An 82,077-nucleotide genomic window follows, 5' to 3' on the forward strand; every position below is an offset into this window, starting at 1 on the left:
AAGCCCCACAAGATGCGCAGCAATCAGCACAAGGCCGGGGGCGACAATCAGTTTCGTCAGGGTCAGAAACAAGATCAGAGGGCCGGTCTGCAGGATCGTACGGACGCTGGTCGTATACCCGATTGCAAACAGTGCAACTGCGGCCAGTGCCTGGCTCAGCAGTGCGAGGTAATCTGAAACAGCGTCTGCGAAACCGATCCCGGTGAAGGAATAGATGACGCCGGCCAGCGTCGCGGCGATGATCGGGTTTTTCAGGATGTTCAGGATAATCGTCGGCACAGGCGTTTTTGTCGCCGCCGATTGCCTCGAGCTGCTTTCCAGAATGGTGGTCAGCAACAACAGCAGCATCGCCACCACCAGATTTGCCAGCACGGCAGGCAGCGCCCCGCTTGCACCAAAGATCGCATGCAGCACAGGCAGAGCGACAAGCGCGGTGTTGGAGGCAACGGCCGCGAATGCCGCAACGGTGGCGGAACCAACTTGCTTTCCCAGTACCAGCCGGAAGCCGATGAACAGCACCACAAAAAGCGCCAGAAGAGTTCCCCCATAGGCAAGGTAGAAGCCGTAGTTGAGGAGGTTTTCAAACTTTTCCTGCCCGATCAGATAGAACATGATCGCTGGGATCAGGACATAAACCGCAAACTGCACCAACGACTCTGAGGTGTCCTTGGCCAACAGGTTGGTCCAGGAAAAGACGTACCCGGTAAGGATGACCGCAAAAACCGGTGCGATGAGATTAATGAGTTCCATGCAAACCCCAATCTAAAATATGGCCGGCGCTTTGGCCCGGGAAACGGGCCGCACATTGCGACACCCTAGGACATATCTTCAGGATTTTGCAGTGTTTTTTGGATCAGGACGATCCGAGCATACTCAGTCGGGGGCCGGTAAGTCTGCAGCGCTCTTCCGGCGATGCTTCTTGTCTTCTACCGCCACGGTTGCGGGGTCGACGTCTCGGACCAGTCGGTCTTCGCCAGACAGGCAGACAAACCGCTGACCACGCATGCGGCCGATCAGGGTCAGGCCAACTTCGCGCGCGATTTCGACGCCCCATGCGGTGAAGCCTGATCGTGAGGCCAGAACGGGGATGCCCATCATCGCCGTCTTGATTACCATCTCCGAGGTCAGCCGTCCCGTCGTATAGAGTATCTTGTCTTCGGCTGCCGCCCCTTCGGACAGCATCCAGCCTGCAATCTTGTCCACGGCATTGTGGCGTCCGACATCTTCCATATAGACCAGTGGACGATCCTCGCGACACAGGACAGTGCCATGGATCGCCCCCGCTTCGAGATAAAGAGAAGGGGTGCGATTGATCTTGGCCGCCAGATCATAAAGCCATGACGTCCGGACCTGGACCTGTGGCAGGCGCACATCCTCGAGCCCTTCCATCATGTCTCCGAATACCGTGCCCACGGCGCATCCGCTGGTGCGGGTCTTTTTCTTCAGCTTGTCTTCGTAAGAGGTTTCACGCGCGGTACGCACAACGACAGTTTCCAGATCGTCGTCATAATCAACCCGCGTGATCTGATCATCGGGCAGCAACATGCCCTGATTGCGCAGAAAGCCCAGCGCCAGATACTCCGGATAGTCTCCGATCGTCATTGCCGTCACGATTTCCTGTGAATTCAGGAATATCGTCAGCGGGCGCTCCTCGACCACGGAAATGTTGCTGACATCACCATTCTGATCCACGCCCTCAACTGCGCGTGTCAGGCGCGCGGCACTTGGGTCTGGCGCGATGATGTATTCCGACAGATCTGTTTCGACGGCCAATTGCAACCCTTTCACAAGCCAGCTACTGCTTTGTCCAACACCATAGGATTTAGCCATGGCATTCACCACATCCAAGTCATACTTCTGGAAGGGTTTTCGCGATGGAACCCCGTTCATTTTCGTAGCGATCCCATTTGGCACCCTGTTTGGCGTCTTCGCGACCGAAGCAGGGCTGAATATCGTGCAGACGATGGCCTTTACCGCGACGGTGTTTGCCGGGGCCGCGCAGTTTGCAGCGCTGCAATTGCTTCAGGAAAACACACCAACAGCGATCATCCTGGTTTCGGCTTTGGCGGTCAATCTGCGGATGGCGATGTATTCAGCCTCGCTGACCCCCTATCTGGGGGCCGCTCCGATGTGGCAGCGCGCTATCGCAGCCTATCTGACGGTCGATCAATCCTATGCCTGCTCGATCGTGCAGTTCGAGAAAGAACCCGATCTGACTATCCCGCAGCGCATGGCCTACTTCTTTGGTTCTGTGGCACCGATCACGCCGCTCTGGATTCTGGCCACTTACATGGGTGCCGTGCTTGGCACGCGTATTCCCGAAAGCTGGGCGCTGGATTTTGCGCTGCCAATTACGTTTCTGGCGATGATTGGCCCAATGATGCGAACGCTGCCCCATGTTGTCGCCGCGATGGTCGCAATAGTCGTTTCGCTGCTGACGGTGGCCATCCCTTACAATCTTGGTCTGCTGATCGCGGGGTGTGCCGGAATGATGGCTGGTGCGCAGGCTGAACTGATGATGGAACGCAGAAAGGCCAACGCATGAACCAGGTCGATCCAGTAACCATGTGGACCATCATCGTAGGGCTGGCTGTCGGCAGCTATACCCTGCGCTTTGTCTTCATCGGATTTGTCGGGGATCGCCCGATGCCACCATGGCTGCTGCGCCATCTGCGCTACACGGCGGTTGCGATCCTGCCTGCATTGATTGCGCCACTGGTTGTCTGGCCATCCGCAACTGCGGGGCAGCCTGATGCACCACGCATGGCTGCAGCGGCAGTTGCCCTGACCGTTGGTCTTGTCACCAAGAATGTGCTGGCGGCCATCTTTACCGGGGCCGCCACACTTTATGGTCTGCTGTATTTACTGGGATAAACCCGCTGCCTGCTGATTGAGGCGCGCATTGTTTGCTGCAAGACCTTTCTGAAGGTCCGCATCGTCATATTCCCGGTATTCCGTGGTCACGACGCCCGGGATTTGCCCGAATTGCTCTGCCAATTTGACCGGGAAAAAGGTCACATCGATCTGCTCGAACCCGGGAACCTGCTGTAGAATCCGAGAGGTGGAATTGGCGCAATAGGCCCCCGCCACCGGTCCGGATTGCTTGGCAAGCTGATAGGCAACCTCGGCCTGCTGTGGGCTGACCTCGATCGTCTGAACGAGGGCATAGTGCGTCTCGCGTGCATGCGAGCTGCGATAGGCCCGTTCAACAGCTGGGGTTATTCCATACAGGACGTCATCCTTGACTGGCACAATATCTGCCCGGAAAGAACCCGCCGGATCAAAAATTACCCGCTCGCTGGCGCCGATCATCAAGGATGTGTGCGCGCCAGACCCTGTACGGGTGTTGATCATGGTATAGAGCGTGAGTGTGGAGGGACCCGGATCCTGATAGGATCGCGCAACAATCTCAGCCTGATCGGCTTGCGGACGCTTGGATACTGCGCAGCCAGCCACGGTCACTGCCAGAAGGCAGGCAATCAAAATCCTGATCACGGATGCACTCGCCCAGATTTACGCAGCGAACACTGCCAGGAACAGGCACAGAAGGACGATCGCCACAACGCACCATGTGGTGAATTTGATGAAACCGTCAAAGGTTTTGGTTTGAACGGTGATGTCCATCTCGCCGTGCTTGTATTCAGCCATGTCTCTAGAATCCCAATTCGCGTGTTTATCGGTTGAATAATGGAAAACTCAGGGCCTGTCACCACGTCATTCCCGCGCAGGGGTGGGCAGAGCAAAGACTGAGCAGTTTGGGTAACCAAACCCCCAGCGCCATGGCAGGCCGGTGCAGGGACCCCCGCCAAAACGGACCGCCATGTACATGCCTTCTGCAGTAATGGAATGTGCCGATCGGACCTGATCTGGTGTCATGTCGTAACGGATCGCGTATTCTTCGGCATGGGCATTCCCGTGCTCTTTGACACAGGACCGCAGTGTCTGATCTGCGGATAGTCTGGCGTCAAAGCTATCTTCTGCACGTAATGCACCGCCAGCGTTGTGATAGGCTCGATCGTGAATGACGCAACAGTCTTCCCAAGGGGGGCGCTCTTCGTAAAGCCTTGCGAATTCCGGAAAGGTGTCCGCCACCAGCCGCCAGCTTGCCGACATACCGCCCGAGCATCCGTCGGTTTCAAACTCTGTCAGTTCAGCAGTACCGCGTTGTTCAATCAATGCGCGGTGGCCCGGCATTTCTACACCGCGCATCAATTCTTGCGCCTGAACGGGAACTGCCAGACAAGCCAGAACTAACGACAGTTCAGGGGCTTTCATCGCGCATTGCCTCAGTATCCACCGAAAGACCAAAGGTTGTTGCAAGCCACAGCAGCAACCGCTCACCCGGCCCCATTTCAGCGCGAACCCTCAGCACTTCGTTGGCCATCGCAGGCCGATCGGTGATCAGGCCATCCACACCCATCGAAGCCATTGCAGACATCTGCAACGGGTCATTCACGGTCCAGACGTAGATATCCTTGCCTGCATCATGAACCGACCGGATAAGGCCCGGAGTGACCATCGCAGCGTTGACGGCGACAAAATCCCCTTCCAGGCCGGACAGGTCTCCAATGGCTGTCGCGGCCAAAACACCGGAACGCCAATCGGGGCGCAGAGATTTCATCTTTTGGACAGCTGGGTATTTCAGCGACATTGTCGCAATGTCATCCTGCATTCCCAGTTCTTCAACGATCTGAATCACACGGTTTTCCAGATCGACATCATGGCCATAGTACTTCAGCTCTATGATGACCTTGGACTTTCCCTTCGCCGCACTCAGAACATGCCGCAGAGTCGGGGTGCGTTCTGTGGCATACTCCGGACCAAACCAACTGCCGATATCAATTTCAGCCACATCCTCCATCGTGGCGTCCCAGACCTTCAGATTCACGCCAGCAAGCTTCATGAAGTCACTGTCATGGGCGACGATAACCACGTCGTCTGCGGTCTCCTGAACGTCAATCTCGACCCAATCCGCGCCATCCTCAATCGCCTTCAGGACCGAGGCCATGGTGTTTTCCGGGCGCAGCGCAGCAGCACCGCGATGACCGATAACCTCGGCATGATCAGGGGCCTGAACCCGCTCGAGCAGGCCCTGCCCCATCCACAATCCAAACAGCAACGCCGCTATTGCAGCGCCAACCGTCAAAAACATGGGTGTGCGTATGTTTGCGGGTTCGGGATGCGGGATTTCACCGGTTTTGGTTTCAAAGAACCCGTCCAACAGCACCGCCAACGCACCCAGTGCAGTCGCTGCCAAAACCAGCCCGGCCAGAGACCACAGTCCAGCCACCAGCAAACTCAGGGTCAAAGCAAATCTCAGATTTACCCCATCCTGCAAAGGCACCAACGCGAATAATATGCCTGCAACAGCTGCAATCAGTGCCGCGATGACGAAACGCAGAGCCAGCCACAACACAAGCTCAACCTTCAGGCGGCCACGCTTGCCTTCCATCCGTTCAGCGCTCTGATCAAACGCGGCAGAGGGTGCACAATCTTCAAAAAGAACCAGATGCAAGGACAAAGCCCAGGCCGAGAGCTTGCGGATCAGGACCCATGCCAGTGCCAGCACGACAATCCCGATCAGAACAACGGCAACCTTAAAGGCAGGCGGGTGAAAGGTCAGATAATAGTTGATGTCATACTCGGTCAGCGTCCACCACGCGATTATTCCGGCGACCGCCACGAATGGCAGGGCCAGCAACAGAACCCGTAATATGAAGCGCACTGCAAAGCCAAACAGCGCAGGTAGACGTGACAGGATCAGACGGATGGCGGCACTGCCTGCGCGCCATGGATCACGCTCACCCATGCGCAGTGAGCCTGCCATGACAGAAAACACGAAGACTTCTGCCAGCAGAAACAGGCTCAAAACCACGATCGCAGCGATAAATCCTGCTGGGGAAAGGATGAACATTGCGATGTCCTGATCCGTCAGCGCTGTTTGATTGGACAGCGAAACGGCCAGATTTACAGCGATGGCAACACCCGGCGCGATCAGGGCCACCAAGAGCAACCGCACGGCAATATAGATCGGCACAAAGACCCGCCGCCGGGCCCAGGCACCGGCATAGGCATTTGTAACAGCTGAGAAATATGTCACGCGGCGCCCTCCTGAGTATCGCACTCATTCAAGGCTGCGAAAGCGTGAATTGCAAGTCAGGTTGTCAGGTTTCTTCCAGATCTGCCGCCAGTCGGAAACCGATACGGTTGGCAGGCTTATCCTCAACGGACTTGGGCAAGGCACGCAGCATCACGTTCAGCTGGCTGACATGTTGCACCAGTTGCGTACGTGCGCCGGCGCCATCTGAACCATAGAAGGTGATGATATCGGGATCGAAATACCCCATCCCTTCGATCCGCATCACGCCCGCGTCGCCTCCGGTAAAGCCCATGGCAACTTCATGATCGCCATCCAGCGTCTTTTCAAAGTTCTGAATGTACAGGATCAGTCGCTCATATGCCCATTGGGCGGGGCTTTTGGTTGCAACGGGCTTTTGCAGGGGCTCGGGCAGAGCTTTGGTGCCGGATTCAGCATTCGGGTTGGCATGCACTTCATAGCAGCGTGGCAACGCTGCTGCCTCGGCAGCCTCGGCCGATGTTTCGATCTTGTCCTGCATACGCATCTACCCTTTGCGCTGGTATTCCCATGCCCCGTCCACGCGACGCGACCGGCTCACAGACCCAATGTGGTAGAGATGGTTCAGGTGTGCAACCGCTTCGACCAGTGCGAGGCCATATTCACCTTCGCGAATTGGTCGCTTGAACAAGGGAGCAAAGCAATCGGCGGCGGCCTTTGGCGTATCCAGTTCGTCAATCAAACGCGCCAGCGCGCCATGGTGGTTTTCGATCAGTTGCCGCATCCGTACAGGCAATCCGGTAAACGGCAGCTTGTGACCGCCCAACACCAGTTGATCCGGATGCGCCAGCGATTGCAGACGCTCACAAGCCTCAAGCCAGTCCGAGACCGGATCGGCCATGGGTTCCGTCGCATAGACGCCCAGGTTGGGGCTGATCGAACTGATGATCTGATCACCAGTCAGCACCAGATTGTCGTCCCGACTCCAGAACGTGGCATGTTCGGGGGCATGGCCATTGCCCATATGCACATCCCAGTCGCGCCCGCCCATATGGATCACGTCGCCCTGCTTGATCCGGGTAAAGCCCAGCGGCATCGGATAAACAGTGTCCGAGAAATTGAACGGCCGCTCGGCCATACGCTTTTCAAGAACGTCCGCAGCCATACCTGCGCTGCGATAGAAATCTAGCGTTTCCTGAGGCCAGTTCTCCTGAACGTCCAGCGTCAGCATCCGGGCGAACAGCCAGGCTGTACGGCTGGTGATCAGTTCGGCACCGTGTTCTGACTGAAACCAACCCGCATTCCCGACATGATCGGGGTGGTGATGTGTCACCACGATGCGTTTGACCGGTTTCCCAGACAAGGGGCCGGACATCAGTTGCTCCCAGATGCCACGCGTCTTTTTCGATGACATGCCGGTGTCGATGACAGTCCAGCTGTCACCGTCATCCAGCGCATAGACGTTTACGTGATCCAGCGCCATCGGCAACGGAAGACGCATCCACAGAACACCATCGGCGACTTCAATGGCCTCACCCGGTGCCGGTGGTTCGGACCAGGGGTATCGGATCGCCGGAGGCTGCACGCCGTCCATCACGCGGCCAACTCATCGGCGCTGAGCGCAAAGAGGTCTTCGGCACCGTTCTGCGCCTGTGCCAGAAGGCCTGCATGTTCAGGAAGCAGAGCGTTGATGTAGTAGCGAGCCAGTTTCGCCCGCGGACCGTCCGGATCAGCCAGCGCTGCAGACAGGTGGTAGTGCCCGCCCAGCACCCGCGCGAAAGCGTTGAGATAGGCAACCGCCCCGGCGAAGCGGTTATTGAGGTCATCCTGCGACACTAGCCATTCGGTGGCTTCGCGCAGGGATTCGGTTGCTTCCCAGACCGGACCAGCCAGTTCGGGCACGGTCGCCCGGGCTTTTTCAGCCTGATCCTCGATCTCGTCCAGAAGGCGCGAGGCTGCCTCACCACCATCCATCATCTTGCGGGCAACAAGGTCCATTGCCTGAATGCCATTGGTACCTTCGTAGATCGCTGTCACGCGGACATCGCGGTAGTACTGCGCGGCCCCGGTTTCTTCGATGAAGCCCATGCCACCGTGCACCTGCACACCTGTTTCGGCGACCCGCATCCCGGTCTGGGTACCAAAGGCCTTGCCGATCGGCGTCAGCAGCGCGGCACGAGCCGCCCATTCTGCATCACCGGTCGCCTGCGCCATATCGATGGCTTGGGCGTTGGCCAGCATGATCGCTCGCGCTGCAAAGACATCAGCGCGCATTTCGGTCAGCATACGACGCACATCCGCATGATCGATGATTGTGCCGGAAGGTGTCTTGCCCTGTTTCCGCTCCAACGCATAGGCCAGTGCATGCTGGTAGGCTCCTTCGGCGGAGCCGACGCCTTGCCCGCCAACACCCAGACGCGCATTGTTCATCATGGTAAACATGGCCGCCATACCGCCATGTTCCTTGCCGACCAGCCAACCAGTCGCTCCGTCATACTGCATCACGCAGGTCGGAGAGCCGTGCAAACCCATCTTGTGCTCGAGCGAGACGACCTTGAGATCGTTCGCGACGCCGGGCTTGCCGTTTTCATCCGGAATGTACTTAGGCACCAGGAACAGCGAAATGCCCTTGGTGCCCGAAACGCCATCGGGCAGGCGTGCCAGCACCAGATGACAGATGTTTTCGCAAAAGTCGTTGTCACCCCACGAGATGTAGATCTTCTGCCCGGTCACAGCGTAGGTACCGTCACCATTAGGCACAGCCTTTGAGGACAACGCCCCGACATCCGATCCGGCCTGCGGTTCAGTCAGGTTCATCGTTCCCGACCATTCACCTGACATCAGCTTGGGCAGATACAGCTCTTTCAGCTCATCGCTCGCGTGATGTTCCAGCGCCTCGATCTGTCCCTGGCTCATTAACGGAGCCAGCTGCAGCGACAGGCAAGCCGCACTCATCATTTCGTTTACGGCGGTGGTCACGGTCATCGGCAGCCCCATGCCGCCATATTCGGGATCGCCACTCATCCCGATCCATCCGCCTTCGGCGATCGCTTTCCAGCCATCGGCATAACCAGTTGACGTACGCAAAACACCGTTTTCCAGCCGGGCTGGTTCCAGATCGCCGGGACGCTGAAGCGGAGCCAAGACCTCTTCGCACATCTTGCCCGCCTCGGACAGGATCGCGCTGACCACGTCCGCGCTGGCCTCGGAAAACTTGTCGGTGGCGGCGACCTGGTCAAACCCCACAACATTGCTGAGCAGGAACTCGTAATCGGAGATTGGAGCGCGATATGGCATGGCTTCCCTCGGAGTTTATCTGGCGCCTTGTACACATGGGCTTGGATTCCACAAGCCACGCCGTTAATCATCTGGGCTGGGACGATTACCTACGCTTCCCTATGTTGCAAGCAACCAAAACGCGGCGTCACCATACATGATCCCTAACGGCACTGAATACTTATCCGCCGATCCATCCGGTATCGCTCAGGCTGCTGACCTGCTGCGTCAGGGCTTGCTGGTCGCCTTCCCGACCGAAACCGTCTACGGCCTAGGTGGTGACGCCCGAAACGGTGAGGCGGTCGCCTCTATCTACGCAGCTAAAGGACGGCCAAGCTTCAATCCGCTGATCGCGCATGTCGCCTCGGCCGAAGCTGCCAAGCGTTTCGTGCAGTGGTCCGATCAGGCGGAAAAACTGGCGGATGCTTTCTGGCCCGGCCCCCTTTCACTGGTTCTGCCCTTGCGTGATGGTCATGGAGTGTCTTCGCTGGTAACGGCGGGTCTGGACACTTTGGCTGTCCGCGTTCCCGCACATCCGACGGCACGCGCGCTTCTCGAGGCGGTTGACGGTCCGGTCGCGGCACCCTCGGCCAACCCATCCGGCCGGATTAGCCCCACCACCGCGGAGCATGTTCGCGAAGGTCTGGATGGGCGTATTGCGGCCATTCTGGATGACGGTCCTTGTGGTGTCGGTCTTGAGTCCACCATCGTCGGCCTTGCGGGCGAGCCGGCTCTGCTACGGCCCGGAGGTGTGGCATTGGAAGACATCGAAGCCGTTCTTGGTACCGAGTTACACCACCACAAGTCCGGAGATTTGCTGACGGCACCCGGGCAGCTGCAATCCCACTATGCGCCGGATGCATCCGTACGCCTGAATGCGCAATCGCGTCAGGGGGACGAGGTTTTGTTAGGTTTCGGGACAGTAGAGTGCGACGAAAACCTGTCTGCTGAAGGAAATCTGATTGAAGCGGCAGCCAATCTGTTTGCAGCATTACATAAGCTCGACGGCTCAGGGCGCCCGATAGCTGTCACCCCGATCCCCGATAATGGGCTGGGTGCAGCAATCAATGACCGTCTGCGGCGTGCAGCGGCCCCGCGCGACAGCTGATCAGGCGCGACCGGCGCTGGCTGACAGGGTCAGAGGATCGACACCAAGCGAGGCAAGCGCCGCCGCCCATTTTTCATCGTCGGGGACATCAAAGACCAGCTTTGGTGTGGCTTCAGTCGTGAGCCAGCCATTCATTGCAATCTCATCTTCAAGCTGATCCGGCCCCCAGCCGGAATAGCCAAGCATGAGCATCGAATTCAGCGGGCCACGCCCTGCGGCCACATCTTCCAGAACATCCAGTGTGGCCGTCATGCTGAAGTCATCCGTAATCTGCATCGAATGCAGGTTGGCTTCATAATCCGAGCTGTGCAGTACAAAACCGCGGGACATTTCGACCGGCCCGCCAAAATGAACCAGACGCTCACCAACTACCGGGATCTGACATGGAATATTGAGCTGCCCCAACAGGGTTTTGACCCGCAGATCAGAGGGTTTGTTGATGATCAGACCCATCGCCCCGTCATCGCCATGACTACACATATAGACCACCGAATGATCAAAGCGCGGATCGCCCATGCCGGGCATCGCAATCAACAGTTTTCCGGTAAGTTCCATAGGTAGAAATCTCTTGGCACTGACTGGTTCAACAATGGCCCCGTGCAATGGGCATTGGCAAGGGACCAACGGCGAATTCCCCCGATTTCATCGTGGTGACCGGAACGTGACTTGGCAATCCGGGCCGTAACACGCATGTATGTAGCATGAAGTCATTTCGCAAACCCATCGCGGCTGCTTTGTCAGCAAGTCTCTGTTTTGCCGCCCCCGCCATCGCGCAGGGGGTCGACAACCTTGTTCAGCTCGAGATTCTGGATGGTGGGAAGACTGCCAAGGGCACCTATCTGGGCGCGCTTCGGCTGGATTTGAAAGATGGCTGGAAAACCTATTGGCGCGCACCCGGCGATGCGGGGATTCCACCTCAGTTTGACTGGAGCGGATCGGCCAATATCGAGGATATCTCGATCACCTGGCCCGCACCTCATGTCTTTGACCAGAATGGGTTGCGTTCAATCGGCTACGAAGACCAGCTGGTTCTGCCGATTGAGATCACGCCGAGGAATGCAAAGAAACCCGTGCGACTGCGCGGCGAGATGGATCTGGGCGTCTGCAAAGATGTCTGCGTTCCCGGGCGTCTGGATTTCGACCACACCGTAGATGCGAATGCCGGGCGTAATCCAGCGATTGCCGCTGCACTGGCGCAACGCCCATATTCGGCCCGCGAAGCAGGTGTCGCCAAAGCCGCGTGCCATCTCACGCCAACAGCAGACGGTATGCAGATCGAAGCGCATATCACCATGCCCTCAAGCGGCGGTGAGGAAATCGCTGTCATTGAACCGGGCAATCCAACGCTTTGGGCGTCACCGCCCGAAACATCACGGAACGGAAATACTCTGGTTGCAAGATCCGAGGTCATCAGCGCGTCGGGCGGTCCGTTCGCATTGGACCGTTCCGAAGTTCGGATTACTGTGCTGGGTGCGAAACACTCGGTCGATATCCAGGGATGCAGCGCGGGCTGATAGAATGACACCATCGCCAAAGATCGGCGCCCTTGCCGTTGTCCTGCATCAGGAACAGGTGTTGCTAGTCCAGCGCAGTAAGCAACCTGACGCTGGATTGTGGGGATTTCCCGGCGGGCACGTGGAATGGGGCGAAACCGTTCTGCAAGCCGCCGAGCGTGAACTACTTGAGGAAACGGGGATCACAGCAGAACCCCTGCATTATCTCGACAACCTCGACCTTTTGAAACGGGATAATGAGGGGCAGGTCAGCGTACACTACCTGCTTGTCGGGGTCGCCTGCCAATATATCTCGGGCGAACCCGAGGCGGGTGACGATGCAAAAGCCGCAAGTTGGTTTCCAATTGATCAGATCCGTCAGGGCAAACTGCCAATGAGCGATCGCGTTCCCGATCTGCTCGAGCAAGCATTGAAGGCGGATCAGGCCTTTGCCCGCCCCGACAGCCGCGCATAAAGCAACCCGCATGCGATTGCGCTGATGGTCAGGATCAGAACAGCGCCAGTCAGGAAAACGCCCAACCCCATGCGCAGGACGGCAACCCCATCTTCGGCGGGATAGAAGCCTGAAAGCATGTTGAGGGGCGCGCCAGTAACGGCAGGCCAGATCATCGATACGCCAAACCAAGCCAGCAAAATCGCACCGGTCATCGCAACTGCACCGCGCACAACATGGTCCGGCGCCCGAACAGCACGTCGCATCGCGGTCATTGGTCGGGACATATCCTGTAGGATCGCCAGCAGCGCTGGCACCAAAAGCAGCACCAGCAACATTCCGAAACCCAGCCCGTAAACCAGCGTGATGACCGTTGGCTTCAGGAACTGAGCCTGCTGAGATCCCTCATACAGCAATGGCGTGAGGCCCAGAACTGTGGTCAGAGTTGTCAGCATTACGGGTCGCAATCGGTCGGCGGTGCCCTCAACAATCGAAGGCACAAGGCCACGGTCCTTTTGATAGCCGTCTATTGTGGTCACCAGAACGATAGAATCGTTGATGATGATGCCGGTCATCCCAAGCAAGCCCACGACCGTGAACATGCTCAGCGGTACATCCCAGACATAGTGTCCCCAGATTGCACCGACCAAACCAAACGGAATGATCGCCATAACCACCAACGGCCGTGTCCAGCTGGCAAAAACCCAGGCCAGAACAAGGTAGATGCCAGTCAGGCAAAGGATCAGCCCCGAGCGTGCCTCGGACAGGAATTCATCCTCCTGCTCACTCAGACCGGCCATACGCCATTCAACTTGACGCTCAGCAGCAATGTTGGGAAGGATTTCTTCGCGCATGGCACGGCCAATTTCAGCAGCCTGAGCCGGGTCATCCTCGGAAATGTCGCCATTCACCGATATCACTCTCAGACCATTTTCACGCCGCACGGTCGAGAAACCGGATTTGCGTTCAACTGAAACGATGTCGGCCAAAGGTACATAGACGCCATCCGGGGTACGCATCAGGGTTCGTTCAAGAAAATCAGCGGTCAGCTCACCCTCGGGCAGTTCCACCCGGATTTCGGCACTGCGCGGACCATCCGGGAATGTTGCTGCCTCGATCCCGTTCAGGCGGTCACGCAGGACGCGACCCAGCGTTTCAATCCGGAAGCCCAGCGCCTCGCCCTGAGCCGTCAGATCAAGGATGTACTCTTCTTTGTCATAGGCAAGGTTGTCCTCAAGCGCCGACACCTCAGGGTATTTGGAGAGCTCGGTCTGCAAATCCTCAGAGGCTGATTTAAGCGTGTTCACATCAGCGCCGTAGAACTGAACGTCAATGGCATCGCCACCGGGCCCCGATCGCCAGCCTCGGAAGCTGAGCAATTCAACCTTGGGATGGCGCGGAACAAAATCCTGCAGCTCACCTACAAACTCAAAGCTGGAATAGGGCCTCAGATCGGCATCGATCAATTCAATTGAAATGCCGCCCAACAGGTCTTCGTCTTTGCCTTCGGCAGCAGACAAGCCAAATCCGGCGCTGCCGCCAACCTCGGCGAGAACATAGTCAATCGGATTTCGTCCGTGACGCTCTTCGTAAATCTGCCCAAGCTCGTCGGTGGCTTGCTGCAGCATCCGCATCATTTCCAGCGTATCAGCACGTGTCGCACCTTCCGCCATGATGAAGTTGCCGGTCACCGAACCGCGTTCGGGTGCATTGAAGAAGCGCCAGTTCACATCGCCTCGGATGAACAGCGCAATCTGACTGGCGAGTATCGCGATCATCAGTGCGACAACCACATATCGCGCCCAGACCACCCAGGCTACCAAGGGACGGAACAGGTGATCCCGCACCCAGCGGAAGCCCCTGTTCACGATCCGGTTTGGCCAGTCATACCAATGTTCCTTGGCCGAATGCGCGATGGCGTGTGCCATGTGGTTGGGTAGAATCAGGAAACACTCGATCAGCGAGGCAATAAGAACCGCGATCACCGTGAAGGGTATGTCCCGGATCAACTCTCCAAACCGCCCTCCCACCAGAGTCAGGCCAAAAAAGGCGATTACTGTGGTCACGGTTGCCGCAAAGACCGGCATCGCCATGCGGCGAGCGGCACGTTCGGCTGCGACTATCGGGGCCTCACCCAATCGGCGGGCACGGAAATCAGCGTGTTCTCCCACCACGATGGCATCATCAACCACGATACCCAGCGTGATGATCAGACCAAAGAGCGAGACCATATTGATCGACAACCCGCCGATATACATGAATGCGATGGCTGCCGACATCGCAACGGGAATACCCGCAGCCACCCAGAACGCGATGCGCGCATTGAGAAACAGGAACAGCAGACAGACCACGAGGCCAAGCCCCACCAGCCCGTTGTCGACCAGAATATCCAGACGATCAGTGATGGCCTGCGCCCGCGTGCGGATCAGTTCGGCCGTGATACCTTCGGGCAGGCTGGCCTGCATTTCGGCCACCACGTCTTCGACCGTATGCTGAATGCCAATCGCATCCCCAAGATTGGAGCGGTCCACGCGAATGGACATGGCCGGGTTGTCCCCGACGTAATAGCTGCGATTACGAGTTACGCCTTCGACACGGATCTCGGCCACGTCGCCGACCACAAGCTTGGAGCCATCCTCGAAGGTCCGCAGCGCAATCGCTTCGATTTCTTCAGGCGTGCGCTTTTCAACGCCGGTACGAATGCGGGCATTTGCACCTGTGACATCACCTGCCGGATTCGTCGTGACTTCGGCCGCGACCGCCGAGGCGATCTCGGACATCGTGATATCGTTGGCGATCAATTGGGCTGTAGGCACCTCGACCACGATGCGAGGCGCAGCGACACCGCGGATCGTGGTGCGCGTGACCCCTGCTGCGAACAGCCGATTGATCAGTTCATCGGTGAACTTTGCCAGTTGTTCAGCTTCTATCGGGCCAGTAATAACCACATCGGTAACCCGGTCCCGCCACGCACCACGCCGGATTGAAGGTTCCTCGGAATCCTCGGGCAGATTGGTCACGCTATCAACGGCTGTGCGCACTTCTTCCACAGCGCGCGACATGTCCCAGTTGGGCTCAAACTCTAACCGAATCCGAGCCGACCCTTCGCGAGAGGTGGCTTCGGTGCTTGCCACGCCTTCAACGGCCAGCAGCGCAGGCTCGAGGATTTGAACAATTCCGTTGTCGACGTCTTCCGGTCCTGCACCATCCCAGACGACGTTAACGTCAACGCGTTCCAGAATGACATCAGGAAAGAACTGCGCCCGCATATTGGGGATTGCCGCAGCCCCCAGTACCAGCATCACCAGTAACAGCAGGTTCGCAACGGTCCTGTGACGCGTAAAGTAGCTTAGAATGCCACCTGCCGCTCCGGGAATCTCGCGGACCATACCCGTCAGCCCCCGGCCCGGTTTTCAAGGCGACGCAGAAGCGAGGCAGGAATCTTCGCCTCGTTCAGCTGCCCCAGTACCTGGGCTTTCACATCTTTCGGCATCCGGTCACTTGCCTCGACCTGCGCGACAAAACGGGCGCGTTGTTCATCGGTCAGTTCAACCATATCCGGTTCGGCTTCGACGCTTGCCTCGACCCGCAGGGGGCGCACCCGGACCCCCGTTCCCAACAGGGGTGTCCGCCCGACTACAACCTCGCGGCCTTCGAGACCCGTACCGCGTAGCAAGACCTCGTCCCCCTGACGGCGAACCAGTTGCACGGGCAGGGTTTCCAGCCGGTCATCCACGCCCAGCACCAGAACCGATCCATTTGCATCCAGAACCGAAGACGGCAGTCGAACAACACGCTCAAGCGGCTGTTCTTCGACCGAAACCGTGACGAAATCACCGGGTTTGAACCCGGGCGCATCATCAAGGCGTGCATAGATCAACCGTCCTGTCTGACCTTCGCCAGCCGAGCCACTGTCACGGCTGATGCGACCACTGGCCGACAGATCCGTGCCGGTAACCTCAAGCGATACGGTGACCGGAGCATCGATCAGATCGCCCTCGGGATCCAGCAGGCGAACATATTGTGCTGTTGAGACACGAAAGGCGACTTCAAGCGCGTTCGGGTCGACAAGTTCCGCCAGCTTCTCATTCGCCGCGACCAACCGACCTTCAACCAGCGTGACACCGGTAAGGGTCCCGTCGAACCGTGCACGAATGGTCATATCGTCCAAATCACGTTCGGCAGCCTCAAGCGCGATACGAGCCCGGGCCAAAAGGGTTGTCGCCTGATCCACCCGGGATTCAGCTTGTGCCAGCGCAATCCTGCGCGCAAGCACCGCCTGCTGGGCGGAAGTCGCAGCCAGTTCTGCCTCTTCCACGCTGGCAGTTGCACCAACCCCCCGGGATTCCAGATCGCGCTGCCGCTGCAGCGCACGTTCGCGTAACTCTGCCTGTGCTTCGGCAGCTTTCAGTTCGTCCTGCGCCAGCAACAATGAGCGTTCCGCGTCCCGCTCTTCAAACTGTGCATCCAGCAAATCGGATTTGGCCCGATCCAGCGCCGACTGGGCGTCAGCAGGATCAAGCTCTACCAGTAGTTCACCAGCGGTTACGGTCCCGCCATCCTCGAAATCTTCGGCCAGTGACATCACCCGCCCGCCCAGCGCAGCCCGCAATTCCAGTCGGCGGCGGCTTTGTACCTGTCCAAATGCCTCCAGCTGCGGGGTCACGGTATCCAGTTCAGCGGTCTGCACGGTCACGGCAAATATCCGTTCGCGAGCCTGCGGCGGCTGATTGTCCCGTGTCAGAACTTCCTGCACCGCGCCTGTGATCAACTGAACGGCAACAAACAGCAGTGCCAGCGTCAGAGACGCCAGAAAAACGCCAACAAGGCTCTGCCGCAAAAATCGCATCGATCACTCACTCCGGTTGCATCGGGCTGCCATCCGCAAAAGGTAGCCGGACGTAGAAAAATGCCAAGCCACAAAGCGGTTATGAGACGTTAAACGTACGACCAGTCTACTTCCGTCGCAGATGTTCGTCCAATCTGGGCATTATTTCCACGAAATTGCAGGGGCGGTGCCGATAATCGAACTGTTTTTCCAGAATTCCGTCCCAAGCGTCTTTGCATGCCCCCGGGCTGCCAGGCAGGGCGAACAGGTAAGTTCCCCCCGCAACGCCACCCGTCGCACGCGACTGAACAGCCGATGTGCCAATCTTTTCCATTGAAATGATTGTAAAAACCGTACCGAACGCCTCGATTTCCTTTTCGTAGACATCGCGATGGGCCTCAACCGTCACATCGCGCCCTGTCAGCCCGGTGCCCCCGGTTGATAGCACCACGTCGATATCTGGATCGGCCACCCAGGCGCGCAACTGATCTGCAATCTCCCCACGCTCATCCCGCAGGATTATGCGATCGGCGACTGTATGACCAGCGCGCTCAATACGATCAACCAGTGTTTGGCCCGAGCGGTCTTCCTCAAGCGAGCGGCTATCCGAAACTGTCAGAACAGCAATCCGGACCGGGATGAAGTCCATGGTTTCATCGATGCGAGTCATACTGTGTCAGGCCCTTTCCATGATGGCGAGCCGGATAGCCAATGCGGTGAAAATACCACCACTGACCCAGCCCAGAATACGGGACGCTCGTGGATTGTTGATCAGGACCTTTCCTGCGCCACCTGCGAAAACCCCGACCAGGCCGTTTATGACAAAGCCGCCGATTGAGATGATCAATCCGAAGATCAAAAACTGCAGCAGAACAGACCCGGCCGCCGGATTCACGAATTGCGGGATAAATGCGAGAACGAACAGGATGACCTTGGGATTGGTGAGGTTGACCAGAAACCCGTCGCGAAACGCAAATCGGGTAGGTCTGGCAGAGCCATCTGCAGATATCGCACCATGACGAATTGCACCCCAAGCCAGATACAGCAGGTATGCGACCCCAAGCCACCGGATGGCGTCAAACATCCAAGGTAAGGCCGCAACTGCAGCCCCCAATCCCAGACCAGCCAGAATGACGTGAATCATCGAGCCCAATGATATCCCAGCGCTAGCAGCAATTGCAGGCTTTGCACCAGATCGCAGCCCCTGCCCGAAACAGAACATCATATCCGCCCCGGGTGTCAGGTTCAGGGCGATGGCTGCCGGAATGAAAGCCAGCAACGTTACTGTTTCAATCATGCGTCGACCTCGAACCAATTCACGCGCGGACCAAGATTGGCGATATTAGTTTGGCCAATCGAACCGCGATATCCCCAACTGTCATGGATATGGCCACATAGCGTCAGCGCTGGTTGAATCCGCTCAACAGCATCCCGAATGGCGGATGAACCGACGGACACACCTTGTGATGTCTTGTCCCCGTATCCTTTGGGCGGTGAATGTACGATGAGGATATCGGCACTGTCGCACCGCATCAGCAACTCGGCCGCGGCCCCTTCGGACAGATCGCAGGACCAGTCACCAAAGGGGGTGACAGGTACACCATAGCCCAACCCGAACAGGTGTATGCCATCCAAGGTCATCCCAGACCCGTGCAAAACATGAACACCATCAGGGACTGCATCAGCAAGCTCTTCGGCACTTTCGGCATTGCCCGGCACCAGAATCATGGGGGCCGCGATGCCCGAGAGCATGACCATGGCCTCATCCAGACCGTGTCGCATGTTGCAATAGTCACCTGCGCCGATCACCAGATCGGCCTCGGAGCTGGCCGCGACCAGCTCTGCTGCCCGATTCCGGGCCAGGTGCAGATCGGAGAAAGCCAGAACTTTCATCACCCATTCTCCAGCCGTGCCTTGAGCTCCAACAGATCGGCCCAGGCCTGCCGCTTCATCTGCGGCTGGCGCAACAAATAGGCGGGGTGAAACATTGGAATGACGGGCAGGTTCAGTGCCTGATCCCACTTGCCGCGCAACCGCGTGATACCCCGTTTGCCCAGCACCGCCTGACAACTGATGTTGCCCATCACCACCAGCACTTCGGGTTTCGCCAGCGCGATATGGCGTTCGAGAAACGGCTTCATCATGCCAATTTCTTCTGGCTTAGGATCCCGGTTCTGTGGTGGACGCCATGGCAGAACATTGGTGATATAAACGCTTTCGGCGCGGTTCAGCTCGATGGCCGCCAGCATCCGGTCCAGCAACTGCCCGGCCCGACCGACAAAGGGCTTTCCTTCGCGATCTTCGTCCCGGCCCGGCGCTTCGCCTACAATCATCACGCGAGCCCCAGGTGTGCCATCTGCAAACACCAGTTGCCGCGCGCCGCGCTTCAGATCGCAAAGATCAAACGCTTCCATCGTCGCGCGCAGTTCGGGCAATGATCCTGCCGCTCGCGCTGCCTTTTCGGCCACGGCAGTCGGATCGACTTGCTTTGGTTTCTCCGGCGTTTTCTGAACCGCGGCAGGCTTTTTCGCTTTGGGTGCAGTATCCGGCAGCGCATATCTGTCAACCGGGGTGTCACCGATCGCATCAGTCACGCCCAGTTCAGCCTGCCATTCCAGCAAGGCACGCGCCGTATGATAGTCCAAAGCCGATTCCATGCTTCTCAATCTAACCACCTTTTGACCGAGGGAAAGCGAATAGACCTTGCCATGGCGCTCAGTCGCACCGACGATGCGGATATTCATGCTGTTTGCCTTACGATTCCTTCTGATTGGATTGCTGTTTGCCGTCTTTAGCGGCGAACCTGCCTCAGCGACTTTTCACGACCAGCATAACCAATGCCGCGCCGGTCAGTTCCAATGTGGCAGCAACTGCTGTTCGGTCGGACAAAGGTGCAGCTTTGACGGGCACTGCATCCGGGCTGGCGGCACCTATTGCGGCGGTGGACGATCCTGCGGACCGTTCGAGCGTTGCGTTGCTGGCGGCACCCGATGTGCGCCAGCTGGGGCGAACAAATGCGCCTCCAGCCTTGATTGTCCAAGTGGTTCACGTTGCAACGGGCGCGGAGAATGCGAGAAGATCACGCCCAACTTCGATCCCAGCCCCCGCCCAAAGCCGATCAATCAATGCGACGATGGATTGGTCTGTGCACCGGGTTCCGTTTGTTTACCGGGGGGCGGATGCAGTCGCCCCGGCTGGTACTTGTGTGAAGAAACCGGTTCCCAATGCCGTCAGGGGTTCAAATGTTCTGCCGGTCGGGGATGTGTACCACTCAAGGCCATCGACTGCGGAAACGGCAAGTGGTGCAAACCCGGCGAGCAGTGCCTGCCCGAAGGCGGTTGCGAGAAACTGCCCGAAGGAACGGAACCTTAGGTTGCCTCGGGCCGCGCAGCTTTCTATAAGCGGCCCGATTGTCAGACAGGAGCCCGCCAATGCGTTTCGCCCATCGTCACCTTCTTGGCATCGAGCATCTGTCGCAATCCGATATCACTGCCATTCTGGATCTGGCCGAGAAATATGTCGACCTGAACCGCCAGTCGACTAAGCATTCGGACGTGTTGGCAGGGCTGACCCAGATCAACATGTTCTTTGAAAACTCGACCCGGACACAGGCCAGCTTTGAACTTGCCGGCAAACGTCTGGGTGCGGATGTGATGAACATGGCGATGCAGGCTAGCTCGATCAAAAAGGGTGAGACCCTGATCGACACCGCGATGACGCTGAACGCGATGCATCCCGATCTGCTGGTGGTACGCCATCCACATTCCGGCGCGGTCGATCTGCTGGCGCAGAAAGTGAACTGCGCCGTGCTGAACGCGGGCGATGGTCGGCACGAGCACCCGACCCAGGCCTTGTTGGACGCGCTGACCATCCGCCGTGCCAAGGGTCGCCTCCACCGCCTGAACATTGCAATCTGCGGGGACGTGGCACACAGCCGCGTTGCCCGGTCGAACCTGATCCTTCTGGGCAAGATGGAAAACCGCATTCGCCTGATCGGCCCTCCGACGCTGGTGCCCGCTCAGTTCTCGGAATTCGGCGCCGAAATCTACGACGACATGCGCGAAGGTTTGAAAGACGTCGACGTCGTGATGATGCTGCGCCTTCAGAAAGAACGCATGGATGGCGGCTTTATTCCATCCGAGCGGGAATACTATCACCGTTACGGTCTGGACGCCGCCAAACTTGCACTGGCGAAACCGGATGCGATCGTGATGCACCCCGGTCCGATGAACCGCGGCGTCGAAATCGACGGTACACTGGCCGATGACATCAACCGCTCGGTGATTCAGGAACAGGTCGAAATGGGCGTGGCTGTCCGCATGGCCGCGATGGAGTTACTTGCCCGCAACCTGAGCGAGGCCGCATGAATAAACTGGTCGTCGCCCCACATGAACATGGTGTCCTGCGTCTGTTTTCGCTGAACATGCGCCCGGAAGAGGCGAAGTTCCTGCGTGAACCGGGCGCCGTTGATCAAGTGCTTGGTGTTCAGGGTCTTGATCCCAAGCAAATCGATGTCTTTCCCGTCTCCGACCTCGAAGAGCTAGGCCTGTTTGGCTACCTGAACGAAGGGTGCGGCGTTTCAGAGGATCAACTGGATCGCAATGCACTGGATGCCGTTGAAGGTTGGGTTCTTGTCCTGCGTAGCGCTGCCTTTGCAGGAAAGGGCGCAACGCTGAAACCTGATCCCCGGGTTCGTCTGATCGGCCTTTACACCGAAGAGGCCACCAACTGGACAGGTGGTCCGATTGAGACAGAAAGCGCGAAACCATTTTCAGCACCTCAAGGCGCAGCGCAGGATGACAGGCCACGTCGCATCGGGTCAGCTGCGCTGGCCCTTCTGATCCTTCTGATCATAGGAGGCGTTCTGTGGCTGATTCTGTGACCCGTTTCGCCCCTGACAAACAGGCCTACATTCGCACAAACGCGTGGCTGGCTGCTTTTGCCATGGCTGGTGCGATGCTTGTTCTGTGGCTTATCGGAAACCCATATGTCTGGACCGGCGCGCCCGCTGGACTTGCCGCTATCGGTATACGTGCCTGGTATCTGGCCTCAGAAGAAATGACCGCCGCCTGGGAAATGACCGAAACAACTCTGACCGGCCCCGGGCCCCGCACAGTGCCGCTGAACCAGATCACCGCCGTCAACACGATGGGCAGTTTCGTCCAGATCGTCACCAAGGGCGGTGACAAGCATCTGATCAAGTACCAGGCCGACCCCGCTGCCACCAAAGCCGCCATCGAAAGGGCGTTGCCATGAGCAATATTATTTTCACCAATGCCCGCCTGATCGACCCTGAAACCGGAACAGACGGCACTGGCTGGCTGCACGTGACTGATGGGCAAATCGTGGCGCGTGGCGAAGGAAGTGCCCCTTCGACCGAAGCGCAGGTCATCGACTGCAACGGACAATGTCTGGCCCCTGGCATTGTCGATATCGGCGTCAAAGTTTGCGAGCCGGGTGAACGGCACAAGGAAAGCTATAAATCCGCAGGTCTTGCCGCGGCGGCGGGAGGTGTGACCACCATTGTCACCCGTCCCGATACCAACCCGGCCATCGACACCCCGGAAACGCTGGAGTTCATCACGCGCCGGGCGCAAGCTGACACACCCGTCAACATGTTGCCGATGGCCGCCCTGACCAAGGGGCGCGAAGGGCGCGAAATGACCGAGATCGGATTCCTGCTGGATGCAGGTGCCGTTGCCTTTACCGATTGCGATCACGTCATCGCGGACACCAAGGTGTTTTCCCGCGCACTGACCTATGCCCGGTCCTGCGGCGCACTGGTCATCGCGCATCCGCAAGAACCGGGGCTCAGCTCCGGCGCTGCAGCGACCAGTGGCAAGTTTGCCGCGCTGCGTGGGTTGCCTGCTGTTTCCCCCATGGCTGAACGCATGGGTCTTGATCGCGATATCGCTTTGCTCGAGATGACCGGCGCGGCTTATCACGCTGATCAGATCACCACCGCCCGCGCCCTGCCCGCCTTGGAACGGGCCAAACGCAACGGGCTGGACATCACCGCCGGAACCTCGATCCATCACCTGACGCTGAATGAGCTGGACGTGGCCGACTATCGCACCTTCTTCAAGGTAAAGCCGCCGCTGCGATCCGAGGACGATCGGCAAGCCGTGATCGAAGCGGTGCGAACCGGCCTGATCGACACGATCAGTTCGATGCACACGCCGCAGGATGAAGAAAGCAAACGCCTGCCGTTTGAAGAGGCCGCCTCGGGTGCGGTCGCCCTCGAAACGCTGCTGCCTGCTGCATTGCGCCTCTATCATGCAGGCCAGCTGGACCTTCCCACTCTGTTCCGCGCCATGACACTGAATCCCGCGAAACGGCTGGGTCTGGACTGTGGCCGACTGTCCGAAGGGGCACCTGCTGATCTGGTCCTGTTTGACCCGGATGTACCCTTTGTGCTGGACCGCTTTACGCTCAAATCAAAATCGCAAAATACTCCGTTTGACGGCCAGCGCATGCAGGGTAAGGTCACCGCGACTTTTGTCGCTGGAAAAGAAGTTTACCGGAGATCCTAATGCCCTTTTTCGACAGTACCACGACCCAACTAATTCTTTGGGCCGCACTTGGGTATCTGATGGGTTCGATCCCGTTTGGCATGATCGTTGCTCGGGTGATGGGGCTGGGGAACCTGCGCAATATCGGGTCTGGCAATATCGGCGCCACCAATGTTCTGAGAACCGGCAACAAGGCCGCCGCCGCGCTGACTTTGCTGTTTGACGCGGCAAAAGGGGCGGTGGTTGTTCTGCTGGCCCGGGTTCTGGCTGGTGAGGATGCCGCGCAAATCGCGGCGCTTGCCGCGTTTCTGGGGCACTGCTTCCCAGTCTGGCTGGGCTTCAAGGGTGGCAAAGGCGTCGCGACTTTTCTGGGTCTTTGGCTGGCGCTGGACTGGCGAGTTGGGGTTGCCTGCTGCCTGACTTGGCTTGTGGCGGCTGCAATCTGGCGAATATCCTCGGTCGGCGCGCTGGCTGCAGCGGCGTTGTCGACAACCTGGATCATGGTACTGACCGACGGTTCGACCTTTATCCTCGGGATCATTCTTACCCTGTTGGTCTACTGGCGCCACAGCACCAACATCGCCCGCATCAAGGCCGGTACCGAACCTAAAATCGGAAAGTCGTGAACGCATCTGATGCGTTCCTGAATGCGTTCTTCGCCCTGCCATCCGGTACATTCACCGGACAGGCAGGAGCACGCAGATATGTCGTGACGCGACAGGCCATGGCAGGCGGTAAATCCCACAAGCTGGTTGCGCATGAACTGGGCGGAACTGACTATATCAGCCTGAACCTCTATCTCACACAGAACAGCGGTGCATTGCTGCGACCTTGCGAAATGTCCGCAGAAAAGGTTTCAAGCTTTGTATTGATGCTTGTTCCTGATCAGCCCTGACTCAGCATTTCTGAACACTCGTTATTCACCTCTGCACAATCACGATTGATTGCTTTGAACGTGATCACGGCGCTGCCCAATTGGGTTTTGTGACGGCCAATTACCGACCGCACAGGACAAAAAACTCAGGGTTGCCGCGCCATGTTTTCAGATGGTTCAACGCAGCCCAATTCACGAAAGGTGAAGTTATGAACAAGATCAAATCCGTACTGGGTGGCGTTGCGCTGTCCGTAGCAATCGCAAGCTCGGCACTGGCCGCAGGCGTCGAAATCAACGCATCCTCAACCGGCCTGGCCATGCAGGGTTATGACCCGGTCGCCTATTTCACCGAAGGCGAAGCGACCAAAGGCAGCTACAAGATCACCACGCTGCATGACGACGCGATGTACCGCTTTGCCTCCGAAGAGAACAAAGCCGCTTTCGAAGCCAATCCTGCGGCCTACCTGCCCGCATATGGTGGCTACTGCGCATTCGGTGCTGCAATGGGTTTCAAGTTTGACGGTGACCCGAACCACTGGAAAATCGTCGATAACAAACTGTACCTGAACCTGTCGCAGGACATTCAGGAACGCTGGGAAGGCGACATCCCGGGCTTCATCGAAAAAGCAAGCGCCAACTGGACAGACATTGCCGACAAGGATCCGGCAGAACTGCAGCAATAATCCGCTGATAAAAAACTGCATTTCGGCGGCGGATGTATCCGCCGCCGTTCTTCATTTGGATACTGAATTTCCCGAACCTATCTGCTGATCATAAACGCCCGGAAACACGGGTGCGCGTGCTTCAACACGGCAAAGGCGCAAATAATCGGGTTGGAATAGGTGAAACATGGGTGATCCGGCCTCCGGGCCGGGACGTAATGATCAGTACAGGTTCGTGATTGGCGATGCCGTCACGAGCTCAATTTCCGAATGGAAGGATAAAAAGATGACAGGAAAATTGGCAATCGTCACCACTGTCGCGACTTTGGCGGCAGGAACGGCCATGGCTCAATCCTCAGGTGATTTCACCGGGTTTTATGGTGGTGCTCAGTTTGGTTATGCCGACATTGACACCAGCCTTTCAGGCGTCGACGGTGACGGCGCCATCGGTGGTATCATCCTCGGTTATGATTACGACATGGGTGACTGGGTCTTCGGTGGCGGCTTTGACTATGACTGGAGCGACGTAGACCTGTCTGGCGCAGCCAAGGTAGAAGACGTGTGGCGCCTGAAGGTTCGCGCCGGTTACAAGGTCAACCCACAGGGGCTGCTCTATGGAACCACCGGCTATGCCGAAGCGAGCACCAACACGCTGGGAAGCGATGACGGCTGGTTCATCGGTGCAGGTTACGAACAGATCGTGGCACCGAATGTCAGCATCGGTGGTGAAGTGCTCTACCACCAGTTCGACAACTTCAATTCAAGCGGCATCGATGTCGATGCGACGACGATTCAGGTCCGGGCAGCGTACCGCTTCTGAATTCATTCACTTGAATGCAGAGACCCGGCTAACGCAGCCGGGTCTTTTTTGTTCAGAGTTCCAGGATCGTGCTGCCGGTGGTCTGCCGCGCCTCAAGCGCGCGATGCGCGTCAGCGACCTGATCCAGCGGAAACCGCTGATCGATGTGAATTTTAACTTCACCACCCTCGACCTTGCCGAACAGGCGGCGTGCCATTGCCTGACAAACCGCATGATCCGAGATATGCGTGAACAATGTTGGTCGCGTGATTTTGAGAGATCCCTTCTGCCCCAGTATGCCGATATTGAACGGCGGAACCGGGCCGGATGCGTTGCCGAAAGAAATCATCATTCCCAGTGGTTTGAGCGAATCCAGCGATCCTTCGAACGTATCCGCACCAACAGAATCCATAACTGCGTCTACGCCTTTGCCATTGGTGATTTCAGCCACCCGTTCGGCAAAATTCTCGGTCCGGTAGTTGATGCAATGTGCGGCCCCATTGAACTGCGCCAACCGGCATTTGTCATCCGTTCCGGCGGTTCCGATCAGAGTGATCCCCTCGGACTTGGCCCACTGACACGCGATCAGCCCCACCCCCCCGGCAGCCGCGTGAAACAGGACGGTATCGCCTCGTTTCAACGGCGTAGTGCGGTGAAAGAGATATTCAACAGTCATCCCTTTGAGCATCATGGCGGCCGCCGCATCGAACGAGATGCCTTCAGGCAAAGGACAGACCTGAGATGCAGGCATCACCCTGGCTTCGCAATATGCCCCGGACGGGGTGGCAGCATAGGCGGCACGCTGGCCGGGTTCCAGATGAGTTACGCCTTCACCAACTTCTTCAATGATACCAGCGGCTTCCATACCCAATGCATGCGGCAGTTCCAGCGGATAAAGACCCGTTCGCTGATACACGTCGATAAAGTTCAGACCGCAGGCATGATGACGAATACGCACTTCGCCAGGTCCCGGACTGCCCAGTTGCCTGTCTTCAATCTTCAGAACCTCGGGTCCGCCGGTTTCGTGAATGACTACGGTTCGTGCCGTTTGCTGCATGCTGACCTCCTGTTGCCTGCTGCAAGGCTAGCACGCCTGCGCATCAGAGCAATCCGTGTGATCGCGAGGCAGTGATCCGGTTTCGGCAAAAATATGCTATACTGGGTCAAGGCGTTGCCGGCTGATCCGGCCACGGGCAACCTTATGCCGGATACATTCCGCGGCGCGAACCCGCCAAGGAAGGGAATGAAGATGGCAAAAACAATCGGTAACCCGATCAGCTGGGCCGCCCAAAATCTTGGAGCGACCAGCGATCATATTGCGGAAAGCGTAACCCGGATTGGCAGTTCGGACACCCGGCATCTGCCAACCGTGCAAACTCTGACATTACAGGATCTGCGCGACAGCCTGAGGGCGGGATATCATGATTTCCTCGAAACACGCGCAGACGCGATCTTTGTGGTGTTGATCTACCCCATTGCGGGATTGCTCATGTTCGGGATCGGGCTGAACATGAATATGGTGCCTTTGCTGGCCCCGCTGATTGCAGGTTTCGCCCTGATCGGCCCGGTGGCAGCGGTTGGATTGTATGAAATCAGCCGCAAACGCGAACAAGGGGGGGCAGTGCACTGGCTGGATGCCTTTGGCGTTTTCCGATCACCTTCTTTCGGAGCCATTCTGGCGCTTGGATTTTATCTGGTCATGCTGCTGCTGGTTTGGCTCATGGTGGCGCAAGCTGTCTATGTGCTGACGCTTGGCCCCGAACCGCCAACATCCATCAGCGCCTTCGCCGCCGAGGTATTCACCACAGGCGCAGGTTGGAGCATGATCATTTTCGGCACAGCAATCGGGTTCCTGTTCGCGTTGGTCGCATTGGCCGTTAGCGTCGTCAGCTTTCCACTGCTGCTGGACAAAAAAGTGGGGCTGCCGGTGGCGGTGGTTACATCAGTCCGCGTGCTGCGGCACAATCCAGGCGTCATCCTGACCTGGGGCTTCATCGTCGCCGCATTGTTGGTGATCGGTACCATACCGATGTTATTGGGCCTGATTGTCGTCATGCCTGTATTGGGCCACGCAACATGGCACTTGTACCGCAGAGCTGTGTCTTGACCGGAATGGTACGCGCGGGGCGGGCCCGCGCGTTGAAATTCAGTCAGCCACTTTCAAGACGATCTTGCCGATATGGCCCGAGCTTTCCATGCGTGCATGGGCGGCTGCCGCGTCTGCCAGATCAAACTCGCTGTCCATGACCGGCGCAACTTTTCCAGCCTCCAGCAGTGGCCAAACAGCCTCGCGCAAATCCTGAGCAATCTTTGCCTTTGCCAGATCGCTTTGCGGGCGCAGTGTGCTTCCGGTCAGAGTCAGGCGTTTCACCATCATCAGCGCAAAGTTCAACTCGACGACGGGACCTTGCAGAAAGGCAATCTGAACAAGTCGCCCATCCTCGGCCAGGGCCTTGACGTTGCGCGGGATGTAGTCGCCGCCAACCATGTCCAGAATCAGGTTTGCACCTCCCTCGGCGCGCATGGCCGCGACGAAATCCTCATCCCGGTAGTTGATCGCTTTCTCGGCCCCAAGATTGACACAGGCTTCGCATTTCTCGGCCGATCCGGCCGTGGCAAACACCCGAGCACCAAAAGCGTTGGCCAATTGAATGGCTGTCGTGCCGATTCCGCTGGAGCCACCATGGACCAGAAAACGCTCTCCTGCCTTCAAACCACCACGCGTGAAGACATTGGACCAGACTGTAAAGAATGTCTCGGGCAGGCAGGCCGCTTCCTTCAGACCCATGCCTGTGGGGACTGGCAGACAATGAGCGGCAGGTGTTGCAACATATTCAGCGTATCCGCCACCAGGCAGCAACGCACAGACCTGATCCCCAATCGCAATCCCTTCGACCCCTGTGCCTATGGCCACGATTTCGCCCGAAGCCTCAAGCCCTGGCAAATCGCTGGCACCCGGAGGCGGATCATATGCCCCGGCCCGTTGCAATGCGTCCGGACGGTTCACACCGGCATAGGCGACCTTGATGATCACCTGACCTCCGCCCGGTTCCGGCATCGGACGCTCGGTCAGCTGCAGAACATCGGGGCCGCCCGGCGAAGTGATTTCAACGGCGCGCATCATCTGAGTCATGGGCAATTCTCCTTTGCCCCTTGCCTAGCAGCCAGACATGCAGACGCCTAGCGACAAGTTGCAGTCCCACCGTTATTTCCGGAACGATACCGAACCCGGTAGATCGGTGCGCATTTTGACAGGTGCCTTCACCTGGCCTGCCAGCCAGTTTGGGACAGCGAGGAACGGTTTGAACAACGGGTTCTCATTCACCTGCGCCTTGAGCTTTTCGAACTGCATCACACCCTCGATGCGACGATCCAGAAACTCCCATGTGGCCTGATAACCGGGCGTCTCGTCCCCCAGCCAGAACAACAACGTCGAGGAATAGACCCCCGACAGGGTGGCCCGTTTGGTGTACCAGTTCACGTCATCTGATGTATCGCCCAACGCGTCCCAGATAAGATCACATGTGCCCCAGATCGCCTTGGCGCCATCGGCGGCATAAACAGGCAGTGCAAAAAGCGTCACACCACGGCGCACCGCCTCTTTGTCCTCAACCGCCTGCAGGCGGAACCGGACCGCAGCCGCGATTTTCTCGCGAAACTTCAGGCCGCTCAGGTCTTCGGTCTTCAGCCGTTCCAGCATGGCCGCGTCGCCCCGCGCGTGAAACGCCAGCGCCAGATCAGCCGCCCCGCGCGGACAGATGGCGCGCGCCAGCCCATCGTCGATATCACTGTCTTCTATCGCCGCGCGAAAGCTTGTCTCGGACCAGCCATCAAAGGGGACGTGGTCAAGAATTGCGTTCAACAGCTGCTCTTTTGCGTCTTCGTAAGTCACGGTCATGGCGGTTCTCCGGTGTTCGGGCCCAGTACTAGACAAGTTAGGTGCGCTTTGCTATACGGCCAACTCCTGCAATTTCCTTGCAACTCGAATCTAGAAAGGTGGTGACAACCACATGCAGGTTAGTGTTCGCGACAACAATGTCGATCAGGCGCTTCGTGCCCTGAAGAAAAAGCTGCAGCGCGAAGGCGTGTTCCGTGAAATGAAGCTCAAGCAACATTTCGAGAAGCCGTCCGAGAAAAAAGCGCGCGAGAAAGCTGAAGCGATCCGCCGTGCCCGTAAACTGGCACGCAAGAAAGCCCAGCGCGAAGGTCTGCTCTAAGACTTTCCTCGTCCAGCTTTGGATGACACTATTTGACGACCCCCGAGGCATCGCCCGGGGGTTTGTCGTTTCCGGGGTCGGATACATTTCGCCGACTCGGCTCGTGCGCCAAGCGACAACCAGCCATTTGCCCCTCAGCAACATTTTGCCCGGCATCTTACAGCGCAGCGAATCTCGCGCTGGTAGCACCGCCTCGCCAAAACTCGCCTTCTGGAAATCCCTGTCTATGAACCCGGCACCGGGCCTTTGTAACTGGCGGCGTCTGCAAAGACACAACACCAAACGGAGGCAAAAATGTCGACTGCAAGTAGTATCGAACGAGAAATGCTGGCGCTGATCAATCAGGAGCGCACATCCCGCGGACTGGAGCCGCTGCAACTGGAAACACGCCTGAATGAATCATCTGAGGATCACAGCGAATGGATGCTGGCCACGGACACGTTCAGCCACACTGGTTCGGGTGGTTCCACCGCAACCCAGCGGATGGAAATGGCTGGCTTCGATTTTTCAGGCAGCTGGAGATCGGGCGAGAACATCGCGTGGCAATCCGAGCGTGGTGCACCCGGCATCAGTGATGATGTCCAACAGCTTCACCAGAACCTGATGAACAGCCCCGGTCACCGGGCCAATATCCTGAACCCGGATTTCAAATACATCGGTATCGGCGTTGAAACCGGTGACATGCAAGGATTTGACGCTGTAATGGTCACCCAGAACTTTGCCACAACCGATGCAGCGGTCATGCTGGACAATGGTGGGACCACCCCACCTGCCCCTACACCGCCAGTTGAAGAAACCCCGCAGCCAGAAGAACCGGTGGCCGAAGTACCTCAGCCCGAAGAACCCGTAACCGAAACGCCGGATACTGATGTCACCGAGACCGAAGAGCCGGAAACCGAAACTCCGGGAACCGACGTGACTGAAACCGAGGAACCGGAAGTCGAAACGCCGGATACCGACGTCACCGAAACCGAGGAACCGGAAGCTGAAACACCGGATACCGACGTGACCGAAACTGAGGAACCAGAAACCGAAACCCCAGGAACAGACGTCACGGAAACCGAAGAGCCGGAGACCGAAACGCCGGTGACTGAGACACCTGAACCAGAACAACCCGAATATGCATGCTTTGATGTTCAGGCCTTCCTTGCTGAGATCGAAGCATTCGTCCAATCCCTAAGAGCTCAGCTGGACCAATTCGACTGGAACGAAACCGAGCTGGCGGATTCAGAGCCCGAAACGGACGATTTCGAACTGGTCATGGCTGGTGAGAACAATCCTGCGTCCGAGTTGGAGACCACAAATTCGGATGTGGCGGAAGACACCTGCGGGGACGTCTTTGTGTTCAACTACTATGATGTTGATTTCATGATGGACGCCGCCTAACGGCTATCCGGTGCGGGGCTGGAATTTCCCGGCCTCGCACCATTCTTACTTTCGAGCCGTCAGTAAACCTTGGGAACATAGAGTTCATCAGGAAGTATGCGGCGCTCATACTCGGGATTGTAACGACGATCCGGGAGCGTGACCTTTTCCTGCGGTACGTCGTCATACGGAATTCTGGTCAGCAGGTGCTCGATACAGTTCAGGCGTTCGCGCTTCTTGTCATTGCCCTCAACGATGTACCACGGTGCTTCTGGAATGTTGGTGCGGAAGAACATGTCTTCTTTGGCCTTGGTGTAGGACTCCCAGCGAATTCGGGATTCCAGATCCATCGGTGAAAGTTTCCACTGTTTCATCGGATCATGAATACGCATCAGGAATCGCAACTGCTGTTCTTCATCCGTGATCGAGAACCAGTATTTCAGCAGAATGATGCCCGAACGGACGAGCATACGTTCGAATTCGGGAACGTCCTGAAAAAACTGCTCGACCTGATCTTCGGTTGCAAAGCCCATAACGCGTTCGACACCCGCCCGGTTGTACCATGACCGGTCGAACAGCACGATTTCTCCGGCAGCAGGCAAATGCGGAACATAGCGCTGAAAATACCACTGGCTTTGCTCACGGCGGCTGGGTGCGGGCAACGCGACTACGCGCGCAACCCGCGGGTTCAGGCGTTGCGTGATCCGCTTGATCACCCCCCCCTTGCCCGCACTGTCACGGCCTTCGAACAAAATACATACCTTGGCACCGGTGTGCTGAACCCAATCCTGAACCTTGATCAGTTCAGCCTGCAGACGCAGCAGATTGCGGAAATACACCTTGCGGTTCAGCATTTCGGGATGCTGGTCGCGATAGATCTTGCGGACTTCCATCGAGAGCATCGGCTCGCTGAACTCGATCTCAAAATCTTCGTCCAGCGTATCTTCCAGCTCAGCTTCCAGCCAGTCTTTGGGCTCGTAGTTGTTTTCGTAAGCCAAGGTCTGCTCCTTATCTTTCATCGGGTTCGGACCGTAACGGGCGTGTGTAAACAGCGGATGTCATAAAAACGGTCATGCGCGTTCCGAGACATGAATGTGAACCTGTCGGGGGCGGGATACAAGCGTCTGGATTGACGCAATGACAAGCAGTTGACGTCATACGCAATTCTGAGTCCAAGTTGGTCCACAACCCGGAGGTACCTTTGGCGCTCTTTCTTGCTCTTCTCCCAACGATCTGGCCCTGGCTCATTCTGGTGCTTAGTCAGATTTTCGCACTATCTGGCCAGCGTCTTCTGAGTTTGGTGATGCTGCTGCTGTTTGGCTTTGTGACTACTACGTTAGGTCTGATCACACTTCCGGGTTTGCTGATTGCCACCCTTGGATTGATAGGTGCCTCCTATTTGCCCCGCCTGAAGGGTTTGGCAGCTATACTCGGACATCTTGCGCTGATCATATGGAGCCTCGCTCTGGGCGCTCACCTGATGCCGGGTTTCAATAATCTTCTGGTTCTGGATCAGGTGAATGCCGGACCGGACAGTGGGCCATTCACGATGTACCTGAACCTGGATAAACCCATCGTGTTCTTTGCTGTCCTGTTGGCCTGCCCCATGATCATCAACGGTGCGATACCCACCCGCCGACTGCCACTGATTATCGGTATATTACTCCTTCCGGCGCTGTTCCTTTTGGGTGCCACGTCCGGGGCAGTCCGGCCTGAACTCGGTCTGCCTGCCTGGTGGATGATCTTTGCCTTCTCAAATCTGTTTCTGACCAGCCTGACAGAAGAGGCCTTCTTTCGCGGTTATCTGCAGTCCGTTTTGACAACAAAAACCGGTCCTGCCATCGGGATCACCCTTGCCAGCATTCTGTTCGGCTTGGTTCATTTTGGCGGAGGGCCAGCGCTGGTTCTCTTTGCCTCAATCCTGGGGCTCGCTTGTGGATTGGGCTATTATGCGACCGGCAGACTGTGGGTACCGACGCTGATGCATTTCGGGTTCAACTTCACACATCTGGCCCTGTTCACCTATCCCGGTCCGGCCTGAGGATAACCTAGACGGGCAATGCGGTCGTTTTGAACACCGTACGCAGGGCAAAAGAACTTTGCATCTGTGCTACGCCCGGCAAGCGCGACAGATACTGACGGTGAATGCGTGCGAAGTCCTCGGTGTTTTCGGCAACGACCTTGAGGATGTAGTCAGCCGTCCCTGCCATAAGATGGCATTCCAGCACGTCGGGAATGCGCCGAACCGCCTTCTCAAAAGCCTCAAGCAACTCTTCAGCTTGCCCTTGCAACGTAATCTCAACGAAAACTGTCGTCGGCACGCCCATTTTGCGCGCATCAAGCAGCGCAACGTAATCGCGGATAAAACCCTCAGCCTCCAGACGCTGAACGCGACGATGACACGCCGACGGTGACAGGTTCACCTGCTCGGACAGTTCCGAGTTCGACATTCTGCCTTTGCGCTGCAGTGCAGCTAAGATCTTTTTGTCGGTTGTATCAAGGCTCATTCACGCACATCCGTCGCAAGAAACTGGTATTTCTTCGAATATTCTCCCATACCTTTACTTGTCAATGCATCGAGTTTCACAAAAATTGCACCCGAATTTGCACATAATTTAAGCAGTTTATGAACGGAGAGCCCTAATGAAAATCGGTTGCCCCAAGGAAATCAAACCCCAGGAATTCCGCGTCGGCATGACCCCGAACGCCGCTCAGGAAGCGGTTGCCCGAGGACATGAAGTAATCATCGAAACCGGAGCCGGCATGGGTTCGGGCTTTGACAATGACGCCTATATCGCTGCCGGTGCCCGCATCGTTGACACGGCGGCAGAGGTCTTTGCCACAGCCGACATGATCGTGAAGGTCAAGGAACCGCAGGCCGGTGAGCGCAAGATGCTGCGCGAAGGTCAGCTGCTGTTCACCTACCTGCACCTGGCACCGGATCCGGATCAAACGCACGATCTGTTGGAATCTGGCTGTACTGCCATCGCTTATGAAACCGTGACGGACGCGAATGGCGGCCTGCCCCTGCTGGCCCCGATGTCCGAGGTTGCGGGGCGTCTGGCACCTCAGGTCGGATCGTGGACTTTGCAGAAAGCCAATGGTGGTCGCGGTGTTCTGATGGGCGGCGTTCCCGGTGTCAGCCCGGCCAAGGTGGTTGTGATCGGTGGCGGCGTCGTGGGTACTCATGCCGCGCAGGTTGCTGCCGGAATGGGCGCAGACGTTACTGTTCTGGACCGCTCGCTGCCGCGTCTTCGCTATCTGGACGATGTATTCGGTGGCCGGTTCAAGAACCAGTACTCGACTGCTGGTGCCACCGCAGAGCTGATTCAGGAAGCCGACATGGTGATCGGCGCTGTTCTGATCCCGGGTGCAGCGGCGCCCAAGTTGGTCACCCGCGCACAGCTTTCAACCATGAAGCCCGGCGCAGTTCTGGTAGACGTCGCCATCGACCAGGGCGGCTGTTTTGAAACGTCCAAAGCGACCACCCATGCGGATCCGATCTATGAGGTGGATGGCATCATGCACTACTGCGTCGCCAACATGCCGGGCGCAGTTGCACGGACATCCACCATCGCGCTGGGTAACGCGACGATGCCGTTCATGCTGGCGCTGGCCGATAAGGGCTGGAAGCAGGCATGTCAGGATGATCCGCATCTTTTGGCCGGCCTCAATGTGCACGCAGGTCAGCTGACCTATTATGCCGTCGGCAAGGCGTTGGGCATCGACGTCGTATCACCCAATGTCGTGATCAAAAGCTGATCGTGGCGACCGATTGATTGTCTAAAGAAACAGCGCCGCGCAATTGCGCGGCGCTTTGCCCAACGGGAAGTGGGCATTTGTAATGCCCAATTGACGGGCGGGAGGGCTCAGCCCTTTTTCTGGATTTCCACCGAATGCGGATAGGGAATCGAAACACCTTTGGCATCAAAGGCTTCTTTCACCGCTTTGGTCGTCTCAAATTTGACGTCCCAAAAATCCGGCGCGTTACACCACAGACGTGCGGTCAGATCGACAGAGCTATCCCCCAGATTGGTCACCCGTACCCATGGTTCCGGATCGCTCAGGATGCGGCTATCGGCTTTGGCGACATCAAGAATGATGTTCATCGCTTCATCGGCATTGTCACCGTAGTCGATCCCAAACACCAGATCGACGCGGCGCGTATCATGCGCGGAGAAGTTTGTGATGATCGATCCCCAGGCCTGACCATTGGGAACAATGATCTGCACATTGTCCGGAGTTACAAGCTCGGTCGTGAACAGGTTCAGATCCTTGACCGTACCAGAGGTGCCCCCGATGTCGACATATTGGCCCAGTTTGTAGGGCCGGAACACGACCAGCATGACGCCCGCAGCCAAGTCGCTGAGCGTGCCCTGCAGCGCCAGACCGATGGCAAGCGAAGCTGCACCAAGAATAGCGACGATACTGGTGGCCTGAATTCCGAAGATCCCCAGAACGGCGACCAGCACTATGGCAAGGATCACCCATTTCACCATGCTCGCGGCGAAATTCCCCAATGTGGGGTCGATCTGCGGAGTTTTGTTTATCCGACGCCGCACCATTCCAGCAATCGCTCCGGCCACAATCCAACCCAGGATTATGACGATCAGCGCTTTGACCGCATTCATGATCAGCGGGGCAAACGCGCCCATCTGTGTTACGACCTCGTCCACGCGCATCTCCTTTCAAGTAACAACAAACCCGCGTCTTTTGCGCGGGATCATGCAAATATTGTGCGAAAATAGCATTTTGGTCTAGGTGCGAGTTGTTCCGGTTTTCCCCGTTGTTCCTCAACACACATCCGCTGACCAACCACGCACATGACAGATACTGGCAAGATCGCGATCCCATGCCTAGCTTCTGAGAGCAGCCCGAAAAGGAGCGTCTCATGCTGGATACCACATCACATCCCATTACCGGCCGCTGGCCCGCCAAGCACCCGGACAGGATTCAACTCTATTCCTTTCCAACTCCGAACGGGGTCAAAGCCTCGATCATGTTGGAAGAAACCGGCCTGCCCTATGAACCCCATCTGGTCACTCTTTCGGATTCGGACGTCAAAAGCCCCGAGTTCCTGTCGCTGAACCCAAATAACAAAATCCCGGCCATCATTGACCCCCATGGCCCGGACGGAGAGCCGCTTGGCCTTTTCGAAAGCGGTGCGATCCTAATTTATCTTGCGGAAAAGAGTGGCAAGTTTCTGGGACAGACCAAAGCTGACAAGTACCGCGTGATTCAATGGGTCATGTTCCAGATGGGTGGCGTCGGTCCGATGTTCGGTCAATTGGGCTATTTCCACAAATTCGCAGGCAGCGAGATTGAAGACCCCCGCCCTCGCGAGCGTTATGTGAACGAGGCAAAACGACTGCTGAATGTTCTGAACCAGCAGCTTGAGGGTCAGGACTGGATTGCCGGTGAGTATTCGATTGCCGATATCGCCATCGCGCCATGGCTGCGCGGGCTCGAATTCTACGGCGCACACGACCTTGTCGGCTGGGAGGACCATTCCAACGTTGTGGCCTATCTCGACCGTTTCCTGGAACGGCCAGCGGTGCAAAAAGGTCTGGTCACACCTGCGCGGGACTGATCGCGTCAGCGATTTTTTCAGCAATCATGATAGTGGGCGCATTGGTGTTACCACCGATCAAGGTCGGCATAACTGATGCGTCCACCACCCGCAGCCCATCAACCCCATGTACCCGGCCTTCAAGATCAACGACGGCCATGTCATCGACACCCATCTTGCAGGTTCCCACGGGGTGATAAATCGTGTCCGCCCGGTTGCGAATATCTGCCTCAAGCGCCTGATCGCTGCCGTCATGCGCATACAACCGTTTGGCGCGCCACGGCTCTAGCGGCGACGCCTCAAGGATCGTTTCCATAATCTGAGCGCCCCGTTTCAACAGGTCCAGATCGCGATCGTCGCTGAGATACGCCGGATCAATGCGCGGTGGTGCGCCAGCGCGATCTGCAGTCAAACCAACACTGCCCCGACTGAACGGACGCAAAACACAGACATGGCAGGAAAAGCCGTGGTGAAGGTGAATCTTGCGCATGTGATCGTCAACAATCCCGACGACAAAGTGCAGCTGAAGATCCGGCCTGGGAACCGACGGGTCGGACTTGAAGAACGCGCCACCTTCGGCAAATGGAGATGCGAACAGGCCCTCTCCGCTTCGGCGCCAGTCTAAGCCCGCCTTGGCCAGGTTCCATAACCCACCCGGTGTCAGGCCGATCACATCCTTACGTTTTGATCGATAACTCAGGACATAATCCAGATGGTCCTGAAGATTCTGACCAACACCCGGCAAATCATGCAGAACCGGAATACCATGCTGGGCCAATTCGGATTCAGGCCCGATCCCAGACAGCATCAGCAGTTGTGGGGAACCAAATGCGCCACCGGAAACAATGACTTCCTGACGGGCGCGGATTTCGACAATCTTCTTCTTGTGGCGCACCTGTACGCCGGTCGCCCGCTTCTGATCAAAGAGGACTTTCTGAGCCTCGGCACCGGTCAGGATCGTCAGGTTCTGCCGCAGTTTCACATCGCGCAGATAAGCGGCAGCGGCTGAACATCGTTCGCCCTTGTGCGACCCGTCGTGAAACTGTGTCACCTGATACAGGCCTGCCCCTTCTTGCTCTGGCCCGTTGAAATCATCCGTTTCGCGGATTTGCTGCTGGCCGCAGGCTTCAACGAAGGCATGAGAGATGGCGCGAGGCTCGGATTGATCGGCAACCTGCAGGGGACCACTTGCCCCATGCAGGTCATCGGCACCACGCGCATTGCCCTCTGCCCTTCGGAAATAGGGCAACACGCTTTGCCAATCCCACCCCTCGCAACCAAGATCGGCCCATTCGTCGTAGTCGCTGGGATGGCCACGCACATAGAGCATCGCGTTGATTGCCGATGATCCGCCTAGCGCCTTGCCCCGTGGCTGAAATCCTTTGCGCCCGTTCAATTCCGGTTGTGGCACCGTGTGAAAGGCCCAGTTGTTCAGCTTGGGCCGCCCCGAGATCATGGCCGCAACAAGGGCCGGAGCCCGGATCAGAAGGTCCTCTCCGGCTCCGCCAGCTTCGATCAGGCAAACGCTTGTATCCGGGTGTTCACTAAGACGGGCCGCCATGACACAGCCAGCAGAACCACCACCTACAATGACATAGTCGAATTCCATGGCCGCCTCTCCCGCTGCTGTCTGAAACAACGGTAGAAAGCACGCAGAAATCCGGCAATCAGAACGTAACGTGAGTTACTTTGGCAATTTTCCGGTCAGGACATAGCGCAGCACTTCCACCACCTGTGAAGGCTGTTCGGCCACAGCCAGAGCAGCAGCATCAACCTCTTTCAGCGCATGCTGGTGGTCGGGACCGTGCAGAACGATCAGTGATTTTCCCAACGCCGCCGCGTATCCCGCATCAAAGGCCGCGTTCCACTGTTTGTATTTGTCGCCAAACCGCACAACGACCACATCCGCATCTGAAATCCCCTTTCGGGTACGGATCGCATTGACCATCGCGCCCTTGTGGTCGTGCCAGTACTTGTTCGGCTCGGCACCCAGAATGGCTACACCGCAATCGTCGCTGGCATCGTGATCGGTCACGGGGCTGTTAAAGATAATGTCCAAACCCTGTGCACCGTCGATGATCTGTTCGCGCCAGTCGGTGTGGATTTCACCAGAGAGGTATACGTTCAGGCCCATAGCAAACTCCGAATTTGTTTCAGAGCATGCATAGGACACAATGGGCGCTGGCCCAATGCGGAAAGTGTCGGTTCGGGCTTAAATCTTGCGCGCCACCAAAAACCGTCTTGCATCGCGTACCGGGAAACTGTCGCATTCGACGATTTCGAATCCGGCTCTTTCAACGGCTGCATCCAGCTCTGCTTCGGACAGAAACCGCACAAACGGCGCTTTGCCCAGCAACTGCATGACCGGCAAAGCCAACCGTACAGCTTGAAACCGCAGGTTTATGCCGCGTTGTGGTGGGCAGAAAGTTTTTGAGATGAACAAACCACCCGGCTTCATCACCTCATGAACAGAGGCCAGAGCCGCATTCAGGTCTTCGACCAGATGCAACACATTGAATGCCAGCACCACGTCGTAGGACCAGGAGGGAGGACGGCATGCATCAGCCTGAACAAAGGCCACGTTTTCGATCTGCTGCTCGGCCGCGTTCTTCTGACCGACCGCCAGCATGCAGGGGGAAACATCGCTGGCGGTAATCGTATCGGCATAGGGGGACAGGCGCAGCGCGGTCATTCCCGTGCCACATCCCAGTTCCAACACGTCGTCGGTTTTCTTGAGATAGGAAGCAGTCCGTTCGAGCGTATGCTCATAGGAATCCATATCCTTTATTGGGCTTCGGGCATATTTTTCAGCCACTCCGTCCCAGAATTTCGCGGCGGTCGTCATGAGGGGGTCTCCTTTGCAGGCAAACTACTCATGCAAATACCGAATAAAAATTGCCGAAATTTGCAGATTACTTATACATATTTGTATGAAACAACTCGGCGACTTTGACTGGAATCACATCCGCGCCTTTCTGGCGACGGCCGAGACCGGGTCGTTTTCTGCAGCTGCCCGTAATTTGGGGCAGACGCAACCAACGCTCAGCCGACAGATCGCGGCGCTCGAGCAAGATCTGGGTGTGATGCTGTTTGAACGTGTAGGGCGCGCATTAGAGATCACACAGGCCGGAATGGAATTGCTGGAGCATACCCGGTTGATGGGTGATGCAGCGAACCAAATTGCACTGACCGCTTCGGGACAGGCACAATCCATCGACGGGCTGGTCCGCATCACCGCCAGCGATGTGATGTCTGCCTATTTCCTGCCAGACCTGTTGCGCGAAGTACGGGCGCAGGCTCCGCGCCTGAGAATCGACGTGATCGCCTCGAATGACATTCAGGACCTGATGCGCCGTGAGGCAGATATTGCGATCCGTCATGTACGACCGGAACAGCCCGAACTGATCGCCAAACTGGTGCAGGAAGCCTCGGGTCATTTCTATGCCACGACCAAATATCTGAACCACGCCGGGCGCCCTAAATCCAAGCACGACTTGTCACAGCATGAATTCATCAGCTTCGGCAATACAGATCAGATGATCGCCTATCTGAAGCCACTGGGCATTCACCTGAGCGATGAAAATTTTAGGTTGGGATCACAGAACGGAATCGTGGCCTGGGAATACGCCAAGCAGGGTTTTGGTATCGCACCCATGTCTGAGGTTGTGGGCGATGCAACACCCGGCGTCGAACGAGTGATGCCCGGAATGGAACCCATCAAATTTCCGATCTGGCTGACCACCCATCGCGAGTTACATACCAGCCGCCGCATCCGGTTGGTCTTTGATCTGCTGGCCGACTACCTGTCCAAATAACAAAACGCGCCCGAAGGCGCGTTTAATAAAAGATACGCAGTGGCTTTATCCGCGCAGGACACCGCCAGTTGCCTTGGTGACCTTGGCGATGATCTTCTCAGCCACGGCTTCGATGTCTTTTTCCTTCAGCGTCACATCTGTCGGCTGCAAACGCACGGTGATCGCCAGAGATTTCTTGCCTTCACCCACGCTGCCACCAATGAATTCGTCAAAGACGCGGACGTCTTCGATCAACGCTTTGTCGGCACCAGCCGCGGCATTGACCAGCGTCAGCGCCTCGACGCCTTCATCGACAACAAAGGCAAAGTCCCGCTCGACCGCTTGCAGGTCGCGCAATTCCAGCGCGGCACGGGTCGCACCGGACTTACGGGGCAGAGGCACCTCATCCGGCCAGATGGTGAAGGCCATTGCCGGGCCTTTGACGTCCATTGCCTGCAGGATGCGCGGGTGCAGTTCACCAAACACGCCCAGTACCTTTTTCGGACCCAGACAGATTTTGCCGTGACGGCCCGGATGCCACCAGGCATCGCCATCACGCAGGATCTGAACCTTCGCGGGCGCACCGATAGCGGCCAGCACAGCCTCGGCATCCGCTTTGGCGTCGAACACATCGACAGGGCGTGACGCCCCGTGCACATCCTTGGGACCATTGCGACCAACCAGCAGGCCGGTGATCTGGGTTTTCTGGTCGCCGGGCTCACCATCATGGAAGACAGGGCCGACCTCGAACAACGCCACGTCCGCATATCCACGCGCCTGATTGCGGGCCGCGGCCTGCAGCAGACCGGGCAGCAGATCGGGGCGCATATGGCTCATCTCGGACGAGATCGGGTTTTCCAGCTGCGTGGCTTCATCCCCGCCACCGAACAGAGCGGCAGAGGCCTGATCAATGAAGGTATAGGAAACACATTCGTTGTATCCCAGCGCGGCACAGGTGCGCCGCGCCATCGACTGACGGCGTTGAGTCGGTGTCATCACCGGCTTAGGAATGCCATCGGTCACACGCGGCAGCGGTTTGCCCTGCAACTTGGTCAGGGACGCAATCCGCGCAACCTCTTCCACCAGATCAGCCTCACCCATGATATCGGGTCGCCAGCTGGGAACGTGGGCCATCTCACCTTCCAGGCGGAAGCCCAGACGGGTCAGGGTTTGACGTTGCTCGGCCTCGGGAATGTCCATGCCAACCAGCGACTGCACGCGCTCAGCATCCAGCTTGTAGGCCCGTGCGTGGTTCGGTGCTTTGCCCGCTTCGACCACCTTGGACACTTCGCCGCCGCAGATATCCAGGATCATCTGTGTGGCATGTTCCAGCCCTTCCAGCGTGTACTCAGGATCCACGCCACGCTCAAAGCGATAGCGCGCGTCCGAGTTGATCTTCAGAGCACGACCGGTCAGCGCGATCTGCACGTGATCCCAGAACGCGCTTTCGAGGAAGACGTTCACGGTCTCTTCGGTACAGCCGGTTTCCTCACCGCCCATGATACCAGCGATGGATTCGGGACCTTTGTCGTCCGAAATCACCATCATGCCGGGCTGCAGGGTGTATTCCTTCTCATCCAACGCAACCAACTTTTCGCCACCCTTGGCGCGGTGCACACGCAGGTTGCCCTGTACCTTGTCAGCATCAAACACGTGCAACGGACGGTTCTGATCGAAGGTCATGTAGTTGGTGATATCAACCAGTGCCGAGATCGGGCGCAGGCCGATTGCCTTTAGCTGATCCTGCAGCCATTGCGGGCTGGGGCCGTTCTTGACGCCCTTGATCAGACGACCGGTGAAATGCGGGCAGCCGTCCAACGTGTCTTCATCAATGGTCACCTTGATCGGGCTTTCATAATCACCCGGCACAGGCACATAGTCGCGCTGCTTCAGCGTACCGATACCGCGCGCCGCAAGGTCGCGGGCAATCCCTTCGACACCCAGCGCATCGGGGCGGTTCGGGGTGATCGCGATCTCGATCATCGGATCGACCTTCGAGGGGTCGTTCTCGGCCAGCCAGTCGACGAACTTGTCGCCCACCTCGCCCGAGGGCAGCTCGATGATGCCGTCATGCTCGTCCGACAGCTCCAGCTCGCGCTCCGAGGCCATCATGCCAAAGCTTTCGACGCCGCGGATCTTGCCGACGCTGATGGTCAGGTCCAGACCGGGGATGTACATGCCCGGTTTGCAGACGACGACAGTGATCCCTTCGCGCGCATTTGGGGCACCGCAGATGATCTGCAGCTCACCCTCATCGGTATTAACCTTGCAGACGCGCAGCTTGTCAGCATCCGGGTGTTTCTCGGCATGCTTCACATAGCCAAGGGTGAAATCCTTCAGCCGGTCCGCCGGGTTCACGATCTCTTCGACCTCAAGCCCGAGATCGGTCAGCGTCTCGGCAATCTCATCTACCGACGCATCTGTGTCGAGGTGGTCTTTCAGCCAGGACAGAGTGAATTTCATTGCACGGGGCCTTTTTTGGCAAACATCCAGTCGGCACAGGCAATGGCAAAGATTGGACCAAGGTGCAAGCGCTGCGCGTCACGGATAGGTGGGGGTGCGGCCCAAAAGCTCATCCAACTGCCAACCGATCCAGCCATGCGGGATGAAATGCCCGCCAGGATGGGTGTCCAGCGTAACCTGACCCTGCGCGCAATTGGTCCATTCCACACGGCTGAGTGTCAGAAACGGCCTCACGCTCCAATCGCCGCGCGGGGTCGCACCATTGCAGTTGTACTTTTCCCGCCACAGCGCCACCGGATAGGTCGTGTCGCCACCCGGACCAAAGGGGAAATCCATCACCGTATCATCCGTCCCATGCACATGGCGCACCTGAGCCGGCGCTTGTGGGCAATCCTCGGTCTGGCGGATCGATCCTGCGATGGCGAGCAATGCCGCCGTATCGTTGCCCGACTGACAGACATAGCGCCATGCCATCGCACCACCGAAAGAATAGCCCGAGACGTAAATACGCTGCGGATCAATTGGATACCGTTGCGCAACGTCCTCCAGCACGCGATTGGCAAACTCTACATCCCCGGTTTCGGGTGACCAAAAGTTCCAGCTTTTGCCCAATCCGTTCGGTGCCACCAGCAGCACACCCCGCAGTTTCGTCGCGCCTGCAATGCGTTCATGGTTCACGACAACACTGCCTTGCCGCGCCCAGCCGTGGAAATGCAGCAACACCGGCAGAGGCGTTTCGCCGTCCCAGCCATCGGGTTCCAGCACATGATACGAGCGGTCGCCAAGGTCACAGGCGATGTCACCATGGCAGGTTTCGATTGCGGTGGCTTGGGTGGCAGTCAGCAGAAGCAGGCAAAACAGTCGATAGATCATAGGCCTGAGCCTAGTCAGACTCGCGGGACTGTCACGTAACATATTGGTGTAGGCCGGGCTTCAGCCCGGCAACCGGCTCATGGCGGGCTGAAGCCCGCCCTACATCCGATCAAAGCCCCAAGCCGCGCGATCACCAGAACCGGGATGGTGACTTTGGGTCGAATTGGAAAACTCTTCTTTTTAGAGCTAATAGTCTCAATTCTAGCGTTCTTCAGCGGCGCGATAGATCATCCCTACCACCCGAGATGAGTCGCAATCATCGGTCACAATATCATCCCGCGCCACGCGGATAGCGATCAGTTCCAATTCTAACGCATCATTGTAGTGTTTTATCGGACCACTTGGGGTCTCTTCGGAAACATCCCGATATTCTAGGATCTTATCAATAACGTCTCTGCAAGCGGAAACTACTTCTTCTGGGGCGTAAAACACTAAAGAATTAAAACACTTCCTACTCACAACTAGCGCATCTACAAAAGCACGGCTATCGCCTGCATGTGCTTTTCCAAAGAGATCTATTAAGGAAGCAAAAAAAGCCGCGTACGCGCGGCGCTTTTCAACATCCAACTCAAAGCTTCGATCAAGTTGTTTTTGCCAAGGATAGGCTCGGAATGCAATTATTAGTGCAGTTGCAGAAGCCAACAACGCAGGCCCAATCCACGGGCCAAAATGTCGCATGAAACTAAAGTCACGACACACATTCTCGCACGCCGTGATCACTTCTGCTTCGCTCACCGCGACAAACCACCATGCAGGTTCGGCATATCCAGCGCCGCGAACCCGTAGTGGCGCAGCCACCGCAGGTCGCTATCAAAGAACGCGCGCAAATCTGGGATGCCGTATTTCAGCATCGCCAGACGGTCGATCCCGATGCCAAAGGCAAAGCCCTGATAGACCTCGGGGTCGATGCCACCGGCGGCGATCACCTTGGGGTGGACCATGCCGGACCCCAGAATCTCCATCCAGTCGTCGCCCTCGCCGATCTTTAGCTGACCATTATCCCAAGAACAGCGGATATCGACCTCGGCCGATGGCTCGGTAAAGGGGAAGTGCGAAGCGCGGAAGCGCAGTTCGACATCGTCGACCTCGAAGAACGCCTTCACGAACTCTTCCAGAACCCATTTCAGGTTCGCCATCGAGATGTCTTTGTCGAGGGCCAGCCCCTCGACCTGATGGAACATTGGCGTGTGAGTCTGGTCATAGTCGGCGCGATACACGCCGCCCGGGCAGATCACGCGGATCGGCGCGCCCTGCAGTTCCATCGAGCGGATCTGGACGGGCGAGGTATGGGTGCGCAGCACGTGCGGCGGGCGATTGTCGCCCTCGGCGCGGTGCATGTAGAACGTGTCCATCTCGGCCCGTGCGGGATGGTGGCCGGGGATATTCAGAGCGTCAAAGTTGTGCCAGTCGGTTTCGATCCGCGGCCCTTCGGCCACCGAGAAACCCAGTTCGGCAAAAATCGCGGTCAGCTCCTCGGTCGCCTGACTGACCGGGTGGATCGAGCCCTGACGACGCGCGCGGGTCGGCAGCGTGACGTCCAGCCATTCGGTGCGCAGACGCTCATCAAGTGCTGCATCGGCCAGCGCGGCTTTTTTGGCGGAGAGGGCCGAGTTGATCTCATCCTTCAGGGCGTTCAAGGCGGGGCCTGCGACCTGGCGTTCTTCGGGCGTCATTTTGCCCAGTTCGCGCATCTTCAGCGCGACCTCGCCCTTTTTACCGACAGCCGCGACGCGGATCGCCTCAAGTGTGTTTTCGTCGCCTGCTTCGGCGATCTGACCCAGATATTTTGCCTTAAGATCGTCCATGACGGTCCCCTGAATGCTGTTGAGGCTCTGCTATCACAGCAGTCCGCGAAAGCAAGAGGGCGGAGCGGTGCAATCAGATTGCGTGTAACACTGCCGCCTGAGGGCCGCACTGCACCGGGCGGGTGGTGGCTCCATAGCCGAAGGATCGATCCCACAGTTCGGGGAACAGAGCAAAGAGTTCCTGCGCTGCGGCCTGTTCCAGCCCGGAGATCGCCTGCTGCCCCGGATAAAAGCTTTCAGAAATCAGTCCGGACGTTGAAACCAGCTGATGGCGATCAAAGAAGAGGTGCACGTAACGCACAATTTCGCAGGGAGCGCGAGTCACGGTTGTTCCGTTGATCAACGATTTGGCGGGAACGAGAATCTCGTCCTCTCCAAACAACAATTGCGCCTGCCAACCAGTGATCAGCAGCCGATGTTGAGGCGATACATAGATATCCCTTGTGGCACCCAGCACGCCTGTGCGGATGCGGACCGGCGCGAAACTCCCCACACCTCTGACGGTGCGCCCGCCGACCCAACGAACAGGGCAAACCCCATCGTCAACGGTTGTCACCAAATCGCCGGGAACCAAAGTTTCAACCCGGCGTGGCCCTTCGGGTGTATCCACGAGACTACCCGCAGTGAAACAGGGTGCACCGCTGTCACCTGGGGACAAAGGCGCATGTACCAGAGTATCCGGATCAGGTTGATTAAATTGCAGTGTCGTAGTCGTCTGATTAGGTCCGACAAGCACCGGCAAATTGACCGATGTTTCACCTGCCGCCAGACCATTGACCGCCACGATGTTCTGAGTGCCCCCACCTATGTCATAGAAATCGATGACTTCGCTGGTTGAGGTATTGGTTAGAGCATAAGCTTCGTAATTGTTGGCTCCACCACCGTTCGGATCGGTCAGCAGAATCGGAAAATCATCCGCAGAGATGACATAAACCAGTTCGTTATTGTCCGGATCAACGGTCACTTGAACCAAGGGATGATCCAGTGGAATCTCGATTCCGACCTGCCCATTGGCCTGATAAAAGGAAACCGTAAAATCCGCTGGGTTTTCAGCAGGATTCAGTGAAACCTCGAGAAATTCGGAAACACCCGAACTGGCGGCATAAGCGTTCGAATAGTGAAGTTCGCTGATACGGGCCATGTAATCGCTACACCAAAGGAAACTGGCCCAGATTTATGCCGGAAACAGGGGTTCGTTTCAAGAAACTGGCAAACGAGTACTTAAATACAACTGGTCGGGTTAACCGCGATCACGCAATTGATCCGACCAGCACCATTAGCCAGATCAGTAGCTGAAATCAGGGTATATCCGCGTCAGATCCTGCTGCCAGTCACCATTGTAGTGATCCAGCAGTTCATCGGCAGGGACCTTGCCGGACTCGATGCTTTCCTTCAACGCGTTCAGGAAATGCGTTTCATCCGGTACAAGTCCGCCTGCTCCGGGACGTGCGCGTGCCTTGAGGCCTGCGTCTGCGATCGACACGACCTCACGTGCAAGATCATGCATGCTGATGCCGCCAACTTTCGCCTGCAATCCATCCTTGGCAGCTTCGACGCGCAACGCCTCACGCGTTTCGGCATCCCAGCCTTTGACCAGATCCCACGCAGCATCCAGCGCGCCCTGATCGTAGGTCAGGCCAACCCAGAATGCGGGCAAAGCACATAGCCGACGCCACGGGCCACCATCGGCACCGCGCATTTCCATGAACTTCTTGATCCGCGCCTCGGGGAAAGCCGTGGTCAGGTGGTCGGCCCAATCACTAAGGGTCGGCGTCTCACCCGGCAGCGCGGGCAGTTTGCCTTGCAGGAAGTCACGGAAAGACTGGCCCAGCGCGTCGATATATTTGCCGTCGCGATAGACAAAGTACATCGGCACATCCAGGGCGTACTCGACCCAACGCTCGAACCCGAAGCCTTCCTCGAAAACAAAAGGCAACATACCAGTACGTGCATCATCCAGATGCCGCCAGATATAGCTGCGCCAGCTTTTCTGACCGTTGGGCTTGCCTTCGAAGAACGGAGAATTGGCAAACAGAGCTGTTGCCACAGGCTGCAAGGCCAGCGCAACGCGCAGCTTTTGCACCATATCGGCCTCGGATCCGAAGTCGATATTGACCTGCACGGTGCAGGTCCGGCGCATCATTGCGCGGCCCATGGTGCCGACCTTTTCCATGTAGTCATTCATCAGCACATACCGCCCCTTGGGCATAAGCGGCATGTCCTCATGCTTCCAGATCGGCGCCGCTCCAAGGCCGATGAAACCGACCCCGATCTTGTCAGCGATATCCTTCACATCGCGCAGATGCGCGTTCACCTCGTCACAGGTTTCGTGAATCGTCTCAAGCGGGGCACCGGACAGCTCTAGCTGACCACCCGGCTCAAGCGAGACATTGGCCCCGTCCTTTTGCAGACCGATCAGCTTGCCGCCTTCTTCCAGCGGCTCCCATCCGTGCAGATCACGCAGGCCCTGAAGCACCGCCAGAATCGACCGTTCACCTTCATAGGGCAACGGCTTCAGCGTATCCTTGCAATAGCCGAACTTTTCATGCTCGGTGCCAATGCGCCACTCTTCCTTGGGCTTGCAGCCCGATGCCAGATATTCGGCCAGTTGCTCGTGGCGTTCGATTGGACCGCCGCCTGACTGAGGGATGGACATGAACCGTGCTCCGATCCTGATGTGTCTTGACTTAACGGCCAGTGGTGGGGGGAAACGATGCCGGTGTCAATGCAGCCGCGCATGCGGCGGGCGCATTGGACGTCGTTCCCAAATCACGACCGGATGAACCGATCCACCCTTGAGTTCCGACAACATTTGCTCGGTTTTCAGCCCCGGAAGGCTTGAGAACACATCGAACAGAGCTTCGGCGCCTTCGGCATTCACAGGAATGTGAACCGTCGGCTGGCCCGGCTGATCCAACACCCAATGCGCCGGGTTCGATGTTGGGTCCAGCGCCAGACGCTCGATCTCACCGGTTGCGATGATGCCACCATCCAGCGGACCCATGTAAGTGATTTGCCCTTCGTCAACGGTGACCACACCCGGCCCGCCTGCGCCCATGCGAAAGCGCGCCCGTTGGATACCGATCACTGCCAGAGCTGCCGAGACCGCAACCAGAAGCCAGCCCAACCAGCCCAGCAAACCGCCCGGTCCGTTGATCCAGCTGACACCAAGGATCAGGACAAACCCCGCCGCCAGAACCTCGCGCCAGCGCCAAAGAGCCATCTTGGCTTCGGGTCGGATGAAACTCATGCCGTGTCCTCGGGGTTTTTGAACAGAATCAGGGAATAATGGCCTGCTGGCCGGAACCCTATTGCAATATAGGCACGCGCGGCTGCATCGCTAGCGGCGAAGAGCACTGCGCGTGTCGCACCTTTGGTTCGCGCCTCACACAGATGCAATGCCAATGCCAGTCGCGCGTATCCCCGTCCGCGCAGTTCGGGCGGCGTATAGACTCCGCCGACCTGAACAATCTCCGGCAAACGCGCATTGAACCCGGTCATTCCGGCAGGCTGACCGTCCATCAACAAAACCCGATGAGAGTTGCGGTGAATGTAGGCTGCAATGTCAATTTTTGCCTGCCCTTTTGCACGTTCATCGCCAAAACCCATAGCTTCGACCAAATAGCTTTGTCGCCAACCTTCGGTGATGGACGTGTCAACCTCCCCAAGTGGCACCAACTCAGCCCCGACGGTGTTGGGCATAACCATTTGCTTCAGATCCAGCGAGAAGCCCGGTTCATCGCTATTGAGCGTTGCCGGTCTGTCGTCCCAGCCTGCAAGACGCATAATCCGGCAGACTTGCGTTGCCTCCCCCGCCAATCCAAACAGCTTGCGCCCACGGATGAAGCGAATCGCCTCGTTCAGTTCTTCATCCGAGCATTCTGGACATTGCGGCAGGACCATCCCTTCATTGGTGACAGCAAAAACCGCACGTAGGGCGTCACCCAAAATCCAAATATCCAAAGCCCGCCGGTCCGAACCGCGCAGACCGTAATCCCGCAAATTGGCCAATGGAAACATCGAGGTCTGGATGTGCCGGGACAGAAATTCGTCAATCCGAGGCACATCCCTTTCCTGTGCCGACCGCCAGGTCACGACCAATCCCCCAACGCCTGCTGCCACATGGTCAACGCAGCAACCGCAGCAGTGTCCGCGCGCAGAATGCGCGGGCCCAGACTGACCACATGAGCGAATGGGAGCGCTGCAAGTCGTTTACGCTCTTTCTCAGAAAACCCACCCTCGGGGCCAATCAGGATGGCCCAGGGTTGCCCCGTCTTGTTTCCGCCCAAACGCAGGGCAGAACCAACTTCGGCCTCGTCGCAGAACATCAGCTGACGGTCTTGCGGCCAGTCGTCGAGCATCCGGTCGAGCCGCTGCAACTCCGTAACGTCGGGAACAAAGGTCCCGCCACATTGCTCAGCGGCTTCAACCGCGTGGGCCTGCAGCCGGTCCTGACGAATACGTTCTGAGTTTGTGAACTCCGTCTGGACCGGTACGATCCTTGCCGCGCCCATCTCGACCGATTTTTCGACGATGAAATCCGTGCGTGTCTTTTTGATCGGCGCAAAAAGCAACCACAGATCAGGCGGCAATTGCAGGGGCTTTGACTGCTCGGTACAGGATAATTCTCCGCCGCGTTTTCCAGCCTGAACGACCTCGGCCAGCCATTCACCATCCTGCCCGTTGAACAAGGCGACATGGGCGCCAACAGCCAGACGCATGACACCGAACAGGTAATGGGCCTGCTCGCGCGTCAAATGAACCGATTGCCCCTGCCCCAGCGGGTGCTCTACATACAGCCTGATCTTCGCACTCATGGGACCTTACATATGCAAGGCAATGCCCCAACACCAGATGGTCAGGTCGCCGATGCCGTCACCGGTAACTGGGTCGACACACATGCCCCGGCCTTTGCCCGACCCTATCTGCGCCTGTCGCGCGCCGACCGGCCGATCGGGACATGGCTTTTGCTGATTCCCTGCTGGTGGGGACTTGCACTTGCCATACTCAGCGACGGCAATGCGCGATGGGAGGATTTGTGGATCGCAATCGGCTGCGCCTTAGGAGCGTTTCTGATGCGCGGGGCTGGCTGTACATGGAACGACATCACCGATCGCGATTACGATGGTCAGGTCGAACGCACCCGTTCGCGCCCGATCCCGTCCGGACAAGTCAGCGTTCGGCAGGCGGCTTTCTGGATGATTCTTCAGTGCCTGCTGGCTCTGGCGATTCTGCTGACCTTTAACCGGGCCGCTATCGCCATGGGGGTTTTGTCTCTCTTGCCTGTCACGATTTACCCGTTCGCAAAGCGATTCACTTGGTGGCCGCAGGTCTTTCTGGGTCTGGCCTTTAATTGGGGCGCCTTGTTGGCATGGGCTGCACATACGGGCACGATAGGCTGGCCCGCCATCCTCCTGTACCTGTCCGGCATCGCTTGGACCCTCTTCTATGACACCATCTACGCGCATCAGGATGCCGAAGATGACGAGCTTGTGGGCATCAAATCCACCGCCCGATTGTTCGGAACCGATACCTCCAAATGGCTGAAGTATTTTCTGGTCGCGACCGTGTCTTTGATGGGCCTTGCCATCATCGATGCCGCCGTACCCGGGGCGTCGGTGCTCGCAATCCTTGTTGCCATCGCCGGGCCATGGGCGATGGGCTGGCACATGGCCTGGCAATTGAGGGGTCTGGACATCGAGGACAACGCCAAGCTCTTGCAGTTGTTCCGTTCAAATCGCGATACCGGCCTCATTCCGCTGATCTTCCTTTGCGTCGCCCTGTTGCTCTGATTGCACCTCGGCTCCGGGGTCTGTAAGAGTCCGTGCGACCGGTTGAGGAGTTTCATACCCGCCCATGCGTCTGCCGTACTTTTTCGTCGTCGCCCTGATCTTTCTCGTGTCCGCAGGGTTGTCTCTGCTGGCTGCCAGCTCAGCGGTGACAAAGATCGAAGAAACCTCGGAATTTGCCGTAAGAAAGGCGCTGAACCTCAAGGGCCATGACTGGGCAGAAGTGGAATCCGATGGACTGCGCGTCGTCCTGACAGGCACTGCGCCGGACGAGGCGACTCGGTTCAACGCCCTGACCGCCGCAGGCACCGAGGTCGACACGTCGCGCGTGATTGACGAGATGCAGGTGGCACCGACCGCTGATCTGGCACCGCCCCGGTTCTCGGCCGAAATTCTGCGCAATGACAGCGGCATCTCGGTAATCGGGCTGATCCCAGAAAGCGAAGACCGAGAAGCACTGATGGACAATCTGCAGCGTCTTGACGGTGATGCGGTTGTGTCAGACCTGATGGAAACTGCCGACTACCCCAAACCCCGTGGCTGGGATGATGCGCTGGATTATGCGGTGCAGGCCCTTGCCCGATTGCCACGTGCCAAAATCTCTGCCAGCCCCGGACTGGTCAAAATCACGGCGATTGCGGACAGCCAGCAGGAAAAGGAAAAGCTTGAACAGGACCTGACCCGAGCGGCCCCTCCCAGTTTGCGCATCGGTCTTTCGATCTCGGCCCCGCGCCCGGTTATCACACCGTTTACGCTGCGCTACCTGATTGACGAAACCGGCGGCACATTCGACGCCTGTTCCGCTCAGGACGAAGATGCCCGGGATGCCATTGTGGCTGCAGCCGAGAAGGCTGGTATGACCGGACCATATTCCTGCACCATCGGTTTGGGTGTTCCTTCTCCCAACTGGGATGTGGCGGCAGGTCAGAGCATTCAGGCACTGGCCGACATCGGGCAAGGCTCTGTGACCATGTCTGACGCGGACATCACCCTGATTGCAGCACAGGGTACAGATCCCGCGCTGTTTGATCGGGTTGTGGGCGAGCTGGAGAATGCCTTGCCCGAAGTCTTTGCACTGCACGCCGTCCTGCCTGAGCCAGAAACAGTCGAACAGACAGGCCCTGTCGAGTTCTCAACCACGCGCAGCCCTGAGGGGCTGGTACAGATGCGAGGCCGCATCGGTGACGAAACCACACGGGATATGGTCGACAGCTACGCTCGCGCGGCGTTTGGGTCTGAACAGGTCCATACCGCCACCCGCATCGTGTCAGACCTGCCTGCAGATTGGTCGGTCCGAGTATTGGCGGGACTTGAGGCCTTGGCTCAGTTGCACAATGGGGCTTTGATCGTGACCCCGGATTCCGTTTCCGTATCAGGCGTCAGCCATGACAAAGACGCCAAAGCCCGCATTGCCGGAATGCTCTCTGACAAGCTGGGTGATGCACAGGACTTCGATCTCGCCATCACCTATCAGGAGCCTCCGGAGCCTGAAGATGCCCTGCCTGACCCCGAACTGTGCGAAACGCAGATCGCCGATGTTCAGGGCAGCAGCAAGATCGCATTCGAACCCGGTTCAGCCACCGTGGCAGCGGATTCGCGCGATACGCTCAACCAAATCGCCGAGATTCTGCGCGAATGCGGACCTATCCGGATGGAAATACAGGGTCACACTGATAGTCAGGGCCGTGAAGAAATGAACCAGCAGCTGAGTCAGGCGCGTGCACAATCCATCCTGAATGAGCTGCGCGGCCGCCGGGTGCCGACATCCAGCTATTCAGCAGTCGGCTATGGTGAAACACAGCCCATCGCGGACAACGACACCGAAGAGGGGCGCGAAGAAAACCGCCGCATCGAATTCCGCCTGATCCGCCCCGAACCCGTATCCAATACGGAAACAGGATTGGAAGCGATGGAAGTGACGACCGAGCCTGACGACGCGGAACAGACTGACGAGCAAACAGAAGATAACGCATCTGACGCGGATGCAGAGGACCAGTAAGTTGAACAGAACCGAATTCATCATCGCCACTGCCATCATCCTGTTTGCGGCCTTTTGCATGGGCTGGTTCGCCAACTGGCTGGCGCACCGACTGTCCCGCGTCCGCCAAAGCGACGTGGCCGATCTGGATCGCATGAGTCAGGAATTGCATGAGGCCGAGGAAACCCGGGATCAGGCGATTACCTATCTGCAACAGCGCGAGGCCGAGCTGACCAATCAGCTGACCCAGACCGAAGCAGAACTTGCCGCGGCAATGGATGGCCTGCGCGCAGCCCGGCAAGAGGCCGAAGAGCTTCGCGGTCGGATCAACAACGCAGATTAACTCGGGCCTGGCGGTCCTGTCTCTCAGTTTTCAGTCAGAGACTTCGTACTGACTCGTGGCCTGGATCGGCATCTTTTAGCCGGTTCAAATCGACTCACTTCAGTTTTCCCAACAAATTCAATATCATGAATTGGTACGATTTTGCCTACGCGTACCAGTGTTCACTATCCAGCAAAATTGGAGTGTACCATGAATTTCAAATCAACTTTAAACACCGCGACTATCGTAACTGCCTATTTCGCAACCACAACATTCGCTTCGAGTGATGTCATCCCATCCGAAAACGATACCTTCACCAATTGGGGTGAGGAATCGGGCTGGACCATTTTTGTGGATGAAACACGCGGGTCATGCCTGATCGAACGGATGGACGAAAATCAGAACGTTGTGCAAATGGGTCTGACAAAGGACCACGAGATGGGATATCTCGGTGTGTTCACAAAGAATGACATTGGCCTCAAAGGTAAGAAAGAAGAGATCATTCTGTCACTAGACGGAAATCTGTATTCAGCCGAGGCGCATAAGAAAACCAAGCATCTGGCCGAAGGATATACCGGCGGTTACATCCTGGCGAACAATCCGCAATTCGTCGACGATGTGATGAAGAAATACGATATGACCGTGTTCCCTGAGAAAGAGTTCGCGTTCACCGTGAATTTGGACGGCACGCTCAAAGCCATCGAAGCTGCCCGTAAATGTAATCAGGAACAGACCAGCTGATCCTCTGAAAACCATGCCAGCATCCGTCCAAGGATGCTGGTGCCACAGGCTTACCAGCGGCTCAGCGCGTCTTCATCTTCGTCCTTGGCCGCAACCCAATCCGCCCCGGAAGCAGAGATTTCCTTTTTCCAGAACGGCGCGCGGGACTTGAGGTAATCCATCAGATACTCCGCCGCTTCGAACGCATCCTTACGGTGCGGTGCAGCGGTCGCGACCATCATGATACGATCACCCGGTGCCAAACGCCCGTGCCGATGGATGACCAGAACATCCCCCAATGACCAGCGCGACTTGGCCTCTTCTGCGATTTTGGTAATCGCCCGTTCGGTCATACCCGGGTAGTGTTCGATTTCCATTACGTCGAGGTCGCCCCGAGCCAGATCACGAACAACACCGGTAAACGTCACGATTGCACCATTCGCAGTGTCGCTGGCGGCAAAGGCATTTGCCTCTGCGCCAAGATCGAACTCTTCCTGCTGAACCGCAATGCGCACCGACTTAGCCTCCGGTCATCGGCGGAAAGAACGCAACTTCCCGCACACCCTGAAGAGGCGCGTCAAAGTCGGACAACTCCTGATCCAGTGCAACACGCAGCGCCGACAGATCCGCGAACGCAGCCGCATAACGGTCTTCACGCGCACTGAGCTCTGCCACGAGGTCATTGACTGTCGCAGCCTCGGTCTCGACCTTCTCTTTCGGGAGGCCGATCCGTTCACGCACCCAGGCGAAATACAGTACATCCATCCCTTAACTCTCCTTCAGATGAGGCATGGCTTTACGTAGGTAGTCATAGCCTGTGATCAATGTCAGCGTCGCCGCAATCCACAACAGCCACAATCCGATCCGCCCGGCCCAGAACATGCCTTCCAGCTTCCATGCCAGCCCGTTCACATCTTCGGTCTGCCCGCTGAGGATCTGGTCAATCAACTCAGCATCCATACCGAATGTGGACATCACAAAGTAATGCTCGAATATTCCCTGCGAGAACAGCACGGCGATTGCCACCATCTGTGCCGTAGTCTTCCACTTTGCCAGCTTGGTAACCTTGAGCGTTCCTGCAACATCACCCAGATATTCACGCAGACCCGACACGAACACTTCGCGAAACAGGATAACCGTGGCGGGCAGCACCAGCCATGGCGTCCAGTGTTCGGTTGAATATCCCACAAGGATCATCAAAGCGATCACAACCATCGCCTTATCGGCAATCGGATCCATCATCGCCCCGATCTTGGTTTCCTGCTTCCAGGCACGTGCCAGATAGCCATCGAACCAATCGGTAATAGCGGCTGTCATGAACAGGATCAGAGCAAACCAATCCGCATAGGGACGGGTGAAGTACAGAAACATCACGGCCAGTCCGGGGGCAGCAAGCAACCGCAGGACGGTCAGAATGTTGGGCAAGTTCCATTTCATGAGGCCGACCCTACATTGCTGTTTCAGGACAGAAAAGACAGAGTGATCAAAAACTGCTCGGATCACAGTCGGTTGACCCCGTTCGGGTCAAAGCGTCGCAAGGCTGAACAGTCAACCCGATACTTCTTGGCCTCGGCTACATTTCCGGCCAGATTGCCGACCAGACCGGTCCGAGGCAGGCCGTTACCATCTTCAGGCAGTCGGGACGTCGGACAACATGACAGCACATATTCAAACCGATCCCCGATCGAACCTGATTGGCAGCACCTGGATGATCGCTGCCATGGCGCTTTTCGCACTTGAGGACGCGCTGATAAAAAGCGCCTCTTCCTCGATCCCAATCTGGCAGGTGCTGGTTCTTTTCGGCGCTGGTGGCGCGGTGATCTTTGCGGCAGTCGCCGTGATACGAGGCACCCGGCTGTTCCAACCCGATGTGCTGTCCCGCCCGATGAAGGTGCGGGTGATCTTTGAAATACTCGGGCGGCTTTTCTACGTTCTGGCCATCGCTCTGACGCCTCTGTCTTCGGCCACGGTGATCTTGCAGGCCACTCCTCTGGTCGTTGTCGCCGGGGCTGCGATGTTTTTCGGAGAAACCGTTGGCTGGCGACGGTGGAGCGCGATTCTGATCGGCCTGATCGGCGTGGTGATCATCATCAAACCAACCGGAGACAGTTTCTCTGCCCTGTCGATCCTTGCCGTGTTAGGAATGCTGGGATTTGCCGGGCGCGATCTGGCCAGCCGCGCGGCCCCTGCCACTCTGGGAACCGAGGTTCTGGGGTTTTATGGGTTCCTCTGCATCATCGTCGCCGGATTGGCCTATAGCTTCTGGGAAGGTGCCCCGATGGAACCGCTGACCACACATGTCAGCCTGCACATGTCGGGCGCGATCCTTATGGGGGTGATGGCTTATGCCTCGCTGATGAAAGCCATGCGCACGGGTGAGGTGTCGTCAGTCACGCCATTCCGCTATTCGCGGTTGTTGTTCGGAATTGGACTTGGCGTGGTGATGTTCGACGAGCGACTGGACCAGACAATGTGGATCGGCAGCGCACTGATCGTGGCCTCGGGAATGTACATCCTCTGGCGTGGGCGCAAAGCCTAACCCTTGTCGTGGAAGTAATCATAAACCTTTTGCGCCAAACCCGCTGAGATACCCTCGACCGCCTTCAAATCCGCCAGATTGGCCCGGCTGACCGCTTTGGCACTGCCGAAATGCGCCAGCAAAGCACGTTTACGCGCGGCGCCAACGCCCGGGATTTCATCCAAAGGCGTCGCCCCCACGGCCTTGGCCCGCTTGGCGCGGTGTGTCCCGATTGCAAACCGGTGCGCTTCGTCCCGCAGACGCTGAATGAAGTATAGAACAGGGTCATTTCGCTTCAGGGCAAAGGGCCGTTGCCCGATACGGTGGAACTCTTCCTTGCCGTGGTCGCGGTCGACACCTTTAGCGACACCTACCATCGGGATGTCTTCGACGCCGTGGGCCTGCATGATCTCGTGCACGGCGCTCACCTGCCCGGCTCCGCCATCGATCAACAGAAGATCGGGCCACATCCCTTTTTCCCGGTCCGGGTCTTCTTTCTGAAGACGAGTAAAGCGCCGGGTCAGAACCTCTTTCATCATGCCGAAATCATCGCCCGGGGTCAGATCATCGCCGCGTATGTTGAATTTACGGTAGGCGTTCTTCATGAACCCTTCCGGCCCCGCGACGATCATACCACCTACGGCGTTGGTGCCTTGGATATGCGAGTTATCGTAGACCTCAATCCGATCCGGCGGGCTGTCCAAATCAAACGCCTCGGCCACACCGCGCAACAACTTGGCCTGCGTGGCGCTTTCAGACATGCGACGCGCCAGAGATTCCCGCGCATTGCGTAAGGCACCCGCTACCAGCTCCTGCTTTTCCCCGCGCTGAGGCACAAGGATTTCGACCTTGCGCCCCGCCTTTTCAGTCAACGCCTCCTGCATCAGATCAGCGTTTTCAATCGCATCCGATAGGATCAGCTGCCGGGGCGGTTCCTTGTTGTCGTAGAACTGGCCAAGGAACGCCTCCATCACCTCGGCCGCCGACACATCCGGCCCGACGCGCGGATAGAAATCCTTGTTGCCCCAGTTCTGGTTTGCCCGGATGAAAAACACCTGCACACAGGCCTGCCCGCTGTCCATATAAAGGCCGATCACATCCGCCTCGGCCACGCCGCGCGGGTTGATGCCCTGAGAGGTCTGCACCTGTGTCAGCGCCCGGATACGATCGCGCAGACCGGCGGCACGCTCGAACTCCATCGCCTCGGACGCGGCCATCATCTGTTCGGCCAGTTCCTCTTGCACCTTGGTCGAACGGCCGGACAGGAACCGCTCCGCATCCTTGACACTTTCGCGGTAGTCGGCCTCGGAAATCAGATCAACACAAGGTCCCGAACAGCGTTTGATCTGATAGAGCAGGCACGGCCGCGTCCGACTGTCGAACATGGAATCCGAACAATTGCGCAGCAGGAATGCCTTTTGCAGCTGGTTCAAAGTACGGTTTACGGCCCCGGCACTGGCAAACGGTCCGAAATAAGCGCCCTTCTCTTTCTTCGCCCCGCGATGTTTCTTTATTTGCGGAAAGGCATGATCCTTGGCGACCAGAATATTGGGAAAGCTCTTATCGTCCCGCAGCAACACGTTGTACTTGGGCTTGAGCTGCTTGATCAGGTTCTGCTCGAGCAGCAGAGCCTCAGTCTCGGTCCGCGTCGTCAGGAACATCATCGAGGCCGTTGCCGCGATCATCCGTTCGATCCGGCCTGAATGCCCCGGACGCGCATAGTTGGAAACCCTCGCCTTGAGGTTTCGTGCCTTGCCGACATACAGCACACGACTATCCGCGTCGAGCATACGGTATACGCCCGGCGAACTGTCCAGCGTCTTGAGATAACGCTGAATGCAGGCATAGCCGGTGGGTTGGGAGTCCGAGGTCGTTTCGCTGTGAGAAGTCATGGCTCTCAGATATGATTCTCTGACTATGGCTGCAATCTTGTGTGTCTCAGATCAAGAGAAAACAAATCCACGACTTCTGTGGATAACTGTGCAGATAACTTTCCAGGCGCAACAAAATCCCCTTGAATCTTTGGCCTTTCCTTGAGTTGCACAAAAATTAGGCATCAAATTAACCTATTGTTTTCAAACAAAAGTTTTTTGAATGCGTAGCAAGTGCATGAAAAATAAGACATTTTTGTAACGCGCGGGTAACAGGAATGAGAGCGGTGCAAAACTTGCAGCAGAATTACCTATTCCACACCCAACACATCTGGTGTCTGCCAACCCAAATGCTGACCGCCATCGACGCACAAAAGCTGCCCCGTGACGGCATGTGCATCCAGAAAATAGCCCAGTGCAGCCGTGATATCCGAAGGGTTCGACCCACGTTCAAGGATTGTGTTTTGACGCTGTGCCTTGAAGTGATCTTCGCTCTGCCGATGACCTTGCACCGTAGGGCCGGGGCCAATGGCATTCACACGGATCGCTGGTGTCAGTGCTTGTGCCGCGGTGCGTGTCAGAGCCCACAATCCCATTTTCGCGATCGTGTAGGACATGAACTCCGGGGTCAGTTTGCGCACCCTCATATCGACCATGTTGACGATCAGCCCTGTGGCCTGTGGCTCGCCGTTCTCATCAATCCTGGGCTCCAGCCCCTGTTCTGCCATAGCCTGGGTCAGAACGAACGGCGCCCGCAGATTGCTGTCCAGATGGCGGTCCCAACTTTGTCGAGTCGCCGTTTGGATGTTGTCATACTCGAAGATCGACGCATTGTTCACCAGACAGGTAATCGGTCCACCTAACGCCTCCGCCGCACGCGGCAACAGCGCAGTGACCTGAGCTTCGTCCAGCAGATCAGCCTTCAGAGCGACTGACTGACGCCCCATCTCCTGAACCTCTGACACCGTGTCCAATGCCGGTTGCTCCGAGGAGGCATAGTGAACCGCAACATCAAATCCGCGCTGTGCAAGATACAAAGCCATGGCCCGGCCCAGACGAATACCGGCGCCGGTCACGAGTGCTCGGGTCATGGATCACCTCCTAATGTCAGGTCACGCCAACAGGCTGATAACGTATACGGCGTAGAGCAGTGTCAGGATCAACCCCCAGACACGCGTAATGTCCTGTTTGAAAAACACGAACGGAACCAACAGCAGGGATGCGCCCAGCATGACCCACAGATCAAAGTGCAGGAATTCAGGATCAACAGGGATACGACCGAACAGGGTCGCGATGCCCACGATGGCCAGCAGGTTGAACATGTTCGATCCGATGACGTTGCCAAGCGCCACATCAGCCTGACGCCGCAATGCCGCCATCACCGTTGTCGCCAATTCCGGCAATGACGTACCGACCGCCACCAGCGTCAGACCGATAACCGTTTCACTGACGCCATAGGTCAGCGCAATCTCCGTTGCGTTTTCGACCAGAAGATGCGCCCCCATCGGGAGCCCGATGAGACCCAGGATCAGATAGACCGACACTTTCCAATAGGGCATGTCCGGGTCGGCCTCTTCCAGACCTTCCAGTTCTTCATCGTCAGCACAGGCTTCACCGCAAGCCTTGCGATGCGCGTGCGCCTCGCGGAAGGCGTTCATCAGGACCAGCCCAAGACCCGCCAACAAGATTGCACCGCTGACGAGGTTGAAGACACCGCAGAACGCCAAGGCAATAAACAGAACCGAAGCCAGTAGCATGAAGACATAGTTCTTGCGGCTGTCGCACTCGCTAGTGTGCAGCGTCGCCAGCAAGGCAGGCAGACCCAGAACCAATAAGATATTGGCGGTGTTTGATCCGACGACGTTACCCAGGGCGATACCAGGCGCATTTTCCTTTATCGCGCTAATCGCAATCAGCAATTCCGGCGCTGACGTACCAAAGGCCACAATGGTCAGGCTGACGATGAGCGCCGGGACACCCAGACGCAGGCTCAGGTTGACCGCACCGCGCACCAGCGCATCGCCCGCAAGCAGAAGGATCAGCAACCCAAGGCCAGAAAGCAGCCACGCCGTCATGTCCGGCCTCCTTTTTCGCAGGCGCAGGGGCCTTTGCCGATCTTAAACCGTCCACAACGCGGACATTTTGCCGAATTCAGTCGCTTTTGCCCCGGAAAGCGCAGCTTGCCGAACATCGCCAGTACACCCATGGCGATGAGGAACAGAGTGACCGCCTTGATAATCACGTCACAAACCGAAACGCGCGTATGCCGCCCGCTCCTCGATCCCTGCAATGGCATCCTGTGCCAGTTCGGCACCAAAACGTGACCAGATCGGCTTGCGAACCCCGTAGCGGCGGAATTTCACCTTGTCACCGAACCGCTCCTGCAGTTTCGGCTTTAGATGCGCGACACCCTCGATCAGTCCCAGTTCCTGAGCCCGGCGTGCCAGCCATACCTCACCGTTGAACAGATCGGCACTTTGATCCAGCTTGTCGCCGCGCCGCTCTTTGACGTAGGCAATGAAATTCTCGTGTATGTCGCCAAGCAGCACTTTCAGCCGCGCGACATCTTCCTTTTTCTCTGGCGAGAAAGGGTCGAGCATGGATTTGGACTGGCCTGCGGTATGCACCCGGCGTTCAAACCCCTGTCGCGCCAAAAAGACATGCGCGCCAAATCCGGATGAAATCACACCAATTGATCCGAGGACCGAACTGTCATCGGCCCAGATCTCATCCGCGGACGCAGCAAGCCAGTACCCGCCAGATGCAGCCACATCTTCGACAAAGGCGATGACGGGTACATCAAACTCTTTCGCCAGCCGCCTGATCCGGGCACCGATCAGCGAGCTTTGAACAGGCGAGCCCCCGGGCGAGTTGATTTCAAGCGCCACGGCAACCGGCTTACCCTTGCGGAAAGCTTTTTCCAGAACGGGGGCCAGCGTCGTGTCATTCAACGACGCACGACCGGCCATTCCGATGGCACCGGACAAACGGACCACGGCCACGAATGGCTGCTTTTTGAGAAACGGCAGGCTGAGTTTCATGGATGCCGATGTAGAGCCCCCTAAACCCGTAAACAAGGGACTGAAGGCGCCATAAACGCGACGTGAACTAAATTCACACAGCCGGTGGGCAAAAATGCAACGCCTCTGGCGCTGGTCTAGCTGCGAATGCGCCAGCCTGTTTTGAAGATCCAGCCGATAATGGCCAGGCAAATCCCGGTAAAAGCAAGGATCGCCAGCAGGCTGAGGCCGATCGGTACATCCGCCAGGCCGTAGAAGGACCACCTGAAGCCCGAAATCAGGTACACCACTGGGTTGAACAGAGTGATGGTCTGCCAGATCGGTGGCAGCATTGAGATCGAATAGAACGTTCCGCCGAGAAAAATCAAAGGTGTCACCACCAGCTGAGGCACCAGCGACATCTGTTCAAAATTGCTGGCCCAGATGCCGATGATGAAACCCAACAGGGAAAAGCTGAGACAGGACAGGATCAGGAATGCTGCCATGGCGAACGGGTGTTCTATTCGAATATCCACGAAGAACGTCGCCGTAACCAGAATCACCAATCCGACGAACAGGGATTTCGTTGCCGCCGCACCGACATATCCGATCACGATTTCAATGAAATTGACGGGCGCGGAAAGCAACTCGTAGATCGTTCCCAGGAATTTCGGGAAATAGATTCCGAATGATGCGTTCGAAATCGCAAGCATCACGACCGACAGCATGATCAGGCCGGGAACGATAAAGGCCCCGTAAGAAACCCCCTCGACTTCCTGAATGCGACTGCCAATGGCGGTGCCAAAGACCACAAAATAGAGTGAAGTGGACAGAACGGGCGAGATGAAGCTCTGCGCCAGTGTGCGGAAGAACCGGGCCATTTCGAACCGGTAGATGGCGGCGATTGCAGACCAATTCATGCGGGCTCTCCCGACACCAGATTGACAAAAATTTCCTCAAGGCTTGATTGCCGGGTCTGAACGTCACGCAAAACCAACCCGGCCTGCGCCACATCGTTCAATAATGTGGTGATGCCCGTACGTTCGGCATTGGTGTCATAGGTATAGACCAACATGTCTCCCCGCCCGTTCAGCGACAGGTTATGGGCAGACAGGCAATCGGGAATCGCCGAGATGGGTTCATTCAACATGACCTCGATCTGCTTTTTGCCCATCTGAGCCATCAGCTTGTCTTTTTCCTGCACCAGCAGCAGCTCGCCCTTGTCGATGACACCAACACGGTCGGCAATCGCCTCGGCCTCTTCGATATAGTGCGTGGTCAGAATAATGGTCACACCGCTGGCCTTCAGTTCGGCGACGATATCCCACATGTCCTTGCGCAGTTCGACGTCAACGCCTGCGGTGGGTTCATCCAGAAACAGCACGCGTGGCTCATGCGACAGTGCTTTGGCGATCAGCACCCGGCGCTTCATCCCGCCCGACAGCTCTTTGATCGCGTTCTTGCGCTTGTCCCACAAAGACAGTTTGCGCAGGATTTCCTCGATCCGCGCGCTGTCATTGCCATATCCGAACAGACCGCGAGAGAACCGAACCGTATTCCAGACCTTTTCAAAAGGCTCCAGTGCGATTTCTTGAGGCACCAGCCCGATCATGCGGCGAGCCGCGCGAAACTCTGTCTGGATATCGTGCCCACCAACAGTAACCGAACCCGAGGTTGGCGTGGTGATGCCGCAGATGGTTGAAATCAGGGTTGTTTTGCCCGCGCCATTCGGTCCGAGCAGAGCCAGGATTTCACCCTCTTCGATATCCAGCGATACGCCTTTCAGCGCTTCGAAACCATCGGCATAGGATTTGCGAAGGTTCTTGATAGACAGAATTGTCGACATGCGTTTCCTCGTTCTGGCGGGGACCCTATCGCGCCGGAACGGGACAGAACAGGCCAAAATCGCACATTGCCCTGCGCGTGTGCGCAGGGATCAGTCGCGGCCAGTCAAGCGCCCCAACCAGCCTTTCTTGCCTTCTTCATCAGAGGTCTCTTCACCCTCGGCTGGTTCTGCAGGCCCCTCGAAATGCTCCTGCAGCTTGATGAAAAACTGATCTGCCATCTTCTTGGCAAACCCGTCGATCAGGCGGCTGCCCAACTGTGCCAGCTTGCCGCCAACCTTGGCGTCAACGTCATAGGCCAAAACCGTGCCACCGCTTTCGCTGGGGCTGAGCGTCACATTGGCGCTGCCTTTGGCAAAACCCGCAGCTCCCCCTTTGCCTTCACCGGCAATGGTCAGGCGCTCTCCTTCGACCATGTCCGACATGGTCACTGTGCCTTTGAACGTCGCCTTCACAGGCCCGACCTTCTGCACGACCGTAGCCTCATAGCCATCCGCAGGATTGCCTGATATTTCCTGCGTGCCGGCAACACAGGCTTTCAACACTTCGGGGTCCAGCAGGGCCGCATAAACATCAGTGGGCGGTGCCTGAATTTCTCGGGTGTCGCTCATCTGCATTTGAAGGCCCCTTCTATTTATCCGGTGACAGAACACTCAAGACCTATCGCTGAACCATGTCATCAGGCAACCGAATTGAATTCACCGATAGACTTGAACTCACAATATGGTAGCCCTTCAGCAGGCAAAGGATTTATGCCTGACAAGGATTACCATGACCAACGCTCCTCAGAGTAATGCGACAGCTGGCATCGCCTTCATCGTGGCGGGGATGGTGGCCATTTCGGTCAATGACATGCTGATCAAACAGCTTTCCTCAGGGTATCCCCTGCATCAGATGGTCTTTCTTCGATCCTCCATCGGTATCCTGCTGTCCTTTGCGCTTTTGCAATATGAAGGCGGCGTCAGCCTGTTGAAGACGCGCCATCCCTGGCTGCATATCGTCCGATGTCTGATGGTTGTGGTTTCGAACATGACGTTCTTCGTCGCCCTGGCGGCGGCACCGCTGGCCGAAGTCACGGCATTGTTCTTCGCTGCCCCTTTGTTCATCACAGTCCTGTCGATCCCATTTCTGGGCGAAAAGGTTGGCCCCATGCGGATCACCGCCGTTGTAGCCGGTTTTGCCGGGGTGGTGATCATGCAACGCCCGTGGGAAGGCGGAGAGGCTGAAACCGCAAACAGGATCGTTCTGATGCTGCCGGTTCTGTCGGCCCTAACCTATGCCGCCAATCAGATCCTGACGCGTAAACTGGGTGCCACAACCAAAGCATCGGCGCTGGCCATCTACATTCAGGGGATGTTCATTCTGGTGTCTCTTGCGTTCTTCGTGGTCGCCGGTGATGGCCGCTTTGCCGCCGGGGCCAGCGACCCAAGCCTGAACTTTCTGCTTCGCGCATGGACCTGGCCCGCTGACGGGGACTGGATTTACATGATTGCCCTTGGCCTGAATTCCGGCGTGGTCGGTTACTGTCTGGCACAAGCCTACCGGATGGCAGACGCGGCCACAGTTGCTCCGTTTGAATACACCGGCCTGCCCATGGCCATCTTATGGGGATGGTTGATCTGGGGCGAACTGCCCGACCCCATCGTATGGCTGGGCATCCTGCTGATCATGGGATCCGGTCTGTTCGTCTTTTTCCGCGAAAAGCAAAAGGCACGTCAGGTCGCACGCGCCGAGGTCAAGGGCCGGTACTGACCGGCTCTCCACCAGCGGCAAGCCTCTGCATCTCTGAAATCCGTTTCTGAACCAGTTCCAGATGCAGGCGGGCATCATACTGTCCCTGCCGATAGGCTGCGGGCAAGCGCAGCCCGGCCAGCCGCTCATCCAGTTCGTTCAGATGGGTTTGCATATCACGCAGCTCTTCCGGGCTTGGATGATTGCCCAGCTCCTCCTCAATCTGTCGGATTTCCGGGTAGTGCTGCCAGACACGCCAGCGCATGATGTAGGCGTATGCCAATGGCAAAAGCCGAAACAGCGGAACGACAATAAAGAAAAATGGCAGAAAGAGCAGAAGCACACGGTTGATTTGTGCAGCGACCCAGTAGGGTAGCCAATTGTGCCAGGTAGACGGGCCGTCCAGGATCAGCTGACGGGCCGTATTGTTCACCGTCAGACCCGTACCTTCGATACTCGGAAACTCACCCGAGTTGGTTATGATCCCCTGCTGATGATAAAGCTCGATCGCCGCCATAGTCAGACGATTGACCAAGGCGGGGTGCAGATCAGGGCGCACAACCAGCCGCGCCTCAAGCGCGATCAGATCAACCGGCCTAGGCGGATGTACAGGCTCAAGCGACATGCCCCCTGTTGGCACTGTTACCACCGTGGCATGCGACAGCCGACGCGAGATTGCCTGGACATGATCCAGTTCCAGCACACGCAGATCCGGCTCGTGATAGGCATCCTGCAAATAGGGTGCCTCAATCGGCGCGACATACACCGCGATATCCAATTCCCCGTTCAACAAGGCACTCACGGCCTCCCCATAGGGAATGGACAGATGCGTGTTGTCGGACAACGACAATCCAACCGCGCGTTCGAATTCTCGGAATGTGGCTGCAGTGCCTGATCCCTCTGCCCCGCTGTTGATCCGCAGGCCCCGCCAGAGAGCCGGGTTTCCGGGGATCACAGCGTCATTGCGCACCAGAAAGATAACGGGCTCATAGAACATCGCGCCCAGCGCCTCGGCACTGTTTTTGTCCACCTGAATACCGCCCTGCAGAAAAGCGGCATCAACCTGCCCCTCTTCCAGAAGCTGCGCATTTTCAACCGAACCGGCAGTCTTGATAATCTCGACCTGAATGCCATCCCGCGCCAGAATATCGGCATAATCTTCCGCTTCTTCGACATAGGCCCCACCAGCCGGGCCAGAAGCCAGCCGCACGGTACCCGGCGGGTGCAGTTGCACCACAATAGCCGTCAGGATCGCCAACACCATGGCGACACAAATCATAATCCAGAGGCGCATCATCCCCTCGCTCGTCCATCCCGCCTGTGACGCTAAGGCCCGGGCGCGGTTGTGACAAGCGGTCTATCGGTTGCGTTTCGGTAATTCCTCGTTCGCGGTCCAGTCCCATGTGCCTTCGTCCCGCTCGGCCACAGCTTGCCGCCAGCCGACCTCTTCGGACCGTTTCTTGAAATTGATCCCTTCCGGCGAATGCCTTGTGATGCCGTCAAAAATCGTGGCGAGCCGCTGGGTTTGCAGCATTCCTGTCTGCTCGATTGCCTGATTGATGACCATCTTCTGCATTGCCAGCTGATTGATCGGAACCGTCGCCATCCGGGCTGCCATTTCCTCGACCACATCATCCAATTGGTCAGCGGGCACAGCCTTCAGCACCAGCCCCATATCTGCAGCTTCGCGACCGGTGATCTTGTCACCTGTAAATAGCATCCGTTTGGCCTTTTCTGCGCCCAACCGATAAACCCACATGGCGGTGGTCGGACATCCCCAGACCCTTGCTGGCATGTATCCGATCTGCGCGTCCTCGGACATGATGGTCAGATCAGCGCAAAGGGCGATATCAGACCCCCCTGCTACGGCAAACCCGTGCACCTTGCAGATCACTGGCTTCATCGCCCGCCAAAGCGACATGAAATGCTGCGTATTTCGCCACATAAAGCTGTAATCCTTGATCGGATCCCACGGCATGGGCTGCGTTACCTCACCCGAGCCGTTGCCTTCAGCATAAAAGGTCAGGTCATATCCGGCACAAAAGGCCGGGCCATTGCCTGACAGGACCATCACATGGATATCCGGGTCGGAGTCGGCGCGCGCCACCGCTTCGGCAAGTTGAACCGGCAACTCGTCATTGATCGCATTCATCACTTCGGGCCGATTGAGCGCGATCCGCGCAATGCGCCCGTCCTTTTCGTATGACACTACCGACATCTGATCCTCCTCTGGTCAGGCCCAGCAAACCACCCGCGCGTGTACGCACCTAGCAATTCCGGGAACGACGTCACGTCGCAGGCGGTTGCTCTTGCATTCCCACCGCTGCGCCGGAACCTTTGCCGAAAGGGAGAAATTGAATGCTGAACGGAATTCGCGTCGTCGAGATCGAAGGGCTGGGTCCGGGCCCATTCGCAGCCATGTTGTTGGCTGATCTGGGCGCCGATGTCATCACCATCCACCGCAAGGGCGGCACTGTCACTCCTGGCATGCCAGAACGCTCCTTGCTTGATCGCGGCAAACGGTCCATCGCTCTCGACCTAAAGGACACAAGTGATCTGGAAACAGCTAAAGCGCTGATCGCTTCGGCAGATGCACTGATCGAGGGCTTTCGCCCCGGGGTGATGGAAAAACTGGGCCTTGGACCTGATGTCTGCCTCAGCACCAATCCTAAGCTGGTCTATGGCCGCATGACAGGTTGGGGGCAGGACAGCCCTTTATCTGACACCTCCGGACATGACCTGAACTATATCGCGATGTCCGGGGCGCTCTGGTATGCATCTGCACCCGACCAGCCGCCTCAGACCCCAGCGACACTGGTCGGGGATATTGGCGGAGGCGCCATGTATCTTGTCACCGGCATTCTGGCGGGCCTGCTGATCGCGCAGAAAACCGGTCAGGGAACGGTTGTCGACGCCGCGATTTACGACGGCTCAGCCCATATGATGAATCTGTTGATGAGCTTGCGCCAGACCGGCAATCTGTCTGAGGCCCGAGGGCAGAGCCTGCTGGATGGACCACATTGGAGCCGCGCCTATAGCTGCGCTGATGGTGGCTTCGTGACTGTCCAGTGCCTTGAGCCGAAGTTCTATGCAAAGTTTCTGCAGTTAATGGGATTGAGCGACGACGCAGAGTTTCAGCAACAATATGATCCCAAACTCTGGCCCTTGCTGACCGATCGACTTGCTACCCTTTTTGCAAGCCAACCACGCGACCACTGGGCGGATTTGTTCCAGGGCACCGATGCCTGCGTCGCCCCGGTTCTCAGCCCGATGGAGGCGCGCGATCATCAGATGAACGCCGCACGCGATACTTGGCAGGAAATAGATGGAACGCTGCAAGCGGCAGCAGCGCCCCGGTTTTCAACGGCCAATTGGACCGCAAAACCCAGCCCAGCACGAGGTGAACACAGCGAAGATATCTTGGCTGAACTCAGTTCCGGGCAAAAACCTCAGGCCCGCTGAGAAACCAATTGAACCGGACAGGTTGCGCGCCGCTCAGCGGCTGCGCACCGTATCGATCATCAGTTGAACATTTTCCGGATCTGCGTCCGGAGTGATGCCGTGCCCAAGGTTGAAAATGTGCGGTCCCTTGGAAAAAGCCTCGACAATATGCCGGGTCTCATCAATCAGCGCCTGTCCGCCCGTCACCATGTGTTTCGAGGCCAGATTACCCTGAACACAACCGTCGACCTGAACATGAGCAGCGCCCCATTCCGGCGAGACTGAGTTGTCCAGTGCCACACAATCAACCCCTGTCGCTTTTGCAAAGCCGACATAGCCATCACCGGCCTCGCGCGGGAATCCGATCACCGGGATATCGGGATGACGTGCCTTGATGGCCTGCGTGATGATCCGGCACGGCTCAACAGCATATTTACGGAAGTCGTCACCCTTCAACGATCCGGCCCAGCTGTCGAAAATCTTGACCACTTCGGCACCGGCTTCGATCTGCATCGACAGGTACTCAATCGTCGCAGCGGTGATGCGATCCAGCAATGCTTCGAACAATGCTGTGTTTTCTTCGCGCAACGCATGTGCCGGCCCCTGATCTGGGGTTCCGCGTCCGGCGATCATGTAGGTCGCAACCGTCCAGGGCGCCCCGGCAAATCCGATCAGCGTTGTCTCAGACGGCAGTTCCCGGGACAGAATACGCACTGTCTCGTAAACAGGGGACAGGGTTTCGTGAATCGCATCCACCGGTTTCAGGGCGTCAAAATCCGACTGCTGCGTGATCGTGGACAGGCGCGGGCCTTCACCCGTGACAAACCACAAATCCGCGCCCAGCGCCTGTGGCACCAGCAGAATGTCCGCGAAGAGGATCGCCGCATCAAACCCATAGCGACGAATAGGCTGCAGAGTAACTTCTGCGGCCAGCTCGGGATTATAGCAGAGCGAAAGAAAATCCCCCGCCTGCGCGCGGGTTGCACGATATTCCGGCAGATACCGCCCGGCCTGACGCATCATCCAGATCGGAGGTACATCCTGCACCTCACCCGCCAATGCACGCAGCAGTTTCTTTGTCTCGGCCATGTTCGTCCCCAATCGTCCGGTTTGGCGCAACGGGTCAGCCTTCGGCGGCAATTTGTCAAGCTCTGCCCCCATTGTCAGGGCAATGTGACGCGACTAAAGCTGAGCGCATGACACTGAACCTGCCCACACCCGCATCGCCCTTGAGGATTGGTACACGAGGATCCCCTCTGGCTTTGGCACAAGCCTATGAAACCCGGCAACGTCTGTCAGATGCCTTTGATCTGCCGCAGGACGCGTTTGAGATCGTGGTGATCAAGACAACCGGCGACAATCGCGCCATGATTGATGCGGACCGCCCGTTGAAAGAGATCGGGAACAAGGGGCTGTTCACCAAGGAAATCGAAGAGGCAATGCTGAGCAGCGATATCGATATCGCTGTACATTCGACCAAGGACATGCCGGTCGAACAACCCGAGGGGTTGGTTCTGGACACGTTCCTGCCGCGCGAAGACGTTCGTGATGCGTTTATCTCTCCCAAACTGAACGCGATTCAGGATTTGCCCGAAGGAGCCGTCGTGGGCACCTCATCCCTTCGCCGTCGGGCTCAGTTGTTGCACCGTAGACCTGACCTGCAGGTTGTTGAATTTCGGGGCAACGTGCAGACACGGCTGAAAAAGCTGGCTGACGGCGTTGCAGAGTGCACGTTTCTGGCCATGGCGGGCATACGCCGCCTGCAGATGGACGAGGTTCCCGCAACAGCAATATCGCCCGATGACATGCTGCCTGCAATTGCACAGGGCGCCATCGGGATTGAAAGGCGCAGCACAGACAGCCGCGCGGCGGAAATGCTCGAAGCGATTCATCACACGGAAACAGCGCAGCGACTGGCGGCAGAGCGCGCCTTACTCGCCGCACTGGACGGATCCTGCGAGACACCAATTGCCGGTCTGGCAGAGATCGAGAACGGACGCCTGCGTCTACGTGGCGAAGTGCTGCGACCCAACGGTGCGGACGCCATTGCCGCAGACCAGATCAGCGCAATTGAGGATGGTCCGGAAATGGCTCGCGAGATGGCTCAGAATCTGTTGCAGCAAGCCGGTGAAGGTTTTTTTGACTGGCGTTAAATAAAAAAATTTATTTAATGTGAACTGCTTCACTGTCGTGCGTCTCGCAATGGTGCATTAAGGTTTCATCAGATCGGAAACAGAGACAGTCTCGAATATATCGAAAAGTTTAGGTTGTTTTGTTTTAGATGGTATTCGAGGGGGCGAGGCTGAACTCCCATCCGATCTAGGCGAGCCGCTGCTTATATTAGAAGCAGCGGCTCGTTTCATTTAGCCGTCTTGTTCAGACCTTCACGCCTTAACGCGAAACCTTTTTCAGATGTCGCGCGTGGCTGAACATTACATGCTCTGACGGAACATCAGTCCGGAAATCAGCAACCCGTCCCGGCAGCTTTCTGTAAAAACCTGCAAGGCCGGACTCAACACCTTCAGCCAGATCGCGGCATTCGCTGCAAAGTTCTTCGATGAAAACCTGAGACTGACGATCCCTGATTGCGGCAACCAGATTCTGGTGTGCGCTCTCCAATTCGGAAAACACCGGACTTTGTGCCAGTTCTTGATCGCCTATCAAGACAAACACAGGTTCTGGTTTGCTTTTTCCCTTGAGGTCAACAAAACCTGCCTCAAGCATCGCCAATTCCTGACCGGCAGCATGAAACACCGCGCTTGAGACGAGGATATCATAGTCAACGTGGCGACAATTCTGTTCGACCCGAGCGGCTACATTCACGACATCCCCGATCACGGTGTAATTGAAACGCCGTCGAGAGCCGATATTCCCCACACAGGCCTGACCCGTCGCCAATCCGGTGGCCAGCGCGATTGGCGGTCGGCCCTGCATCACGTCTGATGTATTGAATTTGACCAAGGCCCGCCGCATCAGCAACGCGGCCTGCGCAGCCCTCAGGGGATGACCCTCGACCTGCAAGGGTGCATTCCAGAACGCCATCACCGCGTCACCGATAAACTTATCGATCGTTCCGCGCTCAGTCAGAATCTGATCGCCCAGTTCAGAAAACAGGTCATTCAACACCGTCACCAAATCGGTTGCTGACGTTGATTCCGCCAGCGTGGTAAATCCCCGGATATCCGAAAACATCACCGTTATTTCCTGCGTCGTGCCGCCCAGCTCCAGCTGATGGCCATGCGCATCCATCTCATCCAGAATTTCCGGCGCAACATAATGCGAGAATATTCGGCGGATAATACGTTTCTCGCGTTCGGTCGAAATGAACAAATAGCCTGCCAGCAAACCGAAATTAGCCATCCCGCCCAGCAAAGGAAAAGTCACATCAAAAAGAACCAGCTGGTTCCGAAAGGCCATCCAGCTGATCCCCAGCACGATTGCGGCTGAAAACCCACCTGCCAGAAAAGAAGCAACCGCACCAAATCTGGACATGACCAGAATGACCACCAGCCCCAGAATGATAAACGCCAAAAGCTCGAGCGCTGCAGTGACATCCGACCTGCTCAGCATCTCTTCTGTCAGAACCTGTTCGATGATCTGGGCATGTATGGAAACGCCGGGTACAGATTGCCCCAGAGCGGTTTGGCGCATATCGAACAATCCCGCGGCAGAGGTACCAACCAGAATTATTCGGCCTTCGATTTCTGCTCGCAGCGCAGGATCATCGGACCGTTGCATCACATCGTTTGCCGAAAGATACAAATCCGGTACGTCGCGTCTGTATCTGACCCAAACCTCTCCGTTTTCCGTTGTTGGCAATCGGAAACCGCCGATCTCGACAGCCAGCATGATCCCGGCCTCGTCAGGTGCGCCCTCTGCAATGATGATGGCTTCACCCAGCGCCACCCTCAGGGCTTCGGCCCAGAGGCTTGGCAACACGCCATCCGGACTGCCCCACAAGGCCGGAACCCGCCGCACTACGCCGGTACCACCCAATGGTGAAACATTTACTCCACCGATACCGGCCGCATCGCGGCCCAAAGGTGGTGCGGGCGGGGTCCAATGCGGCACCGCAACCAGGCCTGATGCGGGCATTTCGCCGATTTCGATGATCCCTGCCTTGGGTACAATTTCTCGGTTTGCCTGAGCTGACCGTGCAGCAACCCCCAGAATGACGGGCCAGTTGGCTATTTCGGCACCAAACAGTTCATCATTGTCGAGCTGAGCTGCGTCCTCTCCTAGGTTCAGCAAACCCGATAAGGCAGGATCATTCACCAAGCGTGAGGGAGAGTACCGGTCAGGTTCGACAAACAGCATGTCAAAAGCGATGGCAGCAGCACCATAATCTCCCAACCGCGCGACCATTTCAGCCATCAATGTTCGGGGCCAGGGCCACTGCCCCCACTCGGCCAGAGATTCCTCATCAATATCTAAAACCCGGACCGGAAGATCCGGATTGTACTCCCTTGGCGACAACCTCTGCAGTACGTCAAAGTAAATCAGGCGCGACATTCGGACCGGATATGGATCGACGACCCGAATGAAACATCCAAGCAGGATCAATCCCAGACCGACCAGTGCAAATACCAGTCGACGGCTATTTTTCTCCTTTCTTCTGCCAGCCAAATGGATCTCCAGTCATCTGGTTGCAGGGAATGAGTTCGGCACCTGCGCTAGCCCTGGCTTCCGTCGCTCTGGTCCCCGGACCCGTCGCCCGAGCCTTGGCCAGAATCCGTATTCGCGCCCGGGTCCGACTGACCGGCTGGCTCCGGGTCGGATAAGTGCGGATCTGACATGTCATCAGGTTGCGCTGGTGCCGGAGGTTCGGGACTTGATGGTGCCGCAGCAGTCGCTGTGGCGGGCGCAACCCTCTCTGCTTCTCGCTGCGGCGGGCTTGGCTGCTGTTCGGAATGCTCGGTTTGCACAGATACCTGCTGAGGCGCCCTGTCACCCGAGCACCCTTCGGCCGCCACCTGAAATGGACGCAGCAGTCTTTCTTGGGATTGAATGAACGGGAATCCCTGTTGAAGCGCCTTGTCGTATTCCGCCCGATCTATCGGTCGGCCGATATTTCCCCTCTGGCTGGTCGCAAAGAGACTGCACTGGCGACCGGTCGAGCGGCACCCACCCCGCAGGCTGCACATTCTCACAGTACCTTCCAGAACAAGCATGGCGCTCTGGCGATCCGAATCGATCCACATATCAAAGGTTGTACCACGCACCGCCATCGTTGCTGTGGGCGTCCTGATTGAATAAGCACGCTTTCTGCTTTTGCCTGAAATGAAACGGAAACTGCCACCCAGGGCCTGAACTGCAAAGCTCTTGGCCTTGTTCTTTCCGCGCAACATCGTGACATCGAGAACCATATGCGCATTCGGGCCGATCGCAATCTTGGTTTCGTCCACAAAAATGAGCTGAACGACCCCTTTGTTGTCGGTTGCAATGGTATCACCCGAAGCAACTTCCATACCCTCGCGTATACGGATGGTCTCGCCTGCGCGTGTAATTTCCGCGCCAGGCTTGATGCTGAGAACCTTGCCAATAGAAGAAAAAACCTGCGTCGGCAGCAACAAGACAACACATAACGCAGGCAAAACTCTTAACCAGATCAATCCCGAGCCCCCTTCACAACAGGTTCCTTTCAGGCGCGATGCACCTTCTGCCCGGTCTTGTCCTCAATTCGTATATTTACTTGATCATTTGAAATCTAATTTTGAACAAATATGCATTAAAACGCATACAATATACAAGAATTCTATTCAAAGCCGCATATTTACCTGATTGAAGACGCATCCGATTCACTCAGTCATCAACTGGAATGCTGAGGTTCTAGCATACAGTTCTGCATGCTCAGGCGCACTACGAGGAAACCTTTCAATTCAATGGCCTGCTTTGACTGACACACGTGTTTTCAGAAAAATCCCGGCCGCCTCGAAAATCGCCTTGTATCTTGGTAACAGGCAAGGATATACCCGCCAGCGGAGACGTGGCCGAGTGGTCGAAGGCGCTCCCCTGCTAAGGGAGTAGGCGGGAAACCGTCTCGAGGGTTCGAATCCCTTCGTCTCCGCCATCAATCTTTTTATTCTGACTTGTTTTATCCCGCTTAGGGGCTGGTGTGGCGCGAATGGATTGCCACTTTACCGCTTTGCGGTCGAAACCCGTTTTACCTCGCCTTCTCGATTGACTGAATGCTCCTGCATCAAGACGTCGAGAAATAGCTTGGACACGCGCGTGGGTGCTGGTTGCTTGCGAGTCGCCGCTGCAAATCGGGTCCGATACCGAATTTCGTCTGGCAGCACTCTCTTCATGACACCGCCGTCGACGAATTCCTGCGCTAGGTGATCTGGCAGAAAGCCCAGGTACCGGCCGGACAGTATCAGTATGGCCAGCGCTTGTTCGCTCTGTACTTTAGCCGCCCGGCGAAAGCCTAACTGCTGACCAACAATCAGGTTGGGCGAATTCACGCTCAGGCCAGCATAGTTGAACCGGCGCAGGGCGCCCTTGCCAAATTCGGAACCCGAAGCGTCAAACAGAGGATGTTCCTTACCGCAATACAGGAACATGTTCTCACCATAAAGCGGCGCGTACTGAAGACTGGCGGATGGCCGGTGCAGTGCGATAATCCCGACATCCAGATGCCCGCTGATGACCATGGTTTCGATGACGTTGGGCGGCTCCAGCGACAGTTCGATTTGCACGGCTGGGGCCGCTTCGTTGAACTTATGGATGGCCCGCGCCAGATGGGATTCCGGGTTTGAGGCGCATTGATCAAACAGTGCAACGCGTATCGTTCCCGCCATTTGTTGTTTGATTTCGTTCACTTCGGTCCTGAAGTGAGAAACGGATATCAGTAGGTCCTCAGCCGCGCGCAGTACTTTCCCACCATCTTCGGTCAGTGAGAACCCCGAAGGCCCGCGATTGCACAACTTCAGATCAAGCCGCAATTCCAGGTCCGAGATGTGTTTCGAGATCGTGGATTTGCCGATGTTCAGCTCGATTTCAGCAGCTGACAATCCACCGCTTTCCACAACTGTCTTGAAAATCCGCAACAACCGAATGTCGGTATCTCCGATCCGTGTCGCAAGCGATTTGTGCTTCATTCTCAAAGTTCGCTATCTGTGAAACCTATCGCGCAAAGTTTAACAACCAAGAAACACTCGACACAAGTTAGTTTCATGCCGCCGAGGCAGAATCGGACTGGTTTAATCTCTCCCCAGGCCAGCGCGCACCTCGAAAACCAGACATATGGGAGGACATCCATGTCATTCATCAATAAGCTTGGCACATTCACCGCTGCAGTATCCATGGCAGCGCTGATGGTTGCTGGCGCAGCTGACGCGAAGAACTTCAAGATCGCGGTCGGCGACAGTGCGGGCAGCCCGCAGGAAGCAACCGGCAAGTTCTTTGTCGAAGCACTGGAAGAAAAGTCGGGCGGCGCCCACACCGCCACGCTGTTCCTGAACGGTCAGCTGGGTTCGGAACAGGACACTGTGAACGAAGCGGCCATTGGTACGCTGGACATGTCGCTGCTGGCGATCAACAACGTCACGCCGTTCTCGCCTTCGGTTGGCGTCTTCACGCTGCCTTACGTGATCCTGTCGCTGGAAGATGCCGAAACCCTGACACAGGGTCCGATCGGCCAGGAGCTGACCGAAAACACGCTGCGTGACGCAGGCGTTCGCATCATTGCCTGGACCTACACCGGGTTCCGTCGCCTGACCAACTCGAAAAAGCCGGTCACATCCGTTGCTGACCTGCAGGATCTGGTCATCCGCGTTCCCAAGAACGAAATCATGATCGAGACCTACAAGTCATGGGGCATCAACCCTACTCCGATGGCCTGGTCGGAAACCTTCACCGGTCTGCAGACCAAAGTTGTTGACGGTCAGGACAACCCGTACATGACCATCAACGCGATGAAGTTCTACGAAGTACAGGACCACGTCACCAACCTGCGCTACATCTTCTCGATCGAACCTCTGATCATCTCTGAGGCTGTATTCCAGAGCCTGAGCGAAGAAGACCAGCAGATCATTCTGGAAGCAGGTCAGGAAGCGACCCTGAAATCGGCTCAGTTCCTGCGCGATTCGGAAGCAGCGATCAAAGAAGAGCTGGTCGCCAAGGGCATGGAAATCGTCGATCCCGAAAATGACGAAGCCGAGTTCATCGAACTGGCAACCACTGCCGTATGGCCTCAGTTCTACGAGTCGATCGGTGGTGTTGAGAAACTGAACGCAGTTCTCGAAGCCATCGGCCGCGACCCGGTCCAGCAATAATCGCCGCAGAGCGAGACAGAGAAGAGCGCCACGGCGCTCTTCTCATTTCAGGGAGGAGTGAAATCACATGTTCTGGAAATTTCTGGACAATATAGAAAGCGTCATCTGCCGGATACTGCTGTCCGGTTTCGTCTGTCTGCTGTTCGTGCAGATCGTCGCGCGCGAAGTCTTCGGCTTTTCGGTCAGCTGGATTGAGGAACTCTCAGTCTACATGTTCGTCTGGTTCGTCTATTTCGGCGCCAGCTACGCTGCCTTGAAGGGCGCTCATAACCGGGTGACTTTCCAGTTCAAATTCCTGCCTGACGGTTGGATCAAGTATATCGAAGCCTTTGCCGATCTCTTCTGGCTCTTCTTCAATGTCTACTTCCTGTATCTGGCGACGGACTTCGTCTTCAACAAGATGAACAAGTTCTGGAAGTCCCAGACCCTGGGCGTTGAGATGAAGTATATCTACATGGTGCTGCCCATCGCTTTTGCGCTGATGACCGTCCGCATCATTCAGGTGAACTATCGCCGCCTGATCAAGGGTGAAGACATCCATGATCCTGATCAAATCGACCTCGACGAAATCAAAGCTGCCACCGAAGCAGCCAAGCACGACTGAGGCAGGGAGGAAAAACCATGGAATCCGAAATCGTCACAATCCTGTTTGGATCGTTTCTTCTACTGCTGCTCATCGGCGCACCGATCACGGTTGCTCTGGGCGTGGCATCGCTGTTCTCGTTCCTGTACCTGGGCGATAACCCAATTAAATTCGTGCAGATCGCCTTTACCTCGGTGGGTGCTTTCCCGCTGATGGCGCTTCCTGCGTTCATTCTGGCCGGGGCCCTTATGGAGGCCGCCGGTATCTCAAAACGCCTGATCAACGTCGCTGAAAGTCTGGCCGGCCCATTCACCGGTGGTATCTCGGCGGCGACGGTCATGGCCTGTCTGTTCTTCGGCGCCATTTCGGGCTCGGGCCCGGCAACAACCGCGGCCGTCGGGATGCTGATGATCCCGGCGATGATCGACCGCGGCTATGAGCGCGGCTATGCCTCTGCCATTACCGCTTCTTCCGGCGGCCTCGGGATCATTATTCCTCCCTCCATCCCGATGGTGATCTTCGGCATTGCCGCGCTCGGTATGGCGCCGCCTGTTGAAGCGGTCGAGAAGTTCGGCACCTTCCAGTCGGTTTCGATCTCGAAGCTGTTCATCGCGGGTTTCGTTCCGGCCTTCCTGATCGCCACCAGCTTGCTGATCCTGAACTACTTCATGTCGAAAAAGCGCGGCTACAAAGGTGTTGCCGAAGGCTGGTCGATCCGCCACGTAGGCTGTGAAATGTACCGCGGGTTCTGGTCGCTGATGGCGCCGTTGGTGATCCTGGGCGGTATCTACACCGGCTTCTTCACTCCGACCGAGGCCGCCATTGTCGCAATCTTCTATACGCTGTTCATCGGCGTCGTGATTTACCGCGAACTGACCTGGCAATCTCTGTTCCAGTCGCTTGAAGCGACCACATGGCTGACCGGTCGCGTTCTGCTGATCCTGTTCACTGCAACGGTCTTCGGGCGTCTGCTGGTGGAAAATCAGATCCCGGCGATCATCGCAGACTCGATGCTCAGCTTCACTGACAACCTCTATGTCATCTGGGCGCTGATCATCTTCTTCCTGCTGTTCGTCGGCATGTTCATGGAAACACTAGCGACCATCCTGATCCTGGTTCCGGTGATGTTGCCGGTGGCCTATTCGGTAGGTATCGACCCGATCCACTTTGGCGTGGTGATGGTCTGTACGCTGGGTATCGGCTTCCAGACACCACCTCTGGGTGAAAACCTGTTCATCGCTTCGGGTATCTCGAACATCACGATCGAACAGATCTCGCTTCGTGCGCTGCCCTTTGCGGCCGCCAACACGATCGCGATTTTCATCATCGCCTTCTTCCCAGAACTGTCACTGTGGCTTCCACGGCTGCTTGGCTACTAACCCGGAAAGGATGACGACATGAAACAAATGGTAACCAACATTCTGTTTGCCACTGACTTGTCAGAAAACTCGGGTCACGCCCTGCGACATGCGGCCAGCATTGCGCAGGCAACCGGAGCCGAGATCCATGTCCTTCACGTCAACGAACCCTTGTCGGATGACGCCAAGATCACGATGGAAATATTCATCCTGAATGAAGAGACCCGCAAAACCGCAGCTACGCGCCGTCACGAGATGGTGCGCAAGGTGCTGGCCGAGCGACAAGCCAAGTTCTGGGCACAGTTCGAAGGCGAAGATGCCAAGATCCGTGAACAGGTGACCTCGATCGAGGTCACTGACGGACATCCGGCCGAAGTCATCCTTCGCCGTTCGGTCGAACTGGGCTGTGACCTTGTCGTGCTGGGCGCACATGATCACGGCTTCTCTCACACATTTCTCGGCACCGTCGCCAAACGCGTTTTGCGACGGTCCAAGATTCCAACGCTGATCGTCCCACATCCGGACGAGACGTAACCAACCCACTCAAAAGGAAATATACCATGAGCAAAACCCTGACCGCGCAGGACCTGGCCGACACGTTCGACGCGTTCAACCGTCACGATATTGACGGTGTGATGACCCATTTTGCGGACGACTGCGTGTTCTACACCGTTGCCGGTGATGAAAAATATGGCAACAAGGTTGAAGGTGCAGAAGCCATCGCAGCTGCGTTCTCTGGCGTCTGGGCCGGAATGAAGGACGCGCACTGGGACCACCACAGCCACTTCGTTCACGGTGACCGTGCGGTATCGGAATGGACCTTCTCGGGCACCGATGCCAACGGAATGCGGATCGAGGCCGAAGGTGCCGATCTGTTCACCGTTCGTGACGGAAAAATCATTGTAAAGCAGGCGCTTCGCAAAACGCGCCCGATGTTCAAAGCCTGATCCGCCGCCCTGCGCGCAGCCCCGGAGAAAAACAAGAATGGTGGACAACAGCATCCCGCGTCACTGGCCGAAGACCAGTTATGACCCGAAATACGACCCCATCACTGATGCCGGTCCAGGTCATAACCGCGACCACGCGCCAACATACTGGATTGGAACCGCAGGCGAACCGCCTGCGGATGATGGCCCTGTATCGGGCGATATGGAGGCGGATGTCGTCGTCATCGGCTCGGGCTATACTGGCCTGTCCACCGCCATTCACCTTGCCAAAGAACACGGAATTAAGGCCGTCGTTCTGGAGGCAAATACCGTGGCCTGGGGCTGCTCGACCCGCAATGGCGGGCAGGCCCAGATCTCATCCGGGCGTCTGAAGCGGTCTCAGTGGATTCAGCGCTGGGGCGTCGAGACAGCAAAAGGAATGCATCGCGAAGTTTCCGAAGCATTCGAGTTGTTCAACGATCTGATCGCCAGCGATGACATCAACTGCGATCCGCAGCCGGGCGGACATTACTACATCGCACATCGCGCCAAGGTCATGCCGGGGCTCGAAAAGGAAAGTGACCTGCTCAACGACACGTTCGGCTACGCCTCTCGCATCATAGGGCGCGACGAGCTGCACGCCGAACATGTCCGCGACATGGAGGCTCATGGCGCGATGTGGGAGCCGGATGGCACCTGCATCCACGCTGGAAAGCTGGCGTTTGGCTATGTCAACATGGCCCGCCGTCTTGGTGTCAAAATCCATACCGGCAGCCCGGTCATGGGATGGGAAACCAAAAACGGTGTGCACCATCTGCGCACGCCGGGCGGTATCGTGAAGGCAAAGACAGTTGCGTTGGCGACAGCTGGCTACACGCCTCCGGGGCTGAGCAACAAGACCAAGCACAGGCTGATGCCGATCCTGTCCAATTCGCTGGTGACGCGCCCGCTGACTCAGTCCGAACTGGACGAATGCGGTATTCAGACGAAATCCCCGCTGACCGATACACGGACATTGCGGCATTACTATCGTTTGCTGCCGGACAACCGGATGCAGATTGGCAGCCGATCGGCGGTAACCGGTCGGGACGCCGAAAACGACAAGCACCTTGAGCTTCTCAAGAAAGGCCTTGCGCGCAAGTTTCCAGCTCTGGAAGACATCAACCTGGATTACTCATGGTGGGGCTGGGTTGATGTCAGCCACGACATGATGCCGCGTATTTTCCAGCCCAATCCGGATGAGCGCGTCTTTTACGCGATGGGCTATGGCGGCAATGGTGTTATGTACTCGGCACAAGCCGGGCGCCGTATGGCGCAGCAAATCGCGGGTGTGAAGGATGAGGTGTTCAATCTGCCTATTTTCACATCCCCACTACCCAGCCACGGCCTGCTGACACCCTTCCGCCGGTTGGGTCAGCGCTTTGCCTACGTTTGGTATTACCTCAAGGATGAAGTGGTCTAAGAACCACACCGACACTCACTCATAAGGAACGAACTCATGAAGATGACGACAGAAGAGGCCTTTGTTAAGGTATTGCAGATGCATGGTATTG

General features: G+C 57.2%; 84 protein-coding genes and 1 tRNA gene (1 of these 85 only partly in view). 35 read left to right on the plus strand and 50 right to left on the minus strand.

What is annotated here, in order from left to right:
• Positions 1–750, minus strand: the 5' portion of a protein-coding gene (locus GOX61_RS07245; RefSeq protein WP_170332452.1) for an AEC family transporter. Its footprint begins 204 nt before the window's first position; only the first 750 of its 954 coding nucleotides appear in the window; the start codon lies at positions 748–750; the stop codon falls past the left edge of the window.
• A gap of 123 nt (positions 751–873) precedes the next feature.
• Positions 874–1,830 (minus strand): formate dehydrogenase accessory sulfurtransferase FdhD, encoded by a 957-nt coding sequence (locus tag GOX61_RS07250; protein WP_254436784.1) that lies wholly within the window; start codon positions 1,828–1,830, stop codon positions 874–876.
• Here GOX61_RS07250 and GOX61_RS07255 point away from each other — a divergent pair.
• Both GOX61_RS07255 and GOX61_RS07260 read left to right on the plus strand, forming a co-directional pair.
• The gene (locus GOX61_RS07255) at positions 1,829–2,545 is read left to right on the plus strand and encodes an AzlC family ABC transporter permease (RefSeq protein WP_170332454.1); all 717 of its coding nucleotides are present in this window, start codon (positions 1,829–1,831) and stop codon (positions 2,543–2,545) included. The two genes, GOX61_RS07250 and GOX61_RS07255, sit on opposite strands and share 2 nt — an antisense overlap.
• Positions 2,542–2,874 carry an AzlD domain-containing protein gene (locus GOX61_RS07260; protein WP_155149728.1) on the plus strand — a complete coding sequence of 111 codons (333 nt, stop codon included), beginning with the start codon at positions 2,542–2,544 and terminating at the stop codon, positions 2,872–2,874. Before GOX61_RS07255 ends, GOX61_RS07260 begins: the two co-directional genes overlap by 4 nt.
• Here the strand turns inward: GOX61_RS07260 and GOX61_RS07265 are convergent.
• From GOX61_RS07265 to GOX61_RS07295, 7 genes are all read right to left on the minus strand, one after another.
• On the minus strand, positions 2,863–3,495 hold the full coding sequence (locus GOX61_RS07265; RefSeq protein WP_170332456.1) for a hypothetical protein: 633 nt from the start codon (positions 3,493–3,495) through the stop codon (positions 2,863–2,865). The genes GOX61_RS07260 and GOX61_RS07265 overlap by 12 nt on opposite strands.
• Positions 3,496–3,513: 18 nt before the next feature.
• Positions 3,514–3,648 carry an aa3-type cytochrome c oxidase subunit IV gene (locus GOX61_RS07270; protein WP_155149726.1) on the minus strand — a complete coding sequence of 45 codons (135 nt, stop codon included), beginning with the start codon at positions 3,646–3,648 and terminating at the stop codon, positions 3,514–3,516.
• A 66-nt stretch (positions 3,649–3,714) separates the two neighbouring features.
• Complete coding sequence (locus GOX61_RS07275; RefSeq protein WP_170332458.1) at positions 3,715–4,275, minus strand: hypothetical protein; 561 nt, start codon at positions 4,273–4,275, stop codon at positions 3,715–3,717.
• Complete coding sequence (locus tag GOX61_RS07280; protein ID WP_170332460.1) at positions 4,262–6,100, minus strand: glycerophosphodiester phosphodiesterase family protein; 1,839 nt, start codon at positions 6,098–6,100, stop codon at positions 4,262–4,264. The genes GOX61_RS07275 and GOX61_RS07280 overlap by 14 nt, the downstream gene beginning before the upstream one ends.
• Positions 6,101–6,164: 64 nt before the next feature.
• The gene (locus tag GOX61_RS07285; protein ID WP_170332626.1) at positions 6,165–6,617 is read right to left on the minus strand and encodes a DUF6173 family protein; all 453 of its coding nucleotides are present in this window, start codon (positions 6,615–6,617) and stop codon (positions 6,165–6,167) included.
• Between the two features lie 6 nt (positions 6,618–6,623).
• On the minus strand, positions 6,624–7,670 hold the full coding sequence (locus GOX61_RS07290) for an MBL fold metallo-hydrolase (protein ID WP_170332462.1): 1,047 nt from the start codon (positions 7,668–7,670) through the stop codon (positions 6,624–6,626).
• Positions 7,670–9,373: an acyl-CoA dehydrogenase gene (locus GOX61_RS07295; protein WP_170332464.1), complete on the minus strand. Its 1,704-nt coding sequence runs from the start codon at positions 9,371–9,373 to the stop codon at positions 7,670–7,672. The genes GOX61_RS07290 and GOX61_RS07295 overlap by 1 nt, the downstream gene beginning before the upstream one ends.
• A 136-nt stretch (positions 9,374–9,509) precedes the next feature.
• Between GOX61_RS07295 and GOX61_RS07300 the strand changes: the two genes are divergently transcribed.
• Complete coding sequence (locus GOX61_RS07300; RefSeq protein WP_170332467.1) at positions 9,510–10,460, plus strand: L-threonylcarbamoyladenylate synthase; 951 nt, start codon at positions 9,510–9,512, stop codon at positions 10,458–10,460.
• Here GOX61_RS07300 and GOX61_RS07305 read toward each other — a convergent pair whose 3' ends face one another.
• Complete coding sequence (locus tag GOX61_RS07305) at positions 10,461–11,015, minus strand: YqgE/AlgH family protein (protein ID WP_170332470.1); 555 nt, start codon at positions 11,013–11,015, stop codon at positions 10,461–10,463. It abuts the gene before it with no gap.
• Positions 11,016–11,161: 146 nt separating this feature from the next.
• On the opposite strand from GOX61_RS07305, the gene GOX61_RS07310 reads away from it, so the two are divergent.
• Both GOX61_RS07310 and GOX61_RS07315 read left to right on the plus strand, forming a co-directional pair.
• Positions 11,162–11,974, plus strand: coding sequence for a protein-disulfide reductase DsbD domain-containing protein (locus GOX61_RS07310; protein ID WP_170332471.1), 813 nt, complete (start codon positions 11,162–11,164; stop codon positions 11,972–11,974).
• 4 nt (positions 11,975–11,978) lie between these two features.
• Entirely contained in the window at positions 11,979–12,428 is a 450-nt protein-coding gene (locus tag GOX61_RS07315) for an NUDIX hydrolase (protein ID WP_170332473.1), read from the plus strand.
• Here GOX61_RS07315 and GOX61_RS07320 read toward each other — a convergent pair.
• The 6 genes from GOX61_RS07320 to GOX61_RS07345 form a co-directional block, all read right to left on the minus strand.
• A complete protein-coding gene (locus tag GOX61_RS07320; protein WP_170332475.1) occupies positions 12,395–15,796 on the minus strand; it encodes an efflux RND transporter permease subunit in 3,402 nt (1,133 codons plus the stop codon). The two genes, GOX61_RS07315 and GOX61_RS07320, sit on opposite strands and share 34 nt — an antisense overlap.
• Before the next feature lie 5 nt (positions 15,797–15,801).
• Complete coding sequence (locus tag GOX61_RS07325; RefSeq protein WP_170332477.1) at positions 15,802–17,256, minus strand: efflux RND transporter periplasmic adaptor subunit; 1,455 nt, start codon at positions 17,254–17,256, stop codon at positions 15,802–15,804.
• 106 nt (positions 17,257–17,362) lie between these two features.
• On the minus strand, positions 17,363–17,905 hold the full coding sequence (gene moaB, locus GOX61_RS07330) for a molybdenum cofactor biosynthesis protein B (protein WP_170332479.1): 543 nt from the start codon (positions 17,903–17,905) through the stop codon (positions 17,363–17,365).
• A gap of 6 nt (positions 17,906–17,911) precedes the next feature.
• Positions 17,912–18,532, minus strand: coding sequence for a LysE family translocator (locus GOX61_RS07335; protein WP_170332481.1), 621 nt, complete (start codon positions 18,530–18,532; stop codon positions 17,912–17,914).
• The gene (locus GOX61_RS07340; protein ID WP_170332483.1) at positions 18,529–19,128 is read right to left on the minus strand and encodes a metallophosphoesterase family protein; all 600 of its coding nucleotides are present in this window, start codon (positions 19,126–19,128) and stop codon (positions 18,529–18,531) included. Before GOX61_RS07340 ends, GOX61_RS07335 begins: the two co-directional genes overlap by 4 nt.
• On the minus strand, positions 19,128–19,892 hold the full coding sequence (locus GOX61_RS07345; protein WP_170332485.1) for a uracil-DNA glycosylase: 765 nt from the start codon (positions 19,890–19,892) through the stop codon (positions 19,128–19,130). The genes GOX61_RS07340 and GOX61_RS07345 overlap by 1 nt, the downstream gene beginning before the upstream one ends.
• A gap of 774 nt (positions 19,893–20,666) precedes the next feature.
• On the opposite strand from GOX61_RS07345, the gene GOX61_RS07350 reads away from it, so the two are divergent.
• The 8 genes from GOX61_RS07350 to GOX61_RS07385 all read left to right on the plus strand — a co-directional run bounded on the left by GOX61_RS07350 (position 20,667) and on the right by GOX61_RS07385 (position 26,103).
• The gene (locus tag GOX61_RS07350) at positions 20,667–21,602 is read left to right on the plus strand and encodes an aspartate carbamoyltransferase catalytic subunit (protein ID WP_170332487.1); all 936 of its coding nucleotides are present in this window, start codon (positions 20,667–20,669) and stop codon (positions 21,600–21,602) included.
• Entirely contained in the window at positions 21,599–22,117 is a 519-nt protein-coding gene (locus tag GOX61_RS07355) for a hypothetical protein (RefSeq protein WP_170332489.1), read from the plus strand. Before GOX61_RS07350 ends, GOX61_RS07355 begins: the two co-directional genes overlap by 4 nt.
• The gene (locus GOX61_RS07360) at positions 22,102–22,491 is read left to right on the plus strand and encodes a hypothetical protein (RefSeq protein WP_170332491.1); all 390 of its coding nucleotides are present in this window, start codon (positions 22,102–22,104) and stop codon (positions 22,489–22,491) included. The genes GOX61_RS07355 and GOX61_RS07360 overlap by 16 nt, the downstream gene beginning before the upstream one ends.
• On the plus strand, positions 22,488–23,768 hold the full coding sequence (pyrC, locus tag GOX61_RS07365; RefSeq protein WP_170332493.1) for a dihydroorotase: 1,281 nt from the start codon (positions 22,488–22,490) through the stop codon (positions 23,766–23,768). Before GOX61_RS07360 ends, pyrC begins: the two co-directional genes overlap by 4 nt.
• Positions 23,768–24,373 (plus strand): glycerol-3-phosphate 1-O-acyltransferase PlsY, encoded by a 606-nt coding sequence (gene plsY / locus GOX61_RS07370; protein WP_155142077.1) that lies wholly within the window; start codon positions 23,768–23,770, stop codon positions 24,371–24,373. The genes pyrC and plsY overlap by 1 nt, the downstream gene beginning before the upstream one ends.
• On the plus strand, positions 24,370–24,642 hold the full coding sequence (locus tag GOX61_RS07375; protein ID WP_170332495.1) for a hypothetical protein: 273 nt from the start codon (positions 24,370–24,372) through the stop codon (positions 24,640–24,642). The genes plsY and GOX61_RS07375 overlap by 4 nt, the downstream gene beginning before the upstream one ends.
• Before the next feature lie 188 nt (positions 24,643–24,830).
• Positions 24,831–25,304: a YHS domain-containing (seleno)protein gene (locus tag GOX61_RS07380; RefSeq protein ID WP_155142079.1), complete on the plus strand. Its 474-nt coding sequence runs from the start codon at positions 24,831–24,833 to the stop codon at positions 25,302–25,304.
• 265 nt (positions 25,305–25,569) lie between these two features.
• Entirely contained in the window at positions 25,570–26,103 is a 534-nt protein-coding gene (locus GOX61_RS07385; RefSeq protein WP_155142081.1) for an outer membrane protein, read from the plus strand.
• 52 nt (positions 26,104–26,155) lie between these two features.
• Here GOX61_RS07385 and GOX61_RS07390 read toward each other — a convergent pair whose 3' ends face one another.
• On the minus strand, positions 26,156–27,139 hold the full coding sequence (locus tag GOX61_RS07390) for a quinone oxidoreductase family protein (RefSeq protein ID WP_170332497.1): 984 nt from the start codon (positions 27,137–27,139) through the stop codon (positions 26,156–26,158).
• Between the two features lie 192 nt (positions 27,140–27,331).
• On the opposite strand from GOX61_RS07390, the gene GOX61_RS07395 reads away from it, so the two are divergent.
• Positions 27,332–28,189, plus strand: coding sequence for a DUF2189 domain-containing protein (locus GOX61_RS07395; RefSeq protein WP_170332499.1), 858 nt, complete (start codon positions 27,332–27,334; stop codon positions 28,187–28,189).
• A 39-nt stretch (positions 28,190–28,228) separates the two neighbouring features.
• Here the strand turns inward: GOX61_RS07395 and GOX61_RS07400 are convergent, their stop codons facing one another.
• Both GOX61_RS07400 and GOX61_RS07405 read right to left on the minus strand, forming a co-directional pair.
• The gene (locus GOX61_RS07400) at positions 28,229–29,215 is read right to left on the minus strand and encodes an NAD(P)H-quinone oxidoreductase (protein WP_170332501.1); all 987 of its coding nucleotides are present in this window, start codon (positions 29,213–29,215) and stop codon (positions 28,229–28,231) included.
• A gap of 72 nt (positions 29,216–29,287) precedes the next feature.
• The gene (locus GOX61_RS07405) at positions 29,288–29,980 is read right to left on the minus strand and encodes a COQ9 family protein (RefSeq protein ID WP_170332503.1); all 693 of its coding nucleotides are present in this window, start codon (positions 29,978–29,980) and stop codon (positions 29,288–29,290) included.
• A gap of 112 nt (positions 29,981–30,092) precedes the next feature.
• On the opposite strand from GOX61_RS07405, the gene rpsU reads away from it, so the two are divergent.
• Together rpsU and GOX61_RS07415 are read left to right on the plus strand one after the other, a co-directional pair.
• Complete coding sequence (gene rpsU, locus GOX61_RS07410) at positions 30,093–30,299, plus strand: 30S ribosomal protein S21 (RefSeq protein ID WP_005614280.1); 207 nt, start codon at positions 30,093–30,095, stop codon at positions 30,297–30,299.
• A gap of 294 nt (positions 30,300–30,593) precedes the next feature.
• Complete coding sequence (locus GOX61_RS07415; protein ID WP_170332504.1) at positions 30,594–31,685, plus strand: CAP domain-containing protein; 1,092 nt, start codon at positions 30,594–30,596, stop codon at positions 31,683–31,685.
• Positions 31,686–31,744: 59 nt separating this feature from the next.
• Here GOX61_RS07415 and ppk2 read toward each other — a convergent pair whose 3' ends face one another.
• A complete protein-coding gene (ppk2, locus tag GOX61_RS07420; RefSeq protein ID WP_155142089.1) occupies positions 31,745–32,683 on the minus strand; it encodes a polyphosphate kinase 2 in 939 nt (312 codons plus the stop codon).
• A 182-nt stretch (positions 32,684–32,865) separates the two neighbouring features.
• On the opposite strand from ppk2, the gene GOX61_RS07425 reads away from it, so the two are divergent.
• Positions 32,866–33,705 carry a CPBP family intramembrane glutamic endopeptidase gene (locus GOX61_RS07425; RefSeq protein ID WP_170332506.1) on the plus strand — a complete coding sequence of 280 codons (840 nt, stop codon included), beginning with the start codon at positions 32,866–32,868 and terminating at the stop codon, positions 33,703–33,705.
• Positions 33,706–33,712: 7 nt separating this feature from the next.
• Here GOX61_RS07425 and GOX61_RS07430 read toward each other — a convergent pair whose 3' ends face one another.
• The gene (locus GOX61_RS07430) at positions 33,713–34,171 is read right to left on the minus strand and encodes an Lrp/AsnC family transcriptional regulator (RefSeq protein ID WP_155142093.1); all 459 of its coding nucleotides are present in this window, start codon (positions 34,169–34,171) and stop codon (positions 33,713–33,715) included.
• Positions 34,172–34,307: 136 nt separating this feature from the next.
• Between GOX61_RS07430 and ald the strand changes: the two genes are divergently transcribed.
• On the plus strand, positions 34,308–35,426 hold the full coding sequence (ald, locus tag GOX61_RS07435; protein ID WP_155142095.1) for an alanine dehydrogenase: 1,119 nt from the start codon (positions 34,308–34,310) through the stop codon (positions 35,424–35,426).
• 107 nt (positions 35,427–35,533) lie between these two features.
• Here ald and GOX61_RS07440 read toward each other — a convergent pair whose 3' ends face one another.
• A complete protein-coding gene (locus GOX61_RS07440; RefSeq protein ID WP_244327842.1) occupies positions 35,534–36,319 on the minus strand; it encodes a mechanosensitive ion channel family protein in 786 nt (261 codons plus the stop codon).
• 236 nt (positions 36,320–36,555) lie between these two features.
• On the opposite strand from GOX61_RS07440, the gene GOX61_RS07445 reads away from it, so the two are divergent.
• Entirely contained in the window at positions 36,556–37,254 is a 699-nt protein-coding gene (locus GOX61_RS07445) for a glutathione S-transferase family protein (protein WP_155142099.1), read from the plus strand.
• Here the strand turns inward: GOX61_RS07445 and GOX61_RS07450 are convergent.
• The 3 genes from GOX61_RS07450 to GOX61_RS07460 all read right to left on the minus strand — a co-directional run bounded on the left by GOX61_RS07450 (position 37,235) and on the right by GOX61_RS07460 (position 40,078).
• Positions 37,235–38,842, minus strand: a complete 1,608-nt coding sequence (locus GOX61_RS07450) for a GMC family oxidoreductase (RefSeq protein ID WP_170332510.1) — start codon at positions 38,840–38,842, stop codon at positions 37,235–37,237. The two genes, GOX61_RS07445 and GOX61_RS07450, sit on opposite strands and share 20 nt — an antisense overlap.
• Before the next feature lie 75 nt (positions 38,843–38,917).
• A complete protein-coding gene (locus GOX61_RS07455; protein ID WP_170332513.1) occupies positions 38,918–39,367 on the minus strand; it encodes a YtoQ family protein in 450 nt (149 codons plus the stop codon).
• 78 nt (positions 39,368–39,445) lie between these two features.
• Complete coding sequence (locus tag GOX61_RS07460) at positions 39,446–40,078, minus strand: class I SAM-dependent methyltransferase (protein ID WP_170332515.1); 633 nt, start codon at positions 40,076–40,078, stop codon at positions 39,446–39,448.
• A gap of 85 nt (positions 40,079–40,163) precedes the next feature.
• On the opposite strand from GOX61_RS07460, the gene GOX61_RS07465 reads away from it, so the two are divergent.
• On the plus strand, positions 40,164–41,048 hold the full coding sequence (locus GOX61_RS07465; protein ID WP_170332517.1) for a LysR family transcriptional regulator: 885 nt from the start codon (positions 40,164–40,166) through the stop codon (positions 41,046–41,048).
• A 45-nt stretch (positions 41,049–41,093) separates the two neighbouring features.
• Here GOX61_RS07465 and pheT read toward each other — a convergent pair whose 3' ends face one another.
• The 9 genes from pheT to GOX61_RS07510 form a co-directional block, all read right to left on the minus strand.
• A complete protein-coding gene (gene pheT / locus GOX61_RS07470; RefSeq protein ID WP_170332519.1) occupies positions 41,094–43,490 on the minus strand; it encodes a phenylalanine--tRNA ligase subunit beta in 2,397 nt (798 codons plus the stop codon).
• Positions 43,491–43,568: 78 nt separating this feature from the next.
• On the minus strand, positions 43,569–44,363 hold the full coding sequence (locus GOX61_RS07475; protein WP_170332521.1) for an alpha/beta hydrolase family esterase: 795 nt from the start codon (positions 44,361–44,363) through the stop codon (positions 43,569–43,571).
• Between the two features lie 201 nt (positions 44,364–44,564).
• Positions 44,565–45,098 carry a hypothetical protein gene (locus GOX61_RS07480; protein WP_170332523.1) on the minus strand — a complete coding sequence of 178 codons (534 nt, stop codon included), beginning with the start codon at positions 45,096–45,098 and terminating at the stop codon, positions 44,565–44,567.
• Positions 45,095–46,168, minus strand: coding sequence for a phenylalanine--tRNA ligase subunit alpha (gene pheS / locus GOX61_RS07485; RefSeq protein ID WP_170332526.1), 1,074 nt, complete (start codon positions 46,166–46,168; stop codon positions 45,095–45,097). Before pheS ends, GOX61_RS07480 begins: the two co-directional genes overlap by 4 nt.
• Positions 46,169–46,241: 73 nt before the next feature.
• Positions 46,242–47,309: a Hint domain-containing protein gene (locus GOX61_RS07490; protein WP_170332528.1), complete on the minus strand. Its 1,068-nt coding sequence runs from the start codon at positions 47,307–47,309 to the stop codon at positions 46,242–46,244.
• Between the two features lie 144 nt (positions 47,310–47,453).
• Positions 47,454–48,824 (minus strand): glutamate--cysteine ligase, encoded by a 1,371-nt coding sequence (locus GOX61_RS07495; protein WP_170332530.1) that lies wholly within the window; start codon positions 48,822–48,824, stop codon positions 47,454–47,456.
• A 66-nt stretch (positions 48,825–48,890) separates the two neighbouring features.
• Positions 48,891–49,418 (minus strand): hypothetical protein, encoded by a 528-nt coding sequence (locus GOX61_RS07500; protein ID WP_170332532.1) that lies wholly within the window; start codon positions 49,416–49,418, stop codon positions 48,891–48,893.
• Positions 49,415–50,263, minus strand: coding sequence for a GNAT family N-acetyltransferase (locus GOX61_RS07505; protein ID WP_367646947.1), 849 nt, complete (start codon positions 50,261–50,263; stop codon positions 49,415–49,417). Before GOX61_RS07505 ends, GOX61_RS07500 begins: the two co-directional genes overlap by 4 nt.
• Positions 50,260–50,985, minus strand: coding sequence for a 16S rRNA (uracil(1498)-N(3))-methyltransferase (locus GOX61_RS07510; RefSeq protein ID WP_170332534.1), 726 nt, complete (start codon positions 50,983–50,985; stop codon positions 50,260–50,262). Before GOX61_RS07510 ends, GOX61_RS07505 begins: the two co-directional genes overlap by 4 nt.
• A 12-nt stretch (positions 50,986–50,997) precedes the next feature.
• Here GOX61_RS07510 and ubiA point away from each other — a divergent pair, with 12 nt between their 5' ends.
• The 4 genes from ubiA to GOX61_RS07530 all read left to right on the plus strand — a co-directional run bounded on the left by ubiA (position 50,998) and on the right by GOX61_RS07530 (position 54,998).
• On the plus strand, positions 50,998–51,960 hold the full coding sequence (gene ubiA / locus GOX61_RS07515) for a 4-hydroxybenzoate octaprenyltransferase (RefSeq protein WP_170332536.1): 963 nt from the start codon (positions 50,998–51,000) through the stop codon (positions 51,958–51,960).
• A gap of 64 nt (positions 51,961–52,024) precedes the next feature.
• Positions 52,025–53,956, plus strand: coding sequence for an OmpA family protein (locus GOX61_RS07520; protein ID WP_170332537.1), 1,932 nt, complete (start codon positions 52,025–52,027; stop codon positions 53,954–53,956).
• A 1-nt stretch (position 53,957) separates the two neighbouring features.
• A complete protein-coding gene (locus tag GOX61_RS07525) occupies positions 53,958–54,278 on the plus strand; it encodes a hypothetical protein (protein ID WP_050603973.1) in 321 nt (106 codons plus the stop codon).
• A gap of 189 nt (positions 54,279–54,467) precedes the next feature.
• On the plus strand, positions 54,468–54,998 hold the full coding sequence (locus tag GOX61_RS07530; protein ID WP_170332539.1) for a hypothetical protein: 531 nt from the start codon (positions 54,468–54,470) through the stop codon (positions 54,996–54,998).
• A 50-nt stretch (positions 54,999–55,048) separates the two neighbouring features.
• Here the strand turns inward: GOX61_RS07530 and GOX61_RS07535 are convergent, their stop codons facing one another.
• From GOX61_RS07535 to pgsA, 3 genes are read right to left on the minus strand one after another with little or no spacing between them, the layout of a single operon-like run.
• Positions 55,049–55,492 carry a molybdenum cofactor biosynthesis protein MoaE gene (locus GOX61_RS07535; RefSeq protein WP_170332541.1) on the minus strand — a complete coding sequence of 148 codons (444 nt, stop codon included), beginning with the start codon at positions 55,490–55,492 and terminating at the stop codon, positions 55,049–55,051.
• Between the two features lie 4 nt (positions 55,493–55,496).
• Complete coding sequence (gene moaD / locus GOX61_RS07540) at positions 55,497–55,742, minus strand: molybdopterin converting factor subunit 1 (protein ID WP_155142126.1); 246 nt, start codon at positions 55,740–55,742, stop codon at positions 55,497–55,499.
• 3 nt (positions 55,743–55,745) lie between these two features.
• A complete protein-coding gene (gene pgsA, locus GOX61_RS07545) occupies positions 55,746–56,414 on the minus strand; it encodes a CDP-diacylglycerol--glycerol-3-phosphate 3-phosphatidyltransferase (protein ID WP_155142128.1) in 669 nt (222 codons plus the stop codon).
• A 217-nt stretch (positions 56,415–56,631) separates the two neighbouring features.
• On the opposite strand from pgsA, the gene GOX61_RS07550 reads away from it, so the two are divergent.
• Positions 56,632–57,516, plus strand: a complete 885-nt coding sequence (locus tag GOX61_RS07550) for a DMT family transporter (RefSeq protein ID WP_170332543.1) — start codon at positions 56,632–56,634, stop codon at positions 57,514–57,516.
• Here GOX61_RS07550 and uvrC read toward each other — a convergent pair.
• The 7 genes from uvrC to GOX61_RS07585 all read right to left on the minus strand — a co-directional run bounded on the left by uvrC (position 57,513) and on the right by GOX61_RS07585 (position 64,826).
• Positions 57,513–59,387 carry an excinuclease ABC subunit UvrC gene (uvrC, locus tag GOX61_RS07555; RefSeq protein ID WP_155142132.1) on the minus strand — a complete coding sequence of 625 codons (1,875 nt, stop codon included), beginning with the start codon at positions 59,385–59,387 and terminating at the stop codon, positions 57,513–57,515. The genes GOX61_RS07550 and uvrC overlap by 4 nt on opposite strands.
• Before the next feature lie 290 nt (positions 59,388–59,677).
• Positions 59,678–60,457 (minus strand): SDR family oxidoreductase, encoded by a 780-nt coding sequence (locus GOX61_RS07560; protein WP_170332546.1) that lies wholly within the window; start codon positions 60,455–60,457, stop codon positions 59,678–59,680.
• Between the two features lie 21 nt (positions 60,458–60,478).
• Positions 60,479–61,441, minus strand: a complete 963-nt coding sequence (locus tag GOX61_RS07565; RefSeq protein ID WP_170332549.1) for a calcium/sodium antiporter — start codon at positions 61,439–61,441, stop codon at positions 60,479–60,481.
• A 168-nt stretch (positions 61,442–61,609) separates the two neighbouring features.
• Complete coding sequence (locus tag GOX61_RS07570) at positions 61,610–62,407, minus strand: S49 family peptidase (RefSeq protein WP_170332551.1); 798 nt, start codon at positions 62,405–62,407, stop codon at positions 61,610–61,612.
• Positions 62,408–62,523: 116 nt separating this feature from the next.
• Complete coding sequence (locus GOX61_RS07575) at positions 62,524–63,285, minus strand: ABC transporter permease (protein WP_155142142.1); 762 nt, start codon at positions 63,283–63,285, stop codon at positions 62,524–62,526.
• On the minus strand, positions 63,282–64,211 hold the full coding sequence (locus GOX61_RS07580; RefSeq protein ID WP_170332553.1) for an ABC transporter ATP-binding protein: 930 nt from the start codon (positions 64,209–64,211) through the stop codon (positions 63,282–63,284). Before GOX61_RS07580 ends, GOX61_RS07575 begins: the two co-directional genes overlap by 4 nt.
• A gap of 90 nt (positions 64,212–64,301) precedes the next feature.
• A complete protein-coding gene (locus GOX61_RS07585; protein ID WP_170332555.1) occupies positions 64,302–64,826 on the minus strand; it encodes a CoxG family protein in 525 nt (174 codons plus the stop codon).
• Between the two features lie 154 nt (positions 64,827–64,980).
• Between GOX61_RS07585 and GOX61_RS07590 the strand changes: the two genes are divergently transcribed.
• Complete coding sequence (locus GOX61_RS07590; RefSeq protein ID WP_170332557.1) at positions 64,981–65,961, plus strand: DMT family transporter; 981 nt, start codon at positions 64,981–64,983, stop codon at positions 65,959–65,961.
• Here the strand turns inward: GOX61_RS07590 and GOX61_RS07595 are convergent.
• Together GOX61_RS07595 and GOX61_RS07600 are read right to left on the minus strand one after the other, a co-directional pair.
• Positions 65,945–67,234: a TAXI family TRAP transporter solute-binding subunit gene (locus GOX61_RS07595; protein ID WP_170332558.1), complete on the minus strand. Its 1,290-nt coding sequence runs from the start codon at positions 67,232–67,234 to the stop codon at positions 65,945–65,947. The two genes, GOX61_RS07590 and GOX61_RS07595, sit on opposite strands and share 17 nt — an antisense overlap.
• 63 nt (positions 67,235–67,297) lie before the next feature.
• The gene (locus tag GOX61_RS07600; protein WP_170332561.1) at positions 67,298–68,158 is read right to left on the minus strand and encodes a crotonase/enoyl-CoA hydratase family protein; all 861 of its coding nucleotides are present in this window, start codon (positions 68,156–68,158) and stop codon (positions 67,298–67,300) included.
• A 140-nt stretch (positions 68,159–68,298) separates the two neighbouring features.
• On the opposite strand from GOX61_RS07600, the gene GOX61_RS07605 reads away from it, so the two are divergent.
• Positions 68,299–69,402, plus strand: coding sequence for a CaiB/BaiF CoA transferase family protein (locus GOX61_RS07605; protein ID WP_170332563.1), 1,104 nt, complete (start codon positions 68,299–68,301; stop codon positions 69,400–69,402).
• A gap of 33 nt (positions 69,403–69,435) precedes the next feature.
• On the opposite strand, the gene hemE is transcribed toward GOX61_RS07605, so the two are convergent.
• Positions 69,436–70,470 (minus strand): uroporphyrinogen decarboxylase, encoded by a 1,035-nt coding sequence (gene hemE / locus GOX61_RS07610; protein WP_170332565.1) that lies wholly within the window; start codon positions 70,468–70,470, stop codon positions 69,436–69,438.
• Positions 70,471–70,577: 107 nt separating this feature from the next.
• Between hemE and hemC the strand changes: the two genes are divergently transcribed.
• Entirely contained in the window at positions 70,578–71,534 is a 957-nt protein-coding gene (gene hemC / locus GOX61_RS07615) for a hydroxymethylbilane synthase (RefSeq protein WP_170332567.1), read from the plus strand.
• Positions 71,535–71,772: 238 nt separating this feature from the next.
• On the opposite strand, the gene GOX61_RS07620 is transcribed toward hemC, so the two are convergent.
• Positions 71,773–74,007: a CHASE2 domain-containing protein gene (locus GOX61_RS07620; protein ID WP_170332569.1), complete on the minus strand. Its 2,235-nt coding sequence runs from the start codon at positions 74,005–74,007 to the stop codon at positions 71,773–71,775.
• Positions 74,008–74,054: 47 nt separating this feature from the next.
• Positions 74,055–74,993, minus strand: coding sequence for a FecR family protein (locus tag GOX61_RS07625; protein WP_254436785.1), 939 nt, complete (start codon positions 74,991–74,993; stop codon positions 74,055–74,057).
• A 368-nt stretch (positions 74,994–75,361) separates the two neighbouring features.
• Here GOX61_RS07625 and GOX61_RS07630 point away from each other — a divergent pair.
• Positions 75,362–75,451 (plus strand) — tRNA-Ser (locus tag GOX61_RS07630).
• A gap of 67 nt (positions 75,452–75,518) precedes the next feature.
• Here GOX61_RS07630 and GOX61_RS07635 read toward each other — a convergent pair.
• Positions 75,519–76,481: a LysR family transcriptional regulator gene (locus tag GOX61_RS07635; protein WP_170332571.1), complete on the minus strand. Its 963-nt coding sequence runs from the start codon at positions 76,479–76,481 to the stop codon at positions 75,519–75,521.
• Positions 76,482–76,640: 159 nt separating this feature from the next.
• Between GOX61_RS07635 and GOX61_RS07640 the strand changes: the two genes are divergently transcribed.
• The 6 genes from GOX61_RS07640 to GOX61_RS07665 all read left to right on the plus strand — a co-directional run bounded on the left by GOX61_RS07640 (position 76,641) and on the right by GOX61_RS07665 (position 81,986).
• Entirely contained in the window at positions 76,641–77,657 is a 1,017-nt protein-coding gene (locus GOX61_RS07640; RefSeq protein WP_155142163.1) for a TRAP transporter substrate-binding protein, read from the plus strand.
• A gap of 67 nt (positions 77,658–77,724) precedes the next feature.
• The gene (locus GOX61_RS07645) at positions 77,725–78,261 is read left to right on the plus strand and encodes a TRAP transporter small permease (protein WP_155142165.1); all 537 of its coding nucleotides are present in this window, start codon (positions 77,725–77,727) and stop codon (positions 78,259–78,261) included.
• A 17-nt stretch (positions 78,262–78,278) separates the two neighbouring features.
• The gene (locus GOX61_RS07650; RefSeq protein ID WP_155142166.1) at positions 78,279–79,619 is read left to right on the plus strand and encodes a TRAP transporter large permease; all 1,341 of its coding nucleotides are present in this window, start codon (positions 78,279–78,281) and stop codon (positions 79,617–79,619) included.
• An 18-nt stretch (positions 79,620–79,637) separates the two neighbouring features.
• A complete protein-coding gene (locus tag GOX61_RS07655; RefSeq protein WP_155142168.1) occupies positions 79,638–80,132 on the plus strand; it encodes a universal stress protein in 495 nt (164 codons plus the stop codon).
• 26 nt (positions 80,133–80,158) lie between these two features.
• Complete coding sequence (locus GOX61_RS07660) at positions 80,159–80,545, plus strand: nuclear transport factor 2 family protein (RefSeq protein ID WP_155142170.1); 387 nt, start codon at positions 80,159–80,161, stop codon at positions 80,543–80,545.
• Positions 80,546–80,582: 37 nt separating this feature from the next.
• Positions 80,583–81,986 carry an NAD(P)/FAD-dependent oxidoreductase gene (locus tag GOX61_RS07665; RefSeq protein WP_170332573.1) on the plus strand — a complete coding sequence of 468 codons (1,404 nt, stop codon included), beginning with the start codon at positions 80,583–80,585 and terminating at the stop codon, positions 81,984–81,986.
• Positions 81,987–82,077 lie beyond the last annotated feature (91 nt).

The organism is Ruegeria arenilitoris, assembly GCF_013030265.1.
GTDB lineage: Bacteria > Pseudomonadota > Alphaproteobacteria > Rhodobacterales > Rhodobacteraceae > Ruegeria > Ruegeria arenilitoris_E.

Excerpts from the sequence above, each read along its gene's own strand:
- GOX61_RS07255 (WP_170332454.1), top strand. The coding sequence starts at position 1,829 with ATGGCATTCACCACATCCAAGTCATACTTCTGGAAGGGTTTTCGCGAT.
- GOX61_RS07250 (WP_254436784.1), bottom strand. The coding sequence starts at position 1,830 with ATGGCTAAATCCTATGGTGTTGGACAAAGCAGTAGCTGGCTTGTGAAA.
- GOX61_RS07260 (WP_155149728.1), top strand. The coding sequence starts at position 2,542 with ATGAACCAGGTCGATCCAGTAACCATGTGGACCATCATCGTAGGGCTG.
- GOX61_RS07270 (WP_155149726.1), bottom strand. The coding sequence starts at position 3,648 with ATGGCTGAATACAAGCACGGCGAGATGGACATCACCGTTCAAACCAAA.
- GOX61_RS07275 (WP_170332458.1), bottom strand. The coding sequence starts at position 4,275 with ATGAAAGCCCCTGAACTGTCGTTAGTTCTGGCTTGTCTGGCAGTTCCC.
- GOX61_RS07285 (WP_170332626.1), bottom strand. The coding sequence starts at position 6,617 with ATGCAGGACAAGATCGAAACATCGGCCGAGGCTGCCGAGGCAGCAGCG.
- GOX61_RS07290 (WP_170332462.1), bottom strand. The coding sequence starts at position 7,670 with ATGGACGGCGTGCAGCCTCCGGCGATCCGATACCCCTGGTCCGAACCA.
- GOX61_RS07295 (WP_170332464.1), bottom strand. The coding sequence starts at position 9,373 with ATGCCATATCGCGCTCCAATCTCCGATTACGAGTTCCTGCTCAGCAAT.
- GOX61_RS07300 (WP_170332467.1), top strand. The coding sequence starts at position 9,510 with ATGATCCCTAACGGCACTGAATACTTATCCGCCGATCCATCCGGTATC.
- GOX61_RS07305 (WP_170332470.1), bottom strand. The coding sequence starts at position 11,015 with ATGGAACTTACCGGAAAACTGTTGATTGCGATGCCCGGCATGGGCGAT.
- GOX61_RS07310 (WP_170332471.1), top strand. The coding sequence starts at position 11,162 with ATGAAGTCATTTCGCAAACCCATCGCGGCTGCTTTGTCAGCAAGTCTC.
- GOX61_RS07315 (WP_170332473.1), top strand. The coding sequence starts at position 11,979 with ATGACACCATCGCCAAAGATCGGCGCCCTTGCCGTTGTCCTGCATCAG.
- GOX61_RS07320 (WP_170332475.1), bottom strand. The coding sequence starts at position 15,796 with ATGGTCCGCGAGATTCCCGGAGCGGCAGGTGGCATTCTAAGCTACTTT.
- GOX61_RS07325 (WP_170332477.1), bottom strand. The coding sequence starts at position 17,256 with ATGCGATTTTTGCGGCAGAGCCTTGTTGGCGTTTTTCTGGCGTCTCTG.
- moaB (WP_170332479.1), bottom strand. The coding sequence starts at position 17,905 with ATGACTCGCATCGATGAAACCATGGACTTCATCCCGGTCCGGATTGCT.
- GOX61_RS07335 (WP_170332481.1), bottom strand. The coding sequence starts at position 18,532 with ATGATTGAAACAGTAACGTTGCTGGCTTTCATTCCGGCAGCCATCGCC.
- GOX61_RS07340 (WP_170332483.1), bottom strand. The coding sequence starts at position 19,128 with ATGAAAGTTCTGGCTTTCTCCGATCTGCACCTGGCCCGGAATCGGGCA.
- GOX61_RS07345 (WP_170332485.1), bottom strand. The coding sequence starts at position 19,892 with ATGGAATCGGCTTTGGACTATCATACGGCGCGTGCCTTGCTGGAATGG.
- GOX61_RS07350 (WP_170332487.1), top strand. The coding sequence starts at position 20,667 with ATGCGTTTCGCCCATCGTCACCTTCTTGGCATCGAGCATCTGTCGCAA.
- GOX61_RS07355 (WP_170332489.1), top strand. The coding sequence starts at position 21,599 with ATGAATAAACTGGTCGTCGCCCCACATGAACATGGTGTCCTGCGTCTG.
- pyrC (WP_170332493.1), top strand. The coding sequence starts at position 22,488 with ATGAGCAATATTATTTTCACCAATGCCCGCCTGATCGACCCTGAAACC.
- plsY (WP_155142077.1), top strand. The coding sequence starts at position 23,768 with ATGCCCTTTTTCGACAGTACCACGACCCAACTAATTCTTTGGGCCGCA.
- GOX61_RS07380 (WP_155142079.1), top strand. The coding sequence starts at position 24,831 with ATGAACAAGATCAAATCCGTACTGGGTGGCGTTGCGCTGTCCGTAGCA.
- GOX61_RS07385 (WP_155142081.1), top strand. The coding sequence starts at position 25,570 with ATGACAGGAAAATTGGCAATCGTCACCACTGTCGCGACTTTGGCGGCA.
- GOX61_RS07390 (WP_170332497.1), bottom strand. The coding sequence starts at position 27,139 with ATGCAGCAAACGGCACGAACCGTAGTCATTCACGAAACCGGCGGACCC.
- GOX61_RS07395 (WP_170332499.1), top strand. The coding sequence starts at position 27,332 with ATGGCAAAAACAATCGGTAACCCGATCAGCTGGGCCGCCCAAAATCTT.
- GOX61_RS07400 (WP_170332501.1), bottom strand. The coding sequence starts at position 29,215 with ATGACTCAGATGATGCGCGCCGTTGAAATCACTTCGCCGGGCGGCCCC.
- GOX61_RS07405 (WP_170332503.1), bottom strand. The coding sequence starts at position 29,980 with ATGACCGTGACTTACGAAGACGCAAAAGAGCAGCTGTTGAACGCAATT.
- rpsU (WP_005614280.1), top strand. The coding sequence starts at position 30,093 with ATGCAGGTTAGTGTTCGCGACAACAATGTCGATCAGGCGCTTCGTGCC.
- GOX61_RS07415 (WP_170332504.1), top strand. The coding sequence starts at position 30,594 with ATGTCGACTGCAAGTAGTATCGAACGAGAAATGCTGGCGCTGATCAAT.
- ppk2 (WP_155142089.1), bottom strand. The coding sequence starts at position 32,683 with ATGAAAGATAAGGAGCAGACCTTGGCTTACGAAAACAACTACGAGCCC.
- GOX61_RS07430 (WP_155142093.1), bottom strand. The coding sequence starts at position 34,171 with ATGAGCCTTGATACAACCGACAAAAAGATCTTAGCTGCACTGCAGCGC.
- ald (WP_155142095.1), top strand. The coding sequence starts at position 34,308 with ATGAAAATCGGTTGCCCCAAGGAAATCAAACCCCAGGAATTCCGCGTC.
- GOX61_RS07440 (WP_244327842.1), bottom strand. The coding sequence starts at position 36,319 with ATGGGCGCGTTTGCCCCGCTGATCATGAATGCGGTCAAAGCGCTGATC.
- GOX61_RS07445 (WP_155142099.1), top strand. The coding sequence starts at position 36,556 with ATGCTGGATACCACATCACATCCCATTACCGGCCGCTGGCCCGCCAAG.
- GOX61_RS07450 (WP_170332510.1), bottom strand. The coding sequence starts at position 38,842 with ATGGAATTCGACTATGTCATTGTAGGTGGTGGTTCTGCTGGCTGTGTC.
- GOX61_RS07455 (WP_170332513.1), bottom strand. The coding sequence starts at position 39,367 with ATGGGCCTGAACGTATACCTCTCTGGTGAAATCCACACCGACTGGCGC.
- GOX61_RS07460 (WP_170332515.1), bottom strand. The coding sequence starts at position 40,078 with ATGACGACCGCCGCGAAATTCTGGGACGGAGTGGCTGAAAAATATGCC.
- GOX61_RS07465 (WP_170332517.1), top strand. The coding sequence starts at position 40,164 with ATGAAACAACTCGGCGACTTTGACTGGAATCACATCCGCGCCTTTCTG.
- pheT (WP_170332519.1), bottom strand. The coding sequence starts at position 43,490 with ATGAAATTCACTCTGTCCTGGCTGAAAGACCACCTCGACACAGATGCG.
- GOX61_RS07475 (WP_170332521.1), bottom strand. The coding sequence starts at position 44,363 with ATGATCTATCGACTGTTTTGCCTGCTTCTGCTGACTGCCACCCAAGCC.
- pheS (WP_170332526.1), bottom strand. The coding sequence starts at position 46,168 with ATGGACGATCTTAAGGCAAAATATCTGGGTCAGATCGCCGAAGCAGGC.
- GOX61_RS07490 (WP_170332528.1), bottom strand. The coding sequence starts at position 47,309 with ATGGCCCGTATCAGCGAACTTCACTATTCGAACGCTTATGCCGCCAGT.
- GOX61_RS07495 (WP_170332530.1), bottom strand. The coding sequence starts at position 48,824 with ATGTCCATCCCTCAGTCAGGCGGCGGTCCAATCGAACGCCACGAGCAA.
- GOX61_RS07500 (WP_170332532.1), bottom strand. The coding sequence starts at position 49,418 with ATGAGTTTCATCCGACCCGAAGCCAAGATGGCTCTTTGGCGCTGGCGC.
- GOX61_RS07510 (WP_170332534.1), bottom strand. The coding sequence starts at position 50,985 with ATGAGTGCGAAGATCAGGCTGTATGTAGAGCACCCGCTGGGGCAGGGG.
- ubiA (WP_170332536.1), top strand. The coding sequence starts at position 50,998 with ATGCAAGGCAATGCCCCAACACCAGATGGTCAGGTCGCCGATGCCGTC.
- GOX61_RS07520 (WP_170332537.1), top strand. The coding sequence starts at position 52,025 with ATGCGTCTGCCGTACTTTTTCGTCGTCGCCCTGATCTTTCTCGTGTCC.
- GOX61_RS07530 (WP_170332539.1), top strand. The coding sequence starts at position 54,468 with ATGAATTTCAAATCAACTTTAAACACCGCGACTATCGTAACTGCCTAT.
- moaD (WP_155142126.1), bottom strand. The coding sequence starts at position 55,742 with ATGGATGTACTGTATTTCGCCTGGGTGCGTGAACGGATCGGCCTCCCG.
- pgsA (WP_155142128.1), bottom strand. The coding sequence starts at position 56,414 with ATGAAATGGAACTTGCCCAACATTCTGACCGTCCTGCGGTTGCTTGCT.
- GOX61_RS07550 (WP_170332543.1), top strand. The coding sequence starts at position 56,632 with ATGACAGCACATATTCAAACCGATCCCCGATCGAACCTGATTGGCAGC.
- uvrC (WP_155142132.1), bottom strand. The coding sequence starts at position 59,387 with ATGACTTCTCACAGCGAAACGACCTCGGACTCCCAACCCACCGGCTAT.
- GOX61_RS07560 (WP_170332546.1), bottom strand. The coding sequence starts at position 60,457 with ATGACCCGAGCACTCGTGACCGGCGCCGGTATTCGTCTGGGCCGGGCC.
- GOX61_RS07565 (WP_170332549.1), bottom strand. The coding sequence starts at position 61,441 with ATGACGGCGTGGCTGCTTTCTGGCCTTGGGTTGCTGATCCTTCTGCTT.
- GOX61_RS07570 (WP_170332551.1), bottom strand. The coding sequence starts at position 62,407 with ATGAAACTCAGCCTGCCGTTTCTCAAAAAGCAGCCATTCGTGGCCGTG.
- GOX61_RS07575 (WP_155142142.1), bottom strand. The coding sequence starts at position 63,285 with ATGAATTGGTCTGCAATCGCCGCCATCTACCGGTTCGAAATGGCCCGG.
- GOX61_RS07580 (WP_170332553.1), bottom strand. The coding sequence starts at position 64,211 with ATGTCGACAATTCTGTCTATCAAGAACCTTCGCAAATCCTATGCCGAT.
- GOX61_RS07585 (WP_170332555.1), bottom strand. The coding sequence starts at position 64,826 with ATGCAGATGAGCGACACCCGAGAAATTCAGGCACCGCCCACTGATGTT.
- GOX61_RS07590 (WP_170332557.1), top strand. The coding sequence starts at position 64,981 with ATGACCAACGCTCCTCAGAGTAATGCGACAGCTGGCATCGCCTTCATC.
- GOX61_RS07595 (WP_170332558.1), bottom strand. The coding sequence starts at position 67,234 with ATGCGCCTCTGGATTATGATTTGTGTCGCCATGGTGTTGGCGATCCTG.
- GOX61_RS07600 (WP_170332561.1), bottom strand. The coding sequence starts at position 68,158 with ATGTCGGTAGTGTCATACGAAAAGGACGGGCGCATTGCGCGGATCGCG.
- GOX61_RS07605 (WP_170332563.1), top strand. The coding sequence starts at position 68,299 with ATGCTGAACGGAATTCGCGTCGTCGAGATCGAAGGGCTGGGTCCGGGC.
- hemE (WP_170332565.1), bottom strand. The coding sequence starts at position 70,470 with ATGGCCGAGACAAAGAAACTGCTGCGTGCATTGGCGGGTGAGGTGCAG.
- hemC (WP_170332567.1), top strand. The coding sequence starts at position 70,578 with ATGACACTGAACCTGCCCACACCCGCATCGCCCTTGAGGATTGGTACA.
- GOX61_RS07635 (WP_170332571.1), bottom strand. The coding sequence starts at position 76,481 with ATGAAGCACAAATCGCTTGCGACACGGATCGGAGATACCGACATTCGG.
- GOX61_RS07640 (WP_155142163.1), top strand. The coding sequence starts at position 76,641 with ATGTCATTCATCAATAAGCTTGGCACATTCACCGCTGCAGTATCCATG.
- GOX61_RS07645 (WP_155142165.1), top strand. The coding sequence starts at position 77,725 with ATGTTCTGGAAATTTCTGGACAATATAGAAAGCGTCATCTGCCGGATA.
- GOX61_RS07650 (WP_155142166.1), top strand. The coding sequence starts at position 78,279 with ATGGAATCCGAAATCGTCACAATCCTGTTTGGATCGTTTCTTCTACTG.
- GOX61_RS07655 (WP_155142168.1), top strand. The coding sequence starts at position 79,638 with ATGAAACAAATGGTAACCAACATTCTGTTTGCCACTGACTTGTCAGAA.
- GOX61_RS07660 (WP_155142170.1), top strand. The coding sequence starts at position 80,159 with ATGAGCAAAACCCTGACCGCGCAGGACCTGGCCGACACGTTCGACGCG.
- GOX61_RS07665 (WP_170332573.1), top strand. The coding sequence starts at position 80,583 with ATGGTGGACAACAGCATCCCGCGTCACTGGCCGAAGACCAGTTATGAC.